Source organism: Pseudoalteromonas sp. SCSIO 43201, from assembly GCF_023716725.1.
GTDB lineage: Bacteria > Pseudomonadota > Gammaproteobacteria > Enterobacterales > Alteromonadaceae > Pseudoalteromonas > Pseudoalteromonas peptidolytica.
The window spans coordinates 151,187-266,529 of sequence record NZ_CP072683.1; the positions used below are offsets into that span (position 1 = coordinate 151,187).

The window sequence follows — 115,343 nt, forward strand, 5'->3', positions numbered from 1 at the left end:
GAATAGTAACGATCAAACCCGCCATTATAGTGAACAGAATAAGCTGGTGACGTTACCTTTTGAAGCCGCTGACATTGCCACGACGCAAATATCGACAACCGTTATTAAGCAATAACTATTTCGTAAAGACATTAAAAAAGGGGCTGCTAGCCCCTTTTTTGGTCAACCGCTATTAAAAGCGGTATTTTACGCTGAAGTTATACGCGCGAGGTTCACTGTACTTCTTCGGTACGAAGCCGTAAGTATCGTAGAAGCTTTCATCAGTTAAGTTACTGACATTAAGTTTGAAGCTAAGCTGCTTTGAGTAATCATACTTAACATGAGCATTGATCAGAGTCTGGCTGTCTTGCTCTGCACGTACGGCACCACGACGACCACCGGCTGGAAGGCCAAGGTCAACGCCCGGTACGTTAAGAATGTCTACTTTTCTGTCGGTATCCCATGTCGCGTTTAAGCCAAAGCTCCAAGCTTCATAGGTGTACTTAGTGCTGACATTGAGTGTTTGTCTTGGTGCATATAGGTTAATGTCTTCGCCGTTTTCGTCAACGACATCAAAATCACTATAGCCAAGGTTAACTTGCCAGTTATCAGTAATATCCGCATTTAGTTCGATTTCAAAGCCATCAGCTTCTGCACCATCTACAGGGCGATACCTTGCTGGTCTTTGATCCGCATACTCAGGAATAACGACACCAAAGTCTTCTTTTAAGCTATCAAAATAAGCCACGTTTAGGCGTAAACGGTCATCAAGTAGATTCGTTTTCACGCCTACTTCGATATTGCGTGCGGTGATTGGATCAAGTTGCTTTAGGTTTACGTCAACTTTGTCTAGCTGAGGTTCATAAGCATCTGTGTAACTGACATATGTACTAACTTGTTCGTTGATGTCGTAAACAAAGCCTAGGTATAAGCTTTCACCGCTTTCATCTCCTTTATCGCTAGAGAAGCCACTCCACGCAAAGTCACGCTCATTGGTGCGTTCATAATCGAAAAACTTGATACCTGCGACTGCGTGTAGATCATCAGTAAGAACCAATTTACTGCTGATGGCCAAGCTTTGTTCTTTTGTTGTTTTATCCCAATAACCAATAAATTGCTTGTCGGTTGCATTCAAGTGTGAAGCCGGGTGGCGATTATAAATTGACTGAAGTGGATAAAAAACGGTGCGTTTGTTTGCGTCCAACTCTTCATAACGATCATCCGTTGATTCGAAGTCAGCATTGAGATAAGTCACATTGACCTGATGCGAGCGGTCGAATAGATCAAAGCGGCCCACTAAACCTAAAATAAAGTTGGTACCATCTACAGTTTCTACCCAGCGACGATCACCACCTTGTAACCCCAACCCTGTTTGCTTGTCAGGGTTACCACTAAAGTAGGTCATGGTAATGTCAGCTTCTGTTTTGCTGTACTGCGCACCAAAGTTAAGCGCCCAGTCTAAGTTGAGCTGATGCGATAATTTAAAGTGGTAACTTTGATGCGTATTGCCATTGAAGCTATCCGGTGAAGATAGATTGGTTTTTTTGTCAATTTCTACCGATGAGCCATCAGAATAAAAAATAGGTAGTCCCCAAGGTGACAGCTTTAGTTCACTATCTTGGTAATGTACGGTGAATGACGCTTCAGTATCATCAGAAAAATAATGGTGTAGCTGAGTGTAAGCAACGATTTTGTTGCTATTCTCTTTGTCTACAAAGCTGTCTTTATCTTCATAAGCAAGAATAAGGCGGCCAGCAAGCGCTTTATCATCTGTTAACGCACCAGTTGCATCAAGATGCGAGCGTACTTTATTCCAAGAGCCAACCTCAGCACCGACTTCAACAAAACCATCTCTGTCGGGTTGTTTAGTGATCACATTTAAGGTCGCGGATGGCTGTCCTGCTCCAGCCATTAAGCCTGCAGCACCTCTTAGTACTTCTACGCGGTCATAGACAATGGTATCTAAGCGACTTTCTTGAGGGCCTGCAATAGAGGTTGGTAAGCCATCTTTTACCAACGCATTGATAAGATAACCGCGAGAGGTAAATTCGGTATTATCACCTGCACCAAACTTATATCGAGAAATACCAGTTGCTTGAACTAAGACATCTTCCAGATCATCAAGCTCAAAATCGTCGATAAAGTCATGGCTTAATACCGTGACAGACTGTGGGGTTTCTTTGATGGTAAGGTCCAAACCTGTTGGGCCTGAGTTACGTTTAATTGGTTGACCAACCACATCAATCCGTTCGATGTTTTTGGTGCTGTTCTGCGTATTGGCTAAAGTAGTAGGTGAGAAGTATATCAGTGACAGCATAAGAGATAATGCTGCTGATTGATGAGCTTTGCTTCGCATGGGTTTTTTCATTCCTGATTTTGTTATTTTGGCCAGTTATGCCATTTTGACTTAATGGTTTATTAAGCAAATTGGTATAAAACGCACTTTTGGCGCGCACCCGTAGGACGAAAAGTCGAAACAAAAATTTAGTAAAAGGAATCATTTTTATTTGCGACTGTTTTTTTCATTTTTTCACTCGTCTACTTGCCAAGTAAAAATGGCAGTTGCATTGTCCTAAACTGGAGACAAGAAAGTGGAAGCACCAACGAGAAAGCGCCAACGAAAATCACGGCTACACTCGACATCAACCCAACAGCTAAATGACCTAATAAAACAAAGAGCAAATGCGGCTCAGGTTAGCTTGTTAAGTCGCTCTGAGGTACAAGAACAAGCGCCTTTGACCGCAGCTCAGCAGCGCCTTTGGTATGCTTGGAAAGTTGCTCCGCATGATAAAGCATATAATTTAGCTGGATCTTTGCACTTTGATGGGCAATTAGATGCGGAGTTGGTCAAACGCAGTTTCGACGTGTTGCAGGCGCGCCATGGCGCACTTCAGATCCAGTTCTGCGAAACCGAAGCTGGGGTGTATCAGCAGCAAAATCCACAACTGAATTTTGAATTTTCAGTGGTCTCAATGGCGCAAACAAATGCCAATCAACCAGCTGATAAATTAAGCCATGCAATGCGTCCATTCGACTTATTATCAGAGCCGCTATTGCGGGTAGTATTGGTGAGTCATGAGAGCCGTTGTGAATTGCTGATTGTGATGCACCATATCATCACTGATGGCACTTCGATGCAAATTTTATTTGATGAGTTTGTGGATGTTTACCAAGCATACACGCTCGGAAAAGCGCCTGCGACACAAAAACAAGTCGACTTTATCGATTATGCCTGCTGGCAAGCGACACAAGATAACAGCACCAAGCTCGCGCAGCAAAAGCGCAATTGGGTGGCGCAGCTTCCGACACAAATAGAGGCCATCACGTTGCCAGCTGCGGAGTCAGCAAGGCGTCTAGAGACTTACACAATGGCGACGCATAGCGCCACATTGACAGAGAACATAGTGCAGGCGGTGAGTAGTACCGCTGAGCGCTTTGGCACCACGCCTTACTTGGTGATGCTAACCGTTTTTCAAATGACACTACAGCGTTTTTGTGGTCAACGAGATGTCTTAGTCGGTGTCCCCGTGGCAAATCGCCATATAGCAGAGACCTTAGGAGTGATAGGCTTTTTTGTGAATACGCAAGTGAGTGCGCTACGTGTTACTGAGCACGATAGTTTTTCGACACTCATAGCGCAAGCCAAGCAGTATCACCATTTTGCGCAGTCTAACCAAGATTTACCCTTTGAGCAGCTCATTGATGCACTGGCGGTTGAGCGAGTGAACGGCACCCATCCGATCTTTCAAGTGATGTTCAACTATCTGCGTCGTGATAAGCAGCGCGCCAAACAGTTACGTGACGCGACGCTCAGCCATGCGCAGGCACATCGCTTTACCATGCCTTTTGACTTACATTTGGATGTTATCGATGTACAAAATGAAGGGGTTCAGTGTCACTTTTATTATGCAGAAGAGCTTTATCAAGCGCCGTTTATCGCGCAGTTCCAGAGAGCGTTTTTTACCGCACTCAACCACCTGACTTCATGTTCGACGACGCCAATTACACAAGCAAGTTTATGGCAAAGCGATACAGCAAGCCGTTTGCCTATCGGTGAATCGACTCAACCGGGTGCCGATCTGCTCGCACAGTTACAATACTATGGTGAACAACAGCCTGAACAGGTTGCCGCAGTAGGTAAATCTGGTGTCCTGACTTATGGTGAACTGGTGCAGCTTAGCGATAAAGTGGCTGCAATACTACAGAGTAAAGGAATACTTGCACAGCGCCGTGTGGGTCTGCGAATGTCGCGCGATATTACCGCACTGGTAAGTATTTTTGGGGTGCTAAAAGCGGGCATGACATATGTTCCGATTGATGCCTCACTTCCTGAATCGCGACAACAGTATTTAATAGACAACAGTGAAGTTGCATTGGTTATTTCGGATCTTGAAACGACGCTAGCGATACAATGTGAGCAGGTGCCGTATCAACAGTTAATGGCACAAACGCCTGCGCCATTAACGCCGCCATTACGTCATAGTAAACAACTGGCTTATGTGCTTTATACATCAGGTTCAACTGGGCTGCCAAAAGGGGTAGCGGTGACCTTTGCTGGACTAAATAATTACTTAGCCGATGCCAGCGAGCGCTACATGGCAACATGCTCACGAGCCGTGGTCAGTTCAACGTTGTCATTTGATGCCACAATCACCAGCCTGCTAGTACCTATTTATGCTGGTAAACGTGTTGATATGATTGCGCAAGATGACGGACTGCTGGAGCAAGTAGCAGAGTGTATTCAACAGGCAACAGACAATACATTGTTTAAACTCACTCCCGCACACCTTGATGGCTTGCTGAGCTTAGGTCGTCATATCACTTCTTCGCTGCATCATTGCTTTGTTATCGGTGGAGATAAACTGATGTCGGGGACAGTGGCGAAGCTGCAACGTCATCTAATCAATAGTCGCTTTATTAACGAGTATGGGCCAACGGAAACTGTGGTGGGGTGCTCCGCATTTTTAGTGACCCCACAATCCTGTGCCGCGCATACGGTGCAACCTATTTCTAACGCACTGAACAATACCGCGCTGTTTGTTTTAGATGAATATCTTAACTATTGCCCTGCGAATGCGGTTGGCGAGTTATACATTGCTGGCGCTGGCTTGGCACAAGGTTATCTAGGTCGTGCTGATCTAACGGCAGAGCGTTTTATTGCCAACCCTTTTAGTGACGACGGTAGTCGGCTCTATCGGACAGGCGATATAGTGCGTTATGAGGCCGATGGCACTTTGCTTTACCTTGGTCGCAGTGACAACCAAGTGAAAATTCGAGGCTATCGTATTGAGCTGGCAGAAATTGAAGCCCAGCTATGCACGCTACCAAACGTTGACGAGGCGGTGGCGATAGTAGAGGAAGGGGCGACCCACTCTCGGATCATTGGCTATGTGGTTGCAAGCGAAGTTGATGTGCCCGGGGCGCTTAGTCATCTCGAAAAGCATTTACCCCAATATATGCTCCCTGCGCATATTATCGCCTTAGACAGCATTCCGCTAACCGTCAATGGCAAGGTAGATAAAACCGCGTTACCTAAAGCCAGTCTCCAATTAGCCCGCGACTATATTGCGCCAGAGGGGGAAATGGAACAGCTGATAGCCAGACTTTGGCAAGCGCAGCTTGGCCTTGAGCAGATAAGTCGTCACGATAGCTTCTTTAAACTCGGTGGCGACTCTATTATTGCTTTGCGGTTTATCGCTGCTTTGGGTAAAGCGCTTGGCTATGTTGTGCCGCTTAAGACCTTATTGCTGAATCCGGTGCTAGAGCAGTTTGCAGACGCGATTAATCAGCCGCAGAGTACGATACTGGCACTGGAAAAAAGGCCGCAAAATATACCTGCTTTGGCATCCCCTGGACAAAGAAGCTTGTGGGTTGCACACCAGTTGGCGTTGAATAAAGGCGAAGCGATGAGTTACAACATGTTTGGAGGGGTGGATCTGCACGGCGAACTTGAGGTAACAAAGCTACAGCTGGCATTAGATAAGCTTGTTGAGCAACAATCTGCACTACGTACGTGGTTTGCTGAAGTGGATGGTGAAATTAGGCTGAACGCCGCGGCGCACACACGCATCGTCATCGAAGAGTTCGATTTCAGTGCCTTAGATGATGAGGCTAAAGCCAAAGCGCTGGCACATCAGCAACAGCAGTTGTCGTTACATCAATTTGACTTGGCCGCCCCCCCACTTGTGAAAGTGAACGCGGTTTGGCTTGCACCAAAACACCTGCGCTTGTTAGTTAATATGCACCATATTATTTCAGATGGTTGGTCGATTGCGATCTTCATTGAGTCTTTGAGCAATTTGTATGGTGATAGCCATCAAGACAAAGATGCTGAACTGGCATTTGAGTATGACGACTTTGCACATTGGCAACAGCAGCGCTTACAGAGTGAGGAAGCTAAAACGCATCAAAGTTATTGGCGTAATACATTACGTGATGCTCCGACTTTGTCATTATTTCCTGCACACAAACCACTGTCAGAGCAATCCAGTGATGTTGGAGCAGAGCTAAGCTTGGTGTTCTCTGAAGCGCAAAGCCAGCAATTACGGCAATTTGCACAATCACAGCATGTCTCGCTAAATTCAGTCATGATGACTGCTTATTTACTGTTTTTGCAGTACGTAACTAAACAGCAAGATTTAGTGGTAGGGACCGACTTAGCGGGCAGAGAGATCCCTGAGTTAGAAAAAATCATTGGTTATTTTGTGAAAGTGCTGCCAGTTAGAACACAGCTATCAACAACGACCTCAATGGCGAACGCGGTAAAAACTGTGCACCATACACTTGCAACGACGATGGAGCATCAGTTATTGAGTCTGGATGAAATCATTAAACAGGTAAATCCACCTCGGGATCAGTTTAATGCGCCAATTTTACAGCAGTTATTTGTGATGCAAAACGCACCCAAAGCAAGCTGGCAAGCTCAAGGCGTGTCGTTTACGCCAGCGGTGATCGACTTACCTAAGTATAGTAAGTTTGCGAATGCGTTATTTGTCACTCCTAATGATGAGATTGAATGCACTTGGCTTTATAGAAAGGCATTGTATGACGGTTCAGCGATGCGTCTGTGGTTGCAGCAGTGGCGCACATTATTGTTGTCATTGATTGCTCAGCCAGATACGGCCATCAGCGAGCACTATCGAGCGCTTTCGGCTGTCAGCGGCCATAAACCCAAGTCAAATAAGTTTGCTAAATTTAAAGCTAAGTAATAGCTGCAATAGCACAACAGTAAAAGCCAAGCCTAGCGCTTGGCTTTTATGATCAAAAAGTAAATTTCAACTGCCTTGTACCGTCTTACTGATACTTTGGCCGCCTCGCGGTGTCAACTTTGAAGATAGGCATGGTGTAAATATGCAAGATGATTTTTTAGCGGATATTGATAGCGATATATTGAGTTTACTACTGGAGCAGGACTCGTCTGATGGGATCCCTCGTATATCCGGCAATGCCGCCCCTTTGTCATATTTACAGCAACAGCTATGGACACTGCAAGCACTTGATGAGTCAAACACCAGTTACTTGATGCCTGTGGTTTTTGCAGTAACGGGGCAGATTGATCCAAGTAAACTAGAGCAAGCACTGCAAGCTGTTATTGCCAATCACGGAGTATTTAGAACGCAATTTGTCACCACTGATGATACCCCAACTCAGGTCGAGCTTGATGAGGTCAGCTTTTCTTTAGCGCAAGTACAAAGTGACGTGACAAGAGCCGACTACCTTGCTAGCGAAGCATTAAATCAGTGGCTGTTAGCAGCAAAAGACTTATCACAGGCACCACAACTCAAAGCACAGCTCATCACCTGTGCTGATCAATTACAAATATTGGCGCTGAGCTATCATCACCTCGTGTCAGATGGGTGGTCTAATAATCTGATTTTAGCTGATTTAAAAAGTGCGTATCGGGGGCTGGCACTCTCAATGCCAGCGCTGCGCTACCTTGACTTTGCACATTGGCAGCGTCACGCGTTATCACAACAGCATCCTGCGGTGGCATTTTGGCAGCAATACCTTGAAGCGCCGCGACAACCCTTACGGTTGCATCAGCAGCACACAACCACCACTAAGTTGAAGTCGGTAGGTGGGCGTCAGCAGTTTACGCTTTCAGCGCCTTTATGTGCCAGCCTTAGCGACTTTTGCAAGCGCAATCAGGTCACGCCATTTGCCTCTTTATTGGCAACATGGCAACTATTGTTGTCGCGTCATCATGGTAATGAGCAGTTTGTAGTGGGCGTGCCAAATGCGGGTCGCTCAGAGGAGCAGGTGCAAGATATTGTTGGCTGCTTTATCACCACACAGGCTTATCGCTGCGAAGCACATTGTGGACGCTCCTTTATAGAAACGGTAAAACAAATACAGCGTCATGCACTGACTTGTACACAATACAGTGATGTACCGTTTGAATACGTGTTGTCGGTGTTACCTGAGCATCGCGGCGATCTGCGCCAAGGTGGCTTTTTTCAAGTTGGGTTTGATTGTCAGCCGCAATTACAAGGGCAGCTCGACTTTGGAGATTTCTCACTCGCTCCAGTAGCAGGTGGCAGTATGCAGAGTAAATTTGCGATTGCGCTATCGGCACAAACCAGTGAAACGAGTGTTATCTGTGAGATAGAGTACGATTGCGCACAGTTTGATACACCATACATTGAAGTGCTGCAACGAGAGTTTTGCCAGCTACTGACACTGGCACTTGGGCATGATGCTGAGAAAATCGGGAATTGGCTTGATGTCGCCTACGAAAACCAGCCTGCGTATCTTCCTGAAAGCCGCGCGAGTAAAGGAAAACAACTCGCACCAGAAACGCGACTAACGCATGAGTTAGTTCGCCAGCAAGCGCTTAGTTCACCGACGGACACTGCGCTTATCTTCCAAGACCACCACTTTGATTATCAATGGTTAGAGGCGCACAGTAATTATATTGCGGCACAACTGCAACGTCATCATATCAAAGAGGGAGAGGTGGTTGGTATAGCCTTGCCACGTACCCCATATTTGATTGCTAGCTTGTTGGCGTGCTTTAAATCAGGTGTGGCGTATTTACCCCTTGATCCTAAGTTGCCACAAGACAAGCTCACGCACATGATAGAAGATAGTCAGTGTGCGCTCATTGTCGGTGAGCAATTGTCTGCGTCTTCATGCGCGGTGATTGCAGAGGCTGAATTAATATGCTCAGACTTATCTGTTTGGTGCCAGCAAGACGCCGCGCTTGCTGTGCATCCTGAGCATATTGCGTATCTAAATTATACCTCAGGCTCGACAGGAAAAGCCAAAGGGGTGGCGGTGCCACATGGGGCGCTGAGCCGTTATATTTTTACCGCAGCGGATTTCATTTCGCTTACCCAACATGATGTCGTGTTACAGTTTGCAACAGCAAATTTTGATGCGTTTGTAGAGCAAGTTTTTCCCACTTTGGTTGTCGGTGCCGCTTTAGTGATGCGAGATGACACGTTGTGGGACGCGCAAACCCTGTATGAGCAAGCTAGCAAGCACAGTATTAGTGTGATGGACTTAAGTGCGGCCTATTGGCGACAAATTGCCGAAGATTGGTCGTATTTAATGCCAAAGCATCAATGGCAATTACCCGCGCTTAGGCAAGTGCACTCAGGCGGTGAAGCCATGTCAAAACAGGCCATTAGTGCATGGCGAGCGGCAGGGCTTGAAAAGGTGAAGTTGGTCAATACTTATGGCCCGACAGAAATCGTAGTTGAAGCGGCTATTTTTGACTGTAGTGCGTTGGATGTTGAGCGTATCAATTCTGTACCTATAGGTAGCGCGATTGCTGAGCGGCAGCTGTATGTACTTGATGAACAGCTCAATCTGTTGCCACATGGGCAGGTTGGCGAGTTGTATGTTGGTGGTGAAATTTTAGCGCAAGGCTACTTAAGACGCCCAGGACAAACCGCGGCGAGCTTTGTTGCTGATCCGTTTAGCGATAGTGGTCAACGCCTATATCGCACCGGTGATTTAGTGAGATGGAATGCTCAAGCACAACTTGAGTTTATCGGTCGAGTAGACAACCAAGTGAAAATTCGCGGCTTCCGTGTTGAAATTGAAGAGGTTGAGCTTAAGTTACGTGCTATCGAAGGTGTCAATGATGTTGCTGTGATTGCACAGCAACACGCAGAGTCGACCCGGTTGCTAGCCTACCTATGTTCAACCCGTGATGTACATGATATTCAAGCGGATACTCGAGCTATACTACCAGAATACATGGTGCCTTCAGTATTTATGCTTTTGGACAGCCTACCGCTTAACGCCAATGGTAAGGTCGACAGAGTTGCCTTGCCAACCCCTGCGGCATCACCGCAGCAGACACAAATAACGGCATGTATTGGTGAAGTAGAAACATTGATCGCTGAGATTTGGTGTAAGTTATTTAGCGTTGAGCAAGTTGGTCGTGACGATAACTTTTTTGCCTTAGGCGGTGACTCTATTATTTGCCTGCAAATGGTGTCACTAAGCCGACAAGCTGGATGGGAAATCAAGCCAGCGGATGTTTTTGAAGCGCAAACTATTATGGCGATTGCACCTTTGGCCACGCGATTGGAAGAGGTCAATAGCAGTGAGGTCGAGCATGTTGCCGGTAGTGCCCCTCTGCTGCCTATTCAGCAGGCTTTTTTCGCGCAGCGTGGACACGCTCCAAACCACTATAACCAAGCCGTGATGCTGCATGTATCGCAAACGATAGACTGTTCAGCGCTACAACAAGTGATCACACAATTAGTGCAACATCATGATGCCTTAAGGCTGCGCTTTTGCCGCGATAGTGAAGGCAACTGGCAGCAGTCTTTTACTGAATATAGTGCGTCAATGTTGGCGCAGATATTTACATTACATGAAGTTGAAAACGCCCAGATAACCGCGCTGGCAGACGATATTCAACGTAGTCTGGATATTCAAAATGGGCCAGTGATGCGGGTCGCGGTGATGCAAGTGGCAGATGGCAGTTACCGCGTCTTACTGGTTGTACATCATTTGGTGATTGATGGCGTGTCATGGCGAATTTTACTGGATGATTTGGCAGCAGGGTATGAGCAGCTTATTGCTGGTAAGACGTGGCAGCCAATTGCTAAATCCAGCAGTGTCAAAAAGTGGGCTGAAGCCTTGCAGCAATACGATGCGCACTTTGCTGATGAAGCTGAGTTTTGGCAAGCACAAACCGCCGCAAGATTGCCGTTGCCGTATCAAGATAAAACTGCCAGTGCAGCAGAAACTGAGTTAGCTACCGTTGAGCTGTATTGTCCACAAGCACTGACAACGCAGTTGCTGACACAAGCTAGCCGACCATACCGCACGCAAGTCAACGACTTATTGTTAAGTGCACTGAGTGAAGCACTTTACCGCTGGTTAGGGGCGGATGAATATGTGCTGCATCTAGAAGGGCATGGTCGCGAACCTTGGCAGCCATCTATTGATTTGAGTCGCACCATAGGGTGGTTTACGGCGATGTTCCCGCTGAAATTATCACGCCAAGATAACTGGCAAGAAACCATTCTTGCGACCAAAGAAACGCTGCGTGCTATCCCAAACAAAGGCATTGGCTATGGCGCACTCAAATATAACAGCGCGAAACCGGCAAGTAGCGCACCAGAGCTGGCAGATATTGAGTTTAACTATCTTGGGCAACTCGACAATAACTTTAGCAGTGATGGTATATGGCAGCCTGCGCGTGAAGACAGTGGCGCGAGTACCAACCATGCCGCAACGGTTGCAAGTGAGTTGTCGATACAAGCCCAAGTCTTAGGTGGGCAATTACAAATACGCATCAGTTTCGTCGCCACGCGATTGAGTAGAGACACTATTGAGGTGTTCACTCAGTTATTCCAGCAATGCTTGGAAGAGTTAGTGGCGCATTGTGCGTCGACAACGGCAACATTCAGTGCCTCAGATGTACCGCTAGCCCAATTACCAAAAGATACCTTAAGACAATTAGACGCGACAAAGATAAGTAAAGTGTATCCGCTTTCTGCGATGCAAGAAGGTATGCTTTTTCATGCTCAATATAGCGACAACAGTGCGTATGTGAACCAAATGCAGTTTGCGGTTACAGGTCTAGATGTAGTGGCGTTTAGCGAAGCATGGCAGCATGTTACGGATCGCCATGAAGTGCTGAGAACGGGGTTACTCACCAAAGAAAGCCCAGCGCACCAGTATGTAGTACATACGCATGCGGCAGACATCACAGTACTGGATTGGTCCTTTGAGGGCGGCGATGTAGAAGCAAAACTTGAACAACTTGCCAAGCAGCAGGTGTTATTGGGTTTTGATTTAGATAAAGACATAGGCTTTAACCGCGTGCTTATCATCAAACTAAATACACACCAACACCGCGTGATATGGACAAATCATCACCTTTTCACCGATGGTTGGAGTGCCTCACGCATGATGGGTGAATTATTAAGTGTATATCAAGGCCACACGTTAATGCCTGCGACAGGTCAGTATGAGCAGTATATTGGTTTTTTACAGACGCAAGATCACACCCAAAATCGTGATTATTGGCAGCAACAGCTGCGCCAATTAGATGAGCCTTGTACTTTGTTTGCGCAACAAAACACGCAACAGACGTCGCAAAATGGTGCGGGACATACCCGTTGGGTCATGGCGCCTGAGCAGACCGAGCATCTTGTCTCGTTTTGTCGTAGCCAGCAAATTACGGTAAACACCTTAATTCAAGCAGCATGGTCATTGGTGTTGAAAGCCAGCATAGGACACCAAGCTGTGTGCTTTGGCTCAGTAACGTCAGGAAGACCACCAGAACTTGCTCACAGTGACAGCATGCTTGGCTTGTTTATTAATACCCTACCGACCATTGTCACCGTGAGTCCTGAGGTCAATGTGGCAACATGGTTGCAGCAACTACAGCGCCAAAGTCTGCGGGCTCGTGAGCATGAATATACACCTCTTAGCGAGGTGCAAAAATGGGCCCGAGAAGGGGGAATAGATTGTCCAAATGGGTTATTTGACACACTAGTGGTATTTGAAAATTACCCAATTGCTGAAGCGCTTCAGCAAGCCGATAAAGCCACTACGCAATTTGAGTTACTGGCCAGCCGAGAAGAAACCGATTATCCACTCACGGTTTCCATTTCACAGCAAGAAACGGTGGACATCGCATTCCATTATCAGCAAGCAGCCTTAAGTGATGCAGATGCCGAGCAATTACTCGCACGCTTCTTATTGATAATCTCGCAATTACAAGAGCAGGTTACACAGCCTGTGGCGCATATTACAGGTCTCAGTGATGCACAGAGTGCTTCACTGATTGAACTGGGCGCAACAAAATACCATGGTGTAGCGCAGCAGCAGGACATATTGGCGTGTCTATATCAGCAGGCAAGCGTACATCAGGATACTGCTCGACTCTTTTGTGAAGCGCAGTCTCAAAGTTATCAAGCGCTATTGGCACGCAGTGAAAAAATTGCAGTTGGCTTGCAATTACAGGGTGTAACCAGTCAACAGCGCGTTGCGCTTTATATGCGTACAGGACTGGATACGTTGGCTTGTATTCTTGCGATTTGGCAGCTAGGCGCTGTCTATGTACCGCTCGATGTAGACTCACCAGAATCGCGTTTAAATGACATACTTGCGCTAAGTACACCGCAATTGGTACTGCACCAAGAGCGTGCGCTAACGCACTGTACAATGCAGCAAATATCGCTTCAATGTCTGATAAGTGAGGTGGATGAACAGTCATTGCAGCGACCAACATTTGACCCTCAGCAGCTCGCTTATTTGGTGTTTACGTCTGGCTCTACAGGCAAGCCAAAAGGGGTGGCGGTAACACGAGGTGCACTATTAAGTCACTGTTTGGCGATTGCAGATGCGTATCACTATGGTACTGAAGATCACGCATTGGCATTTGCGTCTTTGGGCTTTGACGCTGGGCTTGAGCAAGTGTTCGTCCCCTTATTGACCGGTGCGAAGCTGACGTTGGTGAATGGTAAAGCATTACTACCGGAGCAGTGCAGCGAGTTGGTTGTGGCGCATCAAATTAATATTGTTGATTTACCTCGTGCTTATTTACAGCACTTGCCCCATCTGGATGGCGTTCGTCTATGTATTGTAGGAGGGGAAGCTTGGCCAACAAAAGAGTTATTGCAATGGCGCAAGCGCGCGCCTCAGACGCGCTTCATTAATGCCTACGGCCCGACAGAAACCGTGATCACACCGACTATCTGGCAAGATGATCATAAGGTTGAAATAGACAGCTTATATGTGCCCATAGGGGCGGTGGTTGGGCATCGCCATGCTTATGTGTTAACTGAAGAACTTAACCTAGTACCTGCTGGTGGAGTCGGTGAGCTATATATTGCAGGTACTTTGGCGCAGGGTTATTTTGGCCGTGCTGACCTTACGGCTGAGCGATTTATTGCTAATCCATTTAGTGACAAAGGAGAACGTTTATATCGTACTGGCGATTTGGTGCGCTTTAATGAACAAGGGCAGCTTGTGTATCAAGGTCGTGCAGATCAGCAGGTAAAAGTGCGTGGCTATCGGATTGAATTAGCTGAGATAGAAAAGCGCATTATGGCGATGGCGGAGATAAGTAGCGTACTGGTACGGTTACAGCACACCGAACAAGGGGCGCAGTTGATAGCCTATGTGATCGGTGAGAATGTGGATCTGGCTGCGCTGCAAACATGTGCACAGCAGCTACCCGATTATATGCAGCCTGCCCATTGGCTAACATTGACGCAATTGCCATTGACCATCAATGGTAAGGTCGATGTCAATGCGTTGCCACAGCCGACGCAACCCAAAGCGGAGACTAAGTATCAAGAGATGGACGCGCAGGCGCGCCAGCTTAGCGTAATATGGAAAACATTACTTGGTGTTGACGCAACACCGCAGAGTCAGTTCTTTTATGACGGTGGCGACTCCATTTTAGCGATGCGATTAACGTCACAAATCAACCAAACGTTTGGCTTACAGTTGAAAGTTAGAGATATTTTTGAGCATAGTGAGTTTAGTGCGCTGGCTCAATACATCACAGCGCAGCGACAAAGCACAGATGATAACCGCGGCATTACTTTACAAGCGCAGCCATTCGCTCAGCAAATACCGGTATCAGCAGAGCAGCGCAGTTTATGGGTCACTGACAAACTGAGTGAAGCAAAAGACCGAGCCGCGTATAACATCACCACGAGTGTTAATCTCTTTGGAGCACTTGAACCCCACAGCTTACAGTGCGCTTTTGCGCAGTTACTGGCTTACCACAGTACGTTTAGTTATCGCTTTGTTGAACAAGAAGGTGACGTGGTCGCGGTGTATAGTGAGGACAATGAATTACAGTGGCAGTATGTTCAACTTGATGATGACTTAGCGCAAAACACTGCAGCAGCTGCTAAGCTCCGTGAGCATTTTGAGGTGACACCATTTAATTTAGCTGAGGATGTGTTATTGCGCGTCTTGTTGGTGGAAATTGCACCTGAGCACTATCAACTTACCATTAATATGCACCACATAGTGAGTGATGGTTGGTCTATGGGGAACTTGGTACATCAGGTCGGTGAGTTTTATTTGGCGCAAATTGAGCAGCGCCAAGCCCAACTGCCGCCACTGCAAGTGCAATATGGTGACTATGCACAGTGGCAACAGCAGCGTTTAGCAAGCCAAGAAGCAAAGGATGTTGCTCAGTTTTGGCGTACGAAGCTTGCAGATGCTCCAGCGCAAAGCGTGATCCCGTTACATTCTCCACGTCCTGAGCGCACCGATACGCAAGGCGATGTAATAGATTTTCAGATTGCGGCAACAACTCGAGAGGCCATTGAGCAACTTGCGCAGCAACAACAATGCTCTGTGTTTAGCGTGCTATTGGCAAGTTATGCTGCTTGGTTGTTTGAAACAACAGGGCAGCAAGATATGGTATTAGGTACGGATCTATCAGGTCGAGAACATGCGGATCTTGAACCTCTGATCGGATATTTTATCCGTGTCTTGCCGCTACGAGTTCGTCTTAATGGCGCAGTCGGGTTCACCCAGCTATGTGAACAGGTTCAGCAAACGCTATTGGATGTTCAAAGTAATCAGCTGCTTACACTAGATAGCGTGATAAATGAGGTAGGCGCGCAAAGAACAGCGGGCTTGTCACCGTTATTCCAGCAGCTTTTCGTTATGCAAAATACGCCAAAACCAGATTGGCCTATCGATGGGCTAGAAATGGAAGGTGTCGCTTCGGTGGATACGTCAAGTAAATTTGACTCGGCAATTTTTATTGATGCGCAAGAGCAGGCTTATCATGGTCGCTGTTACTTTAAAACGGCGCTATATCGCCGTGATAAAATCCAAGTCGCACTTGATAGGTGGATGCAATTGTTAACTCAGCTGGTGGAAAGCCCAACAGTTGGCATTGCGACATTGAAACCACACACGCCAAAGCAGGCTGGTCAAAGCAAGTTTAAGTCCAGCAAATTTGCTAAGTTTAAGAAGTAGTCAATCCGAGTGCGACTTAAGCCAGCGCTGAACTCCCTTCATTTATTCAACAATAAAGAGACGCATTGAGCGTCTCTTTATTGATTCAAATCAAGTAAATCTTCGACTTTGTAGTAAAGAAAGTACGACTTGCCACGTCATATCGCTAAGCAGACCAACTCAAGGTAGCAGGGCGATGATCTATTGGAGGTCCGATAGAGCATTACCGCGGATTGGTATGAGTCTATGACAGGAGAAAACGATGACGTCCACTGTGCGAAAAGGTAAATTTTCATCTCTTAAAAAAGGGGTAAAACCCACGGCTAGCGCTACTCAAGCCGCAACTTCAACAACATTCTTCAAAGGTGCGCAAGGGTTTCCAGCCGTTATCCAGCCAACCAGTAAAGATTTAGACCCGTATGTGTGGGCTGAAACAAATCGAGACTTTATAGAAAGCAACTTACTTAAGTATGCGGGCTTGGTTTTCCGTGGCTTTGGGTTAAAGACCCCACAGGAATTTGAGCAGTTTGCCAATGCAATTCAGCCAGGCTTATATGGCAACTATGGCGATCTGCCTAAAAAAGAGGGTGGTAAAAAGACTTATAAGTCTACGCCTTATCCTGAAAACAAAATGATCCTTTATCATAATGAAAGTTCACATCTAGAGCAGTGGCCGCGTAAACAGTGGTTTTTCTGTGAATTACCTTCTCCTGTTGGCGGTACGACACCCATAGTAGATTGTCGTCGAATGTTATCAGTTTTGCCCAGTGAATTGGTGCAAAAAATAGAAGAAAAAGGCTTGCTGTACCTACGTAATTTCCATAAGAGTGTTGACGTAAGCTGGCAGCATTTCTATAAAACTGACAGTAAAACTGAAGTGGAAGCGAGGCTGAATGCAGCAAATATTGAATATCAATGGCTAGAGAATGACGGCCTCCAAACAAAAACCAAAACCCATGGCGTTATTGTTCACCCAGTGACAAAGGAAAGGTCGTTTTTCAATCAAGTGCAACTGCATCATATTGCCTGTCTAGAGCCGGAAGTCAAAGAGAGTTTGATCGAGTTAGTGGGAGAGCAGCGTTTGCCTCGACACGTGTATTTTGGTGACGGCTCTGCTATCAGTGATGAAGAGATGGCCATTATTGGTGCTGCATATGAAACATGTGCGGTGCGTTTTGAGTGGCAGCAAGGTGACGTAGTGATGCTGGATAATATGCTCGCTGCACATGCCAGAGATCCATTTGAGGGTCCAAGGAAAATTGTAGTTGCTATGGGTGATATCTATACGCAACAAGATCTAAAACAAGCAAATCAAGCACAGTAAAAGGTAGTGCATATCATGATCCAAGAATATATCTCTGCTTATCCACAAGGCCTGTCATTGAGTGAGCAGCAGCAATGTCTAGGTAATACACTGGAGCCATTGGCATATAATAGCGTGCTGGCGCGCATGTCAGAGCAACACAGCACAGAACATCTCCAAGCTAGACTTAATGAAATCATTGATGACAATATCATTTTGAGCTTTACGTTTAGCGAGGTGTCAGGTTTTCGTGGTTTAAGACAGGTACCTCACTTAAGTACCAAGCCCGTCATTGCCACCATGACGTTGGAAGCCGATGCCAGCATTAACTTAGCAACACTTGATAGCTTGCAACCTGTGTCTTTGAACCCTGCTGCGGGTCAAAATTTACAAGTGGTCAAAATTAGCCACCGGGATGAAGCATACCTGTTGGTGCGTACCCATGCGCTATGCGTTGATTTGGCTAGTACAGAGAAAATTGTACAGCGCTTGTTAGATCTTAATTTAGCTGTTGAAGAAAGTGTCCAATACCCTGATTTTCTCGCGTGGCTTGAAGAGCTGACTAGCAGCGAAGATTCACTTCAAGGTAAAGCTTATTGGCAGCAGTATATTAGCCAGCTTAATAATGCAAAAAATCACTTTGCATTACCGTATCACAAAGCGCCAGAGCAAGGGGCGTTACAAAACCTACAGTGCGTTGATGAAGCATTAGCTGAGTCTACGACAGAAGCGATCACAGCGCTTAGCGCACAATTAGAGGTAGATGCACAAAGCATATACTTATCATTATGGTGGTTATTACTAGCGCGTGTTTCAGGGCAAAGCTTTGTGACCAGTGTAGGTTATGATCCGCGCCAAATGAGCGAAGAGTTGGCTGATGCGCTTGGTGTGTATACGCAGGCATTACCGGTTCAAGTACCACAAGCTAAACAGCAGGTATTAGCAGAGTGGATTAATCAGTTTGCCTTTACCTTGTCTCAGCACATGGAGTGGGCGGAATGTTTTGAGCGCCCTGAAACGCTTGCCAATAGTAGTGTAGTTGCACACTTTGCATCAGAGGTAGTGAGTGCAGAAGCAACCGTCGCGATTGCCGATAACGCAGAATTATCCTTAACTATTGCCGATGACAGAGTGCGACTGCAATTTAATAGCTCAGCTTATTCACATCAAGCCGCAAGTATCTTGTTACAGCAATTTGTTCATTTATTGGCACAAGCCCCGCAATATTTGGCAATTGCCGTGGCTGATATTACCCTTGTTACTGCGCAAGAACAGCAGCGCTTTCTCGCGTTAAATGCAGATCAAGGGCTAACTGCTACCCACGTGCTGGCACAACTTGAATATTTTGCAGACGCTAAAAGTGAGCACATTGCATTGGTAGATGCTGCACACTCACTTAACTACAGCCAACTTACTGTTTTGGTCAATAAGACAGCGCAAGCTCTACAAGCCCATGGAGTAAAGCAAGGCTGTGTTGTGCTGTTATCGCTACCTCGCAGTTGGCAGCAAGTGGTCATGTTACTGGCGGTGATGCGTGCCGGTGCAGCATATTGCCCAATTGACCCAAGTTGGCCAGAGCCGCGCAAACAGCGTGTGATGGACGCGTCTGGTGCAATCCTTCATATAGATGAGCATAATGTTGAGCAGTGGCTACTAGAGGCGCAACAGCTAGAGTTAGACAGTAGTGTGCTACCTGAGTATCAGTTAGCAGACATCGCTTATGTATTGTTTACTTCTGGTTCCACGGGAGTGCCAAAAGGTGTGCCTATTGCACATCAACAACTTGCACAATATTGCGCTGCGTCTTCACACGCACTTGAGCTACAGCAAAACCAGCGCTTTGGTCTCACCTCTACCGTTGCCGCAGACATTGGTAATACTACGCTATTCAATGCTTTTTATAATGGTGCCACGCTTATTGTTGCCAGTGAGCAGCAAATGCTCGATGGCGACGCATTTGGTCGCTTTGTGGCTGAGCACGCGGTCGATTGCGTCAAGATAGTGCCTTCTCATTTACAAGCATTATTGGAAGTCATGCCAGCCAGTCTGCCAACTAAGCTGATCTTAGGTGGCGAGGCGGCCAAGCCTGCATTAATTCAAAAGGTACATAAGTTAGCGCCGCAAACACAGGTGTTTAACCACTATGGGCCGACAGAAGCCACTGTGGGTGTGATGTCACATTCATATGAAAACAACGCACGCTTTGATGCCGCAGTGCCAAGACTTAGCCAAGTCTTTTCTGGCTCACAAATCTTTATCTTAACTCCACAAGATGGCTTGTGTGCAACTGGTGAGCAAGGCGAATTATGTATTGCGGGTAAGCAATTGTCAGCAGGATACATTAATGCTGATTCCAGCGGTGTTTTTGTCGATAACAGTCAATGGTCTGAGCGCCTTTACCGTACAGGTGACGTAGCTCGTTATTTACCTGATGGCTCTATTAGTTTATCTGGTCGTAAGGATGACCAAGTGCAGATCCGTGGCTTTAGAGTAGAGCCCAATGAAGTGGCACTGGCTATTACACAGCACTTAGACAACGTAGATTGTTTTGTGGCGGTACAACAGTATGGCAATGAAGCTGTTTTGGTTGCCTTCTTAACTCAGTATTTAGATAAACAAACCGTAGCAAATGAGCTGTTAACTGGAGAGGAAAACCTTACGTTACAGACGCAGTTACGCGATGTATTGCCAGATGCCATGGTGCCTGCTTTCTTTGTCAGTGTGACAGAGTTACCACTGCTTGCTAACGGTAAGGTAGATCGTCAAAGTTTGCCTAAAATTGCTGAGTTGACTTTATCTACTTATGTTGCGCCTAGCAGTCAATTAGAAACCTTACTTGCGTCCACGTTGGCGGATATTTTAGAAGTAGAGAGAGTAAGTTGTGATGCCAGTTTCTTCGATTTAGGTGGGCACTCTCTGTCTGCTATCAAGTTTGCTACACGCATAAAGAAATTACTCTTATTGAATATTGAACCTGGCGTTGTGTTTGATAACCCAAGCATTCAATCTTTGGCTCAAGCACTAAATAACTTAAGTGGTGATCCGTCTAGATTGGAGAAATTAGCATTGACGCAAATTAAGTTGGCGACACTGACGCCAGAACAGCAGGCGGCATTGCGCGAAAAAATGGGTCTGAAAGCCACATAGGTATCAGGGTAAGGGATAACCCAAGATAATTTTGAGACGATAATACCAATTATCTTAATTAAGAGGTCTATTTTGAGGCGAGAAAATCTTGTCGATTACTAGGCAAAAATTTTGCTATTTAGTTGTTCTAAATAAGAAATTTTTAACGCCGTTAGCGTCAGATTTACGCTTTCAAATTGAGCAAGTATTAAGTCTAATTGGTATAAAGTGGGAGCCTGAGGCTCCCACTTTTATTTGAATGGGTATGGGTATGTCAAATAATGAGTTAGCGGATGAACTGGTCGATGGTCTAGATTTGGACTTGTTGGCACAATTATGGAGTGAGCCCGAAGCACAAAGCGACACGACAACTATCGTCGCCACTGATCACAGCTCAGGTACGCTTTCGTTTCAGCAAAAGCGTTTGTGGCTACTTCAGCAAATTGATCCAACCAGTAACGCCTATGATGTATTACGTGCATATCGTGCGCCTGATGCGTTAGATTTGTTACAGCTCCAGTGCGCACTGGATGCACTCGTTGAATGTCATGATATTTTCCGCACTTATTATCAGTTTGACGGCGCGGCAACTCAGGTGGTCGCGTCGCAGTGTCAGGTGCCATTAACCCTCATTGAAGTAGACACTGAGCTTGATGGTGATGCGCTTTTTGCACAGCAAGAGGTCAAAGCATGGTGTGATAAGCCATTTAATTTAAGCCAAGTGCCGCTACTAAAAGCTGCATGGGTGCGTACGGTTCAAGGCGGATATTTATTATTACGCAATCATCATATTGTGAGCGACGCATGGTCAAAAACTTTGATCTTAAAAGACTTGCTAGCGGCATATCAGGGACAAGCACTGACTAAACCATCATGTCGTTACCTAGATTATGCGACGTGGCAAAGTGAGTACTTGCTTAATGAAGAGGCCAACAATATTTTAGATTATTGGCAAGGTTATGTGGGTGCAGCACCGCAGCCGATTGCGCTACCTATGGTGGAGCCAGAAACCGAACACCCTGTTCATGCGCTGACATTAAGCTTTCAGTTACCCAGTGCGCAAGTTCAGCAAGTTAACGCCTTTTGCCAGCGCCACGGCAATACTGCCGCAGCGTTATTTATGACGTTATTGCAAGCGACATTGAGCCGCTTTAGTAGTACCGCGCACTTTTTGATAGGCTCGCCTACCGCAGCTCGTAATCTGCCAGAGCTTGCTGATGTGGTTGGGTGTTTTATGAATACTCAACTGTACAGAAATGAAGTACAAGATGGTGTCACTTTTCTTGATGCGATTGAGTGCAACCAACGACATACGCTGCGTTTGATTAATGAAGATCAAGTACCATTTGAATGGCTTGCGGAGGAATTAGAATGGCCTGTGCAGGCTGATAGACATCCGCACTTTCAAGTCTTGTTCAACTATTTGCAAAGTGACCCGCAGCCAAGTAGCGACCAAACGATGGCGCTTATCCCCGTGAGCGTAGAAAGCCACACTGCAAAGTTTGAATTATCGTTAGATGTTAGTGTGCAAGAGGGGGCGATTGAGCTTTATTTTGAGGCCGACAGCACTGTGTATAGCCAATCGCTATTGCAACAATTGCAGCACAGCTATCTCACTTTATTACACGCTGTGCTGCATGAGCCACAGCAAAGTATAAATAACGTACTTATCCATCAGCCCGACAGCGTATTTTGTGCGCCACAACAAGATAACGATGCAGTCACTATTATCGACCTTATTACTAAACAAGGCAGCCGCCAAGAGTCGTTGGCCATCGCGGATGATAGCGGTGCGCAGCTAAGCTACCAAAAGTTGCTTGAGTTAAGCGCTAATTTTGCCCACTTTCTAATTGCGCAGGGAGTGCAAAGCGAAGATAGAATTGCCATTATCACTTCTCGTCAAGTTGATATGGTTATTGCGCTGCTTGGGTGTATGCAGGCGGGGGCGGTGTATGTTCCTATCGACCCGACCATGCCACAACAGCGCCAACAATTAATTTTCAATTCAAGTGCCGCTGTGGCGATTGTGACGAATATCGACACAGTTTATAACCCCGGGAATTTACCGGTTTGGTCAATTGCTGCGGTGAACGAGCAGCAATCTCCGCAGCCTCCGTTTATTGTTCGTATCAGGCCGCAGCAGCTGGCTTATATTCTCTATACCTCTGGTTCAACTGGTCAGCCTAAAGGTGTTGCCATAAGTCATGGTAATTTAGTTAACTTCATTCTCGCCATGCAGTCTCAATTTTCACTCACACATGACTCAAAATGGTTAGCCTTGACTGCACTGGGGTTCGATATTTCTGGTTTAGAGCTTTATCTGCCTTTGGTCAGTGGGGCGCAGACTTATATTGCTAACTCGGTACTAGAACTACAAGCTACTGACTTGATCGGTATTACTCATATTCAAGCGACCCCTGCGGGGTGGCAGGCCTTATTGGCAAAAGAGTTGATTAGCGCTGCGGTTATTGGTCTGTGTGGCGGAGAGGCGCTGCCTCCAGCGTTGGCTCAATCATTACAAGATAAACAAGTCACGCTCTACAACATGTATGGCCCGACGGAGACCACAGTGTGGTCTTCTAGCCACCTTGTCACTGCACATATTCATCTTGGTCATCCGATCCGAAATACACAGTTATATGTGTTAGATCAGCACTTAAACGCTTGTCCGCAGGGCGTATGTGGAGAGCTGTACATCGGTGGTTTAGGGTTGGCTCGGGGATATTTTGCACAACCTGCACTGACTGCACAGCGGTTTATCGCCAATCCATTTTCTGACATGGGTGAGCGACTCTATCGCACAGGTGATTTAGTTGAGGTAAACGCCCGTAATGAGCTGCATTTTCTCGGCCGTACAGATCACCAGATAAAAATTAGAGGGCACCGTATAGAAATCGGTGAGATTGAAAGTCAGTTGCTATGTATTGATGGTATAACCCAAGCTGTGGTGGTTGCTCACGATGCCGAGGGGAGCAAGCAGTTGATTGGTTATGTTTGCACCCAGCAGTTGCAAAGTGAAGACATAAAAACAGCGCTGAGTGCACTGGTGCCAAGTTATATGGTGCCAGAGCAACTTATTATACTGGACACTCTACCGCTTAATCACAGCGGTAAAGTGGATAGAAAAGCGCTGCCAGCACCTTCATTACAGCAGACGCAGGGCACATTACCTGTGGGTCATGTTGAGCAAGCATTAGCACGCGTCTGGCAACAGATTTTACAGCGTCAGCAAGTGTTTCGGGAGGATAATTTCTTTGCCCTTGGAGGCAACTCGATTCACGCGCTACGCATGGTGCATCAGTGGCATAAACTTGCCAGACCTGAACCTCTCGTTGCTCAGGCTATCTGGCAAGCGGATAACTTACGTGCCTTAGCTGATCAAATGGTGGCCTCAAAACAAGCTTATGTGAGTGATATTTTGCCTGAGTCAGTAGGGGGACGCGCACCCAGTGATTTATTAATATGTCTTCACGATGGCCGTGGATTTACCATGTCATATCGCCCCTTGGCAATGGCGATGCCTGAACAGGTGAGGTGTGTCGGGATCACCCCTGACACTGAGTTATCATCTAGCGATAATTTTAAGACGCTGGCATCTCGTTATGCTCAACAGCTTGGAGACTTGAGCGGCTATGAAAATATTCATGTGTTAGGCTGGTCGTTAGGTGGTGCCTTGGCATTACAGTTGGTCGAAGCGCTCGCATTACATAAATATCAGGTAGCTAACGTCTTCCTCATTGATAGCTGGGATCCCTTTGAACCTTCGAATCAAAGATCGGAGAGTTGGCGTGATTATATTTTAACGCGACTTTCTGAAAGCGTCGCCGCTCCCGAGCGCTTTACTGATTTTGCGCAAGCGGTAAGAGCGTTTCCATGGTCGGACGGTGATTCTAGTGCGTCAAGAGGTGAGGATATTTCGCGTTTTGTGACAGCGCATTTAGCACTGCTGGAAAAGAATATTGCTGCCATGCCAGTGTCAGAAATTATCCAGACCTTAGAGCAAACTTACTTATTGCGCTGCGCAGGTCGACACGAAGTGGAATATCACACATTAGATACGCCTACCTATTATGCGGTGTGGAGCACAGAGCGCGATGAAGTGCTGACTAACGTGTTCAACCAGCGCTTTGGCATTGAGCATATTGAGTATGTGAATGCCAATCACATGGAGATTATTTCTCATGGGAGTGTCATAGAAACTGTACAAAAAGTGATAAAATTAAAATAAGCATAGATTGTAAGTGATAATTGTTTTCGTTACCATTGCAGGTAATAAGAAAAGGAGATTATGACGATGCAATCAGTAGGTAAGCGATTACTGATATTAGCCAGTATTGTTCCGCTATCCAGTTGGGCAGCAGAGCAATCACTGGCAAGTGAAGATATAGAGGTAATAGAAGTGCTTGGACGAGATTCGGAAAAGCATTTTGCTACGTATACGTATTCCGCAACTAAGACTGCTGCTGATATTTTAGATTTACCGCAATCCATTAGTGCAGTGACCAAAGAGTTAATTCAGCAACAGGGATTGATGCGCCTGAATGATGTAACGCCTTTTGTTAGCGGTGCCAGTGAGTTTTCGGTATACAACGATATTACTATTCGCGGTTTTCGCAGCCAAGATGATCGTCGCCTCAATGGTATGCGCACGTACAATGACTTTTGGTCACAAACAGCCATCGCGCATGTCGAACGGGTAGAAGTGATAAAAGGCCCAGCCTCTGCAATTTTCGGTGATGCCAGCCCCGGTGGTGTCATTAATACGGTAACCAAAAAACCGCTCGCAACCAGTCGTCATGAGCTAAGTGCTCGTATCGGGAGTTATCAAGAGAAGTATGTGGCGCTTGATACCACTGGTGCTGCGAATCAATCTGAGTCAATATTGTATCGCTTAAATGTTGGTTACGAAGATTCAGAATCTTTCAGAAATCAAGCGTTTAACAAGGGCTTGTTGGTCTCTCCAAGCGTTACTTTTCTTGCCAGTGATACCCTCAAGCTAAACTTGGAGTTTGTCTATTCAGACAGTGAGGGGATTTTAGAGCGAGGCCAGCCCAATATTCGTGGCAGTCAACAGTTGGGCGCGGTGCCAATCGAAGTCTCTGCCACCCAGCCTGGTGATCATTTAGATACTGAAAGTTTGATTAGTAGCCTTGCCGTTGATTATCGTTTTAGCGACTCATGGTGGCTAGCTGTACAGTATATGCACCAAGATAGTGACCAAGATTTAATCGAACATGGTATTGGAAACTATGTTGATGGCTCTGACTCTGTGGTGAATCTGCGTTACATTGATCGTAACTCTGAAGCAGAGTCGGACTCGTTCTCCAGTTATCTAAATGGTAATTTCTATACTGGAAACATCGAACATAATGTTGTCATTGGTTATGACTATATTGACAGGTTTAGAGAATCTAGTCAGCGTGTGGCCAATAATGCAATACAGTTCGATATTCTAAACCCGGTTTACCAGCGTCGCGACACGGCCAGTTATAATGCAACTCAGCGCCCTGTGTTTGGGGGTAACCTACAAAGCGAAGGGATTTATATACAAGACCGCATCGTGCTTGGACAATGGTCGCTATTAGCCAGTTTACGTGAAGAGCGCTTTGACCTTGATAATACGGGTGGTGGTAGCTCAAAAGATAGCCAGTTACTGCCAAGGCTTGGCACGGTATACAAACTGTCAGATACGCAGAGCGTCTATGCCAGCTGGATGCAAGGGTTTGAGCCACCTCCACTGTATTCAAATAACCCTGAGCAAGGTGGACCATTTAAGCCACAAGATAGCGAATTATACGAAGCCGGTTTTAAGGCACGTTTATTCAATGATAACTTACAAATAACAACAGCAATTTATCAAATTACTCGTGAAAATGTTGTGCTATATGATGCTGAAGCATCCGCTAAAATTGATTTCGCTCGCTACATGTATCGTCAGCGTGGTGCTGAGCGGGCGAGAGGATTTGAGTTTGATCTCAACGGTCAATTGAGCGAACAGTTCTCAATTATTGCTAACTATGCTTACAACTCAGCAAAAGTAACCAAAGATCTGAATGACAGTGAGATTGGGAAACGTAAAGAAGGTGCTGCTAAGCATATGGCGACAATTTGGTCGCGGTATCAATTTAATGATAATTGGTCTGTAGGTATTGGCGCCAACTACGTCGGTGAGCGTCCGACATCATCAGAAGGACTATTGCTGCCAAGCTATGTGCTGTATAACGCGGGTATTTATTATCAAGCGGATGACTGGAAAGCATCACTGGTAGTAGATAACCTATTTGACAAAGTACATTGGACCGGCGGTTACAGCTATAGCCAGCTATTCCCAGGTGATCCGCGTAGCGCGAGCTTAGCGATTAACTATCGATTCTAAACAAGGAGAGTGAAGTACGCGCTGTTGCGACTTCCTTTTTAGGTGAAAAAAATGACAGCAAAACAATGGTTCAGTTGGCATAGTTTAAGCGGCGTTTGGTTTGGCTTACTATTATTCGTGATCTGTTGGACAGGGGCATTTGCTACCATTTCTTATGAGTTAGATTGGCTATTTGATGATACGGTTCGTGCGCCAGAGAGCAGTCCTCAAGTGAGCTTGGCGAGTGCATATGAAAAGGTGCAAGAGACTTATCCGGACGCGCGAATCGGGATTGCTTTTGCAGGTGCCGAGGCACATTTTGCGCACGACTTTGTGGTGCGCTTACCCGACAACCCATGGCAACATATTTATGTTGATCCCTATACCGGGAATATTCAAGGAGAAACGAGCTTTTTGAATATTCAACGGTTTTTCCGAGACTTTCATATGCACTTCTTTGGTGTGTTCGATAGTATCGTTTCTTACTATTTGGTTTTGGTGTTTGCAATTCCGATCACCATATCAACACTGACGGCACTGTACCTTTATCGAGGATGGTGGCGTAAATTTTTTACATTAAAACTCAGTGGAGACACTCGCGCGAAAGTCGCCAGTACTCATAAATTGGCTGGAGTATGGAGTCTATGGTTGGCCGTGGTCATTGCCGTGACCAGTATGTGGTATTTATTTGAGTTTGTTAGGATGGACTTAGCTGATGGCAAAACGGCATATACTGATGTTGGGCAGTTCGCTGTAAATCCATTGCCTGAGTTGGCAGCACAAGATAAACCTCAACTATCAGTGGTGACACTTGCAGCTAAGGTTAAAGAAGCGCGACCAGACTTAGATATTAGAGCCATCCGCTATTCTGGCGGTTACTTTTATGCTGAAGGCCAGGCTAATGATGTATTGGTCAGAGACCGCGCTAACAAGGTTTATGTCAACCCATACACAGGTGAGATAGTCTATAGCCAAACTGCATCTAGCCAAGGGTTATATTGGCGATTATCTGACACTGCGGATCCCTTACATTTTGGTAATTTTGCAGGGGTTTGGGTAAAAATACTGTGGTGTATATTTGGCTTAGCGCTGTCATTTTTAGTGCTTAGCGGAACCTATATGTATGTTAAACGTCAGTTGAAACTGCGTCGCAAAGAAGATCTTCGCGGTGTGAAGGTGTCTCTGGGGTTAAGCGGTGCACTGCTGTTGTGCATTGGATATTATGCCTACCACACACTGATGGGGTATGGCATTGCTGGCCAGTTCCCGGTGTTGCCATTGGGCTCTAAACTATTTTTGGTTGTATGGACATTATTAACGTGCGCCATTATCGCTATCTGGATAAAAGCGTTGCTGAATCTATGTCGCGAAGCAACGCTTGTGAATAAGTCTGAGGCTAAGCCTAAAGCAAAGTCCCAGGCGAAGCCTAAAGTGTCGCACCACCATCTATAGTGAGCACTTGCAAGGTAGTATGCGAACTCAGTGATGAAGCAAAAAATAACACTGAATTGGCAATTTCTTCTGGTGTCGCCAGTTTTTGCAGTGGGATCCCAAGCTTGTATTGGCTTGCAAAACCCTGAATAACTTGGTCGGCACCTGAATCATCTAACCACATACCGGTTTGCATCGGGGTTAATGTTGACCCCGGTGCGATAACATTGGCACGTATGCCATAAGGGGCTAATTCTAACCCCGCGGTTAGGGTCAATTGTGTTGCAGCAGATTTAGAGGCACAGTAGGCGGCCATACTTTGACGTGGTGTATGACTGGCATTTGAGCTAACCGTTACAATACTGCCGAGACCTTGCTGTTTGAAGTGACTTGCACAGGTTTTTAGAAACACAAACACGGCTCCTGCGTTAACGTGTTGACAGTGCTGCCATTGCTCTAATGAGTGCGACTCTAATTCACCTAACTCAAGTACCCCTGCGACATTAAGTAAATTATAAGGGGCAAGACCCTGCTGGATAAGCTCAGTCAATGTAGCTTGTAGTGTTGTTAAGTCTTCGAGATCGCACTGTACTGCTTTAAACAGGTTATGAGTACGGGGAAATTGTTTATCAAAACCAACAACGCGCGCGCCAAGTTGAATGAATTTTTCCGCAATACTTTGACCTATCCCTTGGCCTGCACCTGTGATCCAAACCACCTTATTGCGATACTCCTGTTGCAGCAGACTATCAAACCCCATGTTCTAACTCCTGTGTAATCGCGTTACAAGATAAAGCCGGTGTGCGTGTCCAGCGACTCGCGGTTGAGACGATGGCCTGTGCAATTGCACTAATTTGCTGTGATGAATATCTGGCATGGTTGTAATCAATATCAAACTGCGCTGGCTCATCACCATTTAGGTAGATTTGGATCATCAGGTCATCAGTGGTACCTGCACTGAGAATGTGACTACGCGTTGTTACCTCGCCATAACGAGGATGACTGGTAAACGGTAGAATGTTAATTGTCGGGCCGCTTATCTCAATGGATTTACCTTGTTGTTTACGGTCGCGCTTTAAGTGCTCTACGCGGTAGCACTGTAAGGACTTAAGGCGCTTAATTTGTTTATTGATGTGCTTTGCAACATGCTTTAGCCCATCCGCCGACGGCAAAGTCAATGGTAATGGCAGAACATTGCTTTGTACCGTCGGACAGGAGAACTCAATAGCACAGTGGCGATTCATCATCACAAGCCCTAAGGTGACTTCAAAGGTACTGTGCTTGGCGGCTAACACGGCTGCAATGACGCTCAGTAAAATTTCACTTGGGGCGGCATCCACATAATTTGCGGCAGATTGTAACGTTTGCCATTGGGGGCGTGTTAACCCGAAGTGATAACGTTGATTAGGTGCTGTGATCGCGGCTTCACTATGACTAAAACTTTGCGCCGGTGGGTGTTGATCCAGCCACTGGTTTAAAGACGCTTTAGCCTCGGATAGACGTTGTTGGTATTTGTCGCTGGTGTGTAAATCAAGTAGCTGTTGTTGCGTGGTAAATTGGCAATGAGGCATAGGTTTACCCGCGTTTAATGCGTTATAACAGCGAGTTAAAGCTTGATGAAATAGCCCAAAGCCATAGCCATCTAGCACGATGTGATGGCCAACAATAAAACAATAATCTTGGCTTGGCGTACGTACTAATTTAAATTGCATTAAGCAGTCAGTAGCCAAATCAAACGATTTGCCGAGCGTTGTGGCAACCTGCTGAGACATAAACTCTGCGACTGAGACAATATCATGGTCAAGATATTCAATGTTCAATGAGGGCTGAATATTTCCCACAATAATGCTGGGGGTAAAGTTGTCATCATGAATAAAGTGACTACGTAATAACTCTGTTTGCTCAAATACATGATGCAGCGCGGCTTTAAACAGCGCGGCATCGATTTTACCGTGAAACTCTAAACACTCGGCAACATTAAACAAATTACCTTGGCCACTGATGGTATGCAGTAGCCACATGGCATGCTGAGAGTCAGTTAATGGCAACGCCATTATTCAGCCATCCGTGTTTCTAACAGCTCCACCCAAGCGGCAAGCGTTGGTACTTGTGCAAGCTCGATGAAATTAGTCTCAATACCTTGTTGCTGCCACAAAGAAATTAAATTCATGACTTGTACAGAGTCTAAGCCGTAATCAATGAGGCTTTCATGTTCATCAAACTCATCAGGTTCACAATCAATTAATGGCAAAATAAACGCTTTTAATCCGTCTAGAGTGGTCAAGTCTGTACTGGCTTCACCAATAAGCTCTGCGGTGGTAAGCACTTTACCTGCACGTTGACTGATGATGTGAAGTGCCATCATATGTTCATCTTTGGTGAAATCTGCGATTGCATCTGCGACAACAAAGGGTTGGATATCTCGCATAAACGCATCTATTGCTGTGGTCATTACACCGATATGACCATAAATACCGACAATCAATAGTTGATCACGCTGCTGAGCTTGCAGTTGGCTTTCAAAATCACATTTTTGAAATGCGCTATACCGCCACTTGGTCAGTACCGTGTCTTTTTCTGTGGGGGCAAGTGCATCAACGATAGGTTGCTGGCTGGGATCTTGTAGTCCAGCTCCCCACATATCAAGTAGTAAGCCGCGCTCATTACGACCTTGTTTAATTGGCTGAGCGGTGTAGTAGACTGGAATATCATGCTCATAACAATACGCTTTTATACGTTGAATATTTTCTATCATGGCGGTGACTAATGGGTTGTCTTGGCCATAAAAAGAAACAAAATAATGCTGGACATCATGGATCAATAACGCTGCACGGTGTGGCTCTAGCTGCCACTCTACGCGATTTGGTGCAAGCTCAGCGGCGCGCGGCAGAGCATAGTGATTTAATTTAGGTATACTCATGTTACTTCTCTAAAATTGTGGGGTAGGTTGCTGAACTTCGGTTTCGTTACGAAGCTGTTTTTTATCGACTTTGCCAACAGGCGTTAACGGTAAGTTGTCTATAAACTTAAACTTATCTGGCACTTTGTAGTCAGCGATACCCTGCTCGCGCAGGTATTTTCGAAGTGCAAGTGCTTTAACTGGTATACCAGTAAGAAAAGCAAAACTTTTTTCACCTAACGTTGCATCTGGCATAGCTACAATCGCGGCTTGTTGAATATTTGGATGCCCGAGTAAAAGGTTCTCGACTTCTTCTGCTGCGATCTTTTCACCACCACGATTGATTTGGTCTTTCACTCGACCGGTGACGATGAGGTGGCCAGATGGTAAACGTTTTACCAAGTCTCCGGAGCTATAAAAACCATGCTCATCAAAGGCACTTTGATTATGTTCAGGTGAGCGATAGTAACCGCGAATTGTATAAGGCCCTCTTGTTAAGAGTCGCCCTTCTTCACCATCTGGTACTAAGTTACCTTGCTCATCGACGACTTTGATTTCATCGTCTTCACTGATTGGTCGACCTTGTGTATGAAGGATATGCCAAAGATCATCATCATAGCGGGTATAGTTAACCAACCCTTCAGCCATGCCAAATACTTGTTGTAGCTGGCAGCCAAGTAGTGGCTTAACTTGCTCTGCAATGGTCAGGCTTAATTTAGCGCCACCCACTTGAATTACCGCGAGGCTTTGTAAGTTATGTGCGCTTTTTGGTGCGTGCTGTAACCACAGTTGTAAGGCTGGAGGAACTAAAGCCGTATGGGTAACTTGGTATCTTTCTATTAACTGGAAGCAACTGCTTGGGCTGGGATCGTTTGCCATCACAACAGTGCCGCCTGCGGCAAAAACCCCAAGTGCGCCAGGGGAGCTTAGTGGAAAGTTATGAGGCGCAGGGAGGGCGCATAAATAAACATGTTGCTCTGTTAATTCGCAAATATCTTTGCTGGCGACCACAGAGTACAAATAGTCATTGTGGGTTCGCGGAATAAGTTTAGGTGTTCCTGTACTGCCGCCCGAAAGTTGGAAGAACGCCACGTGTTCAGGGTTTAAATCTGGGGCAATAAATGCGCGGGGCTGAAGGTAGGCCTGTTTTAATAGGCTATTACCTTTGGGGTGATCCACCAACGTCGTGCGAATACTTGGGTACTGTTGTTGTAATGTTTGAATAAAAGCGTCATCACGATACAGCTCATGCGCTGAAGAGACAATCAGTACTGTTGGTTCAAGTTGCTCGCAGTAACTGTTAATTTCTGTCTGTTTATGGCTAAACAGCGCACATACGGGGGCTGCGCCTAACTTTAGCAAAGCAAATAAGCTAATATAAAATTCAACTTGGTTTGCCAGTTGAATAAGCGCAGTATCTCCTTGCTGGATCCCTTGAGCGGCAAGGTAAGCAGCCAAGTGATCGCTATACGCTTCAAGCTCTTGATACGTCAAACTACGGTGAGCATCAATAACGGCTGGTTTATCGCCATGTTGTGCGAGCTGATCACTGATGACTGAAGTTAGCGGGCGGTCTTGCCAATAACCTTTTTCACGATAGCGCTTTGCTAGCTCAGGGGGCCAAGGGGTAAAATCAATTTGCTTCATGGAGTTTATTTCTCATTGCGTAGTATGTTTGCTTTATTTCGAGTGCATTCAACATGGTATTGAGTTTTGCCTCTGTTTCTAACCACTCCGAGCGGGGATCAGAAGCCGCCACTATGCCTGCGCCAGCAAAGAGTGTCGCAGTGTGTTTATATAGCTGCGCACAACGTATTACCACTACCCATTCACCGTTACCCTGCTTATCAAACCAGCCAATTATTCCTGAGAATAAGCCTCTGCTATGTTGTTCTAGTTCCGCTATTTTTGGATAGGCAACAGAGGTCGGCTTACCGCATAGCGCAGGGGTGGGGTGCAGTTGGTTGGCAATCATCAAGCTGTGAGTTTCAGGGTGTTGTAAGGCACCAGAGATCACAGTGGATAAATGCCACATGGTGGCAGTACTTAATAATTCCGGCTGGGCAGGAATCTTCAACTTATTGCAGAATGGACTAAGTACTTGCTGGATGTCTTCAATGACCACAGCATGCTCATATCTATCCTTTTTCGATGCAAATAATACGCTGCGTCGATGGGCTTCTTCCTTTGGACACGGATCTCGTGGAATAGACCCAGCTAATGGGTTGGTGGTTAACGCTTCAGCTTGCTTTTTAAGTAACAGCTCAGGGCTTACTCCCATTAATGTCGCGCCATCTATCGTCGGGAATGAAAAGTGATACCCTGACTGACTTTGCTGCAATAAATTACGCAGTACCAAGTGGTGATTTATTGGCCGATCGAAATCCAGCTGTGTTTGCTTACTGAGTACAATTTTGTCTAGCTGCTCGCTGTCGAATAATTGCTTCGCTTGGACAACCGCTTGCTCAAATTGCGCCTGCGATTGAATGTCTGTAATTGCTGATAGGTGGTTCTTTTGCCCATGAACAGGAGCCAATTCAGCATCAAACCAAGCGTTAAACGCGGCTTTATCCCAGCGCGATACCTTTTCCGGAATGATTACTTGTGCCTGTTCTGTTTTGCAAAACGGCAGTGCTGCAAATGCGATGGTGTCATCAGGCAGGTCACGCATGTTAGCGGTAATGTTGGCAACCAGTTGTGCGGTATCGTTGATCGGTAGCGTAATGCGTTTGCGCACGCCTTGACTGACTAGGCAGTGCGTTCCTGTGGTAAAGAGGCAGTTTTTCTCTGGGTTAAACTGCGCGGCTTTTGCATATTGTTCGAGCTGAATAACTTGACTGAAGTCCATGAGCACACCTCGCTGACAAAGCAGCAGTGAAAACGAATTAATTGACATCAAGACGAAGGTAAACAATAAAGATTTAGATTTATATGTCGTTAGTTGCCATCATTGTTTTATACAGAGCTCGCTGTTGTTGGCGTGCATCGGCATGATGTGGTTGTTTGGGGCAGTCACGGCAAAGCTTGCTATTACTTACCTTGTGTAAAAAGCAACAGGATGCTCTTAATTGATAAGGTCCATGTGTATCACTAAGCTCGATTCGAGGTGCGTAAAATGGGTTAGGCAGTTGTCCTAAGAATTTTAACTGGGTGAGGGTCTCAAAGTCTTCCTGCGTCTCTGTGCGCCTGCCAGTATAATGAAGGATTGTGGGGAAAAACTGCCTTAGTCTAAAAGCGCAATTGCTCCATAAAGCAGGTTCAGGCACACCAAAGTGCTGTACTAAGAAACGATGTAAGGGCACCAAGTGCTCAAAGATGAAGCTGTCGTATTTTTCCAAGGTAGGCTGCGAAGCCATAGCGGTGCCTTGGTGTGGTAATTGTAGCTGCCAATGATTGGTGTCTATGCTTACCTGCTCAGTTGCAAAAGGCAGTTTACGATTTAACACGCTGTGTACAAACAGCACCGAAGGCATGATCTGTAAGGTGTAGTGCATATGCCATACCGAAGCTTGTGCTCTTTTACCTTTCACTCCTTTGGCAGCACTGAATTGCGCAATTGCCTCGCTAAGTGTCACTACGCGCTCGAGTTGTTGAGACAATGGCGTTTGCGTCTCGCTGATTAATGAAACGCCGCGTGCGTATTGTTCAAGTGTTGGTGACAAGTAAGGTTTGAGAATAGGTAACATGATTTAGGCTATCGGGTTTTTAATATATGACGCGATCCAAGTGAATTTTTTTAGTTCAAAGTCGTCCTGTAAGGGATTTGATCATCCTTGGGAGAAATCGTGTTAGTTTTTCTGATAAAAAAGACTTGGCAGCGCTTTGTTGCGACAGCGCTTAGCAGTATTATTTTTGGCATTATCAGTGTTTCATTGGTAGCACTGATCAACGAAATTATTAATGCTAATGGTGAACGCCAAACTGAGTATTTTATGGTGTTTGCTGCGCTTGCCTTAGCGGGTGTTGTGGTACAACTTATTTCCAAGTTGGTCGCTGAGCAGCTCAGTGAGCATAGTCAGGCTGAATTGCGAAAGTTAGTTGCAGATAAAACCATAGAAGCGAAAATCAGCAATATAGAAGCGCAAGGAGACGCAAAGATCAAATCTTGCTTAACTGAGCATAGCCTCAAGGTTGCAGGGTTTTTTATGAGTATGCCAGGGATTTTAACAAATGCCATGATAGTCTTAGGTGCTTTTGTATACATGGCGTGGCTAGATTGGGTTATCTTTCTTTTTGCGCTGCTCACCTTAGTACTTGGCTCGGTGAGTTATAGCTTTGCAAACAATATAGCCTTCAAGAAAATTGCTAATGCAGCGGCGATGCAGGATGGCCTTTTCCATCAGTTTGATGCCATAACAGACGGCATTAAAGAGCTTAAGCTTAATCGCAGTAAGCGCACGTTTTTTAAACAAGAAGTCCTCCATCCAGCCATAGATGCCTTGCGTAAAGAACGTATCGAAGGGGTATCAATATTACACATGGCATCATCGTGGGGTGGCTTTTTAATTTTTACTTTCATTGGTGGCGCACTTTTCTTCCTTTCACAGCAAACCGGTGAAGAGAGTCAGCGTATTATGTCGGGCTTTGCATTATTGTTTTTGTATATGCTTACGCCTCTTGAAACCTTACTTGCCAACATACCCAGAGCATTTGCTGCACAAGCCTCTGCGAACACCATTAAGACACTAAGTGATGAGCTGGTCAATGAGGATGAGAGTCGGGTACCAGCACTTGCAAGCTTTGAACGCATTCAATTACAGTCGCTATGTCATCGCTACTATCATGAGCAAAGTGACGATATATTTTCATTGCAGCCGATTGATATTGGGTTTAAAAAGGGTGAGTTGATTTACCTAGTTGGTGGTAACGGCAGTGGCAAGACTACTTTTGCTAAAGTGCTGTGCGGCCTATATGAAGCTGATGAGGGGCAGATCAAAGTAGATAATCAAGCGATCACATGCACTGATTTAGATGGCTATCGGCAGTTGTTTAGCACTGTGTTTGGTGACTATTACCTATTTGATCGCCTGTTAAACGTGCCATGTGAACAATTGGAGCAAAAAGGTAACGCGCTAATTCGTAAGCTGAATCTACATCATAAGGTAAGTATCGAGGCTGGCCGTTTTACCACGCAGCGTCTTTCTCAGGGTCAGCGCAAGCGCCTTGCACTGGTCGTTGCTTATTTAGAGGATCGACCGTTTTACTTATTTGATGAATGGGCTGCTGATCAAGACCCTGTTTTCAAAGATGTATTTTACCGAGAGTTGTTACCAGAGCTGAGAGACAAAGGAAAGACAGTACTAGTCATCACTCATGATGATAAATACTTTGCTTTGGCAGATAGATTACTCAAGATGGAAAATGGCTGTTTAACAGAGGTAACACAATCACCTGTTACACCAATACCAACGCTCGCTTAATACCAATTTGACTTAATACTTGCTCAATTTGAAGGAGTAAATCTGACGCTAACAGCGTTAAAAATTTCTTATTTATAACAACTAAATAGCAAAATTTTTGCCTTGCCTACACGGATGTAGGTACCTTGGCGATAGCAGGACGCGTTAGCGGGGTTATCGACAAGATTTTCTCGCCTCAAAATAGACCACTTAATTAAGCAAATTGGTATAACTTTCCTATTCCCCTAACTTTAATTGGCCGTTGCGATCCCCAACGGTCAATTATCAACATATCTTGTTGCTATTTGTAGAAAACCTCTGACATCAATATTTCAGATCAGTTACCCTGTAATAACTATCCAGTAAATTCAGTAGCGAGCATGAACGTATTCGACAATATTTATCAAAGAGCTGCTCAGCGCAAAGGTTCGGAAGCGGCACTTGCAGCAAAATTAAGTAAACCGTTAAGTCCAGAAAGCCTACGTGCGCTCAGTGATGACCAATGGCTGGAGGAATTTACCCGAAAAGTATTTCAAAGTGGCTTTTATTGGTCTGTCGTTGACAGCAAGTGGGAAGGGTTTAGAGAGGTTTTTTGGCAGTTTTCTATCGACAAGCTACTGATGATGTCACCAGAAATGTATGAACAGCGTAGTCAAGATGAACGTATCATTCGTAATGCCAAAAAAGTGAAAAGTATCGCTGATAATTGTCATATGATTTTTGAAGTACAGCAGCAGTATGGCCGCTTTAGTGAGTTTGTTGCTAGCTGGCCTGAAGATAATATTGTTGGATTATGGTTGTATCTGAAAAAACATGGTGCGCGTTTGGGGGGTAATACAGGTCCTTACGCACTGAGAGTTTTGGGAAAAGACACCTTTTTGTTGAGTAAAGATGTAGAAACGGTACTGCGCGCAGAAGCTGTTATTGATGGTGGGCTACAAAGCCAAAAGTCATTATTAGCAGCACAACAATTTTTCAATGAAATGCGTCAGTATAGTGGTTTCAGTCTACAAGAATTAAGCCAAATCGTAGCGATGAGCGTAGGTGAAAACGTTCGCTAGTGAAAGAGGGAGAAAGTTGGATGGCGTTTTTTCAGCCCTATCAAGGCACAGAGCTGCTTTTTGATGAGCAGCCTACAAAATTTAATCAACCCGTTTTGCTGTTAAAGCATGCTCCTTTATTGGAGAAGTTGGGTCTTAGTCATGTTGACGATACAGCACTGGCGGCATTGTTGAGTGGCCAGCAACCGCTTGGAGAGATTAAGCCGGCAAGCCTAGCATATAGTGGCCATCAATTTGGTCAATTTAACCCACTGCTAGGAGATGGTCGCGCTCACCTTATTGGTGGGGTTAAACTTGAAGATGGCACACAATATGACCTGCACTTAAAAGGCTCTGGTGCAACGCGCTTCTCGCGTGGTGGTGATGGTTTTTGCGCGCTGGGCCCTGCTGTTAGAGAGTTTATAATGAGTCAGGCAATGGCTGCGCTTGGGGTGCCAACAACAGAGTGCTTATCGGTAGTCACAACCGGCCATCGAGTTTATCGTCAAACTGAGGTGCCTGGTGCTGTGGTGTGTCGTGTGGCTAAGAGTCATATTCGTATCGGCACTTTGCAATATCTTGCCACTCAAGAGAATCAGGCGGGGCTATGGCAACTGTTACAGCAGCTAGGTGTGCAATTATTTGACGGTTTAGCGGTGCGCTCGGAGCGTGATGTGCTTGAACTGTTCCGTGAGGTATGTGAGCAGCTGGTGGACTTGGCGGTAGAGTGGATGCGAGTGGGCTTTATTCATGGCGTTATGAACACAGACAATATTTTGCTCAGTGGTGAAACCATAGACTATGGTCCGTGCGCCATGATGGAAAAGTTTGATTTTAACGCAGTATATAGCTCAATTGATAGGCAGGGGCGTTATGCGTTTGGCAATCAACCAAATATCATGAACTGGAATTGTGCGCGACTGGCGGAGTCCTTGTTGGTGTTGTGGCAAGATGAGCAGCAGGGTATCGCAGCTCTAAGTCAAATATTGACAGAGTTCTCAGAGTCTTTTAATCGTAAATATAAAGACATGTGGGCGGCAAAGTTAGGAATTGACGAGTGGCACGATGCCGATGATGTTTTACTTGCCGACTTGCTCAAGCTAATGACTGAGCATTCACTTGACTTTACTAATACCTTTGCAGCGCTTACGAACACTTTGCTTGGAAATCCAAATAAGACCTTACAAATACCCAGTGAACTGGATAGTTGGCAGCAACGTTGGCAGCAAAGGCGTGCGTCAGATGATGTCGCGATGCACTTGATGAGTCAAGCAAATCCAATTTTGATCCCTAGAAACGCACTGGTAGAAGCTGAGATTGAACAGTTTAATCAGAGTGGGTCGAGTGAATCGCTTGATGATTGGCTACTGGCACTCAACAGCCCTTACGAATATAAGGACTATCCTGAGATGTGGATGAAGGCATCCACACCCGCACACTATAAAACTTTTTGTGGAACCTAAATGGCAAAAAATCAGCTTTCTTGGCAAGAGATCAAAGATAAGGTACTTGAGCAAAAGCGCCCACTAATTTCAGCGCACATTATTGCGTTGTTTGCGGCCTTGGTCAGTGTGCCCATTCCGTTAATGATGCCGCTGCTAGTGGATGAAGTGCTACTTAACACTCCAGGCCCTGCCGTGAATTGGATGAACTCAATACTGCCACAGCATTGGCACCAGCCGAGTGCTTATATCATTGTTATTTTGCTGGCTGTTATTGCCATGCGACTTGCTAGTTTAGTATTGGGGGTGATGCAGTCTCGACAATTCACAATTATTGGCAAGGGGATTAGTTATGAGATCCGTGAACGCTTGCTCTCTCACTTGCCTAAGGTGCAACTCAAAGAGTATGAAAGTCAAGGTGGTGCGGCTATTAGTTCACGTTGTATCACGGATGTGGAAACATTAGATAAGTTTATTAGTCAGACCTTGTCTCGCTTTTTGATAGGGTTACTGACCATCGTTGGTACTGCAGCTATTTTACTGTGGATTGATTGGGTGCTTGGACTGGTTATTTTGCTACTTAATCCTGCGGTTATCTATTTTTCTCGGCAATTTGGTAAACATGTTAAAGAGCTAAAAAAGGAAGAAAATGCAGCGTTTGAGGCATTACAAACAGCGTTAGTAGAGACGTTAGATGCAATTTCTCAATTAAAAGCGGTACGTCGTGAAGGCACTTACTTTGAACAAGTTAAAGTAGCTGCCAAAGATCTCAAACATTTCGCTGTGCAGTCACAATGGAAAACGGATGCCGTTAATCGCCTAAGCTTTACGGTGTTTTTGGTTGGGTTCGAGTTTTTCCGTGCTGTTGCCATGTTTATGGTGGTGTTTTCTGACTTAACCGTAGGGCAGATATTTGCGGTATTTGGATACCTGTGGTTTATGATGGGACCGGTTCAGGAAATCTTGGGTATTCAATATGCTTATTATGGGGCATCAGCGGCATTAACGCGGCTCAATCAAGTATTTAATTTTGCCACCGAGGCACAGTATCCTGCAACGCATTCGGTGTTTGATTCTGCTCAAGTGGATATTAAGTTCAACAATATTGATTTTGCCTATGTTGCAGAGCAGCCCGTACTAAAACAAGTTTCGTTACACATTCCAGCAGGTAAGAAAGTGGCTCTGGTGGCGGTCTCTGGAGGAGGGAAATCAACATTAGTGCAGCTGCTGTTAGGGTTATATGAAAAGCAAAGTGGTGATATTCACATTAATGATAAACCAGTAGAGCAAATTGGCTATGACGCTGTAAGAGATAATATTGTCACTGTATTACAACAACCCATACTCTTTAATGCCAGTATTCGTGAAAATCTGGCAATGGGAAGAACGGTAGCTGATGATGTGCTTTGGCAAGCGTTACAAGTTGCAGAACTTGCCAGCACTGTAATGATGTTGGAAGACAAGTTAGACGCCCAAGTTGGTCGCAATGGTATTAAATTATCAGGTGGACAGAAACAGCGACTTGCCATCGCCCGTATGGTTGTTGCGGATCCAAAAGTGGTGGTATTGGATGAAGCAACATCAGCGCTTGATATTGAAACAGAAGCCAAAATTCATCGTAATTTACAGGCTTTCTTAGCGAGCAGAACCACACTGATTATCGCTCATCGCTTGAGTGCAATTAAACAAGCCGACTTAATTTATGTGCTTGATGACGGTTCTGTATCCCAATATGGAGCTCATGATGAACTATTACAGGAACAGGGGCTCTACCGTATCTTGTTTGGCCATCAGCATTAGTGGATATTTGGCGAAAATTCTGGATGTAACGTTAAGTAAACATTAATAGACAAGCTAATATTATCTCTGCAACGTAATCAGTCGGCGCATTTTCTGATAGACTGTCAGAGTCAATACTCAATGCGTTAACTAACAGAGATGGGAAGGAATGATGAAAATTAAAACTTTGAGTTTACTAGTTGCGATGGCTGCATCAGCCACTGCACATGCAAATACCACCGAGCCAACTGAAGGCGTATATCTTGGGGTGTTTGGTGACTACTATGATGCCGACTGGCAAAATCACCGTGACATGGCTGGTTTAGATGTTGAGGACTCAACGGGTTGGGGGGCTGAAATTGGCTACCGCTTTGATAAGTTTTGGAGCGGTCGTATTGAATATGCAGACATGGACTTTGATTTAGGTGGGATCAGTAATGGTTCGCTTGACGCTGAGCGCTATGGTATCGATGGTCTATATCACTTTGATGGTGGCCCATTCTACGGTCTAGTTGGTTTGAAAAAAATGAACTTAGATGCCATTTCAGATAACACCTTCGCAAACTTAGGTGCGGGTGTACGTCACCACTTTACTGAGCACCTATTTTTAAATGCTGAGGCTGCTGTGTATCAGGGGTTAGAAGCTGGTTTTACTGATGTAGGTGGTAAAATTGGTATTAACTACTCGTTCGGTAGTGCAGGTAAATCAGAAGCAGTTGCACCAGCTCCAGCACCTGTTGTTGCACAAGCACCGCAAGACAGTGACAAAGATGGCGTAGTGGATAGCGAAGATAAATGTGCAAATACACCAATGACGGATGCAGTTGACGCGTCTGGCTGTACTTTGTACGAAACGAAAGAAGACAAAGTGAGCCTGCTAGTGCGTTTCCCACACGATGATGCCACTTTCTCTCAGCAATATGTCGATGACATCAATGCTGTAGCTAAGTTCTTAAAAGAACATAAAAACGCAGACGTTTTGATTGAAGGTCACGCGTCAGCTGTCGGTGATGCTGATTACAACCAACAACTGTCTGAGCGCCGCGCGAAAAACGTTGCTGAAAAACTCGTTGATATGGGTATTGATTCAATGCGTATTACCACAGTGGGTTACGGTGAGGAGCGTTTGAAGAATCCAGCGAATACGCTAAAAGCACATGCGGAAAACCGCCGTGTAGAAGCGCACGTTTCTTCTAAAGAAAAAGTAAAAGTTAAGCGTTAATGTTCACTTAACTTATGCAAAAAGGCTCCTATTGGAGCCTTTTTTGATCCAATTAATTGCGCGCTTTTACAAAATTTAAATGATTCTCGTTTGACTAATATTCATCAAAATATACTTGTTCCACCATGCTTATTCATAGTATTTATAGTGACTATAAGGCGAGGTATCGCATGCAAGATTTTCATCTATACTCAAAGACCTTATAATTGATCATTATATTTTATGGTCAAGGGAATGGTTCAGCCGGTTTCACTAATAACCGCAGCCAGATCATTTACTTGTCTGTCCACGTCACCAAGAGGGCAATATTGTGCTTCAAGAATATCGTAAACACGTAGAAGAGCGTGCCGCGCAAGGTATCGTGCCTAAGCCGTTAGACGCGCAGCAAACTGCTGACCTTATCGAATTATTAAAAACTCCACCGGCTGGTGAAGAAGAGTTTATTGTTGATTTATTCATTAACCGTGTACCGCCAGGTGTAGATGACGCGGCTTATGTAAAAGCGGGCTTTTTGGCTGCGGTAGCGAAAGGCGAAGCTGAATCACCACTTATTTCAAAAGAGTATGCAGCTGAGCTACTTGGTACTATGCTAGGTGGTTATAACATCGCGCCAATGATTGACCTGTTAGACGATGCAACACTTGCACCTATCGTTGCTAAAGGTTTATCTCATACACTACTGATGTTTGACGCATTCTACGACGTAGAAGAAAAAGCAAAAGCTGGCAACGAGTTTGCTAAGCAAGTTATTGAATCATGGGCAAATGCAGAATGGTTCCTTGAGAAGCCAGCGGTTGCAGACAAAATTTCTGTAACTGTATTCAAAGTAACGGGTGAGACAAACACAGATGACTTGTCTCCAGCACCAGACGCTTGGTCTCGTCCAGATATCCCATTACACGCACTGGCTATGCTTAAAAACGAGCGTGATGGTATCAACCCAGACAAACCTGGTGAAGTAGGTCCTATCGCACAGCTTGAAGCGCTGAATGGTAAAGGTTTACCGCTAGCATACGTGGGTGATGTTGTTGGTACCGGTTCATCTCGTAAATCTGCAACTAACTCAGTACTTTGGTTCATGGGTGATGACATCCCATTCGTACCAAACAAGCGCGTTGGCGGTGTCTGTCTAGGTGGTAAAATTGCACCTATCTTCTTCAACACCATGGAAGATTCAGGTGCACTACCTATTGAACTTCCAGTTGACGAACTAAACATGGGCGACCAAATCGACATCTTCCCATACGAAGGTGTAGTTAAGCGTCACGGTACAGACGAAGTTATTTCGACTTTCTCACTAAAATCAGACGTAATTCTTGATGAAGTGCGTGCTGGTGGTCGTATTCCACTTATCATCGGTCGCGGTCTAACAGACAAGGCACGTACCTCTCTTGGTCTTGAAGCTGAAGACATCTTCCGTAAGCCAAAACTAGTGGCGGATTCTGGAAAGGGCTTTACCCTTGCACAGAAAATGGTAGGTAAAGCATGTAACATGCCGGGTGTACGCCCAGGTCAATACTGTGAACCAACAATGACAACGGTAGGTTCTCAGGATACCACGGGTCCTATGACGCGTGATGAGCTTAAAGATCTTGCTTGTCTTGGCTTCTCTGCTGACCTGACAATGCAGTCATTCTGCCACACATCAGCTTATCCTAAGCCAATCGACGTAAACACACACCACACACTTCCTGATTTCATCATGAACCGTGGCGGTGTATCGCTACGTCCAGGTGACGGTGTTATCCACTCGTGGCTAAACCGTATGCTACTACCTGATACAGTAGGTACAGGTGGTGACTCACATACTCGTTTCCCGTTAGGTATTTCATTCCCAGCAGGTTCTGGTGCGGTAGCATTTGCAGCTGCAACAGGTGTAATGCCACTTGATATGCCTGAGTCAATCCTTGTTCGCTTTAAAGGTGAAATGCAGCCAGGTATCACACTACGTGACCTAGTACACGCTATCCCTTACTATGCAATTCAGCAAGGTCTATTGACGGTTGAGAAAAAAGGTAAGATCAACGAATTCTCTGGTCGCATCCTTGAAATCGAAGGTGTTGAACATCTAACTGTTGAGCAAGCGTTCGAACTATCTGACGCTTCTGCAGAGCGCAGTGCAGCAGGTTGTACCGTTAAACTTTCACAAGCGTCTATTGAAGAGTACCTAAACTCTAACATCGTGATGCTTAAGTGGATGATCTCTGAAGGCTATGGTGATGTACGTACTATTGAGCGTCGTATCACTAAGATGCAAGAGTGGTTAGCAAACCCAGAGCTAATGACAGCAGACGCGGATGCAGAATACGCGCACACTATTGAGATTGACCTTGCAGATATCAAAGAGCCAATCCTTTGTGCACCGAATGACCCTGATGACGCACGTTTACTTTCAGCGGTAACTGGTGAGAAAATCGATGAAGTATTCATCGGTTCTTGTATGACTAACATCGGTCACTTCCGTGCAGCTGGTAAACTACTAGATAACTTCGGTGGTCGTCTACCAACGCAACTATGGGTTGCTCCACCAACGAAGATGGACCGCGATCAGTTAACTGACGAAGGTTACTATGGTATTTATGGCCGTGTAGGTGCACGTATCGAAACGCCTGGATGTTCACTATGTATGGGTAACCAAGCACGTGTTGCTGATAAAGCAACAGTGGTGTCTACCTCTACTCGTAACTTCCCTAACCGCCTAGGTACAGGTGCAAATGTATTCCTTGCATCAGCAGAACTTGCAGCTGTCGCTGCTATTCTTGGTAAATTACCAACACCTGCTGAATATCAAGAGTATGCAGAGAAAATCAATGCAACGGCTGCTGACACGTACCGTTACTTGAACTTCCACAAGATGCCTCAGTACACTAAAAAAGCAGACTCAGTGATCATTCAACAAGCAGTTTAATTACGCGTTTAGAATACATTGAGATAAAAAGCCAGCACTTGCTGGCTTTTTTTATGCGCATAAAACGCTCAAATTAAATGGTGTTATCAAGCTTTATTTTAAATCTAGATAAGTAATCTATTAAAGTTGTAATTAGTGGGTTTTTATTGCGTTTTAGTGATTAAAATCCCGTTTTTTTAAACAGTAATTTTCTCTAGTTTTATTAGAATTATCGGCAAATTCTCATCAATGGGCGAGAGGATCATGACAACAGTAAACAACCAGAATTTATTACAACTACGCTTTTTACCACAGCAGCATATTGATGCAGTGAAGCCGTATTTTAGCCAGCTTCCAGACAACCCTTATGCTGATGGCGCATTTAGAAAACGTCGCTACTCGGTGGTAAAGTTCATCAATAATGAAGTAACATTACAGCCAACCAAGGCCTTTGTGCAAGACGATTCAATTAATACCTTTCAAGGCAATGTTGAGCGTGTTTACGAAAACCTAGAACAAGAGATGCTAAATACCGATGGTTTCAAGCATATGCTTGCAGAATTTAAAACCATGACAGGTATTGCAGATGACAGCGATATTGAGGTGCATCAGTTCCGCATGCTGGCGATAGAAAGTGATACGCCTCCAGCCCCTGAGGGCGTGCACCAAGATGGCTTTGACCATGTGTGTGTATGTGGTGTTTCGCATGAAAATATTGCTGGTGGTGAATTATTGGTATACGAGCATAAAGAAGCCGAGCCATGTTTTAAAATGGAAATCAAAGATGGTCTATTTGCACTGGTGAATGACCGTGAAGTGTGGCATAACGCAACACCAATGAATAAGCTAGATGCCGAGCAAGTCGGTTACCTAGATTGCTTCGTGTTTACAGCCTAAGAGGGTAGTATGGATTTAAATCAAGTGCGTCGTCAGTTTCCTGCGTTGATGCAAAGTGTCGGCGGGACTGCTCCTATTTTTCTAGATGGCCCAGGTGGCTCTCAAGTACCACAATCTGTGTTGAGCGCGATGTCAGCCTACCTTGGTTACTTCAACTCCAACTTGGGTGGCGCATTTTTCTCAAGCGACAAAACGGTCAGTTTAATGAATGAAGCCCGCCAAGCGGTGGCGGACTTTTTGAATGCACCGAGTGTTGAGCAAATCGTTTTTGGTGCCAACATGACTAGCCTTGCATTCAGCTTTAGCCGAGCCGTGTCACGTGATTGGCAAGTTGGCGATGAAGTTATTGTGACCAATGCAGATCACTATTCAAATGTATCTTCATGGCGTCAAGCTGCTGAAGATAAAGGGGCGACTGTACACACAGTTAAGGTAAACGAAACCGACTGTACGCTTGATTTGGCACAGCTAGAAGGGTTATTAAATCATAACACGAAGTTAGTTGCTGTTACGTATGCCTCTAATACTACAGGCTCAATCAATGACATCAAGCGCATTGTCGAGCGTGCACACCAAGTGGGTGCGTTAGTGTTTGTTGATGCTGTTCACTATGCGCCACATGAATTACTTGATGTTCAAGCACTAGACTGTGATTTCCTTGCATGCTCAGCCTATAAGTTCTTCGGCCCACATGTTGGTATCGTTTATGGCAAACGAGAGCATCTAGAAGGCTTTACACCATATAAAGTAGAGCCTGTAAAAGATATTATCCCTTATCGTTGGGAAACGGGTACTCAGAGCTTTGAAGGAATAGCAGGTGTTGTGGCTGCCATAGACTATATCGCCTCTTTAAGCGAAATGAGTGCCGATACGCCGCGTCGTGATAAGTTAGTGGAAACTTTTGCACGCATCAAAGCGCACGAGACGCAACTGAGCCAACATTTCTTGACGCGTTTAGCGGAGTTTAAGCAAATTAAGCTATTTGGTATCGCATCGCTCGATAGGTTAGCAGAGCGTACACCAACGTTTGCGCTGACATTTGACGGCATTGCACCTCGTGAGGTTTCTGAGTTTTTAGGTGCAAAACACATGTGTGTATGGGATGGTCACTTTTACGCGCAAGGGTTATGTGAGCAACTAGGCGTAATGGACAAAGGCGGTGTTGTTCGCATCGGCTGTATGCACTACAACACGATTGCTGAGTTAGATCGACTATTTGATGCGTTTAGTGAATTATTAGCGTAAGTCGCATCAACATAATGGGAGCCAAGGCTCCCATTATTTATTTCCCAACAAGATCACATGGAGTCGTGTTTGTTGGAAGCTAATTTGATACGCTCATATTAGCGAACTCAAAGAGAGGGAAGCACTTATTGGTAAAGGATATAAATAATATCGACAAGATAGTGGCCATACCGGTATGTTGTGGACTGTTAACCATTTTAGTGATTTATGCGTATCAGTTTCCGGTTCCGATGGTTGGGATGGTGAATGAAACGGATTTAACAAGTTCGGATTTTTGGTGGACGGCAGTACTCGGTTATCTCTTTTACGGATTTATCTGCTTTACTATCCCGCTGATGATGCTTATTCAGTATGTCATTTCAAAGTCAAAGTGGATTACAAATCACAGCGGGCAAGACAAGCAGCTTTGGTGTAGTGCCATTCTTTTATGTTTTGCTTGGGCTACTTTACTTAGTCAGTTACACCTTCAATAAAGGCATTAAGCTTTGCAATACGATGACTCATGCCTTCAATCAGCTTGTCTTTAATTTTTTCTCGGATCACATTGGGCAAGCGCGTAAGAGCATCAGGAGTAATAGCTAATATAATGCTGTCTTTTACCGCTTGTGCACTGGTGCTGCGCTCTCGGTTTGTGATAAATGCGCCTTCACCTAAGAACTCTCCGGGTCCGACTTTGCCTAAGTCATGAGCGGCATCTTGTTTAAAAATCAAAAATTCGCCGCTTAATACAATATAAAGACGATTGTCTTTTTCAAAGCGTTTAAAGGCGTGGCGCTGCTGTGGTACCAGATATAGATGGCTAAAAGACTCCAAGAGCACCTGACGCTCTGCCAAGGTAAATTCTTTAAAAAAGGCTAAGCGATTAATAATCTCTAGCTGTTTTATCAGTGGGACATTTTCAAGTAACTTCATGCAAATGATTTATCATCTAAACTTAATCTTGAATATTGCGTTCTTTTAGCTTTCGCGTCAACGTGTTGCGTCCCCAACCTATCTTTAATGCAGCATCTTGCTTGTGACCATGGCATGCATGCAGTGCTGATTTTATTAAACGCGTCTCCAATTGTGCCTGTATATCTGGCCAAATATGATCTTTGCCTTTACGCAGTTCCGTATCAAGCCAAGATTGAAAAGCATCAAGCCAATGGGCTTGCTCAGCGGCTTCGAGTTGCTGTGGTTGCTCTAGTTCCTCTGGTAAGTCAGCAGCAGTAACAAGCTCACCAGGGGCCATTACTGTTAGCCAACGACAGGTATTTTCAAGCTGGCGAACATTACCAGGCCAATGATACGCCTGCATTTTTTGTAAGGCTTGTGTGGAGATAATTTTAGGGTCAGCTTTTAGCTCTTTGGCACTTTTTGCTAAAAAATGGTCGCATAGTGCTGCAATGTCCTCAGGTCTTTCCCTAAGTGCCGGTAGCTTGAGACGTACAACGTTAAGGCGGTGAAACAAATCTTCACGGAATTTGCCCTGTTTTACCAGTGCTTCTAGGTTTTGGTGTGTGGCAGCTACAATTCGAACATCGACTTTAACACTGTTGTGGCCCCCAACGCGATAAAACTCGCCATCAGCAAGGACTCGCAATAATCGAGTTTGCACATCCAATGGCATATCACCAATTTCGTCAAGGAACAAAGTACCGCCATCTGCTTGTTCAAAACGTCCTCTACGCATGCTATCGGCCCCAGTGAAAGCCCCTTTTTCATGACCGAAAAGCTCAGACTCAACAAGATCTTTTGGTATAGCAGCCATATTGAGCGCAATAAATGCAGCATCTTTGCGCGGACTATGATTATGTAGTGCGCCTGCTACTAACTCTTTACCTGATCCGGACTCACCGTTGATGAGTACACTCATACTCGATGCTGAGAGTTTCCCAATGGCGCGAAACACCTCTTGCATGGCCGGTGCTTCGCCTATGATATCCGGGCTAGTCGCTTTGCTATTTGTGCGTTTGTGTTTTTTAGTCTGTTGACTGGCACGAAATGCTCGTTGCACCAGTGACACCGCTTCGTTTAAGTCAAAAGGTTTGGCAAGATACTCGAAAGCGCCTTTTTTGAACGCATTGACAGCGGAGTCTAAATCAGAATGCGCTGTCATAATGATGACAGGCAAAGTTGGGTGTAGACTCGCTATCTTGTCTAATAAGGCCATACCATCAATGCCTGGCATACGTACATCTGAAATCAGCACTGCGGGTTGCTCATATTCAAGCGCAGTTAACACGTCCTGAGCACTGGCGAAGCTTTCGGTTTCAAACTCTGCTCGCTTTAATGCTTTTTCTAAAACAAATCTAATTGAAGCGTCATCATCGACTAACCACACTGATTTCATTGCACGGTTCCTGTTTCGGTGTTGTCAAAGGGAAGGTAGATACTAAATTCAGTGTGTCCCGGCCAACTATCGCATTCGATAAACCCTTGGTGTTGCTCCACCAGCGTTTGTGCAATAGACAGCCCAAGCCCTGAGCCACCTTCTTTGTTCGTTATCATCGGGAAAAATAACGTTTCTTTTACCTCTTCTGCGATACCCGGACCATTATCGCTGATCCGCACAAGTAGCGCTTTTTTAAGCAGCCGCTCGCCATGATGCAGACGATGCTTAATACGCGTTGTGATGGTAATAGTGCCATCATGTTGTAGTGCTTGTTGAGCATTACGAAGCATATTGAGTAGCACCTGCTGGATTTTCGCCTGATCTATCACTATGGCTGGGATACTGGGATCATAATCCTTCACTAATTTGATCTCTGCATCGCGCTCCAAGGTAGTGAGCTTAATTACCGACTCTAGTGCTTGGTGTATATTACACGGCGCTTTTTGTGGTAATTGGTTTGGCCCAAGTAACTTGTCTACAAGTTCTCTGAGCCTGTCAGCTTGCTCAATGATAAGTGCTGCGCATTCTTCCCGTTCTTGCTGATCAGTTTCATACTGCAATAATTGCGCCGCACCTCTAATGCCACCAAGAGGGTTTTTTATCTCATGTGCTAAACCACGGATCAAATTTCTTGCTGCTTGAAACTGGTGCATCTGATTCGATGCTTGATCATAGCGCAGGGCGTCATCAACACGGCGGCACTCTAGTAATATATATGCTTGATCTGACTGCAATATCCGCCTTGCATGAAGGCTTAATGTTGCGACCCGGTTATCGACAAACACCACGTCAACCCTGTGCTGCTGGCAATCAACACCATCTTGGAGTACATATTTGGAGAGCCTTGCTAGGTCAATATGATGATGGTTAAAGATATTATCAATGGCCAATCCAGTGAGGCGCTTCGTACTCAATCCTAACAGCTCACTGCTGCTGTAATTCGCAAAGCAAATAGTAAGGTTATGGTCGAGCACTAAAATTGCAGTCGAAAGAGATTGCCACACTTTGTCTAAGTCAATTGAATTGTTTTGATCCATTTGTGTTCACCGTGCACCAAGTTGGTGCAATGAGAATAGCACAGTGTGTTACACATGTACGAAAATTATTATCCTGCCCAATACATTCATCGTTCTGAGCTTGCTCTTACTTATCCATTAATAAATCATGCCAACTTGATAAAGCGCTAATCCGCAACCGTTTGATTTGTGCTCATAGGGAATATTTTGTGACTCGTTAAATTTCAAAGGGAAGCATTATAGGTAACCTCTTGCCGCCTACCCAAAGGGGTGGTGCGCAACACACGTAGAAGGGGATTATTTTTGGAGGATCAGTTATTTACTGTGTTGCGATGTAAATAGAACTTATGCTCATTACTTTGGGCGACAACTTGACCTTTTTGATTGAAGACTTTTAGCACTAGCGCATGTTCACCACGATGTATATTGCGCAGCGAAAACTGAGCATTGGACTGTTTTGGTCCAGTTGCCTCACCATTTAGATAAAGCTGTACACTTAACCCCTGAGTAAACCTAGGTTCTACAGAGCCTGTGACATATACGCTACCGCTGTTGTCACGAATGGTTTGTTCATTTTCAGGGGAGGTTATCTTAGCTTGATAAGTAATGGTTGGTGTAGTGTCAGATTGTGATGCTAAAACTTTTGTATCGATGCTTGGCATGGTTAATATGTTCGAGTGTAGTTTGACCTCTTTAGAGCCAGGTTTCGGTATATCAGAATAAACCCAATGCCCGTTTTTATCTTTCCAGCGATAGATTTTAGGGTTGGACTCGGCAGTAGCATCAATGCTTATTATGGTTAGCATCATGCTAACCGAAAAAAAAATACCCCACTGACGCACCACAACTCTCCAAACTACATAACTCATCATACTTTAGTATAGAGTACTTTGAATTGCGAGTTTAGGCTTATACTAATTAGCCTGAATACTTGCTCAATTTGAAGAAGTAAACCTGACGCTAACCGCGTTAAAACTTCTTCTTTAGAACAACTAAATAGCGAAATTATTGGTTAGTTATCGACAAGATTTTCTCGCTTCAAAATAGACCACTTAATTAAGCTAATTGGTATAATATGCTGAGTTTTTACTCATCAAATGCGATTTCGGCCGAATTTGATAGCGGTGAATAAAAAAGCCCGCATAAGCGGGCTTGAGAACACATATGATTAAGAGTGCCAGAAACACATAATGCGTTTAGGCTCTACAAGCTCAATATCTGCACATTGAGCCAAGTAGCAGGTTTACTACAGAGCTTATACGCTGTAGTACATTTCGAACTCAACAGGGTGAGTTGTCATGTTTAATTTTTCAACTTCTTTTGACTTAAGCGTGATGTAAGCGTCAATTAAGTCGTCAGTGAATACGCCACCTTGAGTTAAGAACTCGCGGTCAGCATCTAGCGCAGCAAGTGCTTCATCAAGTGAAGCCGCAACGGTAGGGATCTCAGCTGCTTCTTCTGCTGGCAAGTCATATAAATCTTTATCCATTGCATCACCAGGGTGGATCTTATTCTTGATACCATCTAGGCCAGCCATTAACATTGCAGAGAAAGCAAGGTATGGGTTTGCAGTTGGATCTGGGAAGCGTACCTCAATACGACGCGCTTTTTCTGATGGCACCACTGGAATACGGATTGATGCAGAGCGGTTACGTGCAGAGTATGCAAGCATTACTGGCGCTTCAAATCCTGGTACTAAACGCTTGTATGAGTTAGTTGATGCGTTAGCAAAGGCGTTTATTGCTTTAGCGTGCTTGATGATACCGCCGATGTAATAAAGTGCATCTTCAGATAGACCGCCGTATTTATCGCCAGCAAAAATGTTTTTACCATCTTTAGCTAATGATTGGTGGCAGTGCATCCCTGAACCGTTATCGCCAACAATAGGTTTAGGCATAAACGTTGCTGTTTTGCCGTATAGATGTGCCATGTTGTGAATAACATACTTCATTTCTTGGATTTCATCTGCTTTTAGCACCATAGTGTTAAAGCGAGTTGCAATCTCATTTTGGCCAGCGGTTGCCACTTCATGGTGGTGCGCTTCAACTACCTGACCCATTTCTTCTAACACGAGGCAAGTAGCGCTACGCCAGTCTTGCGAAGAGTCAACAGGTGCAACTGGGAAGTAGCCGCCCTTAACACCTGGGCGATGACCTGTGTTGCCACCTTCGTAATCTTTGTCCGAGTTCCAACATGCTTCTTCTGCATCGATTTTATACATTGAACCAGACATGTCTGTTTTAAACTTAACATCGTCAAATAAGAAAAATTCTGGCTCTGGACCGAATAAAACCGTATCTGCGATACCCGTTGAGCGCATGTATTCTTCAGCGCGCTTTGATACTGAGCGAGGGTCGCGCTCGTAGCCTTGATGTGTATTTGGCTCAACCACGTCACAACGTACAATAAGGGTTGTTTCTTCTGCGAATGGGTCTAGCTTTGCGCTTTGTGCATCAGGCATAAGCACCATGTCAGATTCGTTGATGCCTTTCCAACCAGCAATAGATGAGCCGTCAAACATCTTGCCGTCTTCAAAGAAATCTTCATCGGCTTGATGGTGTGGGATAGATACGTGTTGTTCTTTACCTTTTGTATCAGTAAAACGTAAATCAACAAATTTTACGTCGTGCTCTTTAATAAAATCTAAAACCGATTGTGACATGTGTCCTCCGACTCGTTGGGTTATTTTGCTGCAATGTACTGCAATTGAACACAGATAAGCTTGATCTGTGCCAAAGTTTTATCAGTATGATAAGTAAAGGCTTTTTAAGTATTTCATGACGTGTCAATTGTTGTGTTGCACCAAATTGGTGCTCTGTTGCTACACGGTGGTGCGCAAGTGTAGTGCTGTTCGTTCCATGCCTTTATTACTTTTACCTATAAATGAATGTGGGTGCTGGCTTTCGCTGTGAGTAACGACCTATTCTGTAATTACCGCCGTTCTCTATCAATTTGCTTTGTAGCACGCTGCTAATTTCGAATTCAGATTAGTTTAAGAACCTCTGTTAGGCAAAATGATTGGGCTGATATTTTGATAAAAAGTGCAACATGCGACTTCATTACTACTGGTCTCAAGGAGTAACGAGATCAGTGTGAAATCGCTACATCCTACTGTGTCTCTGATCTATAAAGCGGCTTTAGGAGCCTTAGCGCCGTTTAGCATTTGGGTAGGGTGGGCAGCGCTTAATTAGCGTGTCTGCTGCGCAGCCCCACATAGATGTGGGGGAAGGTGACTTTGCATGAGCACCAAGTTTTTATCATCTGACTCACATAAAATAACTATGCTACGCAAGCTCTGCCTTGCATTGATACCAAGTAAACTGATGCGACAATAATACCAATTTGACTTAATACTTGCTCAATTTGAAGGAGTCAATCTGGCGCTAACAGCGTTAAAAATTTCTTATTTAGAACAACTAAATAGCAAAATTTTTGCTTTGCTTACACGGAGGTAGGTACCTTGGCGATAGCAGGACGCGGTAGCGGGGTTATCGACAAGATTTTCTCGCCTCAACATAGACCACTTAATTAAGAAAATTGGTATTACCCAGCACGCATGCCCGTGCTGAGATACTTTTGATTTCCGAATACTTTTAAAACGCATCAACCAGTGTAGGGTGAGCTGTTTGCGCTTGTGGAGCCAGTATCTTTCCATCTAACAGATGTAGCTTGCGTGTTGCCATATCTGCATACCTGGGATCGTGCGTTACCATGCATAGTGTTGTGCCTTCCAAGTTTAGTGTTTTAAGCATATCCATTACCGCATCCCCATTTTTAGAATCGAGGTTACCTGTCGGCTCATCCACAAGCAGTAAAGCAGGGTTACCTACCAAGGCTCTGGCAATCGCTATCCGCTGCTGTTGTCCACCAGATAATTGATTAGGGCGGTGCTTTGTACGATGTGCCATATCGACTTTTGTTAGGCAGCTCATTACCGCTTGGTCAATGTCCGAGTTACTCATTGGGTTTTGACGGTAGCGTAATGGTAGCGCAATATTGTCATACACAGAGAGTTCGTCGATTAGATTAAAAGACTGAAATATAAATCCAATTTTTTCATTTCTGATATGTGCGGCAGCGGTCAAGCTAAGTTGGCTGACTTCTGTACCTTCAATAACATAACTCCCTGTGCTGGGCATATCGAGTAACCCGAGGATGGAGAGTAGAGTGGACTTACCGCAGCCAGATGGGCCACAAATTGAAACAAAATCACCTTTGTCAATCTCGAGGTTAATTCCACGTAATGCGTGTGTCTCCATTTCTTCAGTGCTAAATACTTTGGTAATATCTGACATCTTTAAAATCGTTTCTTTCATAACTTAGTCCTAATATTGAGGATGACTTACTGCATGATCCGTACTTGTTTTGCATTTTTATAGGTGCTGGTATCGGATAATATAATTTGTTGATTGGCCGAGATGCCGCTTTCAATTTGCAAGAACTTTCCGGCATCAATACCAAAAGAAACTAACTGAGGCACCGCAATATCCTGCTCTAACACAAACAATGTTTGCTGACTATGAGATTGGGTATTACTGGGGCGTTCCACGTATAAAACGTTTTTGAGTTGATGTGTGTTGATCTGTGCATCAACATTAAGTTCAGGCCTTGCTGAATCAGGCACGCCATTGATAAAGGTGAGCTCAACTTCAATCGTTCCCTCTTGGACTTGAGGGCTGATGCGAGTCACTTTTGCTTGTACTTGTTCACGGCGAGTATTGACCATTGCTGATTGACCAACTTGAATTTGCTCTGCTTTGGATTGTGATACTCGAACTAAAGCTTGGAGATCCTTACTGCTCCCGACTTGTGCCAGCTCTTGACCTGCAACTACGCTTTGACCTAGCTCAACGGCTAAACGTTGTAAAACGCCTTCTGTGCCAGCCCGTACGGTTAGTTTTGCTTCCCGCTCTGCTAATCGAGCAAGGATCGAGTGTGCTTGATTGATAAGCTCTTGTGATATGGTTAAATCTTCAGAATGTACCAACTTTAGCTGCGCTATTCTTTGCTCTTGAAGCTTTACCCGCTCGGCAAGCTGCTGCTCCTCAAGTTCTGCTGTCTTGACCTCAATTGCTGGCACTACACCTTGATCTCTTAATGTTTGCTGGGCTTCACGGCGCATAACAAGTGATTGGTGCTGACTGGTTAGTTCAGCTAATGTAGCCATTTCCATCAGTAGCTCACGCTGATTGGCCAGCTTTTGTCGGCGAAAGTTGGCTTGTTGACGATTAAGCTCCATTTCTGCACTTTCCAGCTGTTGCGTGAGATCTGGATCTTGCATCTTTAGAATAATGGTATCGGGCTTAACAGCTCCACCAGGGCGAACAAGTATTTCATATACGGTTGCTGGGTCTTGTGTAGTGATGAGTTTTTGTTTATTTGAGCGCAGTACCCCATAACCATCAACACTGACATTTAAGTCACCTTGTTTTACTTGCCCCACAATGATCGCCTGTCTTTGCAATTTAAAATCATCTGAGGTTGAAAATAGCTCAAGGCTAAGCCAAGCGAATAGGAGCACCATCGACACACCGATGATAAGCCTCACTTTTTGCAAAGGCCTTACTTGCTTTTGCTTTACTACATCCATCATAAGTTACCTTGATTGGTTCGATTAACTTACTTTGAGCAAGCCATATGCCAAATTTTAAACCATTGATCTAGTTATTATTTTATATTCTTGTGATGGAGTGGAGTCCGATTATGGACGCTGTGTTATAAAAACTGGACTGTAAGATAAGCATTAATTTATCAAAACAGGAAAGCTCAGCTGGCAAATAGCTCCCGTTTTATCTTGTCGGTTGGTTAGGTTGATCGTGCCCGACATTTGCTCAACAAAGTAGCGACTGATATACAAACCTATCCCTTCTCCTGCTTGTTTTGTTGAGTAAAAAGGCACAAAGAGGTTATCGCTGTTTGCCACCCCGTTTCCTTCATCAATGACTTCAAAATACGCCATATTATCTTTGGTATATATTTTCAGTGTAATGGTGGCGTGAGCAGAGCTTGCCTCTATCGCATTTTTTACAATATTTATTAAAACTTGATTGATAAGCGTTGGATCAACATGAAAATAGGCTGGCGATAACTCAACTTGCCATTGCACCTCTGGGAAAAAGCTTTGAATCGACTGACTCAGCTCTAAGCCTGATATTCGCCGAAGGTCGACTTTGATTGGTTGATTTAATTGGCTGTATTTGTGGATGAAATCCTGCAAGTGAAAACATCGTTCAAGTACGATATTAAATGCCTCATTATCTCTGGGGTCTTTGGCTCGAGTCTGTAAACGCTCAAGTATCGCTGAGACAGGAGTAAGGGAGTTGCGTATTTCATGACTAATGACACGTATTAATCGCTGCCAAGCTTGTAACTCTTGATCGCGCAGCGCTTGATGAATATCAATGCAAGCAACGAGATGGTAAGAGGAATTTTGTCGGGTAAACGTACTGTGTCTCACTTGCCATCGCTTATTCCGCTCAGGGTCGATGAAATGCCAATTAGGTTCAGGTGTTAGCCCGATTGCTTCTGGTGGACTGTATCTTAGTGTTTGCCACGGTTTTTGGAAAAGTTCTACGCATTCGTCATTACCAAAGCATAGTTGCATACGTTGGTCGAAAATAAAGATGGGAGTGTTTAACACGCTGATTAACTCTGCAACTAAAAAGGACTGTACATCTTCATCTGTTTTTTCACTTTGAAGCATTTCAGAAACACCATTTAGTTGCTGGTGCAGATGCGCAACCACCCCTGTTGAGAATGTAGGTTTAGCTCTGAGGCTAAAGTCGCGCTTTAGCCATGCCTCTGCTTGGTAGCTACATCGCTCAAATGAGTGTTTGCAGCGCATGTAGAGTTGTCTGAATAGTAGACCCTGCATAATCAAAAAGCTGGTGATAATTAGCGCGGTTGATGTAGACAAAGCCGTCGGCAAGTTTATGTCTAAGTGCCAACTGAGTGCAGCAACCCCGAAAACTTCAACGGCTACCAACAATATAAACTTAACAATAAAGTAGCCCGCTAGAGGTTCTTTAATTATGGCCATACTTTTCAAGACGACGGTAGAGCGCTTGCTTAGTAATACCCAATAACTCAGCGGCTTGCTGCTTGTTTCCAGAGGTATTTGCTAGCGCTTGTGTGATTAATTGCTGCTCAGCTTGCTCCAACGTAATAAGAGGCAAGGGGGCGGTTGCACTGCTGCTTAGCGATAAGGAAGATGATGCACTTAGTTGTAGTTGTTCAGTGCTGATCTCTCCTGTGCGGCTCAATAAAACGGCACGCTCTAATAAATGACTCAATTCCCTAGTATTACCTGGCCAATCATACTGTTTTAGTTGCGCTATCGCCATGGGTGTAAGTGAGCATTCACTTTTTCCATATCGGTTACCATGTGATTTGATAAAATGTCGAGCGAGTAACTCAATGTCTTCTGGGCGTGAGCGTAAAGGCGGGATCTCGATAGTAAAGGTGTTGATGCGGTAAAACAAATCTTGACGAAACTCTGCTTTGGCGATTTGTTGCTCCAATTTGGCATTAGTCGCACTGATTAGTCTGACATCGGCTATTTCGGTTTTACTTGAACCCACAGCTTCATATTCTCGAGATTCAAGGACGCGAAGTAGTTTACTCTGCTGATTAATGGGAAGTGTGCCAATTTCATCTAAGAATAAGGTGCCGAGGTTAGCCAGTTTAAATCGTCCGGCACGATCCGATTTAGCATCGGTAAACGCGCCTTTGGTATGACCGAATAGTTCACTTTCAAACAGCTGATCGGGAATGGTAGCCATATTTACGGAGATAAATGGTTGCATCGCTCGCGTTGAGTGCTGGTGGATCCACTGCGCTATCAGGCTTTTGCCAACACCGTTTTCTCCAGTAAGTAGAATATTTGCATCGGTTGGTGCCATGATCTCCAGCTGCTCCATCAGTTGCTGCATCGCATTGCTCTGCCAAAGCACGGTGCTTTTCTCTCCAGCCAGCGCATGTTGTAATGCCTGATTTTTATTACTCAGTTCACTGAGTCGGAGTTGGTGGCGAATGACTTGCTCGAAACGTTGGTTTTTCCATGGTTTTTCTAGGAAGTCCGCAGCACCAAGCTGCATTGCTTGTACAACTAACTCGGTATGTGACCATGCCGTCATTGCGACCACGGGGATGGTGTTGCCCAGCTGCTGTTGTTGACGTAAAAACCTAAGCCCTTCTTGTCCAGAGGTGGAATCTAGCTCAAAGTTCATATCGAGCAAAATCAGACTAGGCTGGCGTTGCTCGAGGAAAGTGAGTGCCTGAACCGGATTTTCGACTTCTTCTACAGCTAAGCCTAAATCTTCCAGTACAAATCTTGCTGCTAATCGGACTTCTCTGTTGTCTTCGACTAGTAATATTAGAGGCTTGGCACTCACAGTAAACTTCCTTGATGGTAAAAAATGTTATTATTCTCCGCGCAGTGCGTGCAGTGCTGGGCGGGCAATAATGTCTCTGGCAGAGGCTAGGGTCACACCAGTAACTAAAGTTATCACAGCCGCCAACGATACTAGCCAGTGCACAATACTACTGGCTGTATTAGGTACAAGCGTATCCTGAAGTGCTGAAATACTCAATAAAATACATGCAGATGCACAAACCGCGATAAGTAGGGGTCGCAAGTTATCCTTTAATATTAGAATCAATACGGTTATCGGTGTTGCGCCTATGGACATTCTCACCCCCAGCTCGAAACGGCGTAATGCAATGTTATATTTGCAGACACCATAGATCCCGATTGCAGCTAGGACTAAGGCAATGACAGACAATACCAATGTAAAGATGCTGGCGACACGATCTCGCTGTAAATGTGTTGCAAGTAGTGTTGTTGTCGACTGAAAATTATAGACTCGCATCTGTGGGTGAATATCGACCAAAAGCTGGTTTATTTCTGCTTTGCTGATACCTGCATTGGCCTTAGTTTCAATCATGATAAAAGGGTAGCCAGTTGGTATTGCGGGAATAAAAATTCTAGCAATATTTGGCTGATTAGGTAGATAAATATCATCGACTACGCCAATAACTTCAACACTGTTTTGACTGTTACGTGAATATAATTTGGCACCGAGCACTTGTCCTCTTTCTCTAAGCTGCCTTGCCAGATACTGATTGATAATAACGACGGACTCGTTGTTAATGGCTTCTTCCATCGTGAAGGCTCTACCATCAATGAGCTTGGTTCCGAAAGCGTTAAAGTAAGATGCCGTACCAGCCGTGCTTTGAAATTCAAATGAGTTTTTCTTGATCCCTGGCTCAAATTGCATCTGACGACTAGAAAAGCCAGGAACCCAATAAGAAATGGGAGGGTAGCCGCCGATCCCTGCATGCTCGACTTGTGGTAATGCCCGCAGGGAGTCTAATGCTGAGAGTAATAGCTGCCGGCGTTCCTCAAGCGTCATTTGTTGCAGTAATGTGCCAAGATTCAGTGCCACTTGGTAGGTATTTTGTTCTTTTATGCCCGTTTCACGCTGTAAATGCTGCCAGCTTGTTTGAAATACACCAAGGCAAACGGTAAGCAAAGAGAGGCAAATAAGCAGTTGAAAAGAGATGAGTAAGTTACGGGTGGTAGCAGAGATTTGTACACCAGTCCCTTTACCACTGCTTTGTAATTGGCGAATAATGTTCTGATAATTAAGCTGACGGCTGACAATCCAAGCGAGCATCAAACACAAGGCGGCACTCGTAATTAAAGCAAATACCACGGTATGCAGTTCAAGTTGTAGTGTTTGCAAACGCGCAAGAGGCCCCGCCATGCCAGATTTTAGTAACCAGATAATAGCGGTTGCGACTACAAGGGAAATCGCGGCCGCGCAGGTAAACAAGAGCCCTAACTCTGTTACTATGTGATGAAACAAATGGCTTGGTCTTGCACCTAAAGCAGCTTGAACAGCAAAGTTTCTTTGTTGCTCTACAGCTCGCGATAGTACTAAGTTACAGATATTACTTAGTGCAATTAACAACAATACAATGCTGCCAAGTAACATCATCAAGCTGACCTGTGAGGCATCGCCAACAATACGAGTTTTGAACGGGATCAATTCCAGTTTGACTCTACTATTTGCGAAATCTTGCATACCTCTGGTTTGCTGATGTAGCTGCTCATTAAACCAGTTTTCCAGAGACAGCTGTGCTGTTTGAGAGTCTGCTGACTTATGTAATTTTAGGATCTGGTAGGTTTGAATGTTGTTACGTTGCCACTGAGGAGCCGGTGAATCGTTGTAGTCATAGGTTAGCCAAACATCAGTATGCCAATTTGGTGTTGAAAGCACTGGTTCGTCAAATTGTGAGGCCGTTACACCAATAATTTTGAAACTGACGCCTTTAAAAACCACCGTTTTTTCTAAAACATCAGGGTTACCAGCGAAATATTGTTGCCACACAGAATATGAAATCATTGCAACCGGTTGCTGACTACCTAGACCTTCATCGCTGGAAAAGTAGCGACCGAGTGCCATCGGTGCATCAAGTAATTGCATGTACTCAGGGGTGATGGCACCGATATTAAATGTAGGACTACTTGGCAAGCTTTGCTCCACATCAATACTAATGTTTTGTAGTGCTATGCTTTCAATCTCGGGGAATTGGGGTTGTTTCTCATAAGACGTTAAGCTTCCAGCGTGCGGAATAAAGTTGCTTTGTTTTATTTCATTATTGTCATCGACTAGCGCGCCGCGTAACAACATCAACCGCTTCGCATCTGGATAAGGGAGTGGTGCTGCGAGTAATTGATAATTGAGGTTGTACGTCGACACCAAAGCACCTAGTGCGAGCCCAAGTGTCAGAATAATAGTGACTGTATAACTGATATGACGTTTGAGCCGTTGCCAAGCCATGTTTATTGAATGTGTTACCATATTTGCTCCAAGTACAGTGAGGTGTCACGATGGTTTATTATTAATATTTCACCTTGATTGGTACTTTAGCAACGTATGTGCCAAACGCTATTGCCATGATATTAATAGGCTTTATTGTATTTTTGCAAGGGCTAAGTCCAGAATCGGACGAGCAAAGTATTGTAATCGGACTCGACCTAGTCGCGTTTTACTGCCCTCTTTACCAGAGAAATTCATGCTAGATTATTGAAAAAAATGTTGGATAAACTTTCATCTGTCACATTAATAGTAGATAATACGCGACCTTTAATTCTCAATCGGGCAATCTCAACGCGCATTTTTGCGTAGATCGACTAGGATCACTGAGGGCCAACTTCACTGAGTAATAATATGAGCATCGAAAAGTTAAGAAATATCGCGATTATCGCGCACGTAGACCACGGTAAAACAACGCTTGTAGACAAGCTACTTGAGCAATCAGGTACACTACAGCAGCGCGGTGGTAATGAAGAGCGAGTGATGGACTCAAACGATCTTGAAAGAGAACGTGGTATCACCATCCTTGCAAAAAATACCGCAATCAAGTGGAACGACTACCGTATCAATATCGTAGATACTCCGGGACACGCCGACTTCGGTGGTGAAGTAGAACGTGTTCTTTCGATGGCTGACTCAGTATTACTACTAGTTGATGCACAAGAAGGTCCGATGCCACAAACGCGTTTCGTAACACAAAAGGCGTTTGCTCAGGGTCTTAAGCCTATTGTTGTAATCAACAAAATTGACAAGCCGGGCGCTCGTCCTGATTGGGTAATGGACCAAGTTTTTGACCTATTCGACAACTTAGGTGCAACTGACGAACAGCTAGACTTTAAAGTGATTTACGCATCAGCAATCAACGGCTGGGCAACACTTGATCTAGATGAGCCGTCTGACAACATGGAACCAATGTTCCAAGCTATCGTAGATGAAGTTGAAGCGCCTAACGCGGATCCTGAAGGTCCGTTCCAGATGCAAATTTCTCAGCTTGATTACAACTCATACGTAGGTGTTATCGGTGTTGGCCGCATCAAGCGTGGTTCAGTTAAGCCTAACCAACAGGTGACTATCGTCGGTGCTGATGGTAAAACACGTAACGGTAAAGTAGGTCAAGTACTTGGTTACTTAGGTCTTGACCGTCATGAGGTTGAGCAAGCAACTGCAGGTGATATCATCGCAATCACAGGTCTTGGCGAACTGAAAATTTCTGACACTATCTGTTGCCAGAACAATGTTGAAGCATTGCCTCCGTTATCTGTTGATGAACCAACAGTAACAATGACTTTCTCTGTAAACACGTCTCCATTCTCAGGCCAAGAAGGTAAATACGTCACCTCGCGTAATATCCTTGAGCGTCTAGAAGCTGAGCTTGTGCACAACGTTGCACTACGTGTTGAAGAAACCGATAACCCAGATAGCTTCCGTGTATCTGGTCGTGGTGAACTTCACTTGGGTATTCTTATTGAGAATATGCGTCGTGAAGGCTACGAGATTGCAGTATCTCGTCCAGAAGTAATCCTACGTGAAGTTGATGGTCAGCTAGAAGAGCCGTACGAAACAGTAACCATTGACTGTCAAGAAGAGCACCAAGGTTCTATCATGGAGCAGCTTGGTCTTCGTAAAGCAGAAATGACTGACATGTCTCCAGATGGCAAAGGTCGTGTGCGTATGGACTTCATGATGCCTGCACGTGGTCTAATTGGTTTCCAAACAGAATTTATGACGTTAACGTCTGGTTCTGGTTTGATGTACCACACGTTCTCGCATTACGGTCCACACAAAGGCGGTAACATTGGTCAGCGCAAGAATGGTGTACTAATCGCGAATGCACCAGGTAAAGCGCTAACAAACGCACTATTTAACCTACAAGAACGTGGTCGTCTATTTATCGGTCACGGTGTTGAGGTTTACGAAGGTATGATCATCGGTATTCATAGCCGTGACAACGACCTAACGGTAAATGCACTTAAAGGTAAGCAGTTAACTAACGTACGTGCAGCAGGTACTGACGAAGCACAAAACCTTGTGCCACCTATCGTGATGTCGCTAGAACAAGCGCTTGAGTTCATTGATGATGATGAGCTAGTAGAAGTAACGCCTGAAAGCATCCGTATTCGTAAGAAATTACTGACTGAAAGCGAGCGTAAACGCGCTAGCCGCCAAGCTAAGTAATCACTAATCTGAGCTCAGATTATAAAGTACAAAACGCCGCGAATAGCGGCGTTTTTGTGTGTAACTGTATAGTGTTAAAACAAACCGTACTCTTCGGTTTCTTCTGACTCATAATGTTGTAAATGTTCTGGTCGGAAAATAGCACTAGGGTCAATCAACACGCTGTGGCGTTCACCCATTTTTACTAATCCTTTCATTAATTTCTTCGTTTGTGCATCGATCTCGAAGCCAATACTGGTCATTTCATGAAGTGACTTGATATCGCTTTCTTCACAGTGCACGTTATCTTCGACTTTGTCGACAAGCAAGCCAATATGGGGGCTTTGGCCATCCTGGGTCGTGAATACAATAATAGGCTTATGATCTAGCATAATTTGGTCGCGGGCAGACTCAAAGAGTCGCATGAGTTTATTGAATGTCGTTCTTTTCTCTCGCGCTAACGTGTCTAATGCTTCTTGCTTGTTGCCTTTGGCACAAAGGGTGAGGAGTTTATCGGCTAACGCATGTAACTGTTCATGTGGGATCTCAAAGCGTTTTAGTAACGCTTTGAGATCATCATTGTCAGTTTTAAAACTATAAAACCATTGTCCAAAAGCGCACTGTTTTGGATCTTTCGCTTTTAAAAAAGGGGCATCATTAAAAATACTTGCTTCTAGAGCGTGTAGCCATTCTTTATGGTCTTCTTCTCGCTTTTTAAGCATGTCTACAAGTTCTTGGTTAGTATCATAAGAAGAACGTTTGTTGAGGATGATCCCTAAGTCGAATATGGGAGTGGGTATTCCCATATAATCTTTAACACCAAGAAAGCTCGGGTTGTCGTTAGGTAAGTCTGTTAAGTTTTCTTCGTAACGCTCAGTTAATAAAATATCGAGGATTTGCAGTGATATTGTTTTTTTTCCGACCCGAAAGTTAATTAAATCCATGTCAGCCTCGCCTATAGTCAATCTCTCCTAAGGATAGAACATTATTAGAAAAATGAGCGGTAAACTGGCAATTTCTTTTGTCCAGGTTGCAACATAAATACATCACGAATAAGTTGGTTATTTTCTAACTGATCTTGTAACGCATTCAGTAGGCAGGTACTTTGCAGCGGCAACTGACAAGCTTGAATAGCGCTGGTGAGTAAATAGGCGTTGAGAAACCCTTCAAACACCTGTTCATTTAAGGGCAGGTTAGTTTGATTGATGGTCTGTCGGAAGTGATCACACAGTTGTGCTTTGCAAATCACAGGATCAGGGACAACTTCGGTGACGAGTACCTTAGGCTGTCCTTTGAGGCGGGCAAATAGCTCGTTAGAAGAAGCAAAAGAAACCGTTGCATAGTGTGCTTCTAACCCTGAAAATTTTGCTTGATTAATAAACTTGGCTAAAGGCTGATAGGTACCAACCATGGCAAACGCCTCTATTTTATGGCGCTTAGCTCGTTTCAGTGCTTTATCTATATCGTCACTATTACGCCTAAAGCGTGTAATAACAACAGGCCGCATGCCATGTTCTGACAAGGCTTTGGTCAGGCCTTTTTCAACCGTTAAGCCAAATTCATCTGCTTGAATAAGTAAAGCAATACGTTTGAATTTTAGCTCATCGACAAAGTAGTGAATGATATCTTGGGTTTCTTTATTGTAGCTGGCGCGTAGGTTGAATACATCGAAGGTAGTAGGGTTTTGTAAAAACTCAGCGCCTGTGTACGGCATTAATAAAGGGATATGGGAGTGCTCTAGTATGGGCTTAATTGCATAAGAGGTAGGGGTGCCCATTACTCCAAATAACGCATCTACTTTGTGCTCATAAATAAGCTTGCGTGCATTGATGACGGTTTTATGCGGTTCATAACCATCGTCTAAGGCTTCGAGCGTCACAGGCAACGCGTCAGCCGGTTTATGTTGATTATAGTGATCCAGGTGTAACTCTGCACCGGCTTTTAACTGCTGACCAATCTCCTGGGCTGGTCCTGAAAGTGCCGTCGACATTCCCATTTTGACCGCTTGTTTGGCAGATAATGGAAGGCTCGAGCTCAGAATCATGACTGCCAACAGCAGCAGTTTAATGCCGGAAATATTCATATACTTGCTGTAAGGCCTCTCTTAATTTAATAACTAATGCTTTTTTACCAGAAAGTCCTAGCATTTGCTGTACGACTTGGGTTGCATGCTGCTGTAATACTAGCCGAATAATTAATTCTGAGGAAATATTAGTTAAGCTTTTAACTAATATTGGTTGTAGTGTGACAAGTTGCCATAAAAAGGGGCATATTTGTTGTTCATTAGGTGTACTGTGTGAAAGAAAGTGCAGGTAGCTCAGTTGCTCACTACTTACTTGCTGTGATTGTAGTGTCGCCAAGACCGCTGTAACGGTACTAGTATCAAGGTGTTGATAAGTCGTACGTAACTGGTAGACAAACCCTTGCCTAAATAACGCTTGATAAGAAGCCGATATTGGCTCTTTTCTGGGCTTTAGAGCAATCAAGGCATATTCACCGCTGGCTTTATCTTGTTTAAAACCGATTTTTAAAGGTTGGTATCCTTGCTGATGCCAAAATGTCAGCAACTCGGTGGTGAGGCCAAAACTGGTACCAACTGCGCTGATATGCCTAGGCAACGAGTTCTCAACAGCGCTTAATAGTTGGCTGCCAATCCCGCGACGCTGCATATCTGGGTGTACTGCAATACGGATAATGCGAGCATGATGAGCGCTAACAAAGTGGCGATCGCCGTAGGTGGTGGCGAGCTGTTGTGACATCAGGTGCCCAGCTGGCCTGCGCTTACCATTGATAATATCCTGCGCCAATGGGTCAGGCATTCCGCCTTCTAATACCGCGAGACAAATTGCTACCAACTGATCATCGCAAAAAGCGCCGTACAGGTACAGATCTGGTGCATCTAACAGTTGTCTCAAATCATCAACACTGGTTTGATAATGCGCCAATACTAACAAAGAAAACACCTGTTCAAGCAATGTGTTATTCGTAGCCAATTCGGCTTGTGTAATTGCGCGCATTGAGTACTGATAAGAGGAGGAGGGCGGTTTGATTTTACACTCTAACGCGAATAACCGCCGAATTTGTTGCTCTAATGGATCATTGGACGCATAACGAATAGGTGATGTTAGAGTGAAATCAAGATGTTTTGGGTAGTGGGTGGCAAGGTGGCGTTTAAACCTTAAGGTATAGCCCCGGCCATTTCCTTCATAACCTACTAAGGTACTCGAAAATACACAACGAAAGCCAAGCTGCGCAACTTGAATTAAAAAAGGCACTGGCAGTGTGGCTGCTTCGTCTATCAACAAAATCGTATTGCTATCCAGAGATGGCGCTTGCTGTAGTAACGCATCTGGTGCTAGATAACTTAGATTGGCGAGTGTTTTGCTATTGTGCTTGACGGGCTGATTGAGTGTATTCGCACGCATCGCAAAACAACTGTGCAAAGCATGGAAATGACGGCTGCAAATAACAAATGGTTGTTCAGGCAGCTTTGCTGCTAGTAACCCTAAAAGCGCACTCTTACCGCGTCCGCGATCGGCACTGAGCAAGATAGGAGTATGGTTATTTATTAGTGCACTAGTGATGCGGGATAATACGTGTTGCTGCGCTTCGATACCGCACGTCGTCGGGCCCGATGGGTGGTAATTTTTGGGCAGCGAGCTTTCGTGTTTTTCGCTAATTTGCCAAGCTGGTTGGTGCTGCCATAGTTGCTGCCATCGGTTTAAAAAGTAGCTGTGTGTTGGCGTATACCCCTCTGAACTCCAGCGTTGAATTGCGGAGTCTATCCAGTGTTCCAGCTCGCTCAACTCAGGAAGTAGTAGTACAAACAAACCGCCCGCTTTTACGGTACCGGCAGCTGCTGCGATTTTGTTGGGGAGAATCCCACTAAAGCCATCGTAAATTAGGTGGTCAAACTCTTGTCCAAGTATTTGATGTAAGTGATCCGGCCATATTGCTTGGCTAAGTAATTGGTTATTACTGAGCACCAAACAGTCACTTGATTGCGTAAGCAGTTGTTCAGATTGTTGATAACACCAAGCTTGGCGACCAGTGACGAGCAACAGCTGCCGATGGCGGGCATCAGCAAGCTGTTTGAGTAAGGTTGGGAGGTTAGAGTGCTTGTAATCTAGCATAGGCTGTCACTAACCACTTGCTACCCACGTCATCAAAATTGACTTGAATACGTGATTGCGCTCCTGCGCCTTCGTAATTCAATACGGTGCCTGCACCAAACTTCGCATGTAGTACACGTTGTCCAAGGTTGAAGCCACTTTCTTCAAAAGTTGCATGGCTGATTGAAGGGCTGAATCTCCCCGTATTTGCAGGGCGAGAGATTTGCGTTTTAATTCGGATCTCTTCCATACAGTCTTCAGGGATTTCTCGGAGGAAACGTGATGGGCTGTGGTGCTTTTCTTGACCATATAAACGCCGACTTTCTGCATGGCTAATGTAAAGCTTATCCATGGCGCGTGTCATACCAACGTAGCAGAGGCGGCGCTCTTCTTCTAGTCGACCGGACTCTTCATTACTTTGCTGTGATGGAAACATGCCTTCCTCCACACCAACCATAAATACTAAGGGGAATTCTAGACCTTTAGCTGAGTGCAGCGTCATCATTTGCACAGCATCTTCGTGCTCGTCTGCTTGGCCTTCACCAGCTTCTAATGAGGTATAGGCTAAGAAGCCCTGTAGCGGTGAAGTGAAGTCTTCATCAATAGGCAGTTCATACTGACCACAGGCGCTGATGAGTTCTTCCAAGTTTTCCACTCGTGCGCGGCCTTTTTCGCCTTTTTCTGCTTGATACATGGCCATCAAACCTGACTGTTCAATCGCTGTCTGTGCTTGCTGCGCAAGTTCCAGTTCAGTGATTTTGTCGTCTAGTTGTTCGATTAAGTCGATAAACTTAGTGACTGCGGTGGCGGCTCGCCCTGCCAAATGTTTTTGCGCCAGCACTGCTTTTGCTGCATCCCAAAGTGACAAGGATTCATGACGTGCACAGTCGCGAATATGACTTAGGGTTTTATCACCAATCCCCCGTGCTGGAGTATTAATAACGCGCTCAAAGGCGGCATCATCGTTACGGTTACTGATAATGCGTAAGTAAGAAAGCGCATCTTTTATTTCTTGGCGTTCGAAAAAGCGCATACCACCGTAGATCCGGTACTTTAGTCCTTCTTGCAGTAGTGCTTCTTCTAATACCCGTGATTGTGCGTTATTTCTATACAGCACCGCGCTGTCGCTCAGCGCATTACCAGCTTGCAGCCATGACTTGATTTTACCCACGACAAATCTTGCTTCATCAAGCTCATTGAAAGCCGCGTAAATTGAAATGGGTTCACCTTGATTACCGTCCGTCCATAGGCTTTTTCCCATACGCTCTGAATTATTTTCAATTAGCGCATTTGATGCTTTTAGAATCGTCGCGGTAGAGCGGTAATTTTGCTCAAGGCGAATGGTCTGTGCGTTAAAGTCATCTAGGAATCGTTTGATGTTTTCAACTTTTGCACCGCGCCAACCATATATACTTTGGTCATCATCGCCTACGATCATGATGTTGTTTTCGCTTCCAGCAAGCAGGCGTAACCATAAGTATTGAATACTGTTGGTATCTTGGAATTCGTCTACCAGCATGTGGCGAAATCGCTGTTGATAATGACGCAATAAAGTCGGTTGTTGCTGTAACAGTTCATAACAGCGGAGTAAGATCTCAGCAAAATCAACCAAGCCGGCTCTGTCGCAAGCATCTTGATAAGCGCTGTAAACTTTTAACATCAGTTGTTCATTGACATCATATGCTTGAATATCTTTTGGCCTTAACCCTTCATCTTTTCGAGCACTGATATACCAGCTTAACTGTTTAGGTGGCCATTTTTTCTCATCGATATTCATAGCTTTGAGCAAGCGGCGGATCATCCGCTGTTGATCATCGCTGTCTAAGATTTGAAACGACTCAGGCAGTTTTGCTTCACGATGATGGGCGCGTAACATTCGGTGAGCAAGGCCGTGGAAGGTACCAATCCACATACCACCAACAGGAGCACTTATCGTTGCCTCGACGCGCGCACGCATTTCTTTGGCAGCCTTGTTGGTAAAAGTTACCGCGAAAATACTAAACGGCGAGGCATGTTCAACTTGCATAAGCCAAGCAATGCGGTGAACAAGTACTCGTGTTTTACCTGACCCCGCGCCCGCGAGCACTAACATGTTTTGCAGAGGAGCTGCGACTGCATCGCGCTGTTTGTCGTTAAGGCCGTCGAGTAGTTCTGATACGTCCATTGCTTTGCCTATTTGCTCAAATGATGGCAAGTATACCGAGTCACTGGGTTAAATCCCAGCATCTCGCTAAGTAAAGCAAGGCTTAGAAAAGCAACGCTATGATTTATAAGAAAAATAAAACTGTTTTTTTATACAGTGTTTATTTGTTTTCTAACACGTCTTTCAGGCGGCTCTGCACTTCGGTCACTAACAAGTCGGGCTGAAATTTTGACAAGAAGGCATTACATCCAACTTTTTCGACCATAGCATTATTGAAACTGCCGCTCAGTGAGGTATTAAGGATGACGTAAAGATCCTTTAGACGACTATCGTTACGGATCTCATAAGTCAGGCGATACCCGTCCATAACGGGCATCTCGGCGTCGGTGATAACTGCTAAGAGTTCGTTTTGTACATCAATGCCTTCATCGGCCCAGTGTTTTAGTACATTCAGCGCCTCTTGGCCATCAGTCGCTGGGATTATCTCGATTCCCAGCTGCGCTAATGTATCGGCCACTTGTCTGCGTGCGGTAGGGGAGTCATCCGCATGTAAAATCTTGCGACCATGAAATTCATTGATAATGGCTTTATCAAGAATACCTTGTGGGATCTCGACGGTGTACTCAACAATTTCAGCTAACACTTTCTCTACATCAATGATTTCAACAATATGCTCTACACCACTGCGTTGTATTTTAGTCAATGCAGTAAGGTAGTGGTTACGACCAACAGATTTGGGGGTCGGCATAATGTCTGACCAAGTGGTGTTAATTATTTGGTCGACTTTTCCAACTAAAAAGGCCTGAACCGAGCGGTTATATTCGGTGATGACTAGATTGCAATCTTTATCTCGTTCGCATGGCGGCATACAGATAGCTTGGCGCAGATCAATAACTGGGATCGACTCTCCGCGGATATTGGTTACACCGCACACTTTGGGATGGGCATTAGGCATCTTATTGAGGTGAGGGAGTTTAACGACTTCTTTTACTTTAAAGACGTTAAGCGCAAAAAAATGGCGACTATGAAGATGAAACAATAGTAGTTCAAGGCGGTTTTCACCCACCAGTTGCGTGCGTTGATCTACTGAGGCCAATACACCAGCCATGTTAACCCCTCATTACTTCTTGTAACCTTTTCTAAGACTATATCAAAGAAGTCGATATGTCGTGTTGTTTTTTGGGTAAAATCTACAGTATGGTAGCAGTATGTATATGATAGGGAAGTAATATGCCTATATTTTTTAAGCGCTTAGTTGTGTTGATGCGAGCTCATGTCGATAAAGCCAGTTGGCAGCTGTTGTTTACGGCAACGCTTATTCACATGTCGGTGACATGGGGGTTATTATGGCTCAGTAATGAAACGGCGTTATTGCCACTAAGTACATTTTTTTATTATTACGTCGTGACGACCTCTACGGTCGGGTATGGCGACTTTAGTGCAACAACAGACTTTGGGCGTTTGGTTGTGGCCATAATACAGATCCCATTTGGCCTAGCGCTATTTGGTGTGTTGTTAGGGAAAGCTGGACAGTTTGTGACGTTTTGGGTGAGAAGAGGCATGACAGGGGAAAAAGATTTCGCACACTTGCAAAATCATATTGTAATTTTTGGTTGGCATGATGTCAGAACAAAAAAGATGGTGGATTACATTTTAGGTGATAACAAGCGGGAAGAAAGAAAGATAGTACTGGCAGTTACTGACATGATGGAACATCCATTATTAAGTTATCCAGATGTCGCTTTTGCCAGATTAACAAGTTTTACTGATGACGAGCAATTAACCCGTATTAATATTGAGCGTGCCGACAAAGTCATTATTGACGGTGACGACGATAATCAAACTTTTACCACTGCTTTAAAACTGAGCCGAGTTGTAAAACCAGAAGCACATATCACAGCCCATTTTTTAGACGACAGTAAGGCACTGTTATTAAGAGAGCATTGTTCCAACGTTGAATGTTCAGCGTCGATGTCTGCTGAAATTTTGGTGCGTGCCATGCAAGACCCTGGGTCAAGTAGAGTACAGGAAGAGTTATTATCAACACTACATGGTGACACACAATTTAGCTTGACCATTCCCGTTGAGGTCGGCAGCTTAACCTTTGAGGATATTTTTGGTTACTTCAAGCAGCATCATGACGCGACCTTATTGGGCGTTGCGCATGATCTCAATGGCTTAAATATGGACCTTAATCCGCCTTTGGATTACCGCATTAGTGGAGGTGATATTTTACATTATATCGCGCCACAGCGTGTATTGGCATCAGAGGTGAATTGGCCAGGGTTATGTTCGAAACCCCACTGTTAATCTTCGGTGCTGTGTGTGCTTCCTGTCACTTTGGTTGCAGGAAGTAAACGCACGAAAGGTCATGAGAAAAATGGGTGGCTAATCGGAACATTATTGTTTTCATGGGTCGCCTTGCTGCTTTATATCAGTATTGTCCCTAAACATGGGTGGAATAAAAATAGGAGCAAGCGTTAGCTCGCTCCTGACATTGCTAATATGGCGTGCCATTCAACATCCACAACTGGCATGACAGATAGCCGACCTGCTTTTTTTAGCGCAATTTCCGTTAATGCTGGATTTGCCTTGATGGCTTGAAGTGTGACAGGGCGCAAATGCCTCTCATAAGCTAAAGTGACCCCGACCCAGCGCGGGTTATCTGTAGAGGACTTTGGGTCGTAGTAGTCACTGTTGAGATCAAACTGATGAGGATCTGGAGTTGCTGCCTTTATCACTCGGGCAATACCAACTACCGCGGGTACTTTGCAACTGGAATGATAAATAAACACCAAATCGCCTATCTTCACTTCATCACGCAAAAAATTACGAGCCTGATAGTTGCGGATCCCTTCCCAAAAAGTCCGCTGTTCAGGTGCATTTTTGAGATCATCAATTGAGAAAGCATCAGGTTCAGTTTTAAACAGCCAATAAGCCATATGGGTTAGTCCAATAGGTTGAGTTATGATGTATTATACTCATTTGAGCAATGTATTTGGATTGGTCAAGGTATTACGTCATTATATCTACTATTGCCAGTTCTACTAGACGTTCGGAGCGCAGCATGAGTCAAGTATTACAAAACCTATTGGATCTTCTTAGCCTCGAGGAGATCGAGCAAGGCATCTACCGTGGGCAGAGTCAAGATCTGGGCTTTCCGCAAGTATTTGGTGGTCAAGTGATGGGACAGGCATTGTCTGCGGCGAAATATACCTTGCCTGAAGGTCGGTATGTTAATTCACTCCATTCGTACTTCTTACGTCCAGGAGATGCGAGTAAGCCGATTGTTTATGATGTTGAGAATATTCGTGATGGGCGCAGTTTTAGCACACGCAGAGTTAGCGCTATTCAGTATGGCAAGCCGATTTTTTACATGACTGCGTCATTTCAAGGGGATGAGCCAGGCTTGTCTCATCAGTCCTTAATGCCAGATGTACCAGAGCCGGAGAGTTTAAAGTCATCGCTTCATTTTTATCAGGAACATACAGACTTAATTCCAGAAACGTTGCGCGCCAAATTTACGCAAGAAATGCCCTTGGATATGCGCCCAGTTAACTTCCAAAATCCTTTTCAGCCTAAAAAGCAATCACCGGTTAGGAACGTCTGGTTTAAAGCTAATGGTGAGATGCCCGACGACCGTCGAATACATAACTATTTATTGGCGTATGCGTCAGACTTTGAGTTTTTGCCAACTGCATTGCAACCACACGGGCTGTCGTTTATGCAGCCGAATATGCAGGTTGCAACCATTGATCATGCGATGTGGTTTCATCGTCCATTTAGAATGGATGAGTGGATTTTGTATAGTGTGGATAGTCCGAGTGCTTCTAATGGCCGTGGTCTTGTCAGAGGGCAGTTTTTTAATCGTCAAGGTGAACTTGTGGCCTCTACTATCCAAGAAGGGGTTATGCGCCAACGTTGATTTGTAGAAAAGTGTAAATTGGCTTCAATATCATACCTTTTTTGTTTAGTGCCGCGAATGGCACTAAGCACCACTCTCCTCTTTCTTCTTTAACACCTTGTATATAAATAACTATTTTCTATAAACCTAGCTAGGTTTAATGCGCTTTGCTGCAAAAGGCAAACAGGTGGCACAAGGCTATACTTAGTATGTCTTGTTACGACTTCACCAAATGTAGTGTGAGGTACACCTTTGACAAACAAAAATTAACATCAAAGCGCATCAAGTTTGATTACATTAGTTAGCAACAAGGCACAGATTATTCTGGGCTGTTTTTACAAGGCCTGAACCTCATTAGGAGATAAACAATGAACAAACAACTCGTGACTGTATTTGCGCTAACTTTTATTGGACTGACTGCGGGTTGCGCAACGGAAGCATCAAGAACACTCGAGAGCCCAAAAGTGGCAACATATAACCAAGCTTACAATGGCCCGAAGAGCCAGTTAGCGGTTGGTAAGTTACAAAACCGCTCCGCTTATCTCAACGGTGTTTTTAATTCTGGCGCCGATCGTCTTGGCTCTCAGGCTAAAACGATTCTTACTACGTATCTGCAACAAAGTAATCGATTTGTCGTGCTAGATAGAGAAAATATGAGTGAAATTTCTCAAGAAGCGGGCTTTTCAGGGGCAAAACAAAAGATCAAAGGCGCTAATTTTGTGGTGACTGGTGATGTATCTGAGTTTGGTAGAAAAGAAGTTGGTGATAAACAATTATTCGGCATTTTGGGTAAAGGTAAATCGCAAGTTGCGTACGCCAAAGTCAACTTGAATATTGTTGATGTTAACAGTTCGGAAGTTGTGTACTCGGTACAAGGCGCTGGTGAATATAGTTTATCTAATCGTGAAGTAATAGGGTTTGGTGGTACTGCCAGTTATGACTCAACGTTAAACGGTAAAGTATTGGATTTGGCCATTCGTGAAGCGGTTAACAACTTAGTAAATGGTATTGAACAGGGCGATTGGCAGCCTTTATAAACCCATTTAGCGCAATCTAATATTCAGGTAAATTATGAAAAAAACGATATTTTTGGTGGTGTTGCTATTGGTATTGTCAGGGTGTCAAAGTACAACACCGCAATATTATTACGGCTCTTATGAGCGCAATGTCTACGCGTTTTTTCGTGGCGATATGGCGGCACTGAATGAACAAATCGCCGAATTAGAGTCTGATATAGCACGTGCTGAAGCTAACCAATTGAGTCCTGCGCCGGGAATGTATGCTCACCTTGGATATTTACATTTACTTCAAGGTGATCAAACAAAGGGATTTAGTTATTTTGAGCAAGAGAAGCAGCTGTTTCCTGAGTCTCAGCACTATATTAACTTTCTCATGGTCAATGCACAGGGAGAATAATATGAAATGGTTCAGGTGCGCGTTGGTATTCGTTACGTTGACTTTGCTAAATGGCTGTAAAACGTCACCAAGTCAAGACTATAGCGCTTTTATTCAAAGTGATCCTAAATCCATCTTGGTATTACCGCCAATCAATAACTCAAATGAAGTTATTGCACCTTACAGTGTGATGGCAACCGTAATACAGCCTCTGGCTGATTCGGGGTACTATGTGTTTCCAGTATCGTTAGTGCAAGAGACATTTAAAAGTAATGGCCTTGCAATTGCACACGACGTTCATAATGTAGCGCCTAGCAAGCTGCACGAGATATTCTCTGCAGATGCTGCTTTGTATATTGAAGTTCAAGATTATGGAACTTCTTATATTGTGATCGATAGCGACACTAAGGTTGCATTATCTGCAAAGTTAGTCGATCTACAAACTGGTCAAGTGATCTGGCAGGGACACGCTCAAGCTGCTAGTAGTGAAGATCGCGATGATAATGATAACAGTCTAGCAGGCGCTTTAATTGGTGCAGTGCTGAATCAAGTGATTGAAAGTACCTTCGATATGGGCTTCGAAGTATCACAAGAGGCATCTCAGCGCTTGCTATCTGCAGGGTCAACAAATGGTTTGCTGTATGGCCCTCGCTCGCCCAAGTACGGTCAATTAAAGGAATAACCCTTGGTTATCTGACTTAGCAGCACTTCATTATTACCAGAACACTGCTATATTCACTTGACTAGGTTTCATTGGAGAAATGGTGATGTCAGTTGTCAGCGAATTTAGACCCGGTTACTTTTGTTGGATTGAGTTGTGCTCAAGTGACTGGAAATCAGCAAAACCCTTTTATAGTCAGTTATTCGATTGGCAGATTCTAGATCAGCCGATAGGTGAAGATTGTTATTACACTATGCTGCAAAAAGGCGCCGATGATATAGCTGCGATGTATCAGATGACAGCTGAGCAGCAGAAAAACGGCGCAGTGAGTCATTGGCTTGCTTATGTTGCAGTAACCCATGTCGATAACAGTGTGGCTCGTGCTGTGGAATTAGGTGCAAAAGTGTTGGCAGGGCCCCATGATGTAGCTGGTGCTGGGCGCATGGTAATGTTGCAAGAGCCTGGGGGTGCCATTTTTGCATTATGGCAAGAAGGTGGGCATATCGGCACACAACGTCAGCTAGAAGCTAATACCCCTTATTGGTTTGAACTGGTGAGTAAAAATAGTCAGAAAAGTCGCGATTTTTATACTTCGTTATTTGATTGGCAAGTTGAAACCAAAGATATGGGGGAGATGGAATATACGCTATTTAAAGTCGATGACCACCCGGTTGCAGGGATGATAGAAATGACTGCAGAGTGGGGGGAGGATATTCCGCCACATTGGATGGTATACCTTGCTGTATTAGATTGTGACAGTAAAGCAGCGCACGCGCAAAAGCTAGGTGGTGAAATATGTGTGCCACCAACAGATGTGCCTGAAGTTGGGCGGTTTTGTGTCATTACAGATCCACAAGGGGCGGTTTTTTCTATGCTTGAGTCTGCAACGGATGATATTTGCGCATAAAATCTGACTTTTCACCCTAGTATGACTATTGTATCGATTTTTCGTGACTTATAAATTCAGGCTCGATTGATCTTGAGTTTGGTACACTCACACCAATAGTAATACTTTGAGCAATAAAATGAGGAGAAGGATATGGCATTGCATGTTTTGGTGACAGGTGCAAATCGTGGGATTGGATTAGAGTTTTGTAAGCAATATCAAGCGTTAGGCTGTGAGGTAACGGCTGTTGTTCGTAATACTTCAGAAGAGCTAGAAGCATTAGGGATCAACACGATTGAAAATATTGATGTTGCTACAGAAAATGGCGTTAAAAAGCTGCTGGCGGCACTGGGCACAAAACAAGTGGATGTGCTGGTGAACAACGCTGGGGTGTTCCACAATGAAACGCTCGCAGATATGGATTTTAAAACTCTTGAGCAACAGTTTCATGTCAATGCGATGGGGCCAATTCGGGTTACTCATGCGCTCTTAAAGAACTTCAGTGCAGGCAGTAAAGTTGCGATGATAACCAGCCGAATGGGTTCCATTGCTGATAATGGTTCTGGTGGATATATTGGTTATCGTATGTCAAAAGCGGCACTCAATGCTGCGAGCGTGAGCATGGCTCATGAACTAAAAAATCAGGGAATTTCGGTTGGACTGTTCCATCCGGGGTTTGTGCAAACGCAAATGGTTGGGTTTGCTGGAGATATTACCCCGGATGTCGCCGCTGAGCGTTTAATTAAAAGAATTGAACACTTGAACATCGAAAATAGTGGAGGCTTTTGGCACTCTAACGGTGAAACCTTACCTTGGTAAATGGGGCGCTTTGTTGCGCTCTTTTTCAGCTATCAGCCATCTAGCTGTGCTAATATAAAGTAAATACTCAGATGGTAACCTTTGATGGAATTACAACAAGATACCCCCTTGTCACTACCGCTTTTTTTGTTAGATGACAATATTGAAAATCGTGACGTTAATGTTCCAGACGCCGAAGTGTCTGTGATCTTGAGTGAGAACTTACTTGCTCACTTATGTCAGAACCCTAAAGAAGATGAAAATATCAGCTTGCATATTGATGACTATGAGCTTCTTAATATCAGTGCGAATGTCACCGCGTTGCTAGAAGCAGGCCATCAACTGCAACTGTTGCTTAACCGAGGTCCCGTACTTAGCGCTGTATTGAGCACCGAAGGTGAGGCATTATTTGTTTCTCCTCCGATGGAAATGTTACCTACATTTGACCTAGGCTTAGATGACGAGGACGAGTAAATGTCTAAACGTGTATTGTTTTGTGCGCTGATGCTCACTGTGTTATCGGGTTGTGTGGCGCTCGGCGTTTCCAAGTACGACGACATGTTTGGCCCTGAGCAGCCGCAAGCACGGATTGAGCAGCACCATCAAAGCGGTACACGTTATTTGCACACGGTGAAGCCTATTTTAGAGTCCCGCTGTGTGGTGTGTCATGGTTGTTATGATGCGCCTTGCCAGCTTAAGCTATCCTCCCCCGAAGGGATCGATAGAGGGCTTTCGAAGGAGCTTGTATACGATGGCACACGGCTGCTAGCACAAACGCCAACACGCTTGTTATTTGATGCACAAACTACAACACAATGGCGTGAACGAGGCTTCACAGCAGTACTGAATGAGCGCCAACAGTCTGACTATAGCAACCTTGCAGGTAGTGTGCTCTACAACAGTTTGCTGCTCAAAATGTCTCACCCCTTCCCGAAGCAAGGTATATTGGGTAAAGAGTTTGACTTTTCTCTTGATAGGGAGCAATCCTGTCCAACCATGGATGAGTTCTCTGCACTGGCGAAGCAACAGCCACATGCCGGTATGCCTTACGGGCTGCCCGCTCTGAGCCATGATGAGTTTAAAACACTTGAACAGTGGCTAAAAAATGGCAGCAAAATGCAGCAAATAGCCGAACCAAGCGATGTTGATCAAAAAGAAGTGGCAAAATGGGAGCAATTTTTAAATCAAGATACCAATAAGCATCGCTTAGCAGCACGCTATATTTTTGAGCATTGGTATCTTGCCCACATCTATTTTCCAAAAAGTGATGATGGTTCATTTTTTCAATTGGTGCGCTCCAGCACTCCCCCTGGGCAACCGATTGCGTTAGTGAAGGCAGTGAGACCGTTTGATGATCCAAAAATAGATAGAGTCTATTATCGTTTGATGCAAGTCCGCAGCACCATTTTGTCAAAAACACACATGCCATTAGCGCTCGATGACGCTAAGCTAGCTCGTTTACACCAGCAGTTTTATGCTGCTGATTATCAAGTACAATCACTGCCTGGCTATGAACCCGAGCTTGCAGCAAACCCATTCAAAGTATTCAAAGACATTCCAGTTAAATCCCGTTATCAGTTCATGCTAGATGAAGCTGAGCTTATTGTTAAAGGGTTTATCAAAGGGCCTGTTTGCCGTGGTCAAATCGCACTGAATGTTATTAATGATCACTTTTGGGTGGCATTTGTTGACCCTGAAAAAAACAGCAATGAAGCCGTTAATCAACTGCTGTTAAAACACGACGAGGATTTGGTCTTGCCTGCGGCGGAGCAAAGTAATGCGTTGCCACTTTCTAGTTGGGCAAAATATGCAAGTAAGCAACAAGACTATTTACGTGCCAAAACAGCACTTGCGGAAACGATGTTTGCTGATGGCCAGCGCCTCAATATGGACTTAATCTGGCGCGGTGAAGGAGAAAACCCTAATGCTGCGCTAACCATCTTCCGTCATTTTGACAGTGCGACAGTTGTGAAAGGATTTATCGGTCAACCACCTAAAACTACTTGGGTACTCGATTATGCTCTGTTTGAGCGCATTCACTATTTGCTGGTAGCGGGTTTTGATGTGTATGGCAACATTGGCCATCAGCTGATAACTCGCTTATATATGGACTTCTTAAGGCTAGAGGGGGAACAAAACTTTTTAAACTTGTTGCCGCTTAGCCACCGTCAAGAAATTAAGCGTCACTGGTATCGCAAATCACATTTGAGTTTAAGCGAGTTTATTAACCGCAAGTCTCTGATAGGTGCGCCAACGGGCATAAAATACAAAACTGACGACCCCAAGCAAGAACTATATCAGCAATTGCATACGGTGCTCGAACCTGTTCTTAATAAGGATTACGACTACCGTGTTGTCGGAAAACCTCTACAAGCACTAAACAGTATGCCCGTGGAAGCAATTAATCTGTTACCTCAGGTTTCGTTTATCATTACTAAGCAAAGTGACGGTTCACATCAAGCGTTCTCATTATTACACCACAATGCGCACTTCAATATTTCAAGCTTACTCAATGAAGAGGGCCAAAGAGCATATGCTGAAGACACGGCGACAATAGTCCCAGGTTTTATTGGCGATTACCCCGAAGCAATTTGGTACTTAGAAAACAAAGCAGCGCAAGAGGACTTTGTATCATTATTTAGTCAAATGACGAGTGAACCTGACTACCTTGCGCTACGAGCGCAATATGGTATTCGTAGAACTCACCCCGAATTTTGGCGCTATAGCGACTTAATCCACAAAATTGCCGAGCAAACACGTGGTGTTGAATATGGGTTATTTGATTACAACCGTTTAGAGAATCGCTAAAAAAATGGAGTCCTAGACTCCATTTTTTATAGTTACCTGAGGTTGAGAGGTTTAGAGCTGGCTTGCGGCTTTTACTGCGGCCAGTAATACGCTTTCGTCCAATCGTACTTTGTAATTAGGGTTTGCATATTGGAACTGAATTAAGCCTTTTTTATCAATTACAAATACCGCAGGCACTGGTAAAGCAACTTTGTCTTTGCCGTCTAAATCGACAAAATTTACGCCAAGCTTATTACGGTATGCCAGTGCAGTATTGTCGTCTAAAAAATAAGCAAGCCCAAGTGCTTGGCTCATCTGCATCTCATTATCAGACAACAGTTGGTAATGGGGTGACGCTACGGTGCTTTTTGCTAGCGCCTCAGGTGAGTCCGGGGAAATGGCAATGATTTGGGCGCCCATCTTGACCAACTGCGACTCAATTTCCTGGATCCCTGCAAGCTGTCTTGAGCAATATGGGCACCAGCCGCCACGATAGACCACAAGTACACTGATTTTTTCCCTGTAACGTGCTGCTAAATCTATCGTGTTGCCAGATTTATCTTTAAGGTGCAGTGCTGGAGCATTGATGCCAGGCAGAAGTGGACTGACTTTTTCAGGGGCTGCTGCAATATTGGTGACCTCAGCAGCGCTAAGAAAAGCTGAAAAAGCCAAGATGAAAAAGAAAATAAGTTGACGCATAAAAGTTCCTGAGGTTTGCAATTGAATTCGACTCAGAAGACCTAAGTTATGGCGAAAATCTTTCACTACGGTATGATATCGTCCGTAATTGATTTCCATGAAGAGAGAGCACAATGTCTGCTAACATCACTAAGCTTGTGGTAATGCTAGAAATGCAACATGCCATGAATACCAAAGTACACCAACAGTGGTTTGAACAAGGGTTTGAATGGTACCGTGCAATTTGGGTTGAGTGTGCAGAAATGCTAGATCATTACGGCTGGAAATGGTGGAAGAAACAAACGCCAGATACAGAACAAGTAATTTTAGAGTTGGTTGATATTTTTCATTTTGGCTTGTCTTTGCGTATTGATGGTGAAACTGCATTTGAGCAACTTGCATCGCAGCTAGAGCAAGAGCTGGCAAAGCCAATTAAGGCGGGAGACTTCAAGGAGACACTTGAGCTACTAGCAAGTGCCGCAGTAACAAAGCGTGAGTTTGATGCGCACGCGTTTGCCGGTTGTATGCAGCAAATTGGGATGTCTATTGATGACCTATACCGCGGATATGTCGGTAAAAACACCCTTAACTTCTTCCGCCAAGACCATGGTTATAAAGATGGTTCATATATTAAAGTATGGAATGGCAAAGAAGATAACGAGCACTTAGTTGAAGTAGTAAAAAGCCTAGACACCGCACATCCAGGCTTTAAAACACAAGTGTATGATGGCTTAAAAGCCCGTTACCCTGCTTAATAGATAGGTAGCAAAGTGCGATAGTCAGAGACTGAGAGGTATTCTTTGATCTCTCGATCTGGTTGCTGACTATCTGGATTGGCCACCGCGAGTAAGTGGCCAATGCCAAACTTTTTAGCGGCATTTAGCACGCTAATGCTATCGTCGACAAATAAAGTTCGAGACTTATCAAAGCCTAAGTCTTGCTCTACTTGATGCCATAACTCCTGACTTTCTTTACTTACACCGTACTCATGGGTGGACACTAACTTGTCTAGGTATTGATCAAACTGAGTGCGTTCAATCTTGAGACTTAAACTATTTGGGTGTGCGTTGGTTAACAAAATAAGCTGTTTGCCACTTTTTCTTAGTGCGTCTAAGAATTCAGGTACATCATCACGAACGGATATTAAATGTTGCACTTCACGTTTGAGTTCCATGATGGGGAGTTGGAGCTGCTCTTGCCAATAATCTAGACAATACCACTCAATTTGACCCATCACGGCTTCATAGCGTGCAAGAATATCAGCTCTGGCAGCCTCTAACGTGAGTCCTTGACGTTTGGCATGTGCTTTAGGCACAACGTCGAGAAAAAAATGATTATCAAAATGGAGGTCCAGCAATGTGCCATCCATATCTAACAACACGGTATCGATATTTGACCAATTTAGCATAGGCATTTAACTTCAAAGGCTTTATGATTAGATTATTGGTCATGATAGCAAATAATAATTTATGTCACACAAAAAGCACCCAACACCACCTGAAATTTTAGCATGCGATGTCGTTGCAAAAAGTAAACTATTTACAGTAGAAGCCCTTTCTTTATCATTTTCTAATGGTGAGCAGCGCGAATATGAAAGAGTTCGTGGTGGTGGCCGAGGTGCGGTAATGATAGTGCCAATAACAGCTGAGAATGAGCTATTATTAGTAAGAGAGTATTGTGCAGGAACACACGACTATCAGTTAGGTTTTCCCAAAGGTTTGATTGACCCTGGTGAAACTCCCATTGAGGCTGGAAACCGGGAACTAAAAGAAGAGGTTGGCTTTGGCGCAAATGCTTTTTCTGATCTCAAAGTCGTTTCTCTAGCTCCAAGCTACTTCAATGCTAAGATGCACATCCTGGTCGCCAGTGAGCTATATCCAGAACAGTTGGAAGGTGATGAACCTGAGCCTTTGGTAGTTGTGAAGTGGCCATTGGACAAGTTGGGGGAGTTGCTACATCAAGAGGACTTTACTGAAGCAAGAAGTGTTGCTGCACTATTGTTACTGAAAGCACACTTGAACTTGGAGGCGTAAATTGCAGTCGTTTTTAGAGCCTTGTATTACGCTAGCACAACGTGCTGGTGAAGCTATTATGTCAATTTATCAGGCAGATGATATTGGTAAAAAAGAGAAGTCGGATCACACTCCGGTTACCGCCGCAGACCTTGCTTCCAATGAAGTGCTCATGGCGGGGCTTGCTAAAATTGCGCCTGATATTCCAGTCATGTCAGAAGAAACCCCCATTCCTCCTCTACACGAACGTCAACACTGGCAGCGATATTGGTTACTCGACCCCATGGATGGAACTGGGGAATTTATTCTTGAAAGTGGAGACTTTGCGGTCAATATCGCTTTGATTGAGGATAACCATCCCGTGTTAGGTGTTATTTATTGGCCGTCACAAGGAGTGACCTATTATGCTAGCAAAGACAATGGAGCTTTTAAGCGTAAAGATGGTGGTGATAGCGAGCGTATTTTCGTTTCACCTAGAGAAACCCTTACTCTCGCGGTTAGTCGTAGGCAAAAGCTCGAAGCCGTAAGCCAGTATTTAAATAGCCAGTTTGATACGGTCGCGCTGGGTTCGTGTTCGTTAAAAGCCTGCATTATTGCAGAAGGTAAGGCTGATTGCTTTTTGCGTGTCGGGCCTACAGGTGAATGGGACACGGGTGCATCACAGGTGATTATTGAAGAAGCGGGAGGGTGCATTACTGATTCTGAGTTCAATCCGCTTACATATAACCAACGAGAAACGACAGAAAACCCAGATTTTATCGTGATGGGGCATCCTGATTGGCAATGGCAAAAATTGATCAGTCCGCATAATAGGATCGTAGACTAGTTAGGTGTCAGCGCCATGTTTGTAGGAATTTTGCGCACTTAAAAGCTTTTATGCGCTAAATCCCTTGCAATAAAATTTTAATCCATTATTATAGCGACCTCTTCAAAAGGAAGTCCTTTTAAAGAATATACAGGCGCGGGATGGAGCAGAATGATAAATCATTCGTCGGACTCGCTAAACCTGAAAGAGCCGAAGGTCGTCGGTACCCGACGATAATAAGTTCTAAAAATATACAGGCGCGGGATGGAGCAGCCTGGTAGCTCGTCGGGCTCATAACCCGAAGGTCGTCGGTTCAAATCCGGCTCCCGCAACCAATATTTTTTGGCTGTATTAGTCTCTTGTACAGAGACTTAAAAATAAGTACAAACTCAGGCGCGGGATGGAGCAGAATGATAAATCATTCGTCGGACTCGCTAAACCTGAAAGAGCCGAAGGTCGTCGGTACCCGACGATAATAAGCTCTAAAAATATACAGGCGCGGGATGGAGCAGCCTGGTAGCTCGTCGGGCTCATAACCCGAAGGTCGTCGGTTCAAATCCGGCTCCCGCAACCAATATTTTTTGGCTGTATTAGTCTCTTGTACAAAGACTTAAAAATAAGTACAAATTCAGGCGCGGGATGGAGCAGAATGATAAATCATTCGTCGGACTCACTAAACCTGAAAGAGCCGAAGGTCGTCGGTACCCGACGATAATAAGTTCTAAAAAATACAGGCGCGGGATGGAGCAGCCTGGTAGCTCGTCGGGCTCATAACCCGAAGGTCGTCGGTTCAAATCCGGCTCCCGCAACCAATACTTTAGAATCTAGTCGTTCAAGATTATGTTCTAAACACATTCAGTTCATATCCAATAAAGCCTCCAACTTACTCTCAATCAAATACAAGATATCCTCTGTAATTCTGCTTGGTTATTTTTTGATAAATCGATACTCATGAACATCATCCTGTCTTATACCAATTATCTTAATCATCCGAGGCTCAGGTCATTTAGTTGTTCTAAATAAGAAATCTTTAACGCAGTTAGCATCAGATTTACTCCTTCAAATTGAGCAAGTACTAAGGTTAATTTGGTATTAGTAATACTTCTCTTATCTTGCCACTAGAAAATGAATTATTTGTCTATAAATCTCCATATAGTCTAGGCTTTAACTATCTGTTTTTGTAAGGCTGTTGATGATGAATTTACATAGTATTAGAGTTAAAAGCTCATTGCCTACCGTGATGCTGGCGATCCTGCTGCTATTTGTATTTTTTGGTCTAACAACGTTATTGAGTAAGGTGCAATCTGCACTTGAAGTACAAACTGAAAACTACTTGCGTGCTGTGTCTGTCGTACTCAACGCTGACCGTGACTTCTACCAAGCTCAAGAGGCATATTTGATGTTACTCGCAGGGGAAGACAGGCGAGATGATTTTGAAGAAAACGCACAACAAGTAAAACAGCGCCATCAAAAGTATATTCAATTTATGCAGCTTCACCGTAGCGAATTAAACGCATTTTCTACGTTCGATACAAAATTTCAAAACTGGTACCGAGTGACATCTTCGAGTATCACAGCGCCCGAAGACAAGGTATTGCGGCTAGAGTCTGCGAAATTATTCAGTGCAGTTAGAGGGTTACTTGATGAGGCCGGAGAGTTTGCTGATGCAAAGTCTGCTGCTAGTCGAGCACAAGTTATTTCCGAGGTGACACAACTCAAGTGGAGCTTGGGTGTGGGGGCATTCCTATTACTCTCCATTGCATGTTGGATAGCCTACTGGATCCCAAAGCAGTTAGCCAACCAAATTAATTTTGTTTCAGACAGAATCGCCGAGATCGCTTCTGGTGATGGTGATTTGACAGGTAGGATAGAGACCAAAGGTAACGATGAGTTTGCAAAGCTGTCTCGCAACTTCAATCATTTTCTTGCAAGTTTACAAGCCATGGTGACCGCTGTAGTCACAGACGGGGGGGAATTATCCAAACTATCATCAAAACTAAGTAAATATGCGACTCAAAGCCACGATTTAGTTGATTCACTTGGCAATGCTTCGCACGCTATATTAGGTGCCATTCACCAGCTAAGCCATACTAGTGAAGAGGTTTCACACGTAGCTGAAAACTCTCTCAAAGAAGCTGAATCCTCACACCGCTATGCTGCACAAGGTAAAACGGTTCTAACCGACTCAAAGCAAAAAATAATGCAGCTTGCAGATAATATGCAGGCTGCATTAGCAAGCTCTATGGCGTTACAAAAAAATTCAGAAAATATTACTCAAGTGCTTGATGTTATTCGAGGAATTGCCGAGCAAACTAATTTGTTGGCACTCAACGCAGCTATTGAAGCGGCGAGGGCTGGCGAGCAAGGTCGTGGCTTTGCAGTTGTTGCTGATGAGGTAAGGTCACTAGCCACTCGAACACAAGACAGTACTAATGACATTCAAAAGATGTTAGAAGCATTTTCACATAGTGTTGAAGATTCACAGAAGACGATTGAAGATGGTAAAGAGTATGTGGATGTTGCTGTGGAAAGCTTTGCTAAGGCGACAGAGTTATTAGAGTTAATAGCGCAAAGTGCGGTAAAAGTAACGGAACTATCAGAGCAAACGGCTCATGCAACACAGCAACAAAACTGCGTATCGACTGAAATTAGCAGCAATCTAACGGACTTAAATGACAAGACATTGGATGGCGAGCGACTATCTGGAGAAACGCACCAAATTTCCGATGATGTATTGCGAGTAACTTGTAAATTAGTGGAAGAGTTATCTCAATTTAAAGTTTAAAGTTAGTTTATAAGGTGTGCTAAGTAGCACACCTTATAAATGCTGTGGTTATCTCGTAAACTTGCTTGCGTAAGCTTCAGCTTGTTTCCATACGCGCAAGGTGTTACCGCCTAAAATCTTTTTGATATCAGAATCGCTGTAACCTCTATCCAAAAGGCCTTGTACAAGATTTGGGTAGGTAGATACATCTTTCAGACCAACTGGTAGTGAGTCTCCCACACCATCGTAATCAGAACCGATCCCGACGTGGTCGATACCAATTAACTTCACAACATGGTCGATGTGGTCGAGTACTTGATCAAGGGTTGCAAACGGAAATGGATTTTTAGCTCTAAACGCAGCTCTAAAGTCAGTCGTGTCTTTACCTTTAGCTGCTTCTTGTGCTTTTTCTCGCTTATCATACCAAGCGCCAGCTTTTGCTGTTACAAAGCTTGAGCCAAAGTTTATTTGGATAACGCCACCATTTTTGGCCAAGGCTTTAAGCATGTCGTCATCCATGTTGCGTTCAAAGCCCGGCGTGTATTTACGAAGAGATGAGTGTGAAGCAACGACGGGCACTTTTGAAATTTCCATTACCTGATAAAACGCGTCATCGGAAATATGTGATACGTCAATAAGCATCCCAATCTTATTCATTTCAACAACAAGCTCTTTGCCAAATGGGCTCAAGCCTTTCCACTTGCGGCGAATATCATAAGAAGAGTCAGAAATATGATTACTCTGAGAGTGAGCTAACGTGATGTAGCGAACACCGCGGTCATAAAAATGCTTTAGGTTTTTCATCTCACCTTCAATCGGTGAGCCATTTTCCATTCCCATCGCGATAGACATAATACCGTTGCTAAACTGTTGGTATATATCATCGGTATTATATGCCATTGCAAATTTGTCTGGCGCGCGATGTGCTAATGCTTCCATACCATCAATCAGTTGGTTGGCGAGCTGATAGCTTTTTCCCTTACCTTCAAATTCTAAATTAGCAGGAATATAAATAGACATAAATGGCGCGTTTAGACCACCTTTTACCGCACGAGGATAATCAAAGTCACCGCCTTCGGTCGCTTGGCTAACGTCATCCCACTTATTTTTAATACGATATGGAACGTCGATGTGTGTATCAATTAGGATGTTATCGTGAGCGAGCTTAACTGCGCGTTCAGAGGCCTGATATTCAGTTGCATAAGCTGAAGAGACAGCCAGCGCTAACGCGCCAAGTGCAATGCCGAGCTTCATAGTATTGCCTTTCCTTTATAGTTATAGAGATCTGATTGTAACAAGTATACGTTCATCCTCAATATTTTACGTTTATCACTTTCTTTTACCGCTCGTCATTATCTACAACTCGAGTGCAGCGGATCTCGTTATTATTTTTTCCAGACAAAACAAGTAATGAAAATAAAGGAAAGAAAAATGAGAGCGTCACTACAAAAGAAAACACAAGCTATGTTATCACTTGCTTTATTGTTGGCTGGAGCGACTGTGCAAGCCAACACGTTTGAGGAAAATATCAATGTTGAAGCGTCAAATGTGATGGCGGGCGGCTTTGGTATCGATGCAATCTATATAGATGTAGACAATGCAGTGGCTGACTTTGGTGTGGGACTTAATTACCGTAAGGCCATTGATATTACGCCAACAAAGTCCAGCTATGTAGATACTGCGACTGCGTATTTTCGGGTAGATTATCGCATTGCTTCAAAAGAGCAGAACACGGTTGAGCAGAAAGAAATGGAATTTGGCTTGAATTTAACCTTTTCTGACTCGTTGCAAATATTTGCTGAAGTTGGTGTGCTATATGACAGCTTAGAGCTTTCTGGCCACGCTTCAACTACACAATATGATACATCAGCCTTGGGCATGCGTCTTAATTATTTAGATGACTTTACAATTGTACCAGCTATCGAATACAGAAATAGCGATCTAACAAGTGACTTTGGATACTCTATTACGTTTGAGAAAAAGGTCTCTGAGGGCGGGATCAAGCCAAGTTATGGTTATAAGCAAATTGGTGATGAGAAGAGTGTATTTGTTAACTTACTTTATCGTTTTTAATTCCATAAAAGGTTAACAAGTTGGCCTCTTTGAGACAAGTTTTGCGGTACTATTTATTAATTTTCAGTATGATGGCCTCCAACCAGATAAAAGATAAAAAGAGGAGGCCACCGATGCGTACATATTGGAAGTGTCAGATTTTTGTGTTCTTAGCAATGATCTCAACCAACATGTTTACTGCAATATTAATGTTTGATCTCGGTGATGAAAGATTATTTCTACTATTCCTTCGCACGATATTAGGTGCACTTAGTTTTATATTAATTAGTCACTTTGTACTTCGTAATTTTGCGAAACGCTGGGCAGTATATCGAGGTAAAGCGAGAGCGAACCTCCTTACATTGATGCTGATATCACTCATATGTGCTCCTTTGCATTTTGCGCTCGGCGTCAAACTTGTGAAGCAGGTTGTTACAATAGAAAGTACGGAAGAATTGTCTAGTCTAAGAATTCAAGACAACGATGAAGCGCTCGGAGGGGAAACAGTAAAAACCAGTGACTTGGCGACACTAATATTTTACATCGGCTACTTTTGGCTTTGGTCAGGTTGCTATTTGGGGATTGTTACAAGGCGGGAAAAGAGAGTGTTAGCAAAGCAACTTCAAGAACAACAGTTAGCCAATTTGATGAATCAGGTAAACCCTCACTTCCTTTTCAATTCCTTGAATACGATCCGAGCGTTGATTTATCAAGATAAAGACAAGGCCGCAGAAGTGGTAACTCAGCTCTCAGAGCTATTTCGCTACAACTTAATGCAGGATATGCGCGCACTGGTCACCTTAAAAGAAGAGTGGAAAGTATGTGAGGATTTTCTTGGTATAGAACAAGTGCGACTAGGTAAGCGCTTATCGGTTACAACTCAGGGACTAGAGAGCTTTTACAATATTCATATCCCCAGTATGTCGCTGTTTACTTTGTTAGAAAATGCGGTGAAACACGGTATTGCACATCTGCCAAAAGGGGGAGAAATTGCAATTCAGGTGGTTAGAAAAGCGCAAAATATTCACATCTCAATGACTAACCCGTATGATGCCACTCGTGTTCAAACCGGCACCCAGCAGGGGCTAAAGAACATTCAAGCACGTTTAGCCTTGATGTATAACAAGAGTGCAAAGTTAACAGTCAATGATGGAGGTGGGCTTTTCCAGGCCACATTGGAGATCCCGTATGAATCAAAAAACAACAATTAATGTGATGCTGGTTGACGATGAGCCGTTAGCAAGGGTGGAATTGAATCGCTTGCTAAAAGCTCACCCGCAAGTGAAAGTCGTTGCTGAAGCTGAAAACATTATGGACGCGGCACAATTACTAGAGCTACATACGATAGATGCCTTATTTTTAGATATTGAAATGCCTGGCGGTACAGGCATTGAGTTGGCGCAGCAACTGCAAGGCGAAATACCTATTGTGTTTTGTACTGCGTATAACGAGTTTGCTGTCGACGCTTTTTCTCTCAATGCAGTTGATTACTTATTGAAACCAGTGGTGGCTAATCGACTGCAAACCGCACTCGACAAGCTTCAGGCTTTGACCGACCAAAGCGAGTCTGCTGCTCTTGAGGATGAGTTTAAACTGATGGTAAAGATCGCAGATAAAATGAAGATTATTCAGCTTGGTGATATTACACGTTTTGAGAGTATTGGTAATCACGCTGCTATTTACACCGCTCAGGGTAAAGCTTACCTTCACAGCTCGTTATCTAAAATTGAAAGTAGGCTCAATCCTAACCAGTATTTCCGCGCAAGTCGTAGTGATATTATTCGCTTGGACGCCATTGAAGAGTTAGAAGAAACGATTAACTATGGTTTACAAGCACAGCTTACCTATGGTGGTGAAGTTGAAATCTCTCGTCGCCAAGCGGTTAAGCTTAAAAAGCAGATGAGTTTGGCGCTATAGCGCCTACTCTATGCTTTGATACTCGTAATCTTCCTGGGCCTGCATGGCTTGAAACTGCTGCTTACTCACAATATTTACCGATTCGTGTAGCTCAGAGAAAACGATAAGTGCATCGCCTGATTGCAGCTGTGCTTTTACTTGTGCAACTTTGCTTTCGGTACTGACCTCAATATCCCCATAATCAGTACCTTCACGTAGTACATAGTGTTCAATGAGATTATCTAAGGTTTCAGCTGGAATTTGCTGATATGGAATGAGCATACTACTAAGCCTTACAATTAAATTGACGTAAATATTGTGGGATCACACTTTCTAACCAAAATTGGGGTTTGAGGGGGTTCTTTCCCGAGATAAACCCTACGTGTCCACCTTGCTGACTCACAGCGAGTGTCACAGCAGAATTAACCTGTGCGAATGTCGGAACCGCTTGAGCAGAAAGCATGGGATCATCTTCTGCGTGGATTATTAGAGTTGGCGTTGTGATGTCACTTAAATAAGGTTGTGCACTCGCTTGGGCATAATAATCTTCAGCGCCCGCAAAGCCATGCAATGGGGCGGTTATTTTATCGTCAAACTGCCAAAGGTCATTAATGTTACGTAGCGCCTCTTGGTCAATATTTATTTGAGATTGAATGACATCGAGTTTGCGGGAGAAGGATTTTTTCATTCGATCTAGTAAATATTTTTGATAGAGCTTAAAACAGCTCTTTCGGATCACTTGGCAAGAAGAAGATAGATGATAAGGAGCTGAAACTGCGACTCCGGCTTCTAGGCCGCTGTGTGTTTTGCTTTCACCTAAGTATTTTGCCAGCACGTTACCACCAAGTGAAAAGCCTACAGCAAAGAGTGGGCGTTTGGGAAAGCGTGCTTTTAATGTACTGATAAAGTAACCAAGATCTGAAGTTTCACCACTATGATAGGCTCTAGGTTGACGGTTTGCTTCCCGTGAACAATTACGAAAGTGCATTAAAACGGCATCGAAACCCGTGCTTACGAGTGATTTCAGTAGTCCCTTGGCATAAAAGCTATTTATATTTCCCTCGAGACCATGTAAAACCACCACCAGTGGCGCGTTTCTATCTCCATGCTTGGCCCATGCTAGTTCTAGAAAGTCATCATCAGGCGTTTCTAGCGTTTCATAGTTTACTGGTACATGTAATCTAGGCCTAAAAAAGCGTGGCAAGATGGTTTGGGCATGGCGATTGCGCATCCACCAAGCAGGCTTGAAAGTTAAGTCACTCGTTGTCATGGTTTTCATGGCTTGATTCTTTATAGAAAGTACGTTGGCTTTTGACTATAAGTGGTAAATTAAGGATTTTATCCACGTTTCAAAACAAGTTTTCAGCAGTTTAACGTATATTTCTACAGGGGTTAAGCAAATAAAAAGCACCCGACCAGTAAACTGATAAGGTGCTTTGTGCGTCGTGCTTAATTCTTATAGTTGGGGAACTACACAGAGCCGATTTTGTACTACTTATTCTGCAATCGTCTCTAGGTAATACTTTTAAATCTGTTTTATTGTTCGTTAGGTACTTCAGCATCCATGACTTTTTTGATGAAGAAATAGACGTAATAACAGCACAGCAAAATTACAATTCCTAAAAAGCCAAAAGACAGAAACAACACAGGGTCGGAAAAAAAGTCTCTAAAGAATACGTTCATGGCTGTGCCTCCTAATTTGTCGATGAGTAAATAGTAGTGGAGGTATGAGGGGCTTGATATGATCAAGATCAAGTTTCAACCCCAAGCAAAACTAAACTAAGTGAAAGGCTTGATCTCGATCAGTTTTTGCGCGCTGAATAGGTTACGAGCGCACAGCTTCAATCATTGACTGGAGCAAATAATGCTGTGTACTCATTGTCACTGAGGTAATGTCTAAGATTACTGCCTTGTTGTAAGGGATAAAGGTGGCTGTGTTGCAGCACCTCAAGCAACAAAGCTTGCTGACGCTTCTCCAGTTCCAGCTCCGCAGTCAACATGGCAGCTCTGAGTTGCAGATAGTCTTCATAGTGATGATGTTGTGCTTTAAGGAGGCTGCGAATGCGGCGTTGTGGTTGGAGTATGATTTCGTCAAAGTGCTTGCACGTCTCAATGAGTGTTGAGACAGCTTCAGGCTCGACTGTCAGTGCCAATTTATCTAGATAACAAAGCAGCAAGCACAAGTTAATATTTTTGCTTCCATTATCCTGTAAAGCCAATAGCCGCGCCTGCATTTCAGGACGGCTATAAAATTCACAGGAAAATAGCCAAAAGTCTTGCCGACTTAACATATTTCTCCTGTTGTATCGAAGTGATTTTGCTTTTCTTCCAACTCCTCTAGCGCCATTAGTAGCGCTTCTTCGGTGTCATTGAGTTCTGGTGTCACGGTAGCTTGTTTTGCTAATAGTTCGCTTAATTTAGCCTTATTTTCATCGGTATATAAATTGTTGTCAGCGAGTGCTGTTTCAATTTCATCAGCCTGTTCGGTGAGCTTATCTAGCTGCTTTTCTAGCTTTTCAATCGACTTTTTAAGAGGTTGAGTGGCTTTTCTAAACTCTGCCTCAAGGCGTTTTTGCTCTTTTCTATTCGCATTGGAATGCTGTTTTGGTTCAGCCTCTGTGGTGGCGGACTTGGCTTGCTCTTTATTGGCATTCATCAGCCATTGATAATAAGCCTCTAAGTCATAACCAAACTGTGAAACGCTACCATTATCAACGAGATAATATTCGTCAGCAGTGTTTTTTAGCATATGACGATCGTGAGAAACCGTGACCATTGCCCCTTCAAAACCCTGTAATGCCATCACTAACGCATGTCGCATTTCTAAATCTAAGTGGTTGGTTGGCTCATCGAGTAGCAGTAGGTTTGGTTTTTGGTAGACCAGCATTGCCAGTACCAGCCTAGCTTTTTCACCACCTGAAAATGGCGCAACAGGCTCAAGTGCTTTATCACCGTGAAAGGCAAAACCACCCAAGAAGTCCCGAATGACTTGTTCTGGTGCTTTTGGGTCTAGCCGTTGGATATGAGTGACGGCACTGGCTTCAAGGTCTAGAGACTCCAGCTGATGCTGAGCAAAATAGCCGACATTTAGTCCTTGGTGCTGAAATACTTCACCTGCTTGTGGGGTTAAGTCGCCAGCAAGTAACTTAATGAGTGTCGATTTACCAGCGCCGTTACGGCCAAGTAAGGCGATTCGACTTCCTGGGACTAGATTAAGCTTTATGTCATGCAAAATGGTAATATCACCGTAACCTGCTTTAGCCTTCTCCAATGTCATTAGTGGGTTCGGTAAGCTAGTTGGCTCTGCAAATTCAAAATTAAAGGGTGAGTCGGCATGAGCTGGTGCAAGCATTTCCATGCGTTCTAGGGCTTTTACACGACTTTGTGCTTGTTTCGCTTTACTGGCTTTGGCTTTAAAGCGAGTAATAAACTTTTCTAGGTGCGCGATAGTTTCTTGCTGCTTCTCAAAAAGCGCTTGATGTTGTGCCATACGTTCGGCTTTTTGGCGCTCAAACTGAGAGTAGTGGCCCTTGTATACGTTGATTTTTTGTTGATCAATATGCCAAATCTCACCAACAACAGCGTCTAAGAACTCGCGGTCATGAGAAATGAGTACCAGCGTACCTTGATAGCCACGCAAAAAGCGCTCTAGCCAGTATACCGCATCTAAATCTAGGTGGTTGGTAGGTTCATCCAACAGCAATAAATCGGCATCGCGGATCAAGGCTTGTGCAAGGTTTAAACGCATTCGCCATCCACCAGAGAAGTCGCTGACGGCAAATCCAATCTGCGCATTGCTAAAACCTAGGCCGTGAAGTAACTCTCCCGCTTTAGCTTCGATACTATAGCCTTTGATATTTTCTAGTTGTTGGTGAGCCTTTGCTTGGCCTTCACCATCGCCATCCTGTTCAGCTTGTTGTAGTTGTGTTCTAAGAGCATAGTATTCAGGATGCCCTTGCAATACATATTCAAGTGCGCTGATAGACAGTGCCGGAGTTTCTTGTTTTACCGATGCAATAGACCAGTCTTTTGGAATGCTAAAATCACCAGAATCGAGTTGCAACTCGCCTTTTAGTAGTGCAAAAAGAGAAGATTTACCACACCCATTGGCGCCTACTAGGCCAGCTTTATGTTGGGGGTAAAGTGTCGCATTTGCCTGTTTGAGTAGTGTTTTACTACCACGAAGTAGCTCGATATCAGTGAGTTGAATCATAATTCTAAAAGTCTGTTTAAACTGTGTGCATGATAACACGGATCGGTTCGTTGACTTCAAGCGTATCAACACAAATAAAATTAGGATAAAATAACGGCTAATTGGTACCAATTGGTCTTGATACTTGCTCAGTTTGAAAGCGTAGATGAAACGCTAACGGCGCTAAGATTTATTATTTGGAACATCTAAATAAGAAATTTTTGTCAAGCTTGTATGGAATAGGCAATTGGGCGTTAGCTGGATGCGGTAACGATGTTATCGACAAGGTTTTCTCGCTTCAAGATTGAAAGCTTAATTAAGTGAATTGGTATAACTCGGTATTCTTAGAGGTGTAGAGTTGAAAGTGAAAAAGCGCTTTATTGCGGGGGCATCATGTCCGGAATGCCAAAAGCTAGATGTCATGATGCTTTACAAAGAGCATGATGTGGAAAAGGTGGAGTGTGTTGAGTGTGGTCATATCATGACACAACCAAAGGATGCGGTGCAGGCCTCCACACGCCAATTTGAGCAAGTCATTGGCGTGTTTACACCGGAGTAATCATTACTCCGGTCAGCATTGCTTTCATTAGTAATGCGGTGGCGGCGGCTCTTGGTGTTGCGGCATCAATCCAGGGTCTCTTCCTTCCTTCATTTTTTCAGCCAGCAATTCTATTTGCCTTTGCATTTTTGCAAGGCGTTGTTGGTGCGCCTTCAATTCTTCGTTTAATGTTTCTATAGTATCTTCTTGAAAGGCAAGCTTAGCCTCAAGCTCGGTAATTCGATTGTCGATTTCATTCATGGCTTTTCTACCTGCGCAAATTTTTCCAGCAGGCCGCTGGAGCTTTCAGTTAACAGTGCAGAGTCATTTTCTTGAAAGGCAACGTCAAACACGACCGCTGACTTCGGACGACTTCCTTCTCGTGGCTGCACGCGCCAAGTTTGTATGCGTTCACCATCGCTTACTCGCCATAAAGCCAGCTCGCGATTGGGGGAACCAGTTGCTAATAAAGACGCGTCTTGATTGAAGCGTACTGCACTGAAAATTTTCTGGCGAGCAATATACTGTAATTGTGCTTTAAGATCACCAGAAGTTAGTTGCCAAATACTGGCTTTTTTCATGCTGTCAGCTGTAAACGCAAAGCGCCCTTGTTCGTCTAGCGCAACTTTCGTGACTCGACTCGGATGATTAAAGCGATGAATGACTTGCCCTGTTCTGGTATCCCAAAAATAAGCTGCATAATCATTTCCTCCAGTTAACGCAAAGTGTCCGTTTGGGGACATGGCAATAGAGTTAATATTTTCTTGATGACCAAGGAACTCTATACGCCTACCGCTTTCTAAGTCGAGGTGGACAACAACGTTATCGCTACGAGCGTAGAGCACGTATTTGCCTGCATTGCTAATTGCGATGTCTCTGATGGTGCCTGATTCAATCTCGAAATATCCTAGGTTTTGGCCGTTCTCAAGGCTCCAAACAGCAAAGGTATTATCATTGGCTGTAACGGCAGTGGAGTTATCATTTGCCAGTGCAAGTGAGTGGATAAGGTCATCACTGGCATTAGAGTGACGCCATTGATATTTAAGGCCTTGCTCTTGATTATCCCAAAGTACGGCCCCATGCTCTATGGAGGAAACTAGGCTATAGTTGCCATCGGCAGAAAGTGCCGCTGAAAATGCGCCTCTGCTGGCGTGTTCAATGGTCAAAATAGACTTTGATATATCGGGGCCACAGCCCACTAATGCGCTAACGCCTAGCATAATTAAGCTAGCAAGGAGACTTTTCCACTTGATGTTGACGAGTTTGACCATAAATGGGGTAAATCCTCCTTAACTCCAAAGTCTACAACAGGTAAACTAAAGGCATTAAAAACAAGATATTATTTTGATACTAGCGTATTAAAAGCGTAATGTCGTTACGTAATAATGGCAAGCAAATGGATATTGGCATTCTTATTATAGAATGGTAATGTGGCTAGCACCTTTTCTTATTAATATAAAATTAACAATGACACCGAATATCAAGCTCTGTTGTGTGAGCATCAGCCTTGGTAGTAGGAAATGTCGGAGAGTGTAGAATGAAACAGACAATTAAACTGTCACTCGTTGCCGCTTCAGTATTAGCACTGGTAGCATGTAACAAACAAGCAGAAGAACAAAAACCAGTTGAAGTAAAGCTGGACACTGAATTACAACAGCAAGCGTACGGAATAGGTGCTTCTGTAGGTAACTTTTTACAAAAAGATCTAGCAGATAAAAAAGAGTTAGGCGTTGAGCTTGACCAAGAGTTATTAATGCGTGGTTTTAAAGACGCATTAGCTGGTGAAGCAAAGTTAGACGAAGCAAAGATCCGTGAAGTACTTACTGCACTTGATTCTTCAGTTCGTGAAAAGCAAGCTGCAAAAGCTGAAGCTGACGCTGAAAAGAATAAAGCAGAAGGTGAAAAGTACCTAGCTGAAAACGCGAAGAAAGAAGGCGTAAGCGTTACTGAGTCTGGTCTTCAGTATGAAGTGTTAAGTGAAGGTGAAGGTGCAAAGCCAGTTGCAACAGACATGGTTAAAGTACATTATAAAGGTACTTTGCTAGATGGTTCTGAATTTGATAGCTCGTATGCACGTAATGAACCTGCAAGCTTCCGTTTAAATCAAGTTATTGCTGGTTGGACTGAAGGTCTTCAGCTAATGACGGTAGGTTCAAAGTATAAATTTACTATTCCTTCAGAGCTTGCCTATGGCACGCGTGACCTTGGTAAGATCCCTGCTAATTCAACATTGGTATTTGAAGTTGAATTGTTAGATATCGAAGGCGAAGCTGAAGAGAAAGCAGCGGAGTAATAGAGGTACGTATTAATCTCTAAAGATCAATACGTACAATCAAAAAAGGTGAGTACTCTATGGCTCACCTTTTTTGTTGTTAGGACACCCGCACTTTAATTATTCAGTATGATTAGAATAAAGATTATCAATTAGCTCGTCTTCCAATTGGAAGCGTAGCTCTAATGTCTCACCTAATACAGACAAGTCATTATCAAACTCTGCAAGATCATGAGTTTCTTGATTTATCTCTGCGTATTTATCGTTGAAATCAAGCGCTGTGTCAGTTGTTTCTGTGATCCTTGGATACAGCGACTGTGCAAGCTTGGCACTTTCAGGTCCTTTCTCCTGACAAGCTTCGACGATGTTGTCATAAATCTCAAAGTGACCAGCTGAGAGGTAATCCATTAAAATTTGGCAGAATGATTGAATATCAACCTGCTCTGGCAGTGCTTTACCATTTCGTGTTGGTGAGCATCCTGCGACTTTATAATATAAAACCAATAGTTCCTGACGCTCTGCTAACCATGCATCAATTACACTATGGCTACCTCCCCATTTTTGTTGGGCTTGTTCTAACTGCGAAAGCATAGTGACTCTCCTTTAGCGGGTTACCTACCTCTATGGAAAGGGAAAGCGCACAAAAGGTCAACCAATTTTTTCTGAAAAAGCCGAAAAAGATCAAAAGATTATTGGTGTAATAATAGGGAATGTTAACAAATTCATGGAGATAAAAATAAAAAACCACCAAAGGAGTTCTTTGGTGGTTCAAAATAGCAGTTTAGCTTGTTGCGTAATATTGTTATTTTTATAGTGAAGGTGTTTTGTTGTTATTTTTGTAACGCCATATTTTTATACCAATCTTTTAATCGTGTTGCAATCAGTTTAATTGTATGTTTCTAGATTAATTTGTTAAGCACATGAATTTGTTCCTAATAAAGTATGCCTTAATCTAGATCATAGACCCAGATTCTTGGGGATAGTTTAGATAGTGCGCATGTGTACTTAGTGATACAATCGGCATAATTGATTTTTAGTATTGGAACTGAGACGCTATGAGCGAATTAAAAAACGATCGTTATTTACGAGCGCTATTAAAACAACCAGTTGACGTCACACCAGTATGGATGATGCGTCAAGCTGGTCGTTATCTGCCAGAGTATCGTGCGACAAGAGCACAAGCTGGTGATTTCATGAGCCTTTGTAAGAATGCAGAGTTAGCTTGTGAAGTAACGCTCCAGCCACTTCGTCGTTATCCACTGGATGCGGCAATTTTGTTCAGCGATATTTTGACAATTCCAGATGCAATGGGGCTAGGGCTTTATTTTGAAACTGGCGAAGGTCCTAAATTTGAGCGTCCAATCCAATCACTAGATGATGTTAAAAAGCTACCTAAATTAGACCCAACAGACGAGCTTGGCTATGTAATGAATGCGGTGAGCACAATTCGTCGTGAGCTTAAAGGTGAAGTACCACTTATTGGTTTCTCAGGGTCTCCTTGGACGCTAGCGACGTATATGATCGAGGGTGGTAGCAGTAAAACCTTTGGTAAGATTAAGAAAATGGCCTTTGCTGAGCCACAAACATTACACTTACTACTGGATAAAGTCGCTGACTCAGTTATTGACTACCTTAATGCCCAAGTGAAAGCTGGTGCGCAATCGCTAATGATTTTCGACTCTTGGGGTGGGGTGCTAAGCCCACGTGATTACAAAGAGTTCTCACTACAATACATGCACAAGATTGTAGACGGTCTTATTCGTGAAAATGATGGTCGGAAAGTACCTGTGACATTATTTACGAAGAACGGCGGTCAATGGATTGAAGCTATTGCAGCGACAGGCTGTGATGCGGTTGGTCTTGATTGGACAATTGATATTGCTGATGCGAAGCGTCGTGTCGGTGATAAAGTCGCATTACAAGGCAATATGGATCCGTCAATGCTACATGGAACACACGACCGTATTCGTGAAGAGGTGCAGCATATTCTAGCGGGCTTTGGTGAAGGTAACGGTCACGTATTTAACTTAGGCCATGGCATTACGCCTGATGTTGACCCAGAAAACGCGGGCGTATTTATCAATGCGGTTCACGAGTTTAGCCGTCAGTACCACAAATAAGTTAGACCAATCACAGTCAGTGTAGGCGAGCTAACTTTAGGTTTATAAAACTTTCCTTGTCTCTAAATTCAGAGGCAAGGAAAGTTTTTCTCACTTCAGCATAGACCAGTTAATAAAGATAATTGGTATAAAACATCAGTGATTGGTGTTCTCAGTTATTTACTCACTGTAGGTTGAGCGCCATCGGAACCACCACCTTGTGGTTTAATCGTCATCTGGATATACTGAGCTCTAGGTTGAGCACCATCACCACCGGTACCACCACCAGAAACTTGCTTGAGCATTGTTGGCTTAAGGTTGAGGATGTTTCTCTTCTTTAATTTCATATTGTTTTCCTTTTTTATATAAATATATGAATAGACACAATATGGTGTGATTAGCGACTCGGTTGATCGCCATCACCAGTAGATGCAAAAGGCTTTAGGTGTGAGTCAGGGTTGTGTACTTTCACTTTGGATGGTTGAACACCATCACTTGTGATACCGCCATAAACCTGTTTTAACTGCGATGTGAGGATGTTTTTTAACTTTTTCTTTTTTAATTGCATTGTCATTTCCTTAACCTTGTACCTTTATGGGTTCCAATACGTTAACTCAGTTAAACTTCGATAGCAATAAACTTTGTATTAAAAATAAACAGTATCAGGGAAAGGGAATAGTGTTTTAAATTTGGATTAAGTACTGGCTTAAAAGACAGGCAGCCAAGTAAATGGAGGCTGCCTGTGTTGGAAATATAGGGGTTACTTAAATAAAGCGTCGATAGTGCCCTGAGCAAGTGGATGGTACCCAGGTCGTGCTTGTTGATAAACACGATAAGCCCAGTCACGTTTGCCATTGTTAATGAGTGATTTGTATAAATTCACAATAAGCTTACGGCGCCCAATACTTACTAGATGCTTTTCAAGATCTGGGTAAATAGCCTGATAGCCGTTACCTACTGCTAGCATGTACCACGCAAACGCGCGTTCTGCGTTGGTCGATTGTGTGAGCTGAAATGCTTTGTCCAATGCTTCCATGCGTTCGATGGCAAGATCTCTTGGTAAGTTATTAATAAAGTGCAGCCATTCATGTACCGTCCAAGCATCGGTTGGTAGGTCTGCAAGTGTTTTTTCATCTTTTAGCCAAGCTTGAGTGAGCGCATCCACTTTTTCGAAAGCATCAGAAGTAGGATTTGGGGCGTCGCTTGGTAAACCTGGCTCATAGATCCATTCTTTGGCTTTTTCTAAGCTGACGATACCAGGATATTGCTGTAGCAAGTTTTTGTCTAAGTAAGCAACAAACTCATCGGTAGTCAGAGATTTAAAAGAGAAGGTGTTAAAGTAGGTTTTAACAAACTTGTCGAACCTGTCACGACCAAACTTTTCCTCAAGATAGATAAGGAATAGTTGCCCTTTTGTGTAAGGTACTGAGCTAAACGCATCGTCAGGATCGCGACCATTAAGCTCCAAATTCATGCGTGTATCAGGAGCCGCGATGGTTTTTAGTTGAGCGCGTAGGCTCGCCGCATCCAGCGCCTGCTCCATCACCGCACGGTCACGACCAAACACTTCTTCCATAATGCGGTTTTCAACGTAAGAGGTGAACCCTTCGTTTAGCCATAAGTCCTCCCATGTCGCATTGGTGACTAAGTTGCCAGACCAAGAATGTGCTAACTCGTGTGCGATTAGGTTTACTAAGCTTTTGTCGCCGGCCACAACGGTTGGTGTGATAAATGATAGGCGCGGATTTTCCATACCACCAAATGGGAAGCTAGGTGGCAACATGAGCAGGTCATATCTACCCCAAGCGTATTCACCGTACATGGCATTGGTTTTGTCGATCATCGCTTGCGTATCGTTAAATTCTGCGACCGAGGCATCAAGAATTTGTGGCTCTGCAAAAATTGCAGTTTGGTGTGACATTTCTTTATATTCAAGATTACCTGCACCAATAGCGATCAAATAGGGTGGTATTGCTTGCGGCATATCAAACCAATAATCGCCATCTTTGATAAATGCGCCAGTATTATCTGCACTCATTACCGCGCGTACATCTTTAGGTGTTTGCACTCGAGCTGAATAAGTGACGCGCATTGCTGGCGTATCTTGCACGGGGATCCAACTACGAGCATGAATAGCTTGAGACTGGCTATACATAAATGGGTGAGACTTACTTGCGGTTTGCTGCGGTGTTAACCACTGCAAGCCAGATGCAACAGGCAAACTGTTGTAGTAAATACGCGCTTTCTTAGCTTGCTCTTTAAAGTGAATAGTTAACTTTGCACCTTTCACATCATCGCGCTTGGCAAGATCAAACTTTGCGATATGCCAGTTGCCACTCTTGCCTTGATACATCACTTTGTCGATTTCGAGATCGCGTGTATCGAGTACTAACGTTGTAGCCTGACTGTTTTGCCAGTCTAGTGTATGTTCAACAAACCCCTCTAGTTGCTTATCATCAAAATCAACATCGAGGTCTAAATGCAGGTGAGTGGTGATGACGTCATTAAGATTGGCATAAGTGTGCTCGTCAACTGCTGCATTTACATTAGCAGTGTGGACAAGGCCAGCCATGGCAAGACTGAGTGTCAGTGCAGAAAGTTTAGTCATAATGCTGCTCTTATAAAAATAATATTCCCAATTAGAATGGCTAACATAACTAATTTCTAACTATTTAAACAGCATAAGCCGATAGGTAACGTAAAATGCTGGGCAAGATGACATTAATGCGCAAGTCAGGGCAATGCGCTACACTAGCGCCAGTTTAGTTTATATCAACAAGGTGCTGCAGTGATTAGTTTGCAGTCTTATCACACATTTTCACTACCATCAGGTTGTGAGTCACTTATTGTTATTGAAGACCCAAAGGAGCTCGTTCAGCTCAACTATGACCAAGCTTTCTTTTTACTTGGAGAGGGCAGTAATACGATTTTTCTTGAAGATTATGCTGGTGTGGTGATTAAGCTTGCGACCTCAGGTGTCAATATTGAGGCTCGGGATGACCACTACTTAATTCGTGCGGCTGCTGGTGAGAATTGGCACCAATTGGTATTAACGCTACTCGAACAAGGTATTGGCGGCCTAGAAAATCTTGCTTTGATCCCCGGCACGGTTGGTGCTGCACCAGTACAAAATATCGGCGCCTATGGTGTCGAAGTATCACAATATATCACTGCGGTTACGGGCTTTGACATCACTCAAGGACACTTTACGACACTGAGCAGTACGGAGTGTCAATTTGGCTATCGAGATTCGGTGTTTAAGCATCGTTTAAAAGACAAGTTTATTATTACCGAAGTCACGTTTGCATTGCCCATATGTTGGCAACCAAAGTTAAGTTATGGTCCTTTGCAAAACCTCAGTGGTGCTGCAACTGCAAAAGATGTGTGTGATGCAGTAATTGCAATACGAAACAGTAAGCTTCCCGATCCTTGTAAGCTTGCTAATGCTGGGAGCTTTTTTAAAAACCCGATTGTTGATAAGGCATTTGCTGTGCAATTGCAATCTATGTTTCCAGACATGCCTGTATTTAAAGTAGATGAAAATAGTGTAAAGCTCGCAGCTGGCTGGTTGATTGACAAGGCCGGCCTCAAAGGATGCCAGCGTGGCACTATCCGTGTATACGAGCAGCAAGCGCTAGTATTGGTACATGAAGGTGGCAGTAGTGGGGCGGATCTGAAGCAGCTAGTTAGCCACATTCAAAGAACCGTTTGGCAAAAGTTTGCGGTAAAGCTGGAACATGAAGTGCGACTTATCGCAAAGCAGGGGGAGTGTCAGTTGCAAAGTGTGGAATGTCATGAAAACATCTGATCATAAAAAGCAAACAATTTTAGCGGCACTAAATCAAGGCACATTTATCTCTGGACAGGAGTTAGGTGAGCAGCTTGGGATCAGTCGTGCAGCTATCGCCAAACATATTACAGCACTGCAAGACATGGGAGTGGACATCTTTCGGGTTAATGGTCGGGGGTATAAACTCAATTACAGTCTGCCATTGATCAATCAAAATAAGTTAAATAGCCTTTGGCAGCAACAGTTTCATATGGATTGCCCCATTGAGTATCATGCGATTGTTGATTCTACCAATAGCGAATTAATGCGACGTCTACAAAGTGACCTTAATATGGCTTCTGGTCATGTGTTGGTAGCTGAAATGCAGCAAGCCGGAAGAGGGCGCAGAGGTCGAACATGGCAATCACCATTTGGTGCAAACCTTTATTATAGCTACTACTGGATGTTTGATGCTGGTATGCAAGCGGCAATGGGATTATCTATTGCTGTTGGCTTAGCTGTTTATGACGCATTGAAGGTATTGTATGGGATTAATGTCGAACTAAAATGGCCAAATGACATTTATCTAAACCAACAGAAACTAGCGGGTATCTTGGTCGAGCTTGAAGGGCAGGTTGAAGGTCCTTGTCATTTGGTAATAGGAATAGGACTGAATATTTGTATGCCAGAATCAGCATCTAAGCATATTGATCAAGCGTGGACAGATCTGCAAACACACATAGGCTCAATTGATAAAAATCAGCTTGTGGTGCAGCTAACTCATTCTTTATCTGAGCGCCTCGTGCAGTATAAAGAGTCAGGACTTAAGGAAATGGTTTCCCAGTGGAACAGATTAAATGCTTTCAAAGGTGAGCTTGTAACACTAAGTACAGGTCAAAGACAGTGGTGCGGTATTTGCGAAGGCATTGACGCACAGGGCGGAATACTGTTGAGGCAAGATGGTGAATTAAAAGCTTTTTATGGTGGCGAAGTTTCGCTAAGAAAGGTGACATCGTGAAACTGCTAATTGATGTGGGAAACACCGCTGTAAAATATGCGGTTGCTGATGAAGACAACATTCGCGTAGTAAAAGAGAATGATATTGAATGGCATAAAATAACATCCATTATTTGTTCACAGGTAGGTAAAGGAACAAATTTACAAGCAATTAATAGCCGAGCTGCTGAGTTTGCAATTCCGCTAGAGCAGGCTTATGTATCTTCAGCACGGGCTGGTGTTACCTGTGCATACCCTGCATTTCAGAACTTGGGAATTGATCGCTGGCTGACTGTACTTGCAGCTCATGCGCTTTATCCAACACAAGATGTAATTGTAATTGACTCAGGTACTGCGACCACTGTAGATGTCGTTACCGCACAGGGACAGCATCTAGGTGGTTGGATTGTACCTGGTCTCGATTTGATGGCTACAAGTGTCACCGCCCGAGCAGAACGCGTTTTTTGTGATGATAACACGCCTTTTTTAGCTGAATTTGCGAAAAATACACCAGAGGCAGTTAAAAATGGAGCATTAGCGGCAACGATTGGCTTAGTTCAGAGCGCAAAGCTGCAATTAGATAACAAGTCTGCGTTGGTTTTATGCACCGGGGGTTATGGAAAATTGATAAAGCAGCATGTGGATCTTGCTGTTTTTGATGACCTGTTAGTATTCAAAGGACTCTTGGTTTGGTGGAAAAACCCACAACAATTCTAAAAATGTCATGGTTTTGGCTTAAATGTGAGCACTTGAACAATAAATTTAAACTTTTTTGCATATTCCTGTTGCATCAAGTCAGCGGTTGCTCTAATATCTCGCCCCGTACTAAAGCAGTGCCGACTTAGCTCAGTTGGTAGAGCAACTGACTTGTAATCAGTAGGTCATCCGTTCGACTCGGATAGTCGGCACCATCTTTTTACCCTATTTTATAGGATGCTTTAGGAAAGAATTTTTACGTGGAGGGGTTCCCGAGCGGCCAAAGGGATCAGACTGTAAATCTGACGGCTCTGCCTTCGCTGGTTCGAATCCAGCTCCCTCCACCACTTTATTCTTGACGGTTAGAGGTAGTTAAGAACAGGTTCCTAAAGCGGGCATCGTATAATGGCTATTACCTCAGCCTTCCAAGCTGATGATGCGGGTTCGATTCCCGCTGCCCGCTCCAGTTCGTCTGGCGTGCTGATATAGCTCAGTTGGTAGAGCGCACCCTTGGTAAGGGTGAGGTCGGCAGTTCAAATCTGCCTATCAGCACCAGTCTCCGAAGAATCTTCTCAAATACTTCCTTTGAATTGTCGAAAAAATATTTATAATAGACTGAATAATTCTAGTCCACATTCGCCGTGGATTATTTTTATATGTAATCTAGATACACAAAACTTATAGGTTTCGTCATGGCAAAAGAAAAGTTTGAACGCGTAAAACCGCACGTAAACGTAGGTACAATCGGCCACGTTGACCACGGTAAAACAACTCTAACTGCAGCAATCACTAACGTACTTGCAAAAGTATACGGTGGTGAAGCAAAAGACTTCGCATCAATCGATAACGCTCCAGAAGAGCGTGAGCGTGGTATCACAATCTCAACTTCACACGTTGAGTATGACACACCAACTCGTCACTATGCACACGTAGACTGTCCAGGACACGCTGACTATGTTAAAAACATGATCACTGGTGCTGCACAGATGGACGGCGCGATCCTAGTAGTTGCAGCTACTGACGGTCCTATGCCTCAAACACGTGAGCACATCCTACTTTCTCGTCAGGTTGGTGTACCTTACATCATCGTATTCATGAACAAATGTGACATGGTTGACGACGAAGAGCTTCTAGAGCTAGTAGAGATGGAAGTACGTGAACTACTTTCTGAGTACGACTTCCCAGGTGATGACCTACCTCTAATCCAAGGTTCAGCGCTGAAAGCACTTGAAGGTGAGAAAGAGTGGGAAGACAAGATCGTTGAGCTTGCAGAAGCACTAGATTCTTACATCCCAGAGCCAGAGCGTGACATCGATAAGCCATTCATCATGCCTATCGAAGACGTATTCTCAATCCAGGGTCGTGGTACAGTAGTAACAGGCCGTGTTGAAGCTGGTATCATCAACGTGAACGACGAAGTTGAAATCGTAGGTATCAAAGAAACTACGAAGACAACTTGTACGGGTGTTGAAATGTTCCGTAAGCTTCTAGACGAAGGTCGTGCGGGTGAGAACATCGGTGCACTACTACGTGGTACTAAGCGTGATGAAGTAGAGCGTGGTCAAGTACTAGCGAAGCCTGGTTCAATCACTCCACACACGAAGTTCACTTCAGAAGTATACGTACTTTCGAAAGATGAAGGTGGTCGTCACACTCCTTTCTTCAAAGGTTACCGTCCACAGTTCTACTTCCGTACAACAGACGTAACTGGTGACATCCAGCTACCAGACGGCGTAGAAATGGTAATGCCTGGCGACAACATCAAGATGACTGTTGAGCTAATCGTACCAATCGCGATGGACGAAGGTCTACGTTTCGCTATCCGTGAAGGTGGCCGTACAGTAGGTGCTGGTGTTGTAGCAACAATCGAAGCATAAGCTTTAGGTTGTAGCAATACACTGTAAAAAAGGTCGCGAAAGCGGCCTTTTTTAATGCCTATAGAAAATCAAAGGTAATACGTATATAGGCATGAGAGTGGCCCGCTTACAATATATGGATTGTCATAATCAACACATATCCCCATTATCCATAAGAACCGCACAACAATCTCCCGATATATCTTTTTGATGAACTAAAATCCACATTCTAACCACTCAATTAGCCTATTCTATAAGTTATACCAATTAGCTTTAATACTTTGCCTCCATTGACGTAAAAATTTGGTTAAATTCGTAAAGATGTGCAAAATAAGCCTGTATAAAAAAATAAGATTAGGAAGTGAAATCATGTTAGCTCTATCAACCCGAGTGATTGTTGCTGTGCTCAGTACTGCAATTTCCCTATGTACTTTTACCAGTTATGCCAAAGTCGATAAGGAGAGATCTTATATTCTTGCAACAGCATCATCAGGGGGAACGTTTTATCCTGTGGGGGTTGCAATTGCGACATTAGCCAAACTTAAAATCACGCCACAGTATGGTATGAGTGTATCTGCTATAACCTCAGCAGGTTCGGGTGATAATCTAAAACTAATGCGAAATAAAGAGGCGGAACTGGCTATCTTACAAGGACTTTATGGCGCTTGGGCAACGCAAGGCGAAGGGGCGATGTCCACGGCAGGAAAGCAAGACTATCTGCGTTCGGTAACTATGCTTTGGCAGAATGTTGAGCACTTTGTAATTGATAAAAAGTATGCCAAAACGGGTAATGTGTCAGACTTAAAAAATCTTTACTCGCAAGGGTTTGGTATTGGTAAACGTAATTCAGGCACGGAAGGATCGGGCAAGCACATTATGGCTGCACTAAGTATTGATAGTGAGAAATTCACTTTGGTTCATAAAGGCTATGCAGGCTCTGCTAATGCGTTACAAAACGGTCAAATTGCAGGGATGAATATTCCCGCAGGCGTGCCAGTTAGTGCTATCACAAGTGCTTACGCTGCTGATGCTCAAGGGATAACTGTGCTTGATTTTACGGATGAGCAGCTACAAAAAGTAAATGGTGGGACTGAACTGTGGTCTCGTTTCGAAATTCCAGCGAACACCTATCCAGGTCAAACCCAAGCCATCAAAACGATTGCCCAGCCTAATTTCCTTGCTGTTCACAAAGACATGAACGAAGAAGATGTTTACCTTCTTACTAAGACGATTTATGAAAACTTGGTTTTTTTACAGACTATCCATAAAGCAACCAAGGCAATGGCAATTGAAAAAGCGTTAATAGGACTCCCTGCTAAATTACACCCAGGGGCACTAAAATATTATCGAGAAATAGGTATCGAGATACCTGCCCACCTGCAGTAGTGCTGGTCGTTAAGCAAAGTGAGACAGTATGTACCAATGAGTAGTATCAAAAATGAGCCGGATAGTTTAGTAGTACCAACAAAGCCCCAGAGTAACAAAGCAAGGCTAGCTTTCTATTTGGCGGTAATCACAAGCCTCTTACATCTTTATTTTAATTTAGTTGCTACCTGGCCAGACAATTATATTTCAGCCATTCACTTTATGTTGTTTGGGAGCTTTTTATTACTGACTGTGCCGCTTAATAGTGGCAGATGGACATGGGTTGCTCATGTGATTGATGTTGGGCTATGTGTAAGCTTAGTACTCAGTTGTGGCTATCTCGTGCTCTATAGTGACGCATTGGCAGCACGTAACTATGAATTTGCAACAGCTGACTGGCTAGCATCGATTACCGCTACGTTAGTGGCGCTAGAGTTAGTTCGTCGAAGTATGGGATGGTTTATTCCCGTTATGATCATGCTGGCGATGAGCTATGTATTGTTTCTTGGTCAATATATTGACGGTATTTTTCATTTTGCAGGACTCAGCGCTGAAACAATACTGTTTCGAAATTATTTTGATGACGGGCTCTTTGGGCCTATTGCCAAGATCTCTTGGACATTCGTATTTATGTTCATCCTGTTCGGTAGCTTTTTAGTTCAAGCGGGAACCGGTGATTTTATTATTCGTCTATCTAACGCACTTGTTGGGCGCATGGTTGGTGGCCAAGGTTTGGTTGCTGTGGTGAGTTCAGGCATGATGGGGTCAGTGTCTGGATCTGCGATTGCCAATACAGCTGCAACTGGTGTGATCACAATCCCTTTAATGAAGAAAGCCGGATTTCCGGCAAAATTTGCCGCTGCTGTTGAAGCTGGAGCCTCAACTGGTGGCCAGTTGATCCCACCAATTATGGGAGCCGGTGTGTTTGTGATGGCTTCATACACGCAGATCCCATATCTCACAATTATTGCGGCGGCGTTTATGCCAGCGATACTGTACTTTGCTTCCATTGCTATTTTTGTAAGAATTCAGGCAAAGCGATTAGGTATTAAACCACCAGAACACGCCGAGCAATTGAGTGCATGGCAAGAGTTAAAAGCGGGTTGGCATCATCTGTTACCTATATTGCTGCTGGTTGCACTTATGGTTTATGGCTTTACACCCACCTACGCCGTTAGTATTGCAACCCTCAGTGTATACTTATTTTCTTTGGTGTCTCGCACGCCAATGGGTTATTCAAAAGTACTCGCAGCACTTGCCTCGGCAACAGAGAATAGCGCCAAAACAGCGGTGTTATTGGTAACCATAGGTGTGCTTATTAATTCTATATCTATCAGCTCACTTGGGGTTACTTTCTCTTTGATGATCAATGAATGGGCTGGGTCGAATTTGATGTTGTTGCTGGTGTTGATTGCATTGGCATCTCTAATCGTTGGAATGGGCTTACCTGTTACGGCATCTTATATTGTGTTAGCGACACTCTCAGCGCCTGCACTGTACGGATTGATCAGTCAATCTGCATTGGTAGAGGTGATAGTCAACGGCCAACTCAACGATACCGCGAACATGATGATGCAGATGATGGCGCCAAGCCTCAGTGAAATTTATAACTTGCCTACAACCAGCGCCAATGAGGTCATGACTATACTGGCTGGGTTACCACCAGAAGCTATTGAGATTATTCGTAGCAATCAATTCGATGCCTCGCACTTGGCGATGATGCTTCTATCAGCGCACATGATTATCTTTTGGCTGTCGCAAGATAGTAACGTGACCCCACCGGTGTGCTTGGTAGCCTTTACTGCGGCAGGGATCGCAAAAACTCCACCAATGGCAACGGGAGTAGAAGCATGGAAGACAGCTAAAGCCTTATATATAGTGCCACTATTATTTGCTTACACTCCTTTTATAGGCGGTACTCACGTTGAAGTGATGCAAATATTTTTTACTGCCCTCATCGGTATCTATGCACTGGTTGCTGCAATTTATGGATATGCAGAGTCTCAATTGAAGCCATTGATAAGAGGAGTTATTGCGATTGCTGGCGTGTCGTTAGTATGGCCACATCAAATGTACTATCTAGACATTGGTGCAGCAATGATGGTGATTTCCTTGATTGCAACGCAAGTTTGGACTGCTAGAACGGCAAGAGTATAAAGAACTTCTTATTTAGAACAACTAAATAGCAAAGTTATTTCTTGCTCTCATGGGTGTAGGTACTTAGGTGGCGACGGTGCTACCAATAAGGTTTTCTCGTCTCAAAGTAGCTCGCTTAATTAAGCAAGTTGGTAAAAAGGCCCTAAAACATGGGCCTTTTACCTTTATACGATATGTTGAATGGACTGATAAATCCTAGCAGGAAGGAGTGCTTTTAAATGTTGCTCCAATGTCAGCAAAGTCGTTGTGCCACGAATACCTGTACCTTCATCTTGCTCAATAAAGCCCTGCTCTTTCAAACTAGAAACAAAAGCGCTTAGTACTTTCTTGTCAAAAAACTCGGGGCTTTTGACTCCATGCAATGTCCCAAGTCGCTCGGCCAGTAGTGCGCTCTCGCTTTCGAGCTCACTGCGACTCAAGCCCTGATGGTGTTTAACTAGGTTGATGGTGATTGCATAACGCTCTAGGGTCAAATGGATCACTTTACCTAGCATTTCAAGTTGAGCTAAGGCTGCCCCCTCTTTGTTAACAGAAGCCAGATGTCCGTCAAATGAAATAAGCTTCTGGGCTGCAAAGAAGGATAAAATAGATTCGATATAATTGTCTTGAAGATCGGTTAAAAACCACTCTTTAGCGAATAAAGGGTATAGCAACTCAACTTCTTTTCTGCATTCATCAATGCTTAAGCTGTAGCGGTTGAAAAGCTGTTGCGCTATTAAACTAGGTACTGCAAATAAATGAAGAATATTATTTCGATAATAATTTAGCAGCGCACGCTCATGTTCTTTAACACTGATGATGCTACCAAAGCTATCGTCAATGACATCGAACTTATCGAGCTTTAAAGCATGACTCAAGAGTGCTTCAGCACTACAAGCTGGGATTGTAGCATTGTTGTGATAGGGGGCTTGTCTGTGTAACTCTAGGTACAATTCGAGCTGCTGTAATAGCTGCGGCTTTGGTAATGCAAACTGTTCATTACTTAACAATATTGTGGCAAGAAGGTTGACAGAGTTAAGCGCTGCAGAGTTATTTATCTCGGTCATGATCACCTCAGAGAGATCAGCCACTTGTTTGTTTAGCCACACAGGCTTTTGCGCTTCTGTTGGGTGGATTGATGCACGCCAGTCAGGCTGCTGTTCGTTTAAAAATTGATTGACAGAAATTGGCTCGCCAAAATTTAAGTAGCCTCGTCCGTAATTTTTCAGATTCTTAATAGCCTTAAAAATGCCAAATATAGACTCATTTTTTTTGCTGTTGCCGGCTAACTCTTTTAGGTACGTATTGATTTCCATCACATGTTCATAACCGAGGTAAACAGGTACTAGCGAAATAGGTCTATCGATACCTCTTAGCATAGACTGGAGCGTCATAGCCAGCATGCCCGTTTTTGGTGGCAATAAGCGACCTGTGCGACTACGCCCACCTTCGGTATAAAATTTGACAGAGTAGCCTTTAATGAAGAGCTGGCTGAGGTACTCTTTGAATACCGCAGAATACAGCTTATTTCCAGAAAAGGAGCGGCGAATAAAGAAAGCACCGCTGCGTCTAAAAATAGGGCCTGCAGGGAAGAAATTAAGATTAACACCTGCCGCAATATGTGGAGGCACTAAGCCTTGGTGATAAATGACATAGGTAAGTAGTAAGTAGTCCATATGGCTACGATGACAGGGGACATAGATGATTTCATGACCTTTATCAGCAAGTGCTTGGACTTTATCTGAGTTATTTACCTCAATGCCATTATAAAGTTTATTCCAAAGCCAAGTCAGAGCCCTATCTGCTACGCGCACCATGGCATCGGAATAATTCGCCGCGATTTCATCAAGTAAAGATAATGCTTGTAAGCGTGCCTCTTCTTGACTAAGGCCTTTTGCTTTGGCTTCGTCGGCAATGGCTTTTTTGATACTTTGTGATGCCAATATTGAACTGAATAGTTGCTCACGAGAAGGGAGCTTTGGTCCAGTTGCTGCGAGTTTTTGGCGTCTAAAGTGCACTCTGGCAACGCGTAAAAGCTTATGAGGAAGCTCTTCAACATCGGCTTTATCAGTAAGTAGTTGGTTAAGTTCAATAGGGCGTGAAAATCGAACAAAGTTGTCACGACCTGAAAATATCACTACAAAGCACTTTCGCAACCAGCTTGGGGTCAGTGAATTTGATAACAGCGTGCCCACACCTGGTTTTTCTTTGCCTGGATTTCTACCCCAAAGAATAGTCACAGGGATAACTTGGACATTTTGATTGATATCGGCTTTTAACGCTTCAAAAATTGCCTTGCTATGAGCAAGGGCATTGCTTGGCTTGTGGCTATTGCCAAATACGCTCGGTGGCGCTTGGATCCCAACAAACCGGTTGAGCTCTTTATTTCCTATTTTTTCTTTTTGGGAAGGTCTTGGCAAGCCAAGCTTCTTACACATTATATCCAACGCGACCATATCTGAAGTTGAATCTAACGTCGCCACATAAAAAGTAGGTATGCTTGGGTCAAGCTCATAGTCATTAATGGGATTTTCTGGCAATACTTTACTTTTGACGAAAAGCCAATTGCTACAACGAGCGATAGTGGTGAGCAAATAAGAAAAAATCTGCATGGAAATACCGAACAATTATCATTAATTATAGAATACCAAGATTTAACTGGACTGACCATTTCAACTGCTATTTTCAGCCATCTTGCTCTGTTTTTTGATGCTTTAAAAAGTAGCACAGTTATCTTAACGGACAATGATAGAAAGCTGTTTGTGCAGGTTGCTTTTACTCTAAAGTTGCTAAGGCTGCGCCTAAACGCTGGTTATTTTACGGTCATAAAATTACTTTATAATAGTTGTTGCATTTATCACCAATATCACTATAATATGCAGACTTTCTTGACCATAGTGTCTTTGAAAGTAAATGAAAGGTCTGGATTTCAGACCATATGAACAGGAACTCCAATTGTGAGTTCAATGGTAGAAATAAATTAACAACCGACTTCTCAGAAATTATTGAGCTAGTCTCGGTCGTTTTTTTATGCTCTTTTTAAATGCTCTTTTTATTTGAGGTTTAAGAATGTCAAATCAACGCATTCGTATTCGCCTAAAAGCTTTTGACCACCGTTTGATTGACCAATCAACGGCGGAAATCGTGGAAACAGCGAAGCGCACTGGTGCACAGGTTCGTGGTCCAATCCCACTACCTACGCGCAAAGAACGTTTCACAGTATTGATCTCTCCGCACGTTAACAAAGACGCGCGTGATCAGTATGAAATCCGCACCCACAAACGTCTGATCGACATCGTAGAACCAACTGACAAGACTGTAGACGCGCTAATGCGCCTAGACCTTGCTGCTGGTGTTGATGTTCAAATCAGCCTGGGTTAATCGGAAGATTAGAGAGGTTTTAGGAAAATGGCATTAGGTCTAGTCGGTCGTAAAGTGGGTATGACACGTATCTTCACTGAAGATGGTGTATCTATCCCTGTGACAGTTATCGAAGCGACTCCTAACCGTGTTACGCAGATCAAATCTGACGCAACTGACGGTTATAACGCGCTTCAAGTTACTGCAGGCGAGAAAAAAGCAAGCCGTGTAAACAAACCAGCAGCGGGTCACTTCGCTAAAGCTGGCGTTGAAGCGGGTCGCGGCCTGTGGGAATTCCGTCTTAACGGCGGTGAAGGTGAATTTGAAGTAGGTTCAGAGCTAACTGTTGAACTTTTCACTGAAGTGAAAAAAGTAGACGTTACTGGTACTTCAAAAGGTAAAGGTTTCCAAGGTGGTGTTAAGCGCTGGAACTTCAGCATGCAAGACGCAACTCACGGTAACTCTCTATCTCACCGTGCTCCTGGTTCAATCGGTCAAAACCAGTCTCCTGGTAAAGTTTTCAAAGGTAAGAAAATGGCCGGTCAAATGGGTAATGTTCGTTCTACGACACAGAACCTTGAACTAGTACGTGTTGACGCAGAGCGTAACTTGCTTTTAGTTAAAGGTGCAGTACCTGGCGCTATCGGCGGTGACGTTATCGTTAAACCAGCTGTTAAAGCATAAGTCCTGGAGATTTAGTGATGGAATTAGCAATTAAAGGCGCTGGTGCGCTTGAAGTTTCCGAAGCTACTTTTGGACGTGAGTTTAACGAAGCATTAGTACACCAAGTAGTTGTTGCTTACGCAGCAGGTGCTCGTCAAGGTACTAAAGCTCAACTGACACGTTCTGAAGTACGCGGTGGTGGTAAGAAACCATTCCGCCAAAAAGGTACTGGCCGTGCTCGTGCTGGTACAATCCGCAGCCCAATCTGGCGCAGCGGTGGTGTGAGCTTTGCAGCTAAGCCGCAAGATCACAGCCAAAAAGTTAACCGTAAGATGTATCGCGGTGCGATCAAGAGCATTCTTTCTGAGCTTGTTCGTCAAGATCGTCTAGTAGTTGTTGAAGATTTTGGTCTAGAAGCACCAAAAACTAAAGAACTAGTAGCTAAGCTTAAAGAACTTGAGCTTAAAGACGTACTAATCGTGACTGAAGAAGTAGATGAGAATCTATTCCTTTCTGCACGTAACCTGTACAAGGTTGACACGCGTGACGTAGCTGGCATCGACCCAGTAAGCCTAATCGCTTTCGATAAGGTTCTGATTACTGCTGCTGCTGTTAAGCAACTTGAGGAGGCGCTAGCATGATCCGTGAAGAACGTCTTTTAAAAGTA

The 115,343-nt window shown here is 44.1% G+C and carries 85 protein-coding genes and 7 tRNA genes (2 of these 92 running past the window's edge); 54 read left to right on the top strand and 38 right to left on the bottom strand.

The genetic code is table 11. The annotated features are described in order from the left end of the window. Positions 1-115, top strand: partial view of a penicillin acylase family protein gene (locus J8Z24_RS00660; RefSeq protein WP_252095104.1) — the end only. Its footprint begins 2,309 nt before the window's first position; only the last 115 of its 2,424 coding nucleotides appear in the window; the start codon falls outside the window, past its left edge; its stop codon occupies positions 113-115. Between the two features lie 57 nt (positions 116-172). On the opposite strand, the gene J8Z24_RS00665 is transcribed toward J8Z24_RS00660, so the two are convergent. Beyond that, positions 173-2,335 carry a TonB-dependent siderophore receptor gene (locus J8Z24_RS00665; RefSeq protein ID WP_176032930.1) on the bottom strand — a complete coding sequence of 721 codons (2,163 nt, stop codon included), beginning with the start codon at positions 2,333-2,335 and terminating at the stop codon, positions 173-175. A gap of 235 nt (positions 2,336-2,570) precedes the next feature. On the opposite strand from J8Z24_RS00665, the gene J8Z24_RS00670 reads away from it, so the two are divergent. The 7 genes from J8Z24_RS00670 to J8Z24_RS00700 all read left to right on the top strand — a co-directional run bounded on the left by J8Z24_RS00670 (position 2,571) and on the right by J8Z24_RS00700 (position 28,625). Beyond that, positions 2,571-7,187 (top strand): non-ribosomal peptide synthetase, encoded by a 4,617-nt coding sequence (locus J8Z24_RS00670; protein ID WP_176032929.1) that lies wholly within the window; start codon positions 2,571-2,573, stop codon positions 7,185-7,187. 142 nt (positions 7,188-7,329) lie between these two features. Then, positions 7,330-16,410: a non-ribosomal peptide synthetase gene (locus J8Z24_RS00675; RefSeq protein ID WP_252095105.1), complete on the top strand. Its 9,081-nt coding sequence runs from the start codon at positions 7,330-7,332 to the stop codon at positions 16,408-16,410. A gap of 241 nt (positions 16,411-16,651) precedes the next feature. Beyond that, positions 16,652-17,713: a TauD/TfdA family dioxygenase gene (locus J8Z24_RS00680; RefSeq protein ID WP_125251333.1), complete on the top strand. Its 1,062-nt coding sequence runs from the start codon at positions 16,652-16,654 to the stop codon at positions 17,711-17,713. A gap of 15 nt (positions 17,714-17,728) precedes the next feature. Next, positions 17,729-20,839 carry a non-ribosomal peptide synthetase gene (locus J8Z24_RS00685; protein ID WP_252095106.1) on the top strand — a complete coding sequence of 1,037 codons (3,111 nt, stop codon included), beginning with the start codon at positions 17,729-17,731 and terminating at the stop codon, positions 20,837-20,839. A gap of 250 nt (positions 20,840-21,089) precedes the next feature. Beyond that, complete coding sequence (locus J8Z24_RS00690) at positions 21,090-25,046, top strand: non-ribosomal peptide synthetase (RefSeq protein WP_252095107.1); 3,957 nt, start codon at positions 21,090-21,092, stop codon at positions 25,044-25,046. Positions 25,047-25,106: 60 nt separating this feature from the next. Next, positions 25,107-27,194: a TonB-dependent siderophore receptor gene (locus J8Z24_RS00695; RefSeq protein ID WP_241651550.1), complete on the top strand. Its 2,088-nt coding sequence runs from the start codon at positions 25,107-25,109 to the stop codon at positions 27,192-27,194. 51 nt (positions 27,195-27,245) lie between these two features. Further along, positions 27,246-28,625, top strand: a complete 1,380-nt coding sequence (locus tag J8Z24_RS00700; protein WP_252095108.1) for a PepSY-associated TM helix domain-containing protein — start codon at positions 27,246-27,248, stop codon at positions 28,623-28,625. Here J8Z24_RS00700 and dhbA read toward each other — a convergent pair. From dhbA to fhuF, 6 genes are all read right to left on the bottom strand, one after another. Beyond that, positions 28,600-29,364, bottom strand: coding sequence for a 2,3-dihydro-2,3-dihydroxybenzoate dehydrogenase (gene dhbA, locus J8Z24_RS00705; protein WP_252095109.1), 765 nt, complete (start codon positions 29,362-29,364; stop codon positions 28,600-28,602). The two genes, J8Z24_RS00700 and dhbA, sit on opposite strands and share 26 nt — an antisense overlap. Next, entirely contained in the window at positions 29,354-30,658 is a 1,305-nt protein-coding gene (locus J8Z24_RS00710; protein WP_176032923.1) for a condensation domain-containing protein, read from the bottom strand. Before J8Z24_RS00710 ends, dhbA begins: the two co-directional genes overlap by 11 nt. Continuing rightward, on the bottom strand, positions 30,658-31,524 hold the full coding sequence (locus J8Z24_RS00715) for an isochorismatase family protein (protein WP_128729779.1): 867 nt from the start codon (positions 31,522-31,524) through the stop codon (positions 30,658-30,660). Before J8Z24_RS00715 ends, J8Z24_RS00710 begins: the two co-directional genes overlap by 1 nt. 9 nt (positions 31,525-31,533) lie before the next feature. Next, a complete protein-coding gene (locus J8Z24_RS00720) occupies positions 31,534-33,150 on the bottom strand; it encodes a (2,3-dihydroxybenzoyl)adenylate synthase (RefSeq protein ID WP_125251339.1) in 1,617 nt (538 codons plus the stop codon). Continuing rightward, on the bottom strand, positions 33,137-34,351 hold the full coding sequence (locus tag J8Z24_RS00725) for an isochorismate synthase (protein ID WP_252095110.1): 1,215 nt from the start codon (positions 34,349-34,351) through the stop codon (positions 33,137-33,139). The genes J8Z24_RS00720 and J8Z24_RS00725 overlap by 14 nt, the downstream gene beginning before the upstream one ends. Before the next feature lie 79 nt (positions 34,352-34,430). Continuing rightward, entirely contained in the window at positions 34,431-35,189 is a 759-nt protein-coding gene (gene fhuF, locus J8Z24_RS00730; protein WP_252095111.1) for a siderophore-iron reductase FhuF, read from the bottom strand. Positions 35,190-35,288: 99 nt separating this feature from the next. Between fhuF and J8Z24_RS00735 the strand changes: the two genes are divergently transcribed. From J8Z24_RS00735 to J8Z24_RS00775, 9 genes are all read left to right on the top strand, one after another. Continuing rightward, positions 35,289-36,923, top strand: a complete 1,635-nt coding sequence (locus J8Z24_RS00735; protein ID WP_147390835.1) for a cyclic peptide export ABC transporter — start codon at positions 35,289-35,291, stop codon at positions 36,921-36,923. Positions 36,924-37,282: 359 nt separating this feature from the next. After that, positions 37,283-37,963: a DNA-3-methyladenine glycosylase I gene (locus J8Z24_RS00740; RefSeq protein ID WP_147390891.1), complete on the top strand. Its 681-nt coding sequence runs from the start codon at positions 37,283-37,285 to the stop codon at positions 37,961-37,963. Between the two features lie 20 nt (positions 37,964-37,983). Beyond that, positions 37,984-39,405 carry a protein adenylyltransferase SelO gene (locus J8Z24_RS00745; protein WP_252095112.1) on the top strand — a complete coding sequence of 474 codons (1,422 nt, stop codon included), beginning with the start codon at positions 37,984-37,986 and terminating at the stop codon, positions 39,403-39,405. Next, positions 39,406-41,184 carry an ABC transporter ATP-binding protein gene (locus tag J8Z24_RS00750; protein WP_252095113.1) on the top strand — a complete coding sequence of 593 codons (1,779 nt, stop codon included), beginning with the start codon at positions 39,406-39,408 and terminating at the stop codon, positions 41,182-41,184. 151 nt (positions 41,185-41,335) lie between these two features. Continuing rightward, positions 41,336-42,385 carry an OmpA family protein gene (locus tag J8Z24_RS00755; RefSeq protein ID WP_176032945.1) on the top strand — a complete coding sequence of 350 codons (1,050 nt, stop codon included), beginning with the start codon at positions 41,336-41,338 and terminating at the stop codon, positions 42,383-42,385. A gap of 310 nt (positions 42,386-42,695) precedes the next feature. Beyond that, positions 42,696-45,293, top strand: a complete 2,598-nt coding sequence (gene acnB / locus J8Z24_RS00760; RefSeq protein ID WP_128731740.1) for a bifunctional aconitate hydratase 2/2-methylisocitrate dehydratase — start codon at positions 42,696-42,698, stop codon at positions 45,291-45,293. Positions 45,294-45,536: 243 nt separating this feature from the next. Continuing rightward, a complete protein-coding gene (locus J8Z24_RS00765; RefSeq protein WP_176032916.1) occupies positions 45,537-46,169 on the top strand; it encodes a 2OG-Fe dioxygenase family protein in 633 nt (210 codons plus the stop codon). Positions 46,170-46,178: 9 nt separating this feature from the next. Then, positions 46,179-47,414, top strand: a complete 1,236-nt coding sequence (locus tag J8Z24_RS00770; protein WP_252095114.1) for a cysteine desulfurase-like protein — start codon at positions 46,179-46,181, stop codon at positions 47,412-47,414. Positions 47,415-47,542: 128 nt separating this feature from the next. After that, positions 47,543-47,887 carry a hypothetical protein gene (locus J8Z24_RS00775; protein ID WP_176032915.1) on the top strand — a complete coding sequence of 115 codons (345 nt, stop codon included), beginning with the start codon at positions 47,543-47,545 and terminating at the stop codon, positions 47,885-47,887. Here J8Z24_RS00775 and J8Z24_RS00780 read toward each other — a convergent pair. The 10 genes from J8Z24_RS00780 to J8Z24_RS00825 form a co-directional block, all read right to left on the bottom strand. Continuing rightward, a complete protein-coding gene (locus J8Z24_RS00780; RefSeq protein ID WP_125251350.1) occupies positions 47,865-48,326 on the bottom strand; it encodes a Crp/Fnr family transcriptional regulator in 462 nt (153 codons plus the stop codon). The genes J8Z24_RS00775 and J8Z24_RS00780 overlap by 23 nt on opposite strands. Positions 48,327-48,348: 22 nt before the next feature. Continuing rightward, positions 48,349-49,746, bottom strand: coding sequence for a nitrogen regulation protein NR(I) (gene ntrC / locus J8Z24_RS00785; RefSeq protein ID WP_252095115.1), 1,398 nt, complete (start codon positions 49,744-49,746; stop codon positions 48,349-48,351). Then, on the bottom strand, positions 49,743-50,825 hold the full coding sequence (gene glnL / locus J8Z24_RS00790) for a nitrogen regulation protein NR(II) (protein ID WP_176032914.1): 1,083 nt from the start codon (positions 50,823-50,825) through the stop codon (positions 49,743-49,745). Before glnL ends, ntrC begins: the two co-directional genes overlap by 4 nt. Before the next feature lie 290 nt (positions 50,826-51,115). After that, on the bottom strand, positions 51,116-51,646 hold the full coding sequence (locus tag J8Z24_RS00795; protein ID WP_241651667.1) for a DUF4124 domain-containing protein: 531 nt from the start codon (positions 51,644-51,646) through the stop codon (positions 51,116-51,118). A 413-nt stretch (positions 51,647-52,059) separates the two neighbouring features. Then, the gene (glnA, locus tag J8Z24_RS00800) at positions 52,060-53,466 is read right to left on the bottom strand and encodes a glutamate--ammonia ligase (protein WP_128731747.1); all 1,407 of its coding nucleotides are present in this window, start codon (positions 53,464-53,466) and stop codon (positions 52,060-52,062) included. A gap of 931 nt (positions 53,467-54,397) precedes the next feature. Beyond that, the gene (locus J8Z24_RS00805) at positions 54,398-55,120 is read right to left on the bottom strand and encodes an ABC transporter ATP-binding protein (RefSeq protein WP_128731748.1); all 723 of its coding nucleotides are present in this window, start codon (positions 55,118-55,120) and stop codon (positions 54,398-54,400) included. A gap of 26 nt (positions 55,121-55,146) precedes the next feature. After that, positions 55,147-56,397 carry an efflux RND transporter periplasmic adaptor subunit gene (locus J8Z24_RS00810; protein WP_225740789.1) on the bottom strand — a complete coding sequence of 417 codons (1,251 nt, stop codon included), beginning with the start codon at positions 56,395-56,397 and terminating at the stop codon, positions 55,147-55,149. Positions 56,398-56,547: 150 nt separating this feature from the next. Then, positions 56,548-57,843, bottom strand: coding sequence for a sensor histidine kinase (locus J8Z24_RS00815; RefSeq protein WP_147390088.1), 1,296 nt, complete (start codon positions 57,841-57,843; stop codon positions 56,548-56,550). Next, positions 57,830-59,197: a sigma-54-dependent transcriptional regulator gene (locus J8Z24_RS00820; RefSeq protein WP_252095116.1), complete on the bottom strand. Its 1,368-nt coding sequence runs from the start codon at positions 59,195-59,197 to the stop codon at positions 57,830-57,832. Before J8Z24_RS00820 ends, J8Z24_RS00815 begins: the two co-directional genes overlap by 14 nt. A 30-nt stretch (positions 59,198-59,227) precedes the next feature. Beyond that, complete coding sequence (locus J8Z24_RS00825) at positions 59,228-61,672, bottom strand: ABC transporter permease (protein WP_252095117.1); 2,445 nt, start codon at positions 61,670-61,672, stop codon at positions 59,228-59,230. Positions 61,673-62,041: 369 nt separating this feature from the next. On the opposite strand from J8Z24_RS00825, the gene typA reads away from it, so the two are divergent. Continuing rightward, positions 62,042-63,862, top strand: coding sequence for a translational GTPase TypA (gene typA, locus J8Z24_RS00830; protein ID WP_125251358.1), 1,821 nt, complete (start codon positions 62,042-62,044; stop codon positions 63,860-63,862). A gap of 74 nt (positions 63,863-63,936) precedes the next feature. On the opposite strand, the gene J8Z24_RS00835 is transcribed toward typA, so the two are convergent. The 5 genes from J8Z24_RS00835 to J8Z24_RS00855 all read right to left on the bottom strand — a co-directional run bounded on the left by J8Z24_RS00835 (position 63,937) and on the right by J8Z24_RS00855 (position 71,204). Continuing rightward, positions 63,937-64,785: a CZB domain-containing protein gene (locus J8Z24_RS00835; RefSeq protein ID WP_252095118.1), complete on the bottom strand. Its 849-nt coding sequence runs from the start codon at positions 64,783-64,785 to the stop codon at positions 63,937-63,939. A 44-nt stretch (positions 64,786-64,829) separates the two neighbouring features. Beyond that, on the bottom strand, positions 64,830-65,924 hold the full coding sequence (locus J8Z24_RS00840) for an ABC transporter substrate-binding protein (protein ID WP_176032911.1): 1,095 nt from the start codon (positions 65,922-65,924) through the stop codon (positions 64,830-64,832). Continuing rightward, positions 65,905-67,974 (bottom strand): GNAT family N-acetyltransferase, encoded by a 2,070-nt coding sequence (locus tag J8Z24_RS00845; RefSeq protein WP_252095119.1) that lies wholly within the window; start codon positions 67,972-67,974, stop codon positions 65,905-65,907. Before J8Z24_RS00845 ends, J8Z24_RS00840 begins: the two co-directional genes overlap by 20 nt. Next, positions 67,952-70,117, bottom strand: a complete 2,166-nt coding sequence (gene uvrD, locus J8Z24_RS00850; RefSeq protein ID WP_176032909.1) for a DNA helicase II — start codon at positions 70,115-70,117, stop codon at positions 67,952-67,954. Before uvrD ends, J8Z24_RS00845 begins: the two co-directional genes overlap by 23 nt. Positions 70,118-70,256: 139 nt before the next feature. Further along, on the bottom strand, positions 70,257-71,204 hold the full coding sequence (locus tag J8Z24_RS00855; protein WP_176032908.1) for a chemotaxis protein CheV: 948 nt from the start codon (positions 71,202-71,204) through the stop codon (positions 70,257-70,259). A 122-nt stretch (positions 71,205-71,326) separates the two neighbouring features. Between J8Z24_RS00855 and J8Z24_RS00860 the strand changes: the two genes are divergently transcribed. Next, positions 71,327-72,406: a potassium channel family protein gene (locus J8Z24_RS00860; RefSeq protein ID WP_252095120.1), complete on the top strand. Its 1,080-nt coding sequence runs from the start codon at positions 71,327-71,329 to the stop codon at positions 72,404-72,406. A 170-nt stretch (positions 72,407-72,576) separates the two neighbouring features. On the opposite strand, the gene J8Z24_RS00865 is transcribed toward J8Z24_RS00860, so the two are convergent. Beyond that, positions 72,577-73,038 (bottom strand): EVE domain-containing protein, encoded by a 462-nt coding sequence (locus J8Z24_RS00865; RefSeq protein ID WP_176032906.1) that lies wholly within the window; start codon positions 73,036-73,038, stop codon positions 72,577-72,579. Between the two features lie 125 nt (positions 73,039-73,163). Here J8Z24_RS00865 and tesB point away from each other — a divergent pair, with 125 nt between their 5' ends. From tesB to J8Z24_RS00905, 8 genes are all read left to right on the top strand, one after another. Continuing rightward, the gene (gene tesB, locus J8Z24_RS00870) at positions 73,164-74,021 is read left to right on the top strand and encodes an acyl-CoA thioesterase II (protein ID WP_128731758.1); all 858 of its coding nucleotides are present in this window, start codon (positions 73,164-73,166) and stop codon (positions 74,019-74,021) included. A gap of 347 nt (positions 74,022-74,368) precedes the next feature. Beyond that, positions 74,369-75,037 (top strand): CsgG/HfaB family protein, encoded by a 669-nt coding sequence (locus J8Z24_RS00875; protein ID WP_252095121.1) that lies wholly within the window; start codon positions 74,369-74,371, stop codon positions 75,035-75,037. 34 nt (positions 75,038-75,071) lie between these two features. Next, positions 75,072-75,416, top strand: coding sequence for a DUF4810 domain-containing protein (locus tag J8Z24_RS00880; protein ID WP_147390096.1), 345 nt, complete (start codon positions 75,072-75,074; stop codon positions 75,414-75,416). 1 nt (position 75,417) lies between these two features. Continuing rightward, positions 75,418-76,077 (top strand): DUF799 domain-containing protein, encoded by a 660-nt coding sequence (locus J8Z24_RS00885; RefSeq protein WP_176032905.1) that lies wholly within the window; start codon positions 75,418-75,420, stop codon positions 76,075-76,077. Between the two features lie 85 nt (positions 76,078-76,162). Continuing rightward, entirely contained in the window at positions 76,163-76,963 is an 801-nt protein-coding gene (locus J8Z24_RS00890; protein ID WP_125251370.1) for a VOC family protein, read from the top strand. A 132-nt stretch (positions 76,964-77,095) separates the two neighbouring features. Beyond that, complete coding sequence (locus J8Z24_RS00895; protein WP_176032904.1) at positions 77,096-77,761, top strand: SDR family oxidoreductase; 666 nt, start codon at positions 77,096-77,098, stop codon at positions 77,759-77,761. An 84-nt stretch (positions 77,762-77,845) separates the two neighbouring features. Beyond that, entirely contained in the window at positions 77,846-78,214 is a 369-nt protein-coding gene (locus tag J8Z24_RS00900) for a hypothetical protein (RefSeq protein WP_125251372.1), read from the top strand. Then, positions 78,215-80,548, top strand: coding sequence for a fatty acid cis/trans isomerase (locus tag J8Z24_RS00905; RefSeq protein ID WP_176032903.1), 2,334 nt, complete (start codon positions 78,215-78,217; stop codon positions 80,546-80,548). 51 nt (positions 80,549-80,599) lie between these two features. Here the strand turns inward: J8Z24_RS00905 and J8Z24_RS00910 are convergent, their stop codons facing one another. Next, complete coding sequence (locus tag J8Z24_RS00910) at positions 80,600-81,226, bottom strand: peroxiredoxin-like family protein (RefSeq protein ID WP_176032902.1); 627 nt, start codon at positions 81,224-81,226, stop codon at positions 80,600-80,602. Positions 81,227-81,339: 113 nt separating this feature from the next. Between J8Z24_RS00910 and J8Z24_RS00915 the strand changes: the two genes are divergently transcribed. Continuing rightward, the gene (locus tag J8Z24_RS00915) at positions 81,340-81,960 is read left to right on the top strand and encodes a dUTP diphosphatase (protein ID WP_252095122.1); all 621 of its coding nucleotides are present in this window, start codon (positions 81,340-81,342) and stop codon (positions 81,958-81,960) included. Here the strand turns inward: J8Z24_RS00915 and yrfG are convergent. Beyond that, positions 81,957-82,613 carry a GMP/IMP nucleotidase gene (yrfG, locus tag J8Z24_RS00920; RefSeq protein ID WP_128730827.1) on the bottom strand — a complete coding sequence of 219 codons (657 nt, stop codon included), beginning with the start codon at positions 82,611-82,613 and terminating at the stop codon, positions 81,957-81,959. The two genes, J8Z24_RS00915 and yrfG, sit on opposite strands and share 4 nt — an antisense overlap. A 61-nt stretch (positions 82,614-82,674) precedes the next feature. Between yrfG and nudE the strand changes: the two genes are divergently transcribed. The 6 genes from nudE to J8Z24_RS00950 all read left to right on the top strand — a co-directional run bounded on the left by nudE (position 82,675) and on the right by J8Z24_RS00950 (position 86,807). Then, complete coding sequence (gene nudE / locus J8Z24_RS00925; protein ID WP_125251377.1) at positions 82,675-83,238, top strand: ADP compounds hydrolase NudE; 564 nt, start codon at positions 82,675-82,677, stop codon at positions 83,236-83,238. A gap of 1 nt (position 83,239) precedes the next feature. Beyond that, the gene (cysQ, locus tag J8Z24_RS00930; RefSeq protein WP_125251378.1) at positions 83,240-84,043 is read left to right on the top strand and encodes a 3'(2'),5'-bisphosphate nucleotidase CysQ; all 804 of its coding nucleotides are present in this window, start codon (positions 83,240-83,242) and stop codon (positions 84,041-84,043) included. Between the two features lie 237 nt (positions 84,044-84,280). Beyond that, positions 84,281-84,357 (top strand) — tRNA-Met (locus tag J8Z24_RS00935). Between the two features lie 162 nt (positions 84,358-84,519). After that, positions 84,520-84,596: transfer RNA gene (locus tag J8Z24_RS00940), tRNA-Met, on the top strand. Between the two features lie 161 nt (positions 84,597-84,757). Further along, positions 84,758-84,834: transfer RNA gene (locus tag J8Z24_RS00945), tRNA-Met, on the top strand. Positions 84,835-85,214: 380 nt separating this feature from the next. Beyond that, on the top strand, positions 85,215-86,807 hold the full coding sequence (locus J8Z24_RS00950; RefSeq protein WP_252095123.1) for a methyl-accepting chemotaxis protein: 1,593 nt from the start codon (positions 85,215-85,217) through the stop codon (positions 86,805-86,807). Between the two features lie 48 nt (positions 86,808-86,855). Here the strand turns inward: J8Z24_RS00950 and J8Z24_RS00955 are convergent, their stop codons facing one another. Beyond that, positions 86,856-88,040, bottom strand: a complete 1,185-nt coding sequence (locus J8Z24_RS00955) for a dipeptidase (RefSeq protein ID WP_147390653.1) — start codon at positions 88,038-88,040, stop codon at positions 86,856-86,858. Positions 88,041-88,217: 177 nt separating this feature from the next. Between J8Z24_RS00955 and J8Z24_RS00960 the strand changes: the two genes are divergently transcribed. The 3 genes from J8Z24_RS00960 to J8Z24_RS00970 all read left to right on the top strand — a co-directional run bounded on the left by J8Z24_RS00960 (position 88,218) and on the right by J8Z24_RS00970 (position 90,755). Further along, positions 88,218-88,859 (top strand): hypothetical protein, encoded by a 642-nt coding sequence (locus J8Z24_RS00960; RefSeq protein ID WP_252095124.1) that lies wholly within the window; start codon positions 88,218-88,220, stop codon positions 88,857-88,859. 113 nt (positions 88,860-88,972) lie between these two features. Then, positions 88,973-90,049, top strand: a complete 1,077-nt coding sequence (locus J8Z24_RS00965; RefSeq protein ID WP_252095125.1) for a sensor histidine kinase — start codon at positions 88,973-88,975, stop codon at positions 90,047-90,049. Beyond that, the gene (locus J8Z24_RS00970) at positions 90,027-90,755 is read left to right on the top strand and encodes a LytR/AlgR family response regulator transcription factor (RefSeq protein WP_125254225.1); all 729 of its coding nucleotides are present in this window, start codon (positions 90,027-90,029) and stop codon (positions 90,753-90,755) included. The genes J8Z24_RS00965 and J8Z24_RS00970 overlap by 23 nt, the downstream gene beginning before the upstream one ends. 3 nt (positions 90,756-90,758) lie before the next feature. Here the strand turns inward: J8Z24_RS00970 and J8Z24_RS00975 are convergent, their stop codons facing one another. The 5 genes from J8Z24_RS00975 to J8Z24_RS00995 form a co-directional block, all read right to left on the bottom strand. Beyond that, positions 90,759-91,016 carry a YheU family protein gene (locus tag J8Z24_RS00975; protein ID WP_125254224.1) on the bottom strand — a complete coding sequence of 86 codons (258 nt, stop codon included), beginning with the start codon at positions 91,014-91,016 and terminating at the stop codon, positions 90,759-90,761. Between the two features lie 4 nt (positions 91,017-91,020). Further along, entirely contained in the window at positions 91,021-92,013 is a 993-nt protein-coding gene (locus tag J8Z24_RS00980) for a hydrolase (RefSeq protein ID WP_147390650.1), read from the bottom strand. 257 nt (positions 92,014-92,270) lie between these two features. Further along, the gene (locus J8Z24_RS00985) at positions 92,271-92,417 is read right to left on the bottom strand and encodes a hypothetical protein (RefSeq protein WP_010374526.1); all 147 of its coding nucleotides are present in this window, start codon (positions 92,415-92,417) and stop codon (positions 92,271-92,273) included. A gap of 158 nt (positions 92,418-92,575) precedes the next feature. Next, positions 92,576-93,025 (bottom strand): TIGR02444 family protein, encoded by a 450-nt coding sequence (locus J8Z24_RS00990; protein WP_176032899.1) that lies wholly within the window; start codon positions 93,023-93,025, stop codon positions 92,576-92,578. Beyond that, the gene (locus tag J8Z24_RS00995) at positions 93,019-94,947 is read right to left on the bottom strand and encodes an ATP-binding cassette domain-containing protein (RefSeq protein WP_252095126.1); all 1,929 of its coding nucleotides are present in this window, start codon (positions 94,945-94,947) and stop codon (positions 93,019-93,021) included. The genes J8Z24_RS00990 and J8Z24_RS00995 overlap by 7 nt, the downstream gene beginning before the upstream one ends. 337 nt (positions 94,948-95,284) lie before the next feature. Here J8Z24_RS00995 and J8Z24_RS01000 point away from each other — a divergent pair, with 337 nt between their 5' ends. Beyond that, the gene (locus tag J8Z24_RS01000; RefSeq protein WP_147390647.1) at positions 95,285-95,485 is read left to right on the top strand and encodes a YheV family putative zinc ribbon protein; all 201 of its coding nucleotides are present in this window, start codon (positions 95,285-95,287) and stop codon (positions 95,483-95,485) included. Between the two features lie 27 nt (positions 95,486-95,512). Here J8Z24_RS01000 and J8Z24_RS01005 read toward each other — a convergent pair whose 3' ends face one another. Both J8Z24_RS01005 and J8Z24_RS01010 read right to left on the bottom strand, forming a co-directional pair. Beyond that, positions 95,513-95,725, bottom strand: coding sequence for a SlyX family protein (locus tag J8Z24_RS01005; protein ID WP_125254219.1), 213 nt, complete (start codon positions 95,723-95,725; stop codon positions 95,513-95,515). Then, a complete protein-coding gene (locus tag J8Z24_RS01010) occupies positions 95,722-96,735 on the bottom strand; it encodes a WD40 repeat domain-containing protein (protein WP_147390646.1) in 1,014 nt (337 codons plus the stop codon). Before J8Z24_RS01010 ends, J8Z24_RS01005 begins: the two co-directional genes overlap by 4 nt. 266 nt (positions 96,736-97,001) lie before the next feature. On the opposite strand from J8Z24_RS01010, the gene fkpA reads away from it, so the two are divergent. After that, complete coding sequence (gene fkpA / locus J8Z24_RS01015; protein ID WP_125254217.1) at positions 97,002-97,757, top strand: FKBP-type peptidyl-prolyl cis-trans isomerase; 756 nt, start codon at positions 97,002-97,004, stop codon at positions 97,755-97,757. A gap of 99 nt (positions 97,758-97,856) precedes the next feature. On the opposite strand, the gene rsd is transcribed toward fkpA, so the two are convergent. Beyond that, positions 97,857-98,327, bottom strand: coding sequence for a sigma D regulator (gene rsd, locus J8Z24_RS01020; RefSeq protein WP_125254216.1), 471 nt, complete (start codon positions 98,325-98,327; stop codon positions 97,857-97,859). A gap of 464 nt (positions 98,328-98,791) precedes the next feature. On the opposite strand from rsd, the gene hemE reads away from it, so the two are divergent. Next, entirely contained in the window at positions 98,792-99,856 is a 1,065-nt protein-coding gene (gene hemE / locus J8Z24_RS01025) for a uroporphyrinogen decarboxylase (RefSeq protein ID WP_125254215.1), read from the top strand. A gap of 155 nt (positions 99,857-100,011) precedes the next feature. On the opposite strand, the gene J8Z24_RS01030 is transcribed toward hemE, so the two are convergent. The 3 genes from J8Z24_RS01030 to J8Z24_RS01040 all read right to left on the bottom strand — a co-directional run bounded on the left by J8Z24_RS01030 (position 100,012) and on the right by J8Z24_RS01040 (position 102,443). Beyond that, complete coding sequence (locus J8Z24_RS01030; protein ID WP_176032897.1) at positions 100,012-100,182, bottom strand: hypothetical protein; 171 nt, start codon at positions 100,180-100,182, stop codon at positions 100,012-100,014. A 50-nt stretch (positions 100,183-100,232) separates the two neighbouring features. Next, entirely contained in the window at positions 100,233-100,403 is a 171-nt protein-coding gene (locus J8Z24_RS01035) for a hypothetical protein (RefSeq protein WP_176032896.1), read from the bottom strand. 192 nt (positions 100,404-100,595) lie between these two features. Then, positions 100,596-102,443, bottom strand: coding sequence for a M1 family metallopeptidase (locus J8Z24_RS01040; protein WP_176032895.1), 1,848 nt, complete (start codon positions 102,441-102,443; stop codon positions 100,596-100,598). A 180-nt stretch (positions 102,444-102,623) separates the two neighbouring features. Between J8Z24_RS01040 and murB the strand changes: the two genes are divergently transcribed. The 10 genes from murB (at position 102,624) to J8Z24_RS01090 (ending at position 110,674) form a co-directional block, all read left to right on the top strand. Continuing rightward, positions 102,624-103,643 (top strand): UDP-N-acetylmuramate dehydrogenase, encoded by a 1,020-nt coding sequence (gene murB / locus J8Z24_RS01045; RefSeq protein WP_147390643.1) that lies wholly within the window; start codon positions 102,624-102,626, stop codon positions 103,641-103,643. Beyond that, positions 103,630-104,622, top strand: coding sequence for a bifunctional biotin--[acetyl-CoA-carboxylase] ligase/biotin operon repressor BirA (gene birA, locus J8Z24_RS01050; protein ID WP_176032894.1), 993 nt, complete (start codon positions 103,630-103,632; stop codon positions 104,620-104,622). Before murB ends, birA begins: the two co-directional genes overlap by 14 nt. After that, positions 104,619-105,317, top strand: a complete 699-nt coding sequence (locus tag J8Z24_RS01055; protein WP_176032893.1) for a type III pantothenate kinase — start codon at positions 104,619-104,621, stop codon at positions 105,315-105,317. The genes birA and J8Z24_RS01055 overlap by 4 nt, the downstream gene beginning before the upstream one ends. A gap of 118 nt (positions 105,318-105,435) precedes the next feature. Beyond that, positions 105,436-105,511 (top strand) — tRNA-Thr (locus J8Z24_RS01060). A gap of 47 nt (positions 105,512-105,558) precedes the next feature. Beyond that, positions 105,559-105,643, top strand: a tRNA-Tyr gene (locus J8Z24_RS01065). Between the two features lie 44 nt (positions 105,644-105,687). Beyond that, a tRNA-Gly gene (locus J8Z24_RS01070) sits at positions 105,688-105,762 on the top strand. Positions 105,763-105,775: 13 nt separating this feature from the next. After that, positions 105,776-105,851: transfer RNA gene (locus J8Z24_RS01075), tRNA-Thr, on the top strand. 137 nt (positions 105,852-105,988) lie between these two features. Then, a complete protein-coding gene (gene tuf / locus J8Z24_RS01080; protein WP_128732244.1) occupies positions 105,989-107,173 on the top strand; it encodes an elongation factor Tu in 1,185 nt (394 codons plus the stop codon). A gap of 348 nt (positions 107,174-107,521) precedes the next feature. Continuing rightward, positions 107,522-108,538, top strand: a complete 1,017-nt coding sequence (locus J8Z24_RS01085) for a TAXI family TRAP transporter solute-binding subunit (RefSeq protein ID WP_176033320.1) — start codon at positions 107,522-107,524, stop codon at positions 108,536-108,538. 36 nt (positions 108,539-108,574) lie between these two features. Beyond that, the gene (locus J8Z24_RS01090; protein WP_252095127.1) at positions 108,575-110,674 is read left to right on the top strand and encodes a TRAP transporter permease; all 2,100 of its coding nucleotides are present in this window, start codon (positions 108,575-108,577) and stop codon (positions 110,672-110,674) included. A gap of 164 nt (positions 110,675-110,838) precedes the next feature. Here J8Z24_RS01090 and plsB read toward each other — a convergent pair whose 3' ends face one another. After that, positions 110,839-113,265, bottom strand: coding sequence for a glycerol-3-phosphate 1-O-acyltransferase PlsB (gene plsB / locus J8Z24_RS01095; protein ID WP_252095128.1), 2,427 nt, complete (start codon positions 113,263-113,265; stop codon positions 110,839-110,841). A gap of 457 nt (positions 113,266-113,722) precedes the next feature. On the opposite strand from plsB, the gene rpsJ reads away from it, so the two are divergent. The 4 genes in view from rpsJ to rplW are tightly spaced (at most 27 nt apart) and all read left to right on the top strand, a layout consistent with a single transcriptional unit that may run on beyond the window. Next, entirely contained in the window at positions 113,723-114,034 is a 312-nt protein-coding gene (gene rpsJ / locus J8Z24_RS01100) for a 30S ribosomal protein S10 (RefSeq protein WP_010376390.1), read from the top strand. 27 nt (positions 114,035-114,061) lie between these two features. Then, a complete protein-coding gene (gene rplC, locus J8Z24_RS01105) occupies positions 114,062-114,697 on the top strand; it encodes a 50S ribosomal protein L3 (protein ID WP_010376387.1) in 636 nt (211 codons plus the stop codon). A gap of 17 nt (positions 114,698-114,714) precedes the next feature. Further along, positions 114,715-115,317 (top strand): 50S ribosomal protein L4, encoded by a 603-nt coding sequence (gene rplD / locus J8Z24_RS01110; protein ID WP_125251478.1) that lies wholly within the window; start codon positions 114,715-114,717, stop codon positions 115,315-115,317. Then, a protein-coding gene (gene rplW, locus J8Z24_RS01115; RefSeq protein ID WP_095728987.1) for a 50S ribosomal protein L23 crosses the window boundary here: on the top strand, positions 115,314-115,343 show its beginning. The gene runs 273 nt beyond the window's last position; 30 of the gene's 303 nt are visible here — the first part of the coding sequence; its start codon is at positions 115,314-115,316; its stop codon lies beyond the right edge, outside the window. Before rplD ends, rplW begins: the two co-directional genes overlap by 4 nt.

Bases quoted from the DNA above. Each gene is read 5' to 3' on its own strand.
- J8Z24_RS00695 (WP_241651550.1), top strand. From the start codon at position 25,107: ATGACGATGCAATCAGTAGGTAAGCGATTACTGATATTAGCCAGTATT.
- typA (WP_125251358.1), top strand. From the start codon at position 62,042: ATGAGCATCGAAAAGTTAAGAAATATCGCGATTATCGCGCACGTAGAC.
- J8Z24_RS00725 (WP_252095110.1), bottom strand. From the start codon at position 34,351: ATGGACTTCAGTCAAGTTATTCAGCTCGAACAATATGCAAAAGCCGCG.
- J8Z24_RS00915 (WP_252095122.1), top strand. From the start codon at position 81,340: ATGTCTGCTAACATCACTAAGCTTGTGGTAATGCTAGAAATGCAACAT.
- J8Z24_RS00875 (WP_252095121.1), top strand. From the start codon at position 74,369: ATGAACAAACAACTCGTGACTGTATTTGCGCTAACTTTTATTGGACTG.
- J8Z24_RS00720 (WP_125251339.1), bottom strand. From the start codon at position 33,150: ATGAAGCAAATTGATTTTACCCCTTGGCCCCCTGAGCTAGCAAAGCGC.
- ntrC (WP_252095115.1), bottom strand. From the start codon at position 49,746: ATGAAATCAGTGTGGTTAGTCGATGATGACGCTTCAATTAGATTTGTT.
- J8Z24_RS00905 (WP_176032903.1), top strand. From the start codon at position 78,215: ATGTCTAAACGTGTATTGTTTTGTGCGCTGATGCTCACTGTGTTATCG.
- J8Z24_RS00765 (WP_176032916.1), top strand. From the start codon at position 45,537: ATGACAACAGTAAACAACCAGAATTTATTACAACTACGCTTTTTACCA.
- rsd (WP_125254216.1), bottom strand. From the start codon at position 98,327: ATGCTTTCGCAGTTAGAACAAGCCCAACAAAAATGGGGAGGTAGCCAT.
- glnL (WP_176032914.1), bottom strand. From the start codon at position 50,825: ATGGATCAAAACAATTCAATTGACTTAGACAAAGTGTGGCAATCTCTT.
- tuf (WP_128732244.1), top strand. From the start codon at position 105,989: ATGGCAAAAGAAAAGTTTGAACGCGTAAAACCGCACGTAAACGTAGGT.
- J8Z24_RS01035 (WP_176032896.1), bottom strand. From the start codon at position 100,403: ATGCAATTAAAAAAGAAAAAGTTAAAAAACATCCTCACATCGCAGTTA.
- birA (WP_176032894.1), top strand. From the start codon at position 103,630: ATGAAAACATCTGATCATAAAAAGCAAACAATTTTAGCGGCACTAAAT.
- hemE (WP_125254215.1), top strand. From the start codon at position 98,792: ATGAGCGAATTAAAAAACGATCGTTATTTACGAGCGCTATTAAAACAA.
- J8Z24_RS00690 (WP_252095107.1), top strand. From the start codon at position 21,090: ATGTCAAATAATGAGTTAGCGGATGAACTGGTCGATGGTCTAGATTTG.
- J8Z24_RS00685 (WP_252095106.1), top strand. From the start codon at position 17,729: ATGATCCAAGAATATATCTCTGCTTATCCACAAGGCCTGTCATTGAGT.
- J8Z24_RS00715 (WP_128729779.1), bottom strand. From the start codon at position 31,524: ATGAGTATACCTAAATTAAATCACTATGCTCTGCCGCGCGCCGCTGAG.
- J8Z24_RS00710 (WP_176032923.1), bottom strand. From the start codon at position 30,658: ATGGCGTTGCCATTAACTGACTCTCAGCATGCCATGTGGCTACTGCAT.
- fkpA (WP_125254217.1), top strand. From the start codon at position 97,002: ATGAAACAGACAATTAAACTGTCACTCGTTGCCGCTTCAGTATTAGCA.
- J8Z24_RS00910 (WP_176032902.1), bottom strand. From the start codon at position 81,226: ATGCGTCAACTTATTTTCTTTTTCATCTTGGCTTTTTCAGCTTTTCTT.
- J8Z24_RS00845 (WP_252095119.1), bottom strand. From the start codon at position 67,974: ATGCTAGATTACAAGCACTCTAACCTCCCAACCTTACTCAAACAGCTT.
- J8Z24_RS00980 (WP_147390650.1), bottom strand. From the start codon at position 92,013: ATGAAAACCATGACAACGAGTGACTTAACTTTCAAGCCTGCTTGGTGG.
- J8Z24_RS00680 (WP_125251333.1), top strand. From the start codon at position 16,652: ATGACGTCCACTGTGCGAAAAGGTAAATTTTCATCTCTTAAAAAAGGG.
- J8Z24_RS01010 (WP_147390646.1), bottom strand. From the start codon at position 96,735: ATGGTCAAACTCGTCAACATCAAGTGGAAAAGTCTCCTTGCTAGCTTA.
- J8Z24_RS00780 (WP_125251350.1), bottom strand. From the start codon at position 48,326: ATGAAGTTACTTGAAAATGTCCCACTGATAAAACAGCTAGAGATTATT.
- J8Z24_RS00855 (WP_176032908.1), bottom strand. From the start codon at position 71,204: ATGGCTGGTGTATTGGCCTCAGTAGATCAACGCACGCAACTGGTGGGT.
- J8Z24_RS01040 (WP_176032895.1), bottom strand. From the start codon at position 102,443: ATGACTAAACTTTCTGCACTGACACTCAGTCTTGCCATGGCTGGCCTT.
- J8Z24_RS00675 (WP_252095105.1), top strand. From the start codon at position 7,330: ATGCAAGATGATTTTTTAGCGGATATTGATAGCGATATATTGAGTTTA.
- plsB (WP_252095128.1), bottom strand. From the start codon at position 113,265: ATGCAGATTTTTTCTTATTTGCTCACCACTATCGCTCGTTGTAGCAAT.
- J8Z24_RS00740 (WP_147390891.1), top strand. From the start codon at position 37,283: ATGAACGTATTCGACAATATTTATCAAAGAGCTGCTCAGCGCAAAGGT.
- J8Z24_RS01005 (WP_125254219.1), bottom strand. From the start codon at position 95,725: ATGAATGAAATCGACAATCGAATTACCGAGCTTGAGGCTAAGCTTGCC.
- J8Z24_RS00860 (WP_252095120.1), top strand. From the start codon at position 71,327: ATGCCTATATTTTTTAAGCGCTTAGTTGTGTTGATGCGAGCTCATGTC.
- J8Z24_RS00835 (WP_252095118.1), bottom strand. From the start codon at position 64,785: ATGGATTTAATTAACTTTCGGGTCGGAAAAAAAACAATATCACTGCAA.
- J8Z24_RS00815 (WP_147390088.1), bottom strand. From the start codon at position 57,843: ATGGCCATAATTAAAGAACCTCTAGCGGGCTACTTTATTGTTAAGTTT.
- J8Z24_RS00825 (WP_252095117.1), bottom strand. From the start codon at position 61,672: ATGGTAACACATTCAATAAACATGGCTTGGCAACGGCTCAAACGTCAT.
- J8Z24_RS00770 (WP_252095114.1), top strand. From the start codon at position 46,179: ATGGATTTAAATCAAGTGCGTCGTCAGTTTCCTGCGTTGATGCAAAGT.
- glnA (WP_128731747.1), bottom strand. From the start codon at position 53,466: ATGTCACAATCGGTTTTAGATTTTATTAAAGAGCACGACGTAAAATTT.
- J8Z24_RS00955 (WP_147390653.1), bottom strand. From the start codon at position 88,040: ATGAAGCTCGGCATTGCACTTGGCGCGTTAGCGCTGGCTGTCTCTTCA.
- nudE (WP_125251377.1), top strand. From the start codon at position 82,675: ATGTCACACAAAAAGCACCCAACACCACCTGAAATTTTAGCATGCGAT.
- dhbA (WP_252095109.1), bottom strand. From the start codon at position 29,364: ATGGGGTTTGATAGTCTGCTGCAACAGGAGTATCGCAATAAGGTGGTT.
- rplD (WP_125251478.1), top strand. From the start codon at position 114,715: ATGGAATTAGCAATTAAAGGCGCTGGTGCGCTTGAAGTTTCCGAAGCT.
- J8Z24_RS00970 (WP_125254225.1), top strand. From the start codon at position 90,027: ATGAATCAAAAAACAACAATTAATGTGATGCTGGTTGACGATGAGCCG.
- J8Z24_RS00755 (WP_176032945.1), top strand. From the start codon at position 41,336: ATGAAAATTAAAACTTTGAGTTTACTAGTTGCGATGGCTGCATCAGCC.
- fhuF (WP_252095111.1), bottom strand. From the start codon at position 35,189: ATGTTACCTATTCTCAAACCTTACTTGTCACCAACACTTGAACAATAC.
- J8Z24_RS00840 (WP_176032911.1), bottom strand. From the start codon at position 65,924: ATGAATATTTCCGGCATTAAACTGCTGCTGTTGGCAGTCATGATTCTG.
- J8Z24_RS00900 (WP_125251372.1), top strand. From the start codon at position 77,846: ATGGAATTACAACAAGATACCCCCTTGTCACTACCGCTTTTTTTGTTA.
- rplC (WP_010376387.1), top strand. From the start codon at position 114,062: ATGGCATTAGGTCTAGTCGGTCGTAAAGTGGGTATGACACGTATCTTC.
- uvrD (WP_176032909.1), bottom strand. From the start codon at position 70,117: ATGGACGTATCAGAACTACTCGACGGCCTTAACGACAAACAGCGCGAT.
- J8Z24_RS00880 (WP_147390096.1), top strand. From the start codon at position 75,072: ATGAAAAAAACGATATTTTTGGTGGTGTTGCTATTGGTATTGTCAGGG.
- J8Z24_RS00805 (WP_128731748.1), bottom strand. From the start codon at position 55,120: ATGAAAGAAACGATTTTAAAGATGTCAGATATTACCAAAGTATTTAGC.
- J8Z24_RS00890 (WP_125251370.1), top strand. From the start codon at position 76,163: ATGTCAGTTGTCAGCGAATTTAGACCCGGTTACTTTTGTTGGATTGAG.
- J8Z24_RS00885 (WP_176032905.1), top strand. From the start codon at position 75,418: ATGAAATGGTTCAGGTGCGCGTTGGTATTCGTTACGTTGACTTTGCTA.
- J8Z24_RS00960 (WP_252095124.1), top strand. From the start codon at position 88,218: ATGAGAGCGTCACTACAAAAGAAAACACAAGCTATGTTATCACTTGCT.
- J8Z24_RS00750 (WP_252095113.1), top strand. From the start codon at position 39,406: ATGGCAAAAAATCAGCTTTCTTGGCAAGAGATCAAAGATAAGGTACTT.
- J8Z24_RS00985 (WP_010374526.1), bottom strand. From the start codon at position 92,417: ATGAACGTATTCTTTAGAGACTTTTTTTCCGACCCTGTGTTGTTTCTG.
- J8Z24_RS01030 (WP_176032897.1), bottom strand. From the start codon at position 100,182: ATGAAATTAAAGAAGAGAAACATCCTCAACCTTAAGCCAACAATGCTC.
- rpsJ (WP_010376390.1), top strand. From the start codon at position 113,723: ATGTCAAATCAACGCATTCGTATTCGCCTAAAAGCTTTTGACCACCGT.
- J8Z24_RS01090 (WP_252095127.1), top strand. From the start codon at position 108,575: ATGAGTAGTATCAAAAATGAGCCGGATAGTTTAGTAGTACCAACAAAG.
- J8Z24_RS00995 (WP_252095126.1), bottom strand. From the start codon at position 94,947: ATGATTCAACTCACTGATATCGAGCTACTTCGTGGTAGTAAAACACTA.
- yrfG (WP_128730827.1), bottom strand. From the start codon at position 82,613: ATGCTAAATTGGTCAAATATCGATACCGTGTTGTTAGATATGGATGGC.
- J8Z24_RS00665 (WP_176032930.1), bottom strand. From the start codon at position 2,335: ATGCGAAGCAAAGCTCATCAATCAGCAGCATTATCTCTTATGCTGTCA.
- J8Z24_RS01085 (WP_176033320.1), top strand. From the start codon at position 107,522: ATGTTAGCTCTATCAACCCGAGTGATTGTTGCTGTGCTCAGTACTGCA.
- J8Z24_RS00895 (WP_176032904.1), top strand. From the start codon at position 77,096: ATGGCATTGCATGTTTTGGTGACAGGTGCAAATCGTGGGATTGGATTA.
- J8Z24_RS00745 (WP_252095112.1), top strand. From the start codon at position 37,984: ATGGCGTTTTTTCAGCCCTATCAAGGCACAGAGCTGCTTTTTGATGAG.
- J8Z24_RS00700 (WP_252095108.1), top strand. From the start codon at position 27,246: ATGACAGCAAAACAATGGTTCAGTTGGCATAGTTTAAGCGGCGTTTGG.
- J8Z24_RS00965 (WP_252095125.1), top strand. From the start codon at position 88,973: ATGCGTACATATTGGAAGTGTCAGATTTTTGTGTTCTTAGCAATGATC.
- J8Z24_RS00810 (WP_225740789.1), bottom strand. From the start codon at position 56,397: ATGATGGATGTAGTAAAGCAAAAGCAAGTAAGGCCTTTGCAAAAAGTG.
- J8Z24_RS00990 (WP_176032899.1), bottom strand. From the start codon at position 93,025: ATGTTAAGTCGGCAAGACTTTTGGCTATTTTCCTGTGAATTTTATAGC.
- J8Z24_RS00865 (WP_176032906.1), bottom strand. From the start codon at position 73,038: ATGGCTTATTGGCTGTTTAAAACTGAACCTGATGCTTTCTCAATTGAT.
- J8Z24_RS00975 (WP_125254224.1), bottom strand. From the start codon at position 91,016: ATGCTCATTCCATATCAGCAAATTCCAGCTGAAACCTTAGATAATCTC.
- tesB (WP_128731758.1), top strand. From the start codon at position 73,164: ATGAGTCAAGTATTACAAAACCTATTGGATCTTCTTAGCCTCGAGGAG.
- J8Z24_RS00950 (WP_252095123.1), top strand. From the start codon at position 85,215: ATGATGAATTTACATAGTATTAGAGTTAAAAGCTCATTGCCTACCGTG.